The following is a 115,343-nucleotide window of genomic DNA, read 5'->3' on the forward strand; positions in this document are numbered from 1 at the left end:
GATAGCCGGCGCGGTCACGATAGCTACCGTATAAAGCGCGAATGCTGAAGCGCGCTTATGTGGCGGAAAGGTATCGACTAGGATTGCTTGTTCAACGGGAGCTAGACCTCCTCCTCCAATCCCTTGCAGGACTCTTGCTATCAAAATGAATGTCAAAGATGGAGCGATTCCGCAAAGGAAGGATGTAAGAGTGAAGAGTCCAACACAAGCCATGTAGTATTTCTTGCGTCCAAAAGCCCGAGATAGCCAGGCAGACAGAGGAAGGACAACAGCATTGGCGACGAGATAGGTAGTGAGAATCCAGGTGACCTCATCATAAGATCGGCCAAGTCCTCCGGCAATATAGGGCAGAGAGACATTGGCGATTGAGGTGTCGAGCAATTCCATAAAGGTTGCCAGCGTGACAGTCAGCGCGATTACCCAGGGGTTTACGTCTCTCTGTTCAGCCTTTGCGGCTGGCAATATTGCGGTGGCCACTGATTATGGATTCCTTTCTTGCGATGAATGAGACCGACTGGTCTCATTCTCATCAGATTCAAACTCGAAAGAGACCGATTCGTCTTTTTTTGCAGTATTCTGTTTTTGAGGGATGGCTATGAGCAAAGGGGAAGAGACTCGTCAGCGGATTATTTCTCAATCGGCGCCGATCTTTAATCGGAAGGGTTTTGAGGGAGCCTCCATGCAAGAGGTGATGGAAGCCACAGGCCTTGAGAAGGGCGGAATCTATCGTCATTTCTCCAGTAAAGAGGATCTGGCCGCGGAAGTGTTTCGCTACTCGCTTATGCAGGCGAGGAAGACCAGAACGGATGGACTCACTGGCATACCGGGGTCTCTGGAGAAGTTGCGCTTTTTAATTCAAAGGTTTATCGAAACTCCCTCTCCAATAGAGGGCGGTTGCCCCTTGATGAACACGGCGGTTGATACCGATGACGGCAATCCGATGCTTCGGAAGTTGGCCCGGCAAGCGTTTGCAGATTGGAAGCAGAGACTTTCAGCCATCATCGAGGAGGGAATCCAGGCGAAGGAGATTCGCCGAGATGTGACTCCTCGGCAAGTTGCAAATACCATCATCTCCGCTTTGGAGGGGGCCCTGGTCCTAAGCCGTATTGAGGGAAGTAAGGATCCATTGCAGGACGTCAGGTCGTTCCTCGATATCTTGCTGGCAGCGATCTCCACGCAAAAGAAAGCTTAGCGGTTCGGCTAACCGGATCTTGATAGGAGAGATCCATTGAAGATAGCCACGTTGCCGGAGAGACGAGGACGAGTGTTTCTCCGATTGTTCCGAAGCGGCCGAACAGTGTAACCGTCCTTTCTTGTGGGTAGTAACTCTGCCAATCCTGATGCCTGGCTGACTGTACTAGCGAGGCCGCATATCGTGATCTTGATGCTTGCGACTGTGATGCCGGTCACCCAGTGTCTTATCCTTGTAACTCCCTATCATGTACTAACTTGACATTTGTAGGACTGTAACATCATTGGGGCGCTAACACTTTAGAGCTATGACGGCATTCTTCTTTAGAGTCGATATTGTGTCTAGACGTGCTATGAGAGCTCTTTCACGCCGATAGCCACCAATTGAATCTAGAATTTCTTGCCTTTCTGAAAGGACAGAAGACTGAAATAGTTTCAAGAGACGGCTGTAAGTTACACGTTGATATTTGTGCGCTTGATACAGGGTGGGGGCGGATATGCCAGTGATTGCAGCAGGAATTGAACCTGGAGACATTGTCCGACTGGAAGGTGATTTCGGAATAGATTCTGCAGAGGAATTGAAATCCGTACTCTCGGTAGCATTGGCGTCGGGAAACGCTCTGCATCTAGACCTGTCCAATGTTTCCAGTCTGGATGTCACTGCCATTCAATTACTTGGCGCTGCTGCGGAAGAAGCGAAGCGAAATGGAACTGTAATTTCCTATGATGGCGTACCCGGAGACCTTGCATGTGTCGTTCGGCAGGCTGGATTTGAAACCTTTTTATCCCGATGGCTTCGGGGTACCACACTTGAGGGTTCCGAAAGCGTTCCTCAGAGCGTGAAAGAGAATGGATAAGTTTCAACAGTCGTTTCTAGAAGAGGCCCGTGAACTGTTGACCGAGTTGGAGTCTGCGCTCCTCGACCTCGATCAGAGTAATAATGATGCAGAACTTGTTGGAAGAGCTTTCCGCGCCCTGCATACCATTAAAGGTTCGGGATCCATGTTCGGATTCCAACAGATAGCTACCTTTACTCACGAACTCGAGAATGCTTTTGACCTAGTGAGAAATGGCAAGCTTTCTGCTTCTACTGATCTCATTAGTCTTTCTCTTGCAGCGGGCGATCAGCTTCGAGCCATGCTGGATGAGGTTGCTGGAAGCGGATGTGCAGATTCTGCCATTTCTACAGGAATCCTCCGCGATTTGCGCGCGCTGACCGGAATAACAGAAAGTCATCCGGTCTCCCAAATGCCAGAGAGTCAAGGACGAATAGAATCTCTCAACAATTCAGCACGGGAATGGCACATTCACTTTCAGCCCAAGGCGGACCTTCTGCGCAATGGTGCGAATCCACTACTACTCTTTCGCGAATTGAGAGAGATGGGAATTCTTTCTGTTCAGGCAGATACTTCCGGAGTACCTGCTTTCGCAGATCTAGATCCCGAATGCTGCTACGTTACTTGGAACCTTGCCCTTACAACTTCTGCTGAGGAAATGGCAATAAGGGATGTTTTCCTTTTCGTTGAGGATAGTTGCGAACTTAGCTTCGAAATGGTTTCACAATTACCTCAGTGTTCAGCAACTTCAATTCCCCCAATGCAGCCTGAGAGGCGATCGAGTGAAGACCGCCGCAGCGCAGATAAGAATGAACAAGCATCAAGCATCCGTGTTCCAGCCGGCAAATTGGATCAGTTAGTCGATCTTGTCGGCCAACTGGTAACAGTACAAGCTCGTTTAACGCAAATCGCGGCGCGTTATGACGATCACGACATGCAGACTGTAGCAGAGGAAATAGAGTGTCTCACCGCTGGGCTCCGTGAGAACTCGATGAGTATGCGGACCCTTCCCCTGCGCCCGACCTTTGAACGGTTCAAGCGGCTGGTCTATGACCTGGGCCGAAATTTGAAGAAAGAAGTGGAATTCACCTTCGAGGGTGGAGAAACCGATCTGGATAAAACAGTTATCGATCAGTTGGGCGATCCTCTCATGCATTTAATACGAAACAGCATGGATCATGGAATAGAGGAGCCTGAGGTGCGACGCGCCTCAGGAAAGAAGCCAGTTGCCAGTGTTCACTTGGCTGCACGACACGCTGGAGCCCAGGTTCTTATCAGTGTTTCCGATGACGGCGGAGGAATCGATCGAGAGGCAGTACGAGTCCGAGGTATTGAAAAGGGACTGATTTCTGCCGAGGCGAAATTGAGCGATTCCGAAATATTTTCCCTGATCATGGCGCCCGGTTTCTCTACCGCACGGGAGATTACCGATGTATCTGGCCGTGGAGTCGGCATGGATGTTGTTAGGCGGAATATAGAAGCATTGCGGGGAAGCATCGATATTTCCAGCCAGCAAGGGGTGGGAACTACAATCACTCTCCGTTTACCTCTTACCTTGGCAATTATCGATGGCCTGTTGGTTCGTGTTGGTCACGCTCATTTTGTGATGCCCCTGGCGAATACCCTGGAATGCGTCGAACTTACACGACAGGATATTGAGGATGCTGGCGGTAAGCACTTGGCGCATATCCGTGGCGAGATCGTTCCTTACATACGTCTGAGCGAGTATCTGGAAATGCAAGTGGAGCGGCAGGAGCGTGAACAAATAATGGTTGCCGAAACAGAGCAGGGAAGGTTTGGTTTTGTCGTCGATGAGGTTCTCGGACACCATCAGACAGTCATTAAGAACTTGGGACGACTTTATCGGAATATCCAATTTGTTTCAGGGGCCACCATCCTTGGAGATGGAACTCTGGCTCTCATTCTGGATCTGCACCGTCTCGTACAGGATGCAATCCGTGAAGCTTCTGTGAAGCAGACCACAGGCGCATGCACAAAGGAATTTGATTAAGAACGGCTAGACAAGGAATTTAGATTTGAAGGAGATGTAACCATGGCAACCGCAACGGTAGTCGGCAAAAGGAAATTGCAACGAGGAACTGCTACGAGCAACGGTCTTAAAACCCATTCGGACAAATCCGTAAGGAATGAGGGCGGCCAGATTGAATTGCTCTCTCAAGAAATTCTGCGCCTGGTCGAGGCATCGCAGGAGGGGCGCCTGAGTGAGCGGGGCCGATCGGATAGATTCGATGGCGTATATCGAGAAATGATGCAGGGCATCAATGCGATGCTGGATGCGATTCTTCTGCCGATTGGAGAAGGCAATCGGGTTCTCGCACAAATCTCAGCAGGCAAGATCGATGAGTTGATCTCCCAGACTTACAAAGGCGACCACGAGCGGATGAAGTTGACGGTCAATAATGTAGCGGTTGTGTTGCAGGGATTGCAGAAGGAGCTGACACGTTTAACGGAGGCGTCGAAAGACGGCCAATTATCGGAGCGTGGTAAAGCAGAACAGTTTCAAGGCGCCTACGGAGATATCGTTCGGGGGATGAATACGATGCTAGACGCGATTCTTTTGCCAATTGGTGAAGGGAACCGCATCTTGGCGCAGATCTCATCGGGCAAAATTGATGAGCTGATTTCTCAAACCTACAAGGGCGACCATGAGCGGATGAAGTTAGCCGTCAATCATGTGGCGGTTGTGCTGCAGGGATTGCAGAAAGAACTAACACGTTTGACAGAAGCGTCGAAAGACGGACAGTTATCGGAGCGTGGCAAAGCAGAACAGTTCCAGGGCGCCTATGGAGATATCGTTCGGGGGATGAATACAATGCTCGACGCGATTCTCTTGCCGATCGGTGAAGGAAACCGCATCCTGGCGCAGATCTCAACGGGCAAAATCGATGAATTGATCTCCCAGACTTACAAAGGCGACCACGAACGCATGAAGTTGGCCGTTAACAATGTAGCGATTGTGCTGCAAACCCTGCAGAAGGAGTTACGGCGCCTGACGGAGGCATCGAAGGAAGGACAGTTATCGGAGCGAGGCAAGGTAGAGCAGTTCCAGGGCGCATACTCTGAAATCGTCTTTGGGATGAATACGATGCTGGACGCGATTCTTTTGCCGATTGGCGAAGGGAACCGCATCTTGGCGCAAATTTCCGCGGGCAAGATCGACGAGTTGATCTCTCAGACCTACAAGGGCGATCACGAAAAGATGAAGCAGGCTGTTAACAACGTAGCTGTCGTACTGCAGTCATTACAGAAGGAGTTGGTCCGCCTAACGGAGGCGTCGAAAGAAGGTCAATTATCAGAGCGAGGCAAGGTAGAGCAATTTCATGGCGCTTACGGCGAAATCGTTCGTGGCATGAATACGATGCTTGATGCGATCCTGCTGCCAATCGGAGAGGGCAACCGCATCCTGGCGCAGATTTCGGCTGGTAGCATTGATGAGCTCATTTCTCAGACCTACAAGGGCGACCACGAAAAGATGAAGCAAGCAGTAAACAATGTGGCTGTCGTACTGCAGGGACTAAAGAAAGAATTAGGGAGATTGAGCGATGCTGCCAATTCCGGCAAGCTCTCGGAGCGAGGACACTACGATCAGTTCCGTGGTGCTTATGCGGAGATTGTACGTGGAGTTAACAGCGTCCTGGATTCAGTGATTACACCACTAAATGTTGCGGCAAACTATGTCGACCGTATCAGCAAGGGTGACATTCCGCCACAGATCACCGATGTATATTATGGCGACTTCAATACCATTAAGAGCAATCTGAACACTCTCATTGTTGCGATGAATGAAATTGCAAATGCCGCGAGTGAGATTGCGAATGGCAATTTGACGGTTAGCCTTCAACAACGTTCTTCGCAGGACAAGTTGATGCAGGCATTGGCCACGATGGTATCGGGGCTCACTCGCACCGTCATAGAGATACGTTCGATTGCCGGTGAAGTAACGTCGGCTAGTCAATCGATCAGTACCGCGTCTGTGCAGATTTCGAATGGTGCGAATACACAAGCCGCATCGGCAGAAGAGGCGTCTTCCTCTATGGAGGAGATGGTCTCCAATATCAGGCAGAATGCTGAGAATGCTCAGCAGACGGACAAGATTGCAAATAAGTCTGCGAAGGATGCACAGGAGAGCGGTCGGGCGGTAGCAGAAGCGGTCACGGCGATGAAGGAGATTGCCAACAAGATTTCCATTATCGAGGAGATTGCCCGTCAGACCAACTTGTTGGCGTTGAACGCAGCAATTGAGGCTGCGAGAGCGGGTGAACATGGCAAGGGCTTTGCCGTGGTAGCTGCGGAAGTTCGCAAGCTAGCTGAACGGAGCCAGAAGGCTGCCGGAGAGATCAATCAGCTGTCCGGCACAACCGTGAAGGTTTCCGAGAAAGCCGGCGAAATGCTTGAAAAATTGGTACCGGATATTCAGAAGACGGCGGAGCTGGTGCAGGAGATCTCGGCAGGAAGCCGGGAGCAAGAGACCGGATCTGAGCAGATTAACAAGGCATTGCAACAACTGGAAAGAGTAATACAGCAAAATGCTTCTGCATCCGAAGAGATGGCTTCGACAACGGAGGAGTTAACGGGACAATCCGATCAGCTTATGAGTGCATTGGGATTCTTCCGGACAGGAGATGACTCTGCTCCGCGGCCCAATCGGTCCGGGTCGGCCAAAACGCACAAAACGGCTGAGCCTAGCTCCTCAAGGCCCCAGAAGGTAAGTTCGTCCAGTATTCATTCATCGCGTTCCAATGGTCACTCAAAGCCGGGAGTTGCTCTCGACCTGAGAGACGATAATGACGAAATGGATAAGGAGTATGAGCGCTTTTAGTTGTGGCGAGCACAGACCCTTTTGGGTTTGTGCCTTCCTTCAATCGGCGACAGGAGACTGCTATGAGTAGTACTGAAATAACTGAAACGCGCCAATATCTTACTTTTAAGCTTGGGAATGAGGTCTTCGGTATCGATGTAGCGCAGGTACGAGAGGTGCTGGATTTTACGATCATCACCGAGATTCCGAAGACACCTCACTTCATGAGCGGAGTCATCAATCTTCGCGGCAGAGTGGTTCCGGTAGTGGATCTGCGGTTGTGCTTTCAAATGTCAAAGACCCAGCGCACAATGAACACATGTATTGTTGTTGTTGAGGTCCTGCTGGAAGGTGAATCAATCGTAATCGGTGCACTCGCCGATTCAGTAGAAGAGGTTATTAACCTGGAGTCGGATCAGATTCAGCCAGCTCCGAAAATAGGCACTCAAATCAGAACAGATTTCATCAAGGGGATGGGAAAGGGGGAATCTCACTTCATCATCATCCTCGATATCGATCGAGTATTTTCAGCAGAGGAACTAGCTGCTGTAGGAACAGCGGAAGGAAACCTTCTTGCGGAAGCTAGTGCTTGAGTTCGGTAATGGTCGCTGCGATGAATAGTTACTCTGATGGCCTTTCTACTAGGGATTTAAATCGTCTTATCAAACTCGTCTTTGAACAGGCGGGCATCAAGCTTGGTCTTCACAAAAAGGCCATGCTCGAAGGCCGACTCAAACGTCGGATGTCCGCCCTCAATCTCTCCTCATATAGTGAGTATTGCAAGTATCTCTTCTCAAGCGATCCATGCGATGCGGAGGAGTTGGTTCATCTGATCGATGTTGTTACCACAAATAAAACCGATTTCTTTCGGGAGAATGTGCATTTCGAATTCTTGAAAGAAGAGGTTCTTCCAAAGCTTCATGCACAGATTAAGGGTAGTCGTCCGCTGTTAATTTGGAGTGCAGGATGTTCGAGTGGTGAAGAGCCATATACGTTATCGATGCTCCTGCATGAGTTCAGGGAGCTTCATCCTGATTTTTCATTCCGTGTGCTGGCAACGGATATCTCGACTACCATTCTGCAGCGCGCCGAGAACGGAATCTTTACTTCAGAGGTGGTCAAACCAGTACCTGCGCCGCTACTGAAAAAATACTTCATGCGAAATCGGAACCGTGGATCCAGTCTGTTACGAGTTGTTCCGGAGTTGCGGCAGATGATTGAGTTTCGGCGTCTGAATCTGATGGAAGAGTTTGACCTCATGGAGTTGGCAGATGTAATTTTCTGCCGAAATGTGGTTATCTACTTCGATCAGCCTACACAGGAACGGCTCTTCAAGAAGTTTACCCGCCAATTGACCAATGGTGGATATCTCTTCGTGGGGCATTCCGAAACTTTGCAACATATCGATCTGCCACTAAGTTTGCTAGCCCCTGCTGTTTATCAAAAAATAGAACGCCAGACTAGATATCCATCAAAAGCTGTGATATCAGATGAAGCAAAGAATATGCAGATAGTTCATCTCGAGCCAGGTGCTGTCGCCTTGGCAGATCGCCCAATGCTCATAAGAACCATTCTGGGCTCTTGTGTAGGTGCGACCTTTTGGAATGCACGCCTGGGTATAGGAGCTCTTTGTCACGGTGTTTTTCCCAAATGCCCAAAGAATGTCAGCGGAATAGAAGGATATCGCTATGTAGACTTCGCGATTCATGAGTTGACCAACCAGTTTGAAAAGCTTGGCGTACGTCGGCAGGAACTGGACGTGAAGATATTTGGAGGTGCGGATCTCTTTTCTTCTGCGGACTCTAGCAGGTCGACCGTTGGTCAACAGAATAGGGAAGCGGCATTGGAGGCCATTGAAGAGAAGAAACTGAATCTGGTGGCTTCCGATCTCGGAGGTTCGGTTGGCCGCGCCATTCAATTCCATACAGGGACTGGAGAAGTGCGTCTCAGGCGACTTAACTCTTCAAGGCTGCCGATAGCACACCATAAATAACGTGACGGTGTATTGGTTATGAGTAAATCGAAAGTTCAAGTTTTGATTGTGGACGATTCTGCATTGGTCCGCCAAGTTTTAACTGAGATACTTTCTTCGGACCCCGAAATCGAGGTGATTGCTACAGCTTCCGACCCGTATGTTGCTGCAGAACGAATTCGCAAGCGGTTACCAGATGTTATTACACTGGATATAGAAATGCCACGTATGGACGGATTGACGTTCTTGCGAAAGATCATGGTTCAGCATCCGATTCCGGTGGTAATTTGCTCGAGTTTGGCCGAAGAGCAGGCGGAAACTACCCTTAAGGCTCTAGAGTATGGCGCCGTCGATATCATTGCCAAGCCTCGTGTGGGAAGTAAGGAATTCCTGGAAGAATCTCGGACCCAATTGTGCAGTACCGTGAAGTCAGCGGCGAAGGTACGCGTACGGGCACATATTCCTATAAAGATTGAACCGAAATTGAATGCCGATGCGATCATTGCTCCTCCTTCTGTAAGTGTGATCAAGAGTACTGAAAAGGTAATTGCTGTTGGTGCATCTACGGGAGGGACAGACGCTCTCGCAGTTTTACTCAGTTCGTTTCCTCCCGATGCTCCTGGAATTGTGATTGTGCAGCATATGCCAGAATTGTTTACCGGAGCATTTGCTCAGCGACTAGATAGCCTTTGTGCGATCACTGTTAAGGAGGCGGAGCAGGAAGACAGCGTACTCCGCGGTCGGGCACTCATCGCCCCGGGAAACCGTCATCTGCTGCTGAAGCGTAGCGGAGATCGCTATTACGTCGAGATCAAAGATGGCCCTCTGGTTTGTCGTCATCGTCCATCGGTAGATGTCCTTTTCCGTTCCGTTGCGCGGTATGCAGGACAGAATGCGATTGGAGTAATTTTGACCGGAATGGGCGACGACGGTGCGAACGGAATGTTGGAGATGAAGCAGGCAGGCGCGTTCACGATTGCACAAAATGAAGCGACCTGTGTGGTCTTTGGAATGCCCAACGAAGCTATCAAACGAGACGCCGTCGATAAGGTGTTGCCTCTTCAACAAATCGCAACCTCCGTGGTTGCAAACTCAAAATGAAGGTGGATGGAAGCTAGAAGATTAGGGGCTTCTAAGGGATACTCCCCTACTTCTTTTCTCGGGGTGGAGATCAACTGGTATGCTGCATCAGTGGGTTGTAATCTTCATATGCGAATGGTTCGAAAGTGTCGCCCGTGATTAGCGCGGAGGAGTCTGAGGTCAAGGTGGCAGGCAACGGTCAGAGCGAACTGGCTGAGGTTTTGGCCAGTGCTACGTTTAAAAGCACTCCTACATTACGTAGACTCCTGACCTACTTGTGGGAAAGGAGAGATGGGGAGGTTAGCGAATATGCCATTGCCACAGAGGCGCTGGGACGAAGGCCTGACTTTGAGCCACGTGAGGATGCGACTGTTCGGGTCTTGGTATCGCGGCTTCGTGGGAAACTCAAAGATTTTTATGAGGCTGATGGAGCAGCACTGCCGACACGCATCGTCATTCCCGTGGGCAGTCATCGGTTGCAGATCGTCGAAGCACCTCAATTGCAGGTGGAGACAACAGGGCCGCAGACAAAGGATGGTCCCGATCCGGAAGCATTATCTATAGCTATATATGCTGCTTCCCAACGCGAAGCTCGGAATCGAAAGGTCATTCTTGCGGAAGCCATTGCTGTAGCAGTATTAATCCTTATTTGTATTGGCCTTATTTCCGAACGGAATGTTGCAGTCAAGCAGGCGCTGGAGGGGCAGACCCATAAGCTGCCTATTTTTTGGCGTAATTTTCTTGAAAACGGAAAAAATACCCAGATCGTTGTGCCGACGCCGGTTTTTTTCGGTTGGGGTACGGGGTTTCTTGCGCGGGACGTGAATGTCAATGATTTTGGGAGGATTGAGAGTTCCTCTTTTTTGAACCCTCTTGCTCGCGCATTGGGAAAGCCAACTCTTTCTCAGCAATATGTAGCTGCTCCCGATGTGCTCGCCTTGTTGCGTCTTCATCAGTATCTGGATCCGCGCGGAGTACACCTGTCAATTTCTACGACTGCGGAATCTCCGCTCGATGTTTTAGACAGAGAGAATCTAATTGTGGCGGGCACTCCCCGTACCTTGGCGCCCTTCCAGGCCATTCTGGATCGTCTCAGCTTTACCGTGGATGCCGACAAAGGGGTACTTGTCGATCGTCGCCCCACAGTTGGAGCACCCCGGAAGTTTGAGACTGTACATCAGTCTCCCTTGCGTGTGTCAACGCCGGGTATCATCGCATGCGTACCGGGAGGTACTCAAGGTACCAAGGTTCTCCTGTTTGTCACTACCTATTACACTTCGGCACTGGTCTCCTACGTGACTTCGGAGGGTGGGCTGTCGGAACTTCAAGCTGCGCAACGTGCCCACGGAAACCCCACTTATTTTGAAGCCGTTATTCTTTCGGAAATCAATGGAACTACTGATCTAAAGAGCCATCTGGCCGAATTCCGCCCAATCTTGGGGAAGAACTAATGGCGGTATGCATCTTTGGTCAGAGTCCTCATCTTTATTATTAAAGAGCGAGAGTGCCCGGCCAACCGTGATTTGCAAACTACCCGTAGTCCTGTGGAGTTAAATTCCCCGCCGCCCCTCCCTCCCCTTGTGTTCCAGTGAGTATGATTCCCGTTCACAGCACGATGGGGTGAACAGAGCTTCCAAATCCACTGAACAATCTCAATTACAGGGCTAACCGACCGCCCGGTCTACGTTGAGTGGGCAAAGTCCTCATGTGATCCCTACCTCCGTAACTTATTGAAAACAAATAGATGTTACACGTAACAAACCCCAAAAAACTTTGCACGCCTACTGGTGGACGCCTACACAGGTGTCCGAGAAATTCGGAGACCGCCTAGGTAGGCTTCCGAGATTTCGAGCCGAAGAGCCTGGAGCAATGGTGTTCTTTTGCCCTGTATCAGCGGCTGCAATTTGGAAGTTGGAACTTTATTGGAGGCACTGAATGCACTATCTAAAGTGTTCATTTTCGACGCGCATACGCGCACGACATCCTGATGAGCGAGAGCGTGGTTCTTATTCGGTTTCAGGAGGGCACAAAATATCGTGGTCTCTGGCAGCCACGCTGCTGTTTGGAATTATCCTTTTTAGCCAATGCCTGTATGCTCAGGTGCAAAATGGCACTATCCAGGGAACGGTCACTGATTCAACGGGTGCCACCGTGCCAGACGTGCTTGTGACCGTACGACAACTTGCAACGAATCTGGTCCTTTCTGCCAATACCAATAACGCGGGCCTTTACAGTGTTCCTCAGCTTTTACCCGGGGAGTATACCGTCTCGGTTGAAAAGCAGGGATTCAAGAAGAACATGACCACGCTCACCTTGACCGTAGGTCAGGTGGCTCATCTGGATTTCGCGCTACAAGTGGGCAGTGAGGCACTGACGGTCAATGTAGACGCAGACAATTCCGTTGCTCTGAATACTCAAACCTCGAATTTGGACTATACCGTGCAGTCGCGGCAGATGGATAGTCTGCCTTTGAACGGGCGGAATCCCTATGGCTTGGCGATTCTATCGCCAGGTATTGCAGCAGGATCGAACTTCGGTGTTGGTGTTGCAGTTACTCGCGGTGCAGTGGTTGCAGCAGCTACGAATAATTTCGAATCAAACGGAGGCATCGGCGGCAACAATAACATTCTCTTGGACGGCATTTCTATTATTCTCTGCTGCCAAGGACAGCCGGCGGTTACACCTTCAGCGGAGGTCGTGAGTCAATTCAAAGTAGTGAGTTCTACGCCGCCAGCGGAGTACGGTCGCACGAGCGGTGCTGTGCTGAACATTGCAACAAAGTCTGGTGGTAACCGAATGCACGGTAACCTATATGACTTTATTCGTAACGACAAACTGGATGCAGCGAATTACTTTACCAAACGGAACGGTATCTACCCCTATAAGGGACACAACGATTTTCGTTCTCCTCATCGATCGAATCAATTTGGTGGTTTTGTGAGCGGGCCAATAGTGCTGCCTCACTTCTATAGTGGAATCGACAAAACTTTTTTCACCTTTGGTTACGAAGGTGTGCGCAATACCAACCCGGGCACAGGCACGACAACGGTACCGACTGCCTTGATGCGGCAAGGCATTTTTACCGAGGCCCCAGCCGTTGTCTATAGTCCTACGTCATATAACTCATCCACTGGTACGCGTTCGCCAATTCCCGCCGCCACGTGCAATGGTACCTCCTATGGTGCAGGTTACTGTATTCCAGCAGGGCAATTTGATGCAACGGCAAAGGCGCTGATGGCCTTGATGCCGGAGCCGAACCTCTCAGGAACGACGAACAACTATAGTTATGCACAAAACATTACGGACCAGGACGATCAATTCAACTTTCGCATCGACCGGAATTTTTCCAGCAAACACCGCACCTTTGTGCGCGGGACTCGGGGCTCCAATAGTCATGTGAATTATGACATATTCAACAAACCTAACGGCGTCAACCAGGGATGGACTCAAACTCTATCTTCATATCTGTTTGCCATTGGACATCTATGGACGGTTTCGCCAAACACCTTACTGGAATTTACGTATGGTTTCGCACGGCAAAAGAATCTGCAATTGCCCAGCCAATTTCTCTATCCTTCGACCGATTATGGCTTTTCCAGTAACTTCGCATCGGAGCAGCAGACACGAGGGCTTCCGACAATCAGTTTCACTGGAATGCAGCAGATAGGCTACGGTAGCTACTATAATTTCTGGGGTCACAACCAGCATGCACTCAATATTGGTGCTCTGCACCAGCATGGAAAGCATTCTCTTTCCGTCGGTTATAACGGCCTTTTGATTCTGGAAAATCAGAAGGGAATCCCGTACGGATCAATCGGTAATCTCAACTTTAACACTCAGTTTACTGGAGGGCCTTCTCCCAACGGTTCTTTACCTTCCGGGCAAGGAGCGTTCGATGCATGGGCATCGTTTCTGCTTGGATATCCCGGCAGCGGCAACATTACGAGAAATGTCACCGTGGCATTCAATCAGTGGGTAACTGGCCTATATATCCAGGATAACTGGCAGTTAACACCTAAGATAACAGTAAACATGGGCGCACGCTGGGATGTAGAAACCGGCTTTGGAGAGCGGCATAACCACTGGGCCACATTCGATCCAGATATGCTAAGCCCGATTTCGTCTGCTGTAGGTATAACTATACGAGGTGGAGCACGGTTCCTGGGTGCCAATGGAAATCCCAGCCGCACTTCAGCTACGTCCTATCACCAAGTGAGTCCGAGGTTGGGGGCATCCTGGTCCATCAGTGACAAGACAGTGGCGCGTGGAGCCTATGGCATCTTATTTCTGCCTATTTCGCAGCGCGGATATTCAGCGTCGAACATCGGCTATTCGCAGACGACCAACATGTCTACTAGCTCGGACGGCTTTACCCCTGTGGTTACAACCAGCAATCCCTTCCCAGGAGGAGTACTGCTACCCGCGGGTGCATCGGCTGGTGCTGGCGTGAGCGCTGGTACTTCGATCTCTGGCCTGCAATATAACAACCCAGTTTCGTATCAGCAGCAGTGGAACCTTGGTATGGAGCGCATTTTGTCTCGTGCACTTACGCTGACTGTGAATTACGTAGGTGGGCATGGAGTACATCTGCCACTTAACGCGCGTCCAAACGATCTGCAACCCACTTATTTTGGCGCGGTGGGCGATACTAATCAAGTCGGCTATCTTCAGCAGCAGGTTGCTAATCCTTTTTACAACGCCAGTAGCAGCCTTGCGCCTGGGTCGACGCTTCGTAATCAAACTGTGCAACGTGCACAACTGCTTGCTGCCTATCCTCAGTACACAAGCGGTTCAATTTCAGGCATTCAAAATGGCTCGGTCTCGATCAGTTACCTTGATAAGGGATCTACAACTTACAACGCACTGCAGACCAGTCTAATGATTCATGGACAAGGCGGGCTGACCGGATCGGTTTCCTATGTTTTCTCGAAGCTGTTGGGGAATGTCAGCGACTTGACCAACGGATTCCTGAATGCCACCGGAAATCCCGGTATCCAGAACTATTATCTGCTGCACCAACAAGAGCATTCGTTGCTTGCAACCGATACGCCCCATCGATTTACGGGGACGGTAGCATGGCCAATTCCTATAGGGGCAGGCCAGCGGTTTGGTGCCAAGATGCCGCACTGGGCTAATGCCGTAGCGGGGGGATGGTCCGTGAACACAATCGTACTTATTAATTCTGGTTATCCTCTTTCCTTTGGTGTTACAGGCACAACGGCCTTTGCCGGTACTCGTCCAATGTGGGTTAAAGGAGTATCTCCGCTAACCTCGGGATCCACACAGCATCGTTTGGGGGGTAAAGGGCAGACGCAAGGTTATCTTAACCCTGCAGCATTTTCCCTGCCTTTGCAGTTCCAGCTTGGGAATGTCCCTCGATCTACAGGGAGGGCGCGAGGGCCAATCTCCTTCGACAATAACCTATCCTTGATTAAGAATATTCCGATTCGCGAGGACCTTTCTCTCGAACTGCGTGGCGAGGCCTTTAATGTTCTCAATAAGGCCGCCTTCGCCATGCCCAACGCAACCGTAGGTAGTTCGAGTTTTGGCTATATCACGTCTCAATCGAATAACCCGCGCAACATTCAGTTGAGTGCAAAGGTGCGCTTCTAAACGCACGTACTTGTGGTGAATCATTGAGGCGGGCAGATTAACCGTTCGCCTCAATTTCCCAGAAACAGAAACACTGATTAGAGATATACCCCCGGTATATGCCAAACTCAAATCAAAAAGGTAACTTATGGCAGATGCAATGGCTCCTGTCTATTTGTCACCGTCACTGAAGATTATCTATAACAAACATAGATAAGCAGGAGATCGAAGAAGGCTATGTCGCTGAAATTGTGCGGGAAATACCTGCTCGCGTGTTTTTTTAGTTTAATTTTTGCTACCCCGCGTATGAATGCAGCTTCGTCTACAGATCTATTGGTTTATGGTGGCACGGCTGCGGGAGTTCTTACAGCTTACTCAGCGGCCAGACAAGGTGTTCATGTTGTCCTGCTCGAACCCGGCGCACATCTGGGCGGCATGGTTACAGGGGGACTCTCCGCCACGGACCTCGGCCATTTTCAAATCATCGGAGGTTATGCCCGGCAATTTTATCTTAGGGCTGCAGCCCATTATGGAATTAAGGACCTGGATCATCCAGTAAATTGGCTCTCGGAACCGCATATTGGCGAAGCGATTTTCGGCGATATGTTACGTGAGGCTGGCGTGACCGTGGTTCTGAATCGTCGTATGCAAGAACATAACGGCATGACTGTTAAGGATCGACGTATAGTGGAACTTATTACGGACGACGGAGAAGTGTGGAGGGCAAAGGTCTTCGCTGATTGCAGCTACGAAGGTGATCTGATGGCGAAGTCTGGTGTGAGCTACACTTGGGGACGTGAGAGTAGTCTGGAATACGGTGAAAGCCTTGCCGGTGTTCGCGCTCGAACCCCTGCACATCAGTTCAGTTGGCCACTTTCTGCCTACGACGCGCAACATCGTCTTTATCCGGAAGTTGATCCTGGCCCATTGGCGTCTGCTGGTTCCTCAGACAAGAAGGTGCAGGCCTATAATTTCCGTCTCATTCTCACGAATGATCCGAAGAATCGACTTCCTTTTCCTCTCCCGGAAGGCTATGACCGCTCGCGGTTTGCTCTACTCGTCAAATATCTGGAGGAGTTTCCTCTCCATCGTAGTCGTGCTCCGCAGCTCAAGGATTTCTTCAATGTAGTTCTGATTCCTAACCACAAGGCCGATTTCAACAATAACGGTCCTGTTTCCACCGATTACATCGGTCATAGTTGGAGTTATCCCGAGGCGTCGTTTGCTGGAAGGAGTGCCATTACTCTTTCTCATTTGAGCTATACGCAAGCCCTTCTCTATTTCCTTTCGCATGATAAAAGTGTTCCGGAGACGCTACGCGCAGAAATGAACAAGTGGGGTTTGCCTAAGGACGAATTCGAGGATACTGGACACTGGCCTCGCCAGTTGTATGTTCGTGAGGCTCGGCGCATGTTGGGGGCTTATGTGATTCATCAGGCAGACCTGCAGACTGCCAGGACCAAGTCTGATTCAATCGGCATGGGATCGTACAACAGTGACTCTCATAATGTTCAACGTCTTACGGCGCACGACGGTACGGTACAAAATGAAGGTGACGTGCAGGTACCTGTGCAGCCTTATGAGATCCCCTATCGCAGCATCACTCCGCAACGTCAGCAGATCGAGAACCTTCTGGTTCCGGTCTGCCTTTCCGCAACACACGTCGCGTATTCATCTGTGCGCATGGAACCGCAGTATATGATTATCGGTCAAGCCGCAGGTGTTGCTGCAGCAGACGCTATTCGTAATCATATTGCAGTACAGGATGTGTCGATTACTGACTTGCAACGAGAGCTGCAAATCGAAGGCGCAATTCTCCATCTTAGGGATGAGTATCATTCTGGATTATCTGGTAAGCCCTCATCACCATTGGTTGTGCCTGCCGAGAAAGCTCAGTAATCTATGCCGTCAGTACGATTACGCCACAACCACAGCCGGGTTTTGAAACTCAGGCTGTGGTTCGATAGTTCCATTCAGTTGCTGCATCTAGAACATTGCCGTAAGGCGTTCTATGCTCTGTCCCCTCTAGACAAACGTTTTTCTATGGGGAAATGCTCGTTTTTTTCGAGACATGACCTGTCCATCTCAGCTATATTGGTAAGCCAATTATGAATCGCAGAAGTTTCTTTCAATCCACAAGTGCTCTTGCCCTAGCTTCGTGCCTACCCAAAGATGCAAAGGCAGAGTCCGTCAAAATAGCGGTGCGCGCTTTCCCAAAGGGGTTTGTTTGGGGAACCGCAACTGCAGCCTATCAGGTAGAGGGTGCAGTCAAGGAGGATGGCCGTGGACCGTCGGTATGGGATACTTGGTCACACATTGCAGGGAATACGGTAAATAGCGACACTGGCGATGTAGCCGACGACTTCTATCATCGCTATAAAGAAGACATCCTGTTGATGAAGGAGCTAGGAGTTAAAGCCTTTCGCTTCTCGATTGCCTGGCCAAGAATCTTCCCGAAGGGAACGGGCTCTCCACAGCAGAAGGGACTGGACTTCTACCAGCGTCTTGTGGATGATTTGCGCGCTGCCGGGATAGAGCCGTACTGCACTCTCTTTCACTGGGATCTGCCTCAGGCTCTGGAAGACAAGGGTGGATGGGTCTCTCGCGATACATCCAGAGCTCTTGCTGATTATGCTGGCTATGTTGCTGGGAAGCTCTCCGATAGGGTCGAGAATTGGATGACCATCAATGAATTTGGCTCGTTCATAGATTCCGGCTATGGCCCTAATTCTCATTCCGCTCCCGGTCGTAGGGTAAGCCGCAAAGAACTGGCACAAGCCCGGCACAACGCGGTGTTGGCTCATGGTCTTTCCGTCCAGGCAATTCGCGCGAATGCAAAACGGAGAGTGCGCGTAGGTCTTGCAGAGAACACCTCCGGTGCGGCACCCGCAGTGGAGACGCCCGAGAACATTGAGGCGGCAGGCAAAGCCATTCGCCATAAGAATGCTGCGTACACGACAGTAATTCTGGAAGGACAATATCTCAAGTCTTACTTGGATACGCTGGGGACAGATGCTCCCGATTTTACTGCCGAGGATTTAAAGATCATTTCATCCCCGCTCGATTTCTTTGGCGTAAATGTGTACGGCACCGGTTACGTGGTTGCAGAAGATAATGAGCTTGGGTTTCAGATGCTCCCAATGCCAAAATCCCATCCGCATATGGTTTCCGAGTGGTTACATGTAACGCCTGAGTCTCTTTATTGGACTCCTAAGCTGATGACTTCTGTTTGGAAGATTAAGGAGTTGTACATTACGGAAAACGGTTGTTCGTGCGACGATAAACCGGACGCAAAGGGACGTATTCTCGATACCGATCGAATCTTCTATCTGCGTGCTTATCTTTCCAGTTTGCAGCGGGCGGTACAGGAAGGTATTCCGGTGAAAGGCTATTTCGTCTGGAGCTTGCTTGATAACTTTGAATGGTCCAAGGGGTATAGCCAGCGCTTCGGTATTACTTATGTCGATTACGCGACGCAAAAACGTACATTGAAGCTTTCGGCAGAGTTCTATAAGCAGATAGTGACAAAGAACGCATTGCTGTAGTTGCCTCATCGTTTCGGGATGCGAATGCCTGGTCCCATGGAATGGATTTGCAGAAGCCGAGAGAAGGAATAAGCAATGCTTGCAGTGGCCAGACGTCCTCGGCTAGTCTGGATGGGCAGTAGCAAAGGGGCATTCAGGGATGCTCTACTCTCGACTTAATCGATTTCGGGCCGGTTCGATTTTACGTGCCGTGGTGCTTGCTCTGATTTCTATTACTCCGGTTGTTATTTGTAACGCGGAGAACAGAGATAGCAAATTCAAGAAGGCGGAGGTTGAATCCATGCGACTGCCTCCGTCTAACTTTTCACAATTGCCATCGGCGATTCGGCAAGAGCTTACCCGGCGGGGCTGTACGATTCCGCAAGTTTCGGGAGAGGAGGGCCAGCGCAACGCTATCAAAGGTTCCTTCTTCAGGCCCGGCGTGATCGATTTTGCCGTCCTGTGTTCCGCTAATCGAACCACCACCATCCTGGTGTTTCCAAACGCATCTGTAACTCGGGTAATTGAGCTTGCTCGCCAACAGGATATCGCTATACCTCAAGGTGAGGATGGCAACCGAATTGGCTTCTCTCGTGAAATCTCACCTGTTGGACGTGACTTCATCCTTTGGCATTATCAGGCTCATGGTGGCGTGAAGCCACCACCCATCGAACATCAGGGAATCGATGATGCTTTCGTGGGTAAGGCTTCGGTGGTCCACTATTGGTATCGCGGCCGGTGGTTTGAGCTCACTGGAACCGATTGAGCCGCTTGGGGTGAGGTGAAGGGAAGTGTGTAGCCAATCCTCATTATGGAATGGAAACGCATATCTAGATCGAACTATCCGCTTCCTGGTCTAGGGATTTCTCAAGCGATGCTGGTGCGATTTGCAGTTTCCACTAAATGGTTTTCGCCCCAGATTGCCAGAGCATGGATGACGGGTTTCAATGTCTTGCCTTTCGCAGATAGCTTGTAATCTACTCGTGGCGGTACTTGTGCATATACGGTGCGAATGATCAAGCCGCTTTCTTCCAATTCACGGAGTTGTTTGGTGATAATCCGCTGCGTTGCTCCATGCAGTCTTCGAAGGAGTTCGTTGAAGCGCAGTGTGCCATCGTTCAGCAAATGGTAAAGTATGACACCTTTCCATTTGCCTCCCACCAAATCGAGGGTTGCTTCTACGGGACAACCGAGGGCGCACGTATAGTCTTTGTTTCGCTTCATCAAGGTCTCCTGATAGTACGCTTTTGGATACTATGTACGTAAATTGTGCGTACTTACACTTCAGACTTCATTGTGCCATGCTTTTCTCAAGGAGAAATACGATGAAAGCGGTTGGGTACAAGACACCGACAAGAATCGATGCACCGGAAGCACTACTGGACATCGTACTTCCAGAACCTGTGGCTACTGGGCACGATCTGCTGGTCGAAGTTAAGGCGATCTCGGTTAACCCTGTAGATTTTAAAGTACGTTCCAGCGGAGCTCCTTTTAAGGGTGATGATTATCGAGTTTTGGGCTGGGATGTATCAGGGGTGGTTAAATCAGTAGGCCCGGATGCTAAGCTCTTCACCCCTGGTGATGAGGTGTTTTATGCAGGTTCCCTCATCCGTCCTGGCGCGAATGCCGAACTGCATCTAGTGGATGAGCGCATTGTCGGACGAAAACCGAAGAATTTGGATCATGTAGAATCAGCAGCCCTTCCGCTTACGAGTTTGACGGCATGGGAGTTGCTCTTTGACAGATTCGGTGTCAAACCCGGCAAGGAAATGAACGCGGGAAGCCTGCTGATTATTGGAGGGGCAGGCGGTGTTGGGTCGATTCTGATTCAGCTAGCACGCAGGCTTACAGGCGTAACGGTCATTGCAACGGCATCCAGACCGGAGACAAAGCAATGGTGTCTGGATCTTGGCGCTCACTACGTTATCGATCATACAAAGCCATTCGCCGACCAACTTAAAGCAATCGGGCATCCGGAAGTCGAGTATATTGCCAGCCTGACAGGCACGGACACGCATTATCCCGGCATTGTTGATGTCCTGGCCCCTCAAGGACACCTTGGCGTAATCGATGATCCCAAGACGCTCGACGCCAAGCCTCTGAAGCGCAAATCTGCTGCGTTGCATTGGGAGTTTATGTTTACCCGATCTCTCTACAGCACTGCAGATATGATTAGCCAGCACAACATTCTCAATGAGATTGCTGATCTGGTAGATTCTGGGATAATCAAGACCACTGTCGCACATACCTTCGGGAAGATAAACGCGTCCAATCTGCGGAAAGCTCACCAGCTTCTAGAAAGCGGAAAATCGCATGGCAAGATTGTTTTGAGTGAGTTTTAACGGCAGCAGAGCCGGATGGAGTCTGTTTCCTGTTAGGAACCAGGCACAATCGAATGATCGCGGAGGAAGACGCTAACATTTTTTTAGGACTTACAGGTGGCCACAGGTAAGTTCTGTATCTTTCTGATAATGCTTCTGTTAGTTCTCTTAGGGAGAGCCCATCAAAGGTGTGGCGGCGATTTGCGGAAATCTAGGCTCTATACGGATAACAAACGGATTTTGAACGAGTTATTTGATCCGGACGGGTTTTGTGCTTCTGTTGCCGGGGAAAAACGTCGCTGCTATAACATGGCTGTAACATGCTATAACATTGGACATTAATTTATCCGATGTAAGGAGGTGTTGAGGATGAAAATCGATCACATTGTTCGTGCATGGAAAGATGAATACTACCGGTCGAATCTCAGCCAGTCTGAAAGATCGCTGGTGCCGGAGAGTCCGGTCGGCCAAGTTGAACTGAGTGATAGCGACCTGTCTCGTGTTACTGGTGGACAGGGTGCTATTTCTCTTCATTGCGATACTGTGCCCGTCGATTCTTGCGTTAAACCCCCGCTGAATTGCCCGTAATTGATTCCTGGGGCAGAAGAGATATTATGTCTCGGCTGCTCCTGTTCGTTTCATGTCATAGCCGGCTACAACGACTGCGTGCGAAACAGTCGGAGGCCGTCTCCTGGAAACAAGGTGGATATGCTGCGTTTCAATTTGCGGGCCGGTTATCCGGACTGGGATAACTGGTCTTGCATTGCTGTTTGTGGATTGTCTGCATGAGCGATGCCGATATCGTGCAAGAGAAAGGCTGGCAGAACGCGGCCACGCTGACAGAACGCATCGCGACCCTTCGCGCCCATGGCCGCAGTCCGGGCGATCCAAAGGATGCGGCGAGGGCCAGGTGGAAATTAGAAAAATGGAAAGTTCAACATCCCTTTCCCATAAATGATTATTTTGCTCGGCGTCTGGCCATAGACGGAACCACCGAAGAAGAGTTGTTTGGCCTCCTGGGGGAGGAGAATGGATTCTCCACACCCTCGCGCTGGCTGGAGAGCCTGGGGAAAGCCTTTGCCGCACCGTCTTCCATCTCGCCATCGCCTGTTCTCGAGCTCTCCTGCTTCCATGAGAACGCAGGTTTTCTTCACTTGATTCAATGCGTGATGGAGCAGTCCTGCGAACGGTTACGGGCCGGAGTGCGGGAATTGGAGGGACTGGGAAGATATCTGCCCTTCGATCCTGAAACGGTTACAGCCGTCTTGTTCGCTAATCTGGCAACACGTTTGTTGGCGATCTTGAATCGCACTTTGATTTTGGAGTTGAATGTGGCCAGGCTGGAAGGCGAGTTGCACGGCGACTCGGCGGAAGAGCGTTTTCAAAACTTCCTTCTCCGGCTGCAAGACAGAGAGATTGCTCTGGATCTTCTGCGCGAATATCCGGTGCTGGCGCGCCAGATCATGCTTCGCTCCGACCAGTGGGTAGCGTTCGGCCTGGAGTTTCTTCAGTCGCTTTGTTCGGACTGGACGGACATCCGCGCCACATTTTTTCCGGATGACGATCCCGGTCGGCTTGTGGAAGCCAGGGGCGGCGTGGGGGACTCTCATCGGGATGGAAGAAGCGTATTGATCTGCAAATTCAGTTCAGGCGCCCAACTGGTTTATAAACCGAGGCCGCTGTCTCTGGATAAGCATTTTCAGGCTCTGATACGGTGGGTGCAGGCGCGCAGCTGTTTGTCTTTCCGCACCTTGAAGCTTATCGATCGTAGCGAATACGGCTGGGTCGAATTTGTTGAGTCAGGTCCTTGCGACTTCCCGGAACAGGTGAGCCGCTTTTATGAGCGGCAGGGAGGTTATCTGGCTCTCTTATTTCTTCTGGAAGCCAGTGATTTCCATTTCGAGAATGTGATCGCCGCCGGAGAGCATCCGGTGCTGATAGATCTGGAAGCCTTATTCCATCCGCGCATAAAAACAAGCAGTTCGCTCCAGGAAAAGGAATCAGCTGGCAGCGCCTTGGATTATTCCGTATTGCGGGTGGGACTTTTACCGCAGCGTGTGTTTGAAGACGTCGCGGATCCGGAGGCTACGGGCGTTGACACCAGTGGTCTCGGAGGAAGCGGCGGACAGCTGACTCCAGGACCCGTGCCCTGGCTGGAAGCAACTGGAACCGACAGCATGCATATCGTTCGCAAGCGTGTAAGGATGCTGCCACGGGAAAACCAGCCGTCCCTGCACGGCGCCGAGATCAAAGTGCAGGATTACGGCGACGCAATCGTCGCAGGCTTTACCGCAGTCTATGAAGCTCTGCTTCGGCATCGTGAAGAGCTGCTTGCCTCCGACGGGCCACTTGCTCCATTTGCCGATGACCAGGTGCGGGCTATTCTTCGTCCGACAGAAGTTTACGATCTGCTATTACGAGAAAGCTTCCATCCGGACCTGCTGCGAAACGCGCTGGATCGTGACCGCTTTCTGGATCACCTTTGGGCAGGGGCTCGAGACTGTCCTCCGCTGGAGAGAGTGATAGCTTCCGAACATCATGACTTGCTCCAGGGAGACATTCCCATCTTTACTACCCGGCCTTCCTCCCGCGATCTGTGGAACAGCGCAGGCGAACGCTTTGAGGAGTTTTTTTCTCAAACGGGGCTCGACAGAGTAAGGCGCGGATTGCGCCGGCTCAGTGACGAGGATCTCCGCCGCCAGATCTGGTTCATCCGAGCCTCGCTTACTTCCCTGATGCTGGACGAGATTCATCCGGCAAACAAGCTTAGCTGCAAGACGCCTCCGCCGCATGAGCCGGCTACGCCGGAGCGGCTGACAGAAGCGGCAATAAGAGTCGGCGAGCGGCTGATGCAGTTGGCGCTGTGGAGCCAGAATGAGATTTCCTGGGTGGGCGTAGGGCTGGTGCACGAGCGCGCCTGGTCCATTCTTCCGTTGGGAAACAAGCTTTACGATGGGCTTCCGGGCATTATCCTGTTTCTGGCCTATCTGGCTGCGGTCACGGGAAAAAACGAGTGGGAGCTATCTGCCAGGGCGGCTCTGGTTACATTGCAGCGCCAACTCGAAGAAGCTCCGGAGATGACCCTCATCGGCGGTTTTTCCGGGCTGGGAGGAATCCTCTATGTCCTCTGTCATCTGAGCGCCCTCTGGAACGAAGAGGAGCTGTTGGACGAGGCGGAAAACATTGTAGAGAAACTTCCGCCACGAATAGACCAGGACGACAGGCTGGATCTGATGGCCGGCTCGGCCGGATGCATTGCCGCACTGCTGGTTCTTTATCGTCTGCGCCCCTCCGAGCGGGTTCTTTCCCTTGCCATGCAGTGCGGCGACCACCTGATAAGGCGGGCGCAGCCCTTGCGGCAGGGAAGAGGGTGGGTTGTGAGCGGCATGGCTTCCATTCCCTTGACAGGGTTTTCGCATGGCGCGGCGGGGATCGCGTGGGCCCTGGCGGAACTGGCATGGTTGACCGGAGAAGAGCGTTTTCAGCGGATGGCAATGGAAGGGATTGCTTATGAGCGAAGCTTCTTTGTGCCCGACTTGGGGAACTGGACTGACTTACGACAGGACCTGCCGCCGGATGGCGATGTGGACCGAACTCACTGCGGCATGATGTGGTGCCATGGGGCTCCGGGAATTGCTCTTTCGCGGTTGAAAATGCTGAAGCATGTCGAGCGGCAGGAACTGCGGGAAGAAGCGGATATTGCCCTGCGAACTACCTTGCGGCATGGCTTTGGGATGAACCATTGCCTATGCCACGGCGATCTTGGAAACCTGGAGGTCATTCTGCAGGCCAGCCTGCTGTTGGAAGATCCCGTATGGAAGAAGGAAGTTTCCCGCCTTTCAGCGAGCGTGCTTGCAAGTATTCAGCAGTATGGATGGCTCTGCGGAACGCCGTCCAATGTTGAGACTCCCGGCCTACTGACCGGCCTTGCAGGCATCGGTTTTGAGTTGCTGCGTTTTGCCGAGCCGTCGCGGGTGCCCTCGGTGTTGTGTCTCGAGCCTCCGGTTTTGCGAGGCGGCCTGAGGACGGAAATGCGGCCTGCAGCTGGCGACGCGGTTCTTGGCTCCTCAATACCTTTCTCTGCCGGGAGACCAGTTGATGCGAACTGAGGAACATCCCTTCTTTCGCAGCCGCGCACTTCAGCATTATCTTCGGGGGCGTGAAGAATCGGTGGCGCCGCGGCTGATTTCACCGCCCGTCTTTGCGTGTCTCTGGATTCTCCTTTTGCTGTTGATCGTCGGAATTGCCGGTGCAGCTTTCTTTAGAATTCCTGTCTACGCTCCGGGAGTGGCAGTTATCACTCGTGGTGTATGTGCGCCGGAAACAGCTTGTAAGCTGATGCTGGTAGCTTTGCTGCCTCCTGAGTATCTGCCGAAGTTACATCCTGGACAGACTATATATCTTGAGCAGACAGGGAGTTTCGAGCGCCTGCGCGTCTCCGTGACAGCTGTGGAGCCGGCGGTAGAAAGTCCGGAAGTCATTAGGAGCCGGTTTGGCATAGATAGATCGTTCGCGCCGGCTGTGGATCGTCCAGTTGCAGTCGCTATCGCCGGCTGGAACGGCGCAGACGTATATTCGGGAAGCGTTCTTCCCGCTCAAGTGGAGTTAGGATCTCGCCGTATCTTATCTTTGATCTTGCCGTCACGCGGGAAGGTGGGATATCGATGACGCGCACTATCCTTGTCCGTTTGGTTCATGCGGTTGTCCGCAGGGTCGCGGCAATTACGCAGCTGGCACGGTTTCCGCGCCGCAGCCGTCGTGTCCCGGTCCTGATCCAGATGAGCGCGGCGGAATGTGGAGCCGCCTGTCTGGCAATGATGTTGAGCTACTTCGGACGGAAAACGTCTGTGGCGGAGTGCCGTGAATTTTTCGGTATCGGCCGAGACGGCGTTTCCGCGCAGCAAATCGCGGAAGTTGCACGACGCCACGGTCTGCGGGTGAAAGCCTTCAAGGTGGAACCGGCCGCTCTGCCATCGCTGGAGATGCCGGCCATAGCGCATTGGGCCTTCAACCATTTTGTGATTGTCGAGCAATGGACACCCGATAGGGTTTATCTCGTCGATCCCGCGCTCGGGCGTTCTATGCTGGACGCTGCGGAATTCGACAGGAATTTTACCGGCGTCGTGCTGACTCTGGAGCCCACCATCCAGTTTGCAACACAGAACAAAATCAACCGGGACTCCTCCTGGATTTACGTGAAGTTAATGCTGCTGGTACGTGGGGTGCGCGGCGTGCTCCTGCAGGTACTGGCTGCTTCCTTGCTTTTGCAATGCTTCGGTCTGGCCTTGCCTTTTCTGACGCAAATTGTCGTTGACCGTATCCTGCCTTTTCACCTGTCCGGATTCATGAACGTGATCGGCGCCGGACTCCTCGTGCTGGTGCTGGCCTACATGGTCACGGCGTATCTCCGCGCCACGCTTTTGCTCTATCTTCAGGCGAAGCTCGATTCGCATCTCATTCTTTCCTTCTTCGATCATCTGCTATCTCTTCCGCTGCCGTTCTTCCAGCAGCGACCCAGCGGGGACCTGTTGATGCGCGCCAACAGTAATGCCGCCATCCGCGAGATTCTCACCAACAGGACCGTCTCCGTGCTTCTGGACGGGGCGTTTGTGCTTGGCTATCTGGGAATCATCTTCTTTTTCTCGCCCGGCTTTGGTGCCGCCGTGCTGGGCTTGGGCGGACTCCAGGTGGCGCTCATGCTGGCGACCAATCGGCACTTGAAGGCCCTGACGGCAAGCGAGTTCACGGCCTCTGCCGAAGCCCAGAGTTACATGGTGGAAACTCTTATGGGAGTTGCGACTTTGAAGGCTTCGGGTGCCGAAGAGCATGCTTTCGAGCACTGGTCGAATCTTTACTTCAAACAGCTGAATCTCTCCTTGAGGCGTGGGCACCTGAATGCGCTGCTTGATACGGCGATGACCACCCTGCGTCTCCTGTCTCCGATTCTCTTGCTCTGGCTCGGAGTGATCCAGACCCTGGATGGAAAAATGAGCCTGGGCTCCATGTTTGCGCTGAATGCCCTGGCCATTTCTTTTCTTACGCCGGTGGCTTCGCTGGTGACCGCAGGACAGCAGCTTCAACTGGTGCGTGCACATCTGGAGCGCATCGTGGATGTAGCGAACGCTCTGCCGGAGCAGAATCGGGAAACGGCAAAACCCTGCTCGCGGTTGACAGGCAGTATCCGCCTGGAGGGTGTCAGCTTTCGCTATGCCCCTAATGGTCCGTGGGTGCTACGCGACATCTCGCTCACGATCGCACCAGGGCAAAAAGTTGCGCTCGTGGGCGCGACCGGTTCAGGTAAGAGCACTCTGGCCAAGCTGCTGCTCGGCCTTTATGTGCCTGAGCAAGGCGAGATCTTCTTCGATGGTCTTCCTCTGCGAACGCTGGACTACCGGATGTTGCGGAGGCAATTCGGTGTGGTCTTGCAGGAGTCTTCGTTATTTCGGGGCTCGATCCGGCAAAATATCGCGATGAACGATCCAGGGATGCCCCTGGAACAGCTTCAACAGGCCGCGCGGCTGGCTTATATCCATGATGAGATCATGGCTATGCCGATGGGCTATGAAACCCTGCTGGCAGAAGTGGGCATCGGTGTTTCCGGCGGGCAGCGCCAGAGAATCTGCCTGGCCCGCGCTGTTGCGCACCGCCCATCTGTCCTTCTCCTGGATGAAGCGACCAGCCATCTGGACGTGCGCAGCGAACAGATAGTCAGCCAAAATCTGGAGAGTCTTACCTGCACCCGGCTCATGATCGCCCACCGACTGAGCACCATTATCGACGCGGACCGGATTGTCGTTCTGGAGAACGGCGGAATCGTCGAGCAGGGCACGCACGACGAACTGGTGGCGAGGAAGGGGCCTTATGCCGCACTCATCTCCGGGGTTGGTGGCAGCGGCGAGATGGCAGCTTACCCTCTTCGCGCAGGACTCTCCATGGCGATAGATTCTCAAGGGTAACCCTCTCCCCCTGGCTCTGATGCAAAGTTGTAGAGGCCGCGTGAAAATGGGCTGAAACTCTGCTGGATGCAGGCGTGGACATCTCAGTGATTGCACTTTGGCTTGGGCACGAGAGCATCGAGATCACAAACGGATATTTGCACACAAGTCTGACGCTGAAGGAGAAGGCCCTCGCTAAGGTCACTTCGTCAGGAACCACTTTCAAGCGCTTCCGGCCTGATGATAGCCTCCTGGCATTCCTCGCATCACTCTAACCATGTTGCCATATCCACGTTAGTCCGGGGCGAATTCTTAACGCCCCGGAAAACGCAATGAGTGCATTAGCGATATTCCGCAAACCGGTCGAATACCTCGCAGAATTGCAGCGGTGCTCACGCGTTCAGGCGACGCGTGGCTGGAGGATTACGCTTCATTGTCAGCAATCTTGTGGGGTAGAGTTTCGGCCGGATAGTTGAAGAAGAGCTGATTACCGTCGGGATCATCGACCACCAGCAGCTGGTAGCCCCACGAACCCTCTTTGACCGGAACGCCCTTGGCCTCCAGTTCCGCACGAAGCCCGTCCAGTGCGGCGATCTGCGCCTCCGGCTCGACATTCAGGGAAATGAATATCAGCCCTTTGCCGATCTTCTCCGGCCAAGTGTCGGCGAGGATCAGCACGCAGCCCTGCCGATCGACCTGTGCGACACGCACTCTGCTGCCATCGTCGTAGCGCCAGGGGCTCGTGAATCCTAACCGATCAACGTAAAAGCGGAGCGAGACTTCGACATCGGTTACGTGTAGGACGGGGCGCGCGAACCAATCTGCCATAGCCTATCTACTAAACCAGCTTCAAAAACGAGATGTCAATTGTTCTGATTTGAGCGGCGGTCGGCCAGTCTTCGGCTGTCTACGCGCACTTGTTGTCATCAAGCGGCAAATCGATGTGGATTGAACGCGCGTCTCTCGCAAGGATCGCAGCGGGCTGTCACTGTTGTGAATAGGGCAACGCTCTTATTGGCACGCTTAAGTGATTGTTGGCCTAGAAGGACATCGGACCTCGATTATGCTGAGTGCCTCTGCGTACCAGTCACATCCTTCCTGTCTCTATTTCATACCCTTCACTTCCTTCCACAAGTAGTCATTCCTGTTGGCTTTACCTTCGAATGGCCCACCGGTATTTCGGTTGTCGATCTGAACGGCGATGGATGGAATGACCTTGCCGTTCAATCATCAGATCCGCAACTCGATCCCACCAGCGCTGGTGTCAGTGTGCTCCTTGCCGATCCCAGCCATCCGGGCACGTTCCTGCCTCAGGCGATCTATAATGCCTCCGTCTTTACTCCATTTCCGGAATATGAGAGTCACTTCATCTCATTTCAGGTGATTGACATCAACGGAGATGGTCTTGCCGACCTGACAGAAGCTTTTGGGAATGGATTCTCTCCTGTCGGCCTTGTTCTGAGCAGTGCGACGCAAACTGGACCCGCAAGCCTTACACTTCCGGGAAATACTGCCCAAGCTCAGTCGATCGATTGGTACATTCAAGCCTTATATTTCGGAAATTGTAACTATCACCAGAATATTTCCTCTCCAATTGAGATAAAAAGACCGGCGGCTTATCCATAAATACCTATAGGAAAGGAAGCAATGCTAGAACATTTTTGTCATCCGAGAAAACCACATTCGGCATAAGTTGTGCTTTGTAGTAGGTACCCCATTCGATTCACGTGCTTTTCGTGAATCGAATGGGGTACCGGAAACTACGGTGTAACCAATCGGCTCATCAGATGTCACCAGCGATTCTGTCCATGGTGTGGAATCCAGCAGACTGCTGTGGCTGAGGGACGTGCATCGAACGGCAATACGTCATAGTTGGTAATGCAAGATGGGTTAGGTTTTTAATCTTCTGATGATTCATATCAGAGACTCCGAGTTTGCTTTCGGTGAACTGTTCAGGCAGATTGGCTCCTGGAGCCGTGGCCAAACTATCTGGAAGATCACGGCAATTCTTGGTGTCGCTTTTGCTGCGCGTTTGTGATCGCCCAACATCTTCAATAAGAAACGTACTTCCTCATTAATCGACTTTAGCGCGGCGTCTTCTTTCAATCGCTATTCCTGATACCGAAGCGCCTTCGTATGGTCGATATCCACGATCAGCTCTGTGCCTAACCCAAGTTCGTCACGAGGAAGGTTGAAAGAGGGTTAAGTCTTTTAAGATCAGTTTAGGCAAGAGCAAAGTCTGCACTACATTCGCGATCAAAATGTAGCCGATCTGGGACAGTGATAACCAGTTGACGAAAGAGTGTTTGTAGTTCTGAAGTCGGCTGGGTAACGCGGCGCAAGCGGATCTGACGACCATCTGTGGTTGGCAGAACGATATCGCCGCTATGTAGGGTTGAGGTCAAAGCGAGAGCTTGCGCAGGAGATAGAGTCGAGCCACGCGCTTTGAGCAGATGTTTCAGCGTAACCCACAGGGCGTAGCCTAAGAAAGCGACCAGGACATGGGCCTTGGTGCGAGGCTCCAGTTGATGATAGATGGGTCGTATCGATAGTTCGCTTTTCAGAGCGCGAAATACCGCTTCGGCTTCCGTTAGCTGGATGTAACTCTTCCATAGTTGTTCCGGATCCGAAGCTGGTAAGTTGGTACGCAGCAAATAGGCGCCTTCGCGTGCTTGTTGCCAATCGCGGCGTTGCGGATCAAGTTCCCACTTCAGTTCCAGCTTGCCTGCTTCGGAGATAACCTGGATGCGGTAAAGATCGGCCACCTGCGGATGGCGTGCCTGGATACTGCCTAAACGGCGTTCGATTTTATTGCGATCCGTAAGCTTGCCTGTAGCGATGCGTTTTTGTAACCCTGCCAGAGCTTTTTCCAAGCGCAGCGAAAAACGGCTGCGGATAGCCTTTTCTTTTTGTTGCCGCGCCATGGAACGGCAGAGGATAAAGGTCTCCTGGTTCTGGCCTGCCGGCAGCAGTTTGACCTCGACATCCTCACGCACCTTGGTCCAGTCTTGAGCTAAGAGTTCTTGCTCGAACTGCTTCAGCTTGCTGCGCGGCGTGCCCACCAAATACTGGCCTTGATGACGGCGTAGCATCTGCAGGTTTTCTTCACTGATGATGCCGCGATCAAAAACCCATACCCGCCGAGCCTTGCCGTATTTGCGCTCCACCATGCGCACCACCGCTTCCAGACTGGTAACATCAGCTCGGTTGCCGTCGAAGGTTTCATAGCTGAGCGGAAAACCCTCGGTATTGACCACCAGAGCAATGACCAGTTGCTTGCAGTCAGGTCGATGATCTCGCGAATAGCCGCGCTGCATCATCGGATTTCGCTCTGCGGCGCCTTCCACATAGCTGCTGGTTAAGTCATAAAGCAAGACATCGAATTCGGCAGAAAACAGCTCTCCGTAGCGTTGTCGCAGATGCTGTTCCAGTTTCCCCTTGTGCGGCAAGAGCCGATCCAAACAACGATACAAACGACTGTCATTGATCTTGTCGGCTTCGATCTGGAGAAGATCATCCAAGGCAGTGGAGGGAAACCAGCGTTGTTCTATGGCTAACTCACTGCCGGGAGCGCACAGCCGATTGATGGCCAAAAGGGCTGCAACTTTCGGCCACGGAATCTCAACCTGCTCTTGGCTTCGATCCAGCGTCGTGGCAAGAAAAACATCCAGCTCTAAGCGCCGCCACAATTCCAACCCTAAGAAACATTCCCCAAAGCGTCGCGTCCGCTCTAAACGCACCTGATCGACTCGCACCGCTACAACTTGTTCATCTTCTCCTGCAGGAGCTTGGTCGGCTGCGAATAACTGCAGCTGACGACTTTCCCCCTGCTCGTTGAAAACCTCTATGGTCTTTAGCCAGCGGGACTGCGCCAAGCCATTCAGTTCGCCTAGATAGCAAAGCGTGCGCTGTTGTGGCCCTCTTGCCGTGCGTATCGTCTCCACCAGCGACCAATACGTATGTGCTTTGCCGTCTTTGCTTCGTTGGTGTGCGCGCAAAAACATCCTGCGCGCATCTTGACACGTTCCTATCTTCTTTCAAGAGGGTAGGTCTGCACTACATCGCTTTTTCACTACACCCCTCTTGATTTCATTACCTTTTAGGCCCACTCCTTCCCGAAAATTACCCTTTCTTCGCCTTCTCGTGACGAACTTGGGCTAACAGTCGAGACAAATGCCCTAGGGCATATTTCGCGAAACTGGGGGATCGATACCTTAGTCGATATCCCTGAAGATATTCGTTAATGACTTCTTTGAGGGAACAGATCCGTAATTGACGTTCTTCCTGGATGTTGTGAAACCCTGCTTCCAATTCTCGTCTTCGCTGCTGCTCGGCAGCCTTGGCTACGGTCTTGGAATTCGATTTTGACGATTCACGAATACAGCGACCCGCGAAGTGGAATTTGTATCACCACACCTCTCCTCTTTTGAAAACTGCCATCATGCGCTCCTGTGTCGGCATGGCGCGTTGATCGATGAACAACAGCGCGATTGAGAGTGGAGCGGGTATTGAATTCGCGCAAATCGGCGAGACCGAGGGTCAAAATCGGAGATTAGGCTTCGGAGTCGGTACTTCTGAGGAGGGTCACAGCGTGCGCAGGAGTGCTATGGAGACTGGCTCCATTTTGAAAGAGCATGGGCAAAAATTGGGTACAATTGCCAAGTTTTTAGTTGTATTGGGATGCTCTTGGCTGGCTCTAAGCTGTAGAAATAATTTGGCTCCTCAGGTAGGACTCGAACCTACAACCCTTCAGTTAACAGTCGTTCTGGAAGGAGGGAGTTCCTGTGTTTTCATCGGTTTACGAGGTGCCAAAAGGTTGATTTGGAGCCTAATCGGCGCTAAGTTTCCCCAACTCTTTTCCCAAGTTTTAGGTCGGTTCTGCTCTTCTGGCCGTGGACGAACTGACCTAGTTGCTCGAAGCGTACTCCGCTGCTAATCACATCGTTAAAGAAAGGGTCGTGCGAGCGCGCGAGACCTTCTGCGAGATGTCCTTGGTTTTGGCTGCCCAGATTGAAAAGCATAATTAGCGCTTTGATTGTGTTGGCCGATGTAGTCGCTGATGGGCATAATGAGTCCTTTTCAGGTCGAACAAGGCTCCACGTCGAAAGCGATTCTCAAATAAATCAGAACGGCTGCATGGCTTGGACGATGTAAATGCCATTCCTATGAAGAACATGGATTCAGGGTCTCGCCTTTTTCGCGAACTTTCTCCAGTTTTACCTCGGTGCACATATTGAACGGGATGGGGGGCAACGCATTAATCGTATTCAGGAAGTGTCGTCCTGAACCCTTGACACTTAGGACAGGCTGAGAGAGAATCGCCGCGTTGCATGAAATAGCAGTTCTTGTCTTGAGGGCATTCAGAACGTGAGCGTTGGATCCCTTGTCACAAAAGGCTCTAGATAACTAGCTACGAGCCAAAGAGTATGTAGCTGAATCTTCAAAGAAATCGATTACACAGAAATAGAATATGAGCCAGTATTGTTCTGTTCCCCAGAAGATGATTTACAGGACGGCCTGCAGGGTATCTCTTTTGGAGCGAAACATATGATGGCTCATAGGGATTTGCCTCCCATAGGCTTATTCGGAAAGCGCAACGGCTGTATCTTGCTCATTGATGACCATAGTCTAATTCGATTGGGACTACGTGAAATACTCGCCAAGACCTTTAGCGAAATGAAGTTTGGAGAAACAAGCAATTCGGAAGGCGCTATTGAACAGATACGAACCTTACAATATGACGCAGCTATACTCGACCTCAATCTGCCTGGACGTGGCGGGTTGGATTTGATCCAAAATCTGAAGGATATACAGCCACCACTCAAAATCCTGGTCTACACCTTTCATCAAGAGGAACAATTTGGCTGGCGTGCGATTCGGGCAGGGGCAGATGGCTATCTGATGAAGGACCGTCCGATTGAACAGATTCCAGAAGCGGTTCGAATGATTCTAAACGGACGGCAGTATCTTAGCCCTGAACTTGCTGCTGTACTTATCGAGAATCTGAGATGTGGATCAGGGGAGCTGCACAAACTATTATCCGATCGAGAACTCCAAGTCTTCCGCATGATAGCCTTGGGTGGGAGTCCCACCAAAATAGGGCAGGAACTGAACCTAAGCAGCAAAACGATCGCAACCTATCGCACCAGGGTGCTTGAAAAACTTAAGCTTACGACTAATGCGGATTTGGTGCGGTTTGCTGTCGAGTCTGGAATCATCGAGGGCACAAAACTCTTCTCATCTGACACTGTGCCGCAAGTATCAAGCGCCCAGAATGAGTTGGATTTCCGAGTACTGTTTGAAGGCGATTCTAGCTTGTATCTAGTTTTGTCCCCTCAGTTTACTGTTCTAGCCGCAACGGATTCGTATCTTCTTGCGACGATGACGAAGAGAAACTGCATTCTCGGACATAACCTATTCGAGATTTTTCCGAACAACCCTTTAGATTTCGGTGCAACTGGTGAAGTCAATCTTCGTACCTCATTGCAACGGGTTCTTCAAACCCGAAAGCCGGATACCATGGCGGTCCAGAAATACGATATGAGAAACGAGTCAGGAGAATTCGAAAAGCGATTTTTGAGTTTCGTAAACACTCCTATCCTCGACACATCAGGTCAGGTTCGATGGATTGTGCACCGCGTAATGGACGTCACTAATCTAGGCGATAAGCTTTATCTCTCCGAGCACCCAAACGAGGAGGAGCTTTATTATCGCGGACAAGAGTTGCAGGTAGAGAATAGACAATTGCGCACTGCGCAGGATGCAAGCATGGAGGACTATCGCCGTCTAGCGGCGCGGTTACAAGCTATCAGAGAAGAAGAACAGGCACGACTGGCGCGTGAGTTACATGATGAGCTAGGCCAACTGCTTACTGGAATCCGGTTTGATCTAGCTGCGCTGGAAAGGCGTATGGCAGAACGGAATACGGACGCGGCCAGACAGAAATTGCTCGATGCTATTGTCGGAGTAGAAAACGCAGTGAGGTCAATCCGGCGAATTGCTACCGACTTGAGACCAGCTATCCTGGAGCATCTTGCTTTGGAAGATGCTATCCAAGTTCATGCAGAAGAATTTCAGCAGCAGTTCGGGATAGATGTTCAGGTTACTTGTCCTTCTCTAGGCAGCATAAAACTGAATACAAATCAAGCAACCATGCTCTTTCGAATCGTACAGGAGAGCCTGACAAACGTTGGCCGCCATGCCCAAGCCTCACAGGTGAAAATCATTGTGCACCAAGAAAGAGAGACGCTTATGCTCACAGTTGCAGATAATGGCTGTGGTTTTATCCGTCAGCGTAATCGTGAGCGCTCCCTCGGTCTATTAGGCATGGAAGCGCGGGCATGTAGTTTAGGAGCCGATCTAGACATTGATTCGGTGCCTGGAGTCGGCACTACAATAGCTGTGAGTATGCCGCTCGGACCGACTGCAGATAACATTCGGAGTATTGCTTAGTTTCGGGGATTGTCTGTTCAAGCTGGAGTACTTGCTGGATAAAAGTCAAACATTTTCTCTATGCCAAAGAGTAGAGCAATGCGGAAGCGAATGTTATAGGATGCTGAATCAGTTGTTTCTGCGAATTATGCGGACTGCTTATGAAAATCTGTTTCGAAAGTCAAGATTTTGCTGATTTGTTCGGTTAGGGTCTCAGGCATATAGGGCTTCTGTAAGAACGCTGAAACGGCAGCTTTGGGGAAGTTCTGTCGAGTCGCTTCTTCCGGGTAGCCGCTACTGATAACGATTTTTATAGCAGGGTACTCGGAAGCTAAAATCGGAATAAGCTCCTCCCCTCCCATGATTGGCATTGCGAGATCGCAAATTACGACGGAAGGTAATGTCGGAGCATGTTCAAGAAGACTAAGTGCAGCCTTTCCATTCTCTGCTTCCAAAACCTTATAACCTTGCCTTTCCAGTATTATATGTACAAGTTTACGGACCATCTTTTCGTCATCGATAACTAGAATTGTGGATGTTTCAATTGACTTTTCCTGTCGAGAGTTATCGACAGCTCTTGCAGTTACTGTCTTGGTTGACGCAGGGAAGAAGATCCGGAAAGCAGTGCCGAGTCCCGGCGCACTCACTATTTCGCTGAAACCCTTATTGGCAACTATAAGCCCATGAACAACTGCCAGGCCAAGCCCTCGTCCTGTGAACTTAGTGGAGAAATAGGGATCGAATATACGGCTAATTATCCCTTCCTCCATGCCGCTGCCGTTGTCACGGACTTCAAGGCAAACATAAGTGCCTCCTGTAATCTTATATCCATGTATATTTTTGCCTGCTGCGTCGGAGGAGATTTCCTGTGTGTAGGTCGACACTTCGATCAGTCCGTCTGCATCTGTCGAAATTGCCTCTACTGCATTGACAATCAGGTTTACCAGAATCTGTTCAAGATTGCCGGAATGGATTTCTACATCAGGTAATTCCGTGGGCAGGTTGAACTTCAAGGCAATTTTGTCATGTATGGAAGTGAATAGGAGTTCTTTTGCTTGGGTGATCAACTTCGAGAGATTTATGGTTTCCTTCACAATATGGCCATGTCCCGAATATGACAACAATTGTTGGGTGAGATGGGTGGCCCTTTCGGCGGCCGATATGATCTCCTCGGAATGTGTGCATCTACTGCAAGCAGATATGCCCAGTTTCGCGCTTCCTATGATGATAGTCATAAGATTGTTGAAATCGTGTGCGATTCCGCCTGCCAAGGATCTGATGCTTTCCTGCTTTTGTTCCTGCTTGATGCGTTCTTCAGCCAGCTTTAGTCTCGTGATATTTTTTGATACGCCTACCACGCCAATGACATTTCCGTTGTGATCCCTCCAAGGCGATCGCGTTGAGAGATAGATAGTCCTTCCCGCTGGTGTTTCTAACGTTTCTTCTAGAGTGGATGTTTCGTTCCGGTCCATCACCTCTTGGTCGCGCGTCACGACCGTTATGGCATCTTCCGGATTCTCTAGAATCTCCGCATGGCTTTTCCCTATAATGGATTCGGCTGTTCTGCCTAACTCCCGTAAAGCAGCGGGATTGGCCAAAAGTACACGACCCACCCGATCTTTGAGATAAATGCCGTCGTCAACATTTTCTATAATTGCAAGAAGGAGCTCTTTGCTTTTTCTCAGTTGCTCTTCAACGTATTTCCTTTCGGTAATGTCCCGATTGATTTCGAGGATTTGCTCCGGAGTGCCTCTGTTATCTTCAATCAACACTCGGCGACTGTCTGTCACAACAACAGTTCCATCAGCCTTACGCCGCAACAGTTCTCCATCCCATCGGCCTTGACGAAAAAGGATGTCATCTATTTGAGCCACTGAAAGGCTGTCTTTGGTTTGCAATAGTTTGTGAACTGCTTGGCCAACAGCTTCCGATTCTTTCCATCCATACATGTCTTCGGCTCCCTTATTCCACCCAGTGATTGCACCCTTTGCGTCGGTTGTAATCACTGCGTCATGAGAGAGATCTATCAATTCGCTTTTATTTTGTAGTATCGCTCCCACGTGGGAAATTTTCAGAAATGCTTCGCGCAATTGTCCGATATAGAGACTGACAAGCGTTCCGACGAGGAGGAATAGCATCAAGCCCGTCATTACATTTCGGTTCGTGAGTGCGTGAAAGTGAGGGGGCTCAAGGAAAAAATATATGGTGATGACGGCGCTCAAAACCGTGCCCATAATAGCTGGGCCTCGACCCAGGATACGAGCAGCGACCGTAATCGCAAGCACAAATGGCAAATAGGGAGCATGCGAACCAAGAAAAGGGGCAACTGCCTCCCGGATCACGGAAGCAACCAGAACCAGAACGGCTGCTGCGGTGTAGCGCGGCAAAGTGGGTAATGTCGAACTTTGCAATCCGGCCCGAATAACTGCATCGCAGGTCAAATCAGCCGTGAGTTTCAACATGCTCTTTATCCGAGCCTTATCAATGTGCATTTAGCTCTTCCCGGAGATCAGCCAAGGCAGATTGCAATTGTTCGACTTCCAGAGCTTTGTCGAAAAAATAACGGGCTCCCAGACCTCGACAAGCCATTCTCAAATGGACCGATGGTGATCCCGTAACTACTATCACTCGCGTATCGGCACTTATTTTTTTGAGGCCTTCCAAAACGTCAAGACCTGTTCCGTTGGACAAAAGAATATCCAAAATCATGATCTGGGGATGTAGCTGGGATAGCAATTTGAGCGCATCATTGGGGGTCCGGGCCGTACCAACTACCGAGAGACCTTCAGTTTCCTCGACCATCGAGCCGAGGCGGCTGACCCACATCGCGAAGTCGTCAACTATGACTACTCCTATTTTGTCTTGCATGAGTAGAGATTGTGCTCTAGATGTAAGGGTAGTCTGTCAGATTAAGCTGATTTTGATGTAGGACATGCCTGACATTCACAATGGAAATGACGAATCTGTAATGCTGGCGGTGTTCACGAAACCTGTTTTTCACTTCGGGAGTCATCCTTCTTGCGCCTCTGGCGTCAAGGAAGCTCTTTAGAACTTTCGATTTGCGGCATCGGAGATCCATCAAGTCCGAGTGGTTTACCGTGTTCTCGGGCGTTGTTTTTCGGATACATTTTTATGCTGATCTTGGGATTACTCTCTCGTATAAAAGTTGGTCCGGCGACCTCGGCAGAGATGCTGTAATCGGTAGAAAGATTGAAAAACAGGTGCCCGAGGCTCCAATGCGCTGCGTGCTACGTACACGCATGGACCCCCCAACCCGGTCAACAATTCCCATGCTTACCCATAATCCGAGGCCGGTTCCTTTATCTCCTTTGGTTGTAAAGAAGGGTTGAAAGATAAGGTCTAGATGTTGTGGGTCGATACCTGTTCCGGTATCAGCAATGGAAATCCTGTATCCACGTCGGGGTTGGCTACGCCAGTCAGAGGTCTCACGCAGATGGATCGTGATTCGTCCGTTATTGGGTGTGGCTTCAATTGCATTGATCAGAAGATTGGAAATTACCTGACGGATCTCACTGCTAAAGCCAAAGATTTTTCCTTCTCCATCTATTTTTTTTGCAATAGCTATATCCTTCTTCTTTGCCTTGTGCTCGAAAAGTTCCAGTAGATCGCAAACCAACTGTGCACAATCAAACTCTTTTGGCTGTCCGGTTTCTCTGTGGAAGTTCAGTGTTTGTTGCGTGATGCGAGTAAGGGTATGAAGTTGATTCTCAAACAGCTTCAAATATTCCTGGGTACGCATATCTGTGGCAGATCTCTTCAACAGATAGATGATATTTGTCATTGATTCCAGCGGGTTATGAATCTCATGAGCAATAGTAGCGGCCAGTTTGCCCATAGCTGCCAAGTTTTCGCTGCGAACCAAAGCCCTTTCCGCCTGTTTGTGTTCGGTAATGTCCTGAACGACCATGGTGCGATAGAGAACATTGCCTGCATGGTCTTCTACAGGAGAGGATGTCTGATTGGCCCACACGTGGAAACCTCCGCGATGGATGAATCGCTTTTCGATCTCATAAGAATGGGATTTTCTCTCTAACATCGCTTCCAGCAGTTGTGTCTCGCGAACCGTATCCTCTGGATGTGTAATCTCCTGCCAGTTTCTGTCAAGCAATTCTGTCTCGCTATATCCGAGCATGCGGCATAGCGCTGCATTCACCATGAGGAATCTTCCATCTGACGATATGATGTCAATTCCCACGGCAGCATGCTCGTAAATAGAACGGAATCTTGCTTCACTTTCTCGTCGCAGTTCTTCTGCCTGTTTCCGTTCGGTAATATCTTGCATGGTCACCAAGACATTAAAACGCCCGTAGATTTCGAGTCGCGCGGTGGACAGCAGGAATGTCATCTCTGTTGATTCGCCATGGAAGTTAAGAGAGTGGTTCACCTCTACCTGCTGGTGACTGCGCCCTGTACTGAATGTGTCGAATATTGTCTGTCGTACACGACACTGATGGCATTGAGGACCACCGCCACAGCCTTCAGGGACATCCAAGGCGTGGAGACAGTGCAGTGCTTCGCCAGCGCGTAGTCCTGTGATTTCAGCATCCCCAAATCCGGAAAGTTGTTTGGCAAACCTGTTTGCTTTTCGAACACGGCGCTCCCCATCCACAAGCAACATCACAAGCGGCGCATTCTCGTAGATTGCACTCAACTCTTGCTCTATCTGTTTACGTTGGGTGATATCACGCACCACAAGTACAGAAGCCGTAACCTTGCCGTCTTCTATCACTGGCGCTACAGAGCAGGAGACATCAAGCGGTATCCTATTTCTGCTGAAGAACACATCTTCATGATCGTACAAAGTCAGACCTTCCGCATAGACCCGTTCAAAGAGACACTCGGATGGAGGATACACACTCCCATCAGGATGCTTATCGTGCACAATGTTGTGAAGCTTCTTTCCAAGCAGTTCTTCATCGGTAAAGCCGAACATTGTCCGGCCTGCCGGGTTCACAAATGTAGTACGGCCCCCTGCGTCACAAAGGAATATTGCGTCAGCAGCGGTCATAGTGATCGCTTGCGTGATTGAAAGCTGGCGTTCTAGTTCCACAGTAGCTTTCTTAATCCTGCTGACGTTCGTGTTAGTCCCGAACCACCGAATTACAGTACCAGCGGAGTTTTTGACTGGTATTGCGCGAGTCAGGAAGTCACGGTAGATACCGTCAGTTCCCCGCAGAGGAAATTCCATATCGAATGGCTCACCGGTTTCAATCGAAGCTTGCCATCGTTCCAGAACTTTCGGCAACACTTCCGGGTGAGGAATTGTCTTCCAGCCCCATCCTGCCATCTGTGTGTACGTGGTTCCTGTGTATTCGTACCAGCGCCGGTTGTACCAGGAGATCCAGCCATCTGGATCTGCCATCCATGCCAATTGCGGAATGGAGTCTGCCAACTCCTGAAATTTTTTCTCACTCCCGGTTACTAAATGTTGGCGCGCAAGATTCAACAGCCAGCACATTCCCATAAAGGTTGTTGCGAGTAATACTGTTGAGATCAGGTTCGGTACATCAAGGCTGAGTTGACCATAGATGGGCATAAAGAAAGAATTTGCCGAAATAGCAGCCAACCCCACGGCGAGCAGCCCTGGACGCAACCCGCCGATCCATGTGGAGAGAACTATTGCGGGATAAAAAAGCAAGAATGGCGCTAGATAACTGAAGGGACGCAACCAGATGCCAAGCAATGTAACTACTCCAACTGCAAATACTGCAATCGTGAAACGCAGTGCTGTAGGAATGGTCCCGGGATCCATTACCGCCCTATACATAGCTGCGGTGCTAGATTTTCTTCCGCTTTCTAGCCATATCCTTATGCTCACCATCGCGATAACATCCTTTCGACGGTTTAGGGCCAAGCCCTATTCTTTATGGCCATTTACAAAATTAGGCTGTATTCGGGGGAGCTAAATAGCATTAAACCTACAATTTTCAATGCCAGTATTCGTAAGCGTTCATTGAAAACTGGTCCCCAAAGTACACGAAATTCTGAGAGATAGGGATGTGATGGGCATCACAACATGGTGGCGACTCGGTCAAAATGTCGTCAAGCTTAAAATAATCAGTCTATTAGTGATTCTCCTTCATAGACTTCCACGAAATTCCCGAATTAGAATGACGTCGTAACCTCATCGTTGCAAGGGACTGAACATCTCTTGACGATTCGGGCAAGCGTGAGAATTGCACTCACGATCTTTTGTGGATGCGATCGGTTTTTCAAGAGAAGGGTCTGACAGTTTTACCGAGCAGTTCTCCTGCAGGATGAACAAGTCATTTATTTTCTGCAATTCACCTCGGAGAAAAAGCTTCCGGCTGAGATGCGACACCTATTTATTTTATTGCCAGGGGCGGAGTACAACTGTAAAGACGTTGTCGGTATGGCTGGCATCTTGAAGTGAAGAAACTGGCTGGTCAAACAGCTTCGCCTAGATTCTCCCTGCTCATTGAAGCACGTATACTCTACCCCTCTGGGGATACAGATGATGTCATTTTGCATCACGGAGTTATAAGTCCAGCGTTGCTTTTCTCCAGAAGCAATTTGTAGTGGTTGATCTGTGGCGGAAGGTTTGCGAGATCTTGGATTCGGACGGGGGCTCAAAGCTGAAAAATGTGCCGCACTGAAAGTACAAATGCTTCCCACCGGGCTCAGCCTCTTCCCCGAATTTTGAAATGATGAACGACAAGATCCCCGCAGTGATCTAAGCATTGCAGCCTTGATCCGGGATCCTGGCCTTTATTTGTCCGCTAGAGTGGGCACTCGTTAATTTTGAAGGAGTCTTTATCGGCATTTGCGCGAGAGCCAACTCCATCTTCTGGTCGAAGGTTTACCTCCACTGGCAGCGAGGGCATTCAAATCTGGATTTGAGAGGCGGCTATTTCGTTCACCAATTCTGACGGTTAAGGGGAAGGATGAGGCTTGTGCTTTTGTTTCGAATTTAGCAGAACAACGAAAGTTGCAATCTGGTTTAGTAAGCATCATCGGTGACTCCTCCCATCTGTGCTAGCTTTAGCCAACGACGAATATATTCCAGAGTTTCGAATGTGCTGAAGAGTGGGCCTACAATCTTTCGACCTACTCCTCTTCTTTCATCTCGAAAAAGATAACGAAGCTAAGCAACAAATCTCTTCACTGCTGTCTTACCCCATCTTCTCACTAAGATGGCGCATATTTAGTCATCTCCCTCTTTCTGATATAGATGTCAACGTGTAGTTTGCGAAGAGTGGGTGGGATTCGTTCCTTGGTAGCGTTGAGCAGCATGTCGGTATCTATTTTCAAGATGGCTATGACATCAAAGATAATCTGTCCTTGGTTCCGAGATGACCGTTAGGTAGAATGTAACATCGTGTGCCCACATCAGTCGGTGCAGAGTGATCGCTGAAGATAATTACAGCTCAAGGTCGAAGAGTTTTGTGTTTTGTTCTGTATTCTCCATGTTTTCAGCGAAACTTGCATATTCTCAAGTATTGATTGCTACTGAAATCAACGGCATATCAGGCTCATACTTCTGCAATAAACTTATCTCCAATGGTCGCGACCAGGTCAGTTACTTCCGCACTCGGAATGAATTTTGCGAGCTTGACCGCACTATATAGAGGGTAATTCATTCGGATCGTATCCGAAGCAATTCCCACAGCTCGACGTGAAACATTTTTTACTTAGGGAGCCGTTTCCACATCGAGTGAAGTCACCTCGCGGAACAGTTAGGCGTGCCGAACGCTGTGCTTGAGAGTTTGCTACGCACATTCGTCCTGACCTCTTAAGTACATTCTTACGGGATCTCAAACTTCAAGATCTATAGGGAAGAGAGACTGTGCGGTATGGAGCACTAGCGCGCTGCTTGATTTTTATTGACTGAGTTGCGGTATTTTGTCACACTCCGAGCGCGTGCGCGCTCTAGCCAGATCGGCCGTTTCCCCATTTAGTCCGCGACTGGCAGTGTATAGCGCGCATTCACCATCGACATGGAGATGCAAAAGGAAAATAGGAGAGAACACTGTGAAGAAATATTTGGCTGAGTTGGCCGGAACCTTTATCCTTGTGCTTTTCGGCTGCGGAACCGCGGTGGTTGCCGGTGATCTTGTCGGCATCATAGGCATTGCCTTCGCCTTTGGATTCGGATTGATTGCTGCAGCTTACGGTATAGGCCCGATTTCTGGCTGCCATATCAACCCGGCAGTGAGCATTGGTGTTTTTGTCGCGGGACGTATGCTAGTCAAAGACCTGATCGGTTATTGGGTAGGGCAGTTTCTCGGGGGCATTCTCGCCGCATGGGTGCTTTCTATTATCATCTCTGGCGTCGGAGGTGGATATAATATCGCAGCAAAGGGTCTGGGCCAGGACGGCTGGGGGCCCGGCTACCAGGGCGAATATAGCTTGGCTTCTGCTTTTATTTTCGAGTTTGTAGCTACTCTGATTTTCGTAGTTGTGATCCTTGGCTCTACGCAGAAGGCTGCCCCGAGTGACTTTGCCGGTCTTGCAATCGGTATCACACTTGTGGTTATTCATATTTTCGGTATTCACATTACGGGCGTGAGCGTGAATCCTGCACGCAGTCTGGGGCCTGCTCTGCTTGTGGGCGGGCATGCATTGTTTCAGGTATGGCTTTTCATGTTAGCACCGAGTCTTGCGGGTATTGTAGCCGGATTGCTCTTTCGCACCAAAGTTCTAGAGGTCAATGGATAAATAGCACTGTGCGAGAAATAATCATTTAATTGATAGTAATTTGTATATATATATTGTCCGACTGCGTCGAGAAATCAATGTGCGCGATCATGAAATGGAGGATCGCCGATTGTAGTACAGGTTAGGGAGACTGCCGAAAACAGTCTCCCTAGTTCTGATCTTGGAAATGCAAGTGCACATATCGTCTTCACGCTACGCAATTCCAGACGTGTTTCGCACAGGATTTAATTTCTGACCGAAGGTGAAAGATCAAGCAGTGTCGTTTTGCTCGAAACTTGCTAAATCCAATCCTTCCGCTATCCCTATTCAAGTGTGCGGCACATCCCAGACTAGATTTAAACGAGGTTTACGGATCTCCCCTAGAATGGAGACATTTCATTATTGGCATTTGAAGATCAGATACCTTGCGAGATTGACACTGCATGATGAAAGAGGCAGGACATTTAGCTGGGGCGTCCGGCGTTCCGAACTTCAGGTGCTTACTTGATCCCGATTCCGTAGAGGTAGTCATAGGCGTTTTCTTTCAGGGTGGAACCTTTTGCCGTGAAAGAAAAGAACAAAACTGCGTGATCCATAAAGCTGAAGAAAACATCCTGTTGTGTCGTTGCCGTGATTACCCTGAAGGTGAAGAGTCCAAAGCATGGGTCTTTCAGCTTTCCTGTTCCTTCCAGGTATACGGCGTCCGCTACGGGAATCAGCGTTGTTGGTGGGAGGCGTATGCTTCAGGAGGCGTCCTGCGCCGTCACTGAGCCTGTACTATTAATAACCAGCACTGCCGTCTGTAGTGCTGGAATGCCTGTTTCCTGATTGTTCATTCCAGTAGTGGCGCTGGTCTTCTGGTAGTAGATTGCCTTGTAGGGTGCCGGAATAGGAGGGATCGAAGCTTTTGCTTGTTCCTTTCTTCAGCCTCAAGATCGCTCCGCTTTCAGTATCGACGGCGAAGATCCCATTGGTAGTTCCGAAGAGGTAGTCAGTGCTGCTGGCATAGGGATCAATGTTCTTGAGAAACATTCCGGCAACATCCGTGGTGATGTTGGCTCCGTCAAAAGTTCTTTGATGGAAGGCGGGCTGCTTCTGCATAGCGCCCTATAGCCAATAGCTGTTGACGTTAATATCCATAGAGGAATCGATTGAAACAGAGCCGATCTCCTGGCCGCCGGCGGCGGTCCTGAATTGCATGTAGTTGTACCGATTTCCCGCCATCCTCGTTTTTGAAATGGTGGACTTTTGTACGGCTGTGATCAGTGCAGGGGGATGTGGTTGGGGCTCGTCTTGGCAGTCTGGATCAAAAGCGCGTAATTAGGAACCTCCTGTGCCGTTTGGAGGTTGCCTGCAGGATCGTCGATTTTATAGCTTCCAACTCCGTTCACCGTGTAGGAGACCGTTCCAGAATCGCCACTAGAGTAATTGGTATAGTGCATGGTCTAGGTACTAGAGTCAAGAGTGATGCTGAGAAAGTCGCCCACTGACGCCGTTCCACTATAGGAACGCTGTGTCGCGGTTGATCCAGCTTGGCTAGTCGGGATATTAGGGATCGCGGATCCACACCCTACAAAGACAAATGTAAGAAACAAAAAAGGATAATACTTTTCTTTGATGGATAAAGTTCTCCCTGCTTGACCAGAAGATCGGCAGCCACGAGGCGCTATAAAAGGAATGCGGACGTCTGTATGGCCTGATCTAGTGATGGTGATCAAGGATTCCAGATCTCAGCTATCGGATACTTACCGTGCTATTTCGGTCTGTTAGTGGGCGCTGTCTGAGTTCCTGACTTTGTATTCAGATGGAGGACAGCATGCTCTCTATTACGATCTTGCTCGGTGTGTGGTCATCTCCTGCTTCTTAGTTACTCGCGAAGAAAAGATGCCAGGGAATGGCCTTGCGGTTCCCTCATGATCGGTTCACGTCTCTATACAGATGTTCTTCCACTACTTAGCTTTATCGTCGTCTCTGCGACATCTACTATAGCTCTCGTGAGGTGGTTAAGCTAGATCCGAATCGTTGGGGTTTATTTTTTACCCAGCTCCCGTTATGATCCGGAAGCTATTGATAACAACGGGCATAAGTCATGAAAGTGATAGCTGCTCAATTATGAGGAAAGAGACCGCTCCCTTGTCCCTACTGCGGAATCATTCGACCAATTTGGGGACCAACTTCACGATTGTCCCGAAGCGAACAGGCTAGACAAAATTTCCGGTTGCATTCTAAAGATGCGGATATTATGGGCGTATAGTCCTCACTAGCACTCATGTTGCATTTATTAACCGCGGAGTTAAGGTCCTGTTGATATTGCATGTGCAAGCGATATTGGAGATGAGCTCTACTGACGATATCGGCGAGTAGTATACGACAGATAGTCGAAGTCGTAGAAGTCTATAACTGAACGTGTGTAAGTACTAACAATCGTTGGGGATGTCAATTTTTACAATTGATTTACACGGCGACAATTTATGTCGCAAATCTGTGCCGTGATGACTCCCATAATGATGGACTATCCCGTTTTATATCTTTCGCACGAGAAAATATGTCGGGACCCGAATAAAGAAGGTGATTGTCCTATTAATAATGGACGTATCACTAAAGGATGTTCATGCGGGAGCAGAATATTTGTCCGCTGGTTTTCATCGTTGACGACGATTCCAGCATAGTCCGCACGATCGACGGATTTCTGAAGCGGGCTGGGTTTCGAACCGCCAGCGCGGGAAATGTCGCTGGAGCGTTGCAAGGTATTCACGAGCAACTGCCCGACTTGATTCTTTTAGACGTTAACTTACCGGATGGGTCCGGCTTCGACGTATGTAGATCCCTGCATGCCCATGCAACAGCCTTCACCACACCAATTCTTTTTATTTCCGCGAACGAAGACACCTCCACAAAGGTTCAGGGCTTTGAAGTCGGAGGAGTAGATTACATCACCAAGCCAATCGTTGGAGCAGAGGTAATTGCCCGAGTACGGACACATCTACGTCTCAAGCGGGCCTATGAATGGCTCGCCGAGCTTCAGGCTGAGCGAGTGCAGCGATTAGCCATCGCTCAACTGAATCTGATGCCTCATCCGAAGGATTTTCCGGTCGCACACTTTCAGGTTTCTATACGCCAGGTGCTTGCTGCGGGTGGAGACTTTTACGATGTTATCCCTGCTGGGGAAGACATCGTGGATTATTTAATTGCCGATGCTAGCGGGCATGATCTGGCCGCTTCGCTCTGGACTGCGTCGTTAAAGGCGCTGGCTTCCGAATACGCTGGACCGCTGAACCTTCCCGTAGAAATAGTACGTGCCATTAATAGCTCCCTTTGCCGCATTCTTCCCCCTGGAACATTTTTCACTCTCATGTATGCCCGTCTCAACCATCGGACCGGCCGTCTTTCTTTGGTAAATGCAGCTCATCCGCCTGCGATTGTTATTTCTGTCAATGGAGACGAACCGACAATTGTGCAGCAGACAGGTGATGTAGTCGGTGCCTTCGCAGATGCTGTTTTCGGTACGGCTGAAATGACCCTGCTGCCGGGAGATAGGGTCTTCTTTTACACCGACGGCTTGATCGAAACCGGTGGCTCTTTTGAAGAGGGCATTCGGCGCTTGGCCGATACTTGTCTCTCACGGCGAACCTTGCCGCTCCAGGACCTTGTACCTGCAATCGTAGATGAAGTGATGGCCGGATTATCGCCCGAGGACGACACGCTATTCATGGGGGTAGAAAGATGAAGTCGTCTCAGAGGCACACCCCAATTTTGCACCAAAAAATTCCTTCTTGTCTTGCCGAAGTGGATTTGCTCTGCCTGAAGATCCGCGCGTTGCTCCAACCGGAAGATCTTCGCCGGGTTTGCTTCCCGGTTGAGCTATTGGCTCGAGAATGCCTGAATAATGCTGTGATCCATGGAAATCAGAACGAGCCAGATAAGTTCATTCAGTTAAGCCTCTGGGGGGGTCGGGAGTGGATTTGTTTACAGGTGAAGGACGAAGGTCCAGGATTCGCTTGGCGGAAGGCATGTCAAAGCAAGTTGGATACGACTACGCCCTCCAACCGTGGGTTACAACTCTGCGCATTGTATGCCGAACGGATGCGCTTCAGCCGAAGCGGTAACCAGATCACGCTCTGGATACGCAAAGAAAGTAAATAGGAAAGGAAACTGAAATGGCTGCATACGTTATTGAACAGAAGGACCAGCAGGGCTTGGTGAAGTTGATGGGCGATCTTACCGCGCTCCTGGTTCCGGATCTTCAAGCCGGACTTAAAGAGATGCTGAACAATGGCACCCGAGATCTGGTGTTCGACCTGACGTGTACCACGATGCTGGATTCCAGCGGCATGGGCTTGTTGATCGCCGCCGCCAACAGCCTGAGTCCGAAGGGCGGTAAGGTTCAGGTGACTAACGTTTGCCCTGACATCTTTCGCCTGCTCCAAAGCATGCGTTTGACGGGACGCCTCAACGTTAGCGAGAAGGTGGAGTAGGAGGGGCACATGGATACGGGTATGGAGATGGATGATGAATTACTTGGTGAATTCATCAACGAATCGCGAGAACACCTCACCACGATTGAGGCGGACCTATTAGCCATTGAAGATGCTGGAGCGAACATCGATGCGGATTTGGTGAATAAGGTATTCCGGGCTGCCCATTCCATCAAGGGTGCTAGCAGCTTCTTTGGTCTTACCAAGGTCAAGGAATTGTCCCATAGAGCTGAGACAGTACTGGATATGGTGCGGTCGAAGAAAATGATCCCCAACGCGGAGATTACCAACCTTCTCTTGGCGGCTTTTGACAAACTTCGCGAGATGATTAACCACCCTGCCGAGAGCGGTAATGCCGATATCGACGAACTAGTGATGAGTTTGATCGGCTTGACGTCTTCTTATCTACCCCAAGAGCAGAAACCGTCCCTTAGGCAGACGGTCTTGCTCGATCAGGAAGGGGGAGGGCCTTCTATAGTCCTGTCTAAGTTCGACTATGAAAGAGTGCGGGATGCCGGACAGTGCGTGTACTGCGTCGAATACGATCTGATCCACGATATCGAACGGCAAGGTAGGAACGTGCTTGAAGTTTTTCATGCACTATCGACAGCCGGAGAGATTCTGGATTGTGATGTGAATTTCGAGGCCGTAGGCACGCTGGACGATCCAATTGGAAACCAACTGCCCCTGCGTTTGATTCTTGCTACAGCATTGACGCCTGCCGATATTGATCCTCTATTTCCTCATAATCGGGACAAAGTTAAGCTCCTCATTGAGACTGCTTGGCCTGCGCCCGAAGAAGCTGCTTCGCGAGCCATGGGATCACTGGTTCCAAAGAACCATATTCCAGAAGTTGCCTCCACGGTGGCGCCTATAGTCAAGGCGGAGCGCTCATCCTCAATATCCGCAACCACGAAGCCTACTTCTGCTCCTTCGGCTCCTGCAACGGTAGTGGAGGATACCATCCGGGTTAACGTGGCGATTCTGGAGACACTGGTGAATCTTGCGGGAGAGTTAGTGCTGGGACGAAATCAGCTGCGCGCCGCAATTGCACAGAAGAATACTCGGGCGCTAGGCCGGGCTGATCAGCGCATCAACCAAATCACCACTGAATTGCAGGACGTCATCATGCAGACTCGCCTGCAGCCTATCGGAAATGTTTTTGGAAAGTTCCAGCGCATTGTGCGTGACATGGCAGCGTCTCTAGGTAAAGAAATCGAATTAGATATTAGGGGCAAGGATGTGGCACTCGACAAAAGCTTGATCGAGGCTCTCTCCGATCCATTAACTCACATGGTTCGCAATGCAGTCGATCATGGTGTCGAACTCCCCGAAGATCGCATTCGTTTCGGCAAAAAGCGGCATGGCACGATCATCATCGATGCGCATCACGAGGCTGAACAGGTTGTAGTGGAGATAGCTGACGATGGGCAAGGCATCGATGCAGAGCGCATCGCACAGGCGGCAGAGGCCAAGGGGCTGATTACACACGATCAGGTGCAAAGAATGTCTGTCCAAGACAAGACAGCCCTCATTTTTCTCCCAGGTCTATCTACCGCGAAAAAACTGACTGATATATCGGGGCGCGGCGTTGGCATGGATGTAGTCAAGACCAACCTGGACCGTCTCGGAGGTAAAGTCGAAATCGTCTCGGTGTTGGGCAAGGGAACCACTTTTCGCATTAAATTGCCGCTCACGTTAACGATCATTTCTTCTCTGATTATTTCCGTCGAGGGAGAGCGGTTTGCTATCCCGCAAATCAATGTGGAGGAACTGCTGCGGGTGCAACCGGGAAAGACAAAGGCCCGCATTGAAGTCGTAGGCGGGACTGAGGTGTTGGTGCTACGCGACCGGCTGATTCCGCTTGTACGTTTCGCAAACCTGTTAGGGGTTTTGCCAACGTACATTGATCCCAAAACGAATAGACGTGAGATTGACCGGCGCGAAAGACTGGCAGATCGGCGCTCGGCACATCCTACGGCCGATGTTGGCAAAGAAGAGCAGCAAACGGATAGGCCTGCCGAATTCCCGTCACGGAGAAATGTCAGTGACCGGCGTCGGAGTTCGGCGTCAGCCCTGGAGATTGCGGTGCTCACAACAGGCACGCAGACATATGCTCTTGTTGTCGGAGCGTTTCACGACACTGAAGAGATCGTCGTCAAGCCGCTGGGCTCCCATCTCAAGGGATTGCGAGAGTACGCAGGCGCAACCATCCTGGGCGACGGCACTGTAGCGCTCATTCTGGATGTTGCAGGGCTTGCCGCCAAAGCGGAGTTGGGCATTGTTTCCGATGCTGTACGCGCTCGCGAACAGGAACAAGCCGTCGAGCAGGAAAAACTCGTCGATAGCCACGCGTTGTTTCTGTTCCACAATGGCCCAGAACAGTTATGCGCAGTTCCTCTGGATACGGTGTTGCGCATCAGGCGCATACGGCCACAGCAGATTGAAACAATAAGCGGAAGACGTACGATGCAGCATCGTGATGGATTCTTGCCGCTCATTTCGCTTTCCGACACGGCTCAAGTGAGCGAAATTGCCGAGGCAAAGGAATTGGCCGTGCTGATTGCAAATGTTCGGGGGCACGAAGTTGGCTTGCTTGGAACTATGCCGGTGGATGTGATCGAGACAAGTGTGGGAATCGATCAAGTCACACACCGTCAAAAAGGTGTTGCCGGCTCAGCGATCATTCATGATCGAACCGTCCTTGTGGTTGATCTCTTTGAACTGGTTGATGCCACATGGCCGGAATGGGCGGCGCAGCGCGCGGCGGAGAAACAACAATCGCCCGAAGTAGATAACAGAGTTATTCTCTTGGCTGAAGACTCTGATTTCTTCCGCTCTCAAGTGACCCGCTTTCTCGAGGAAGACGGCTACACAGTTCTTGCTGCACCAGATGGGGAAGCTGCCTGGGATCTACTCGTCGAAAATGTTGACCGCGTGAAGATCGTTGTCACCGACATCGAAATGCCACGTCTGGATGGTTTAGGTCTGACTCAGCGCATTCGCGCCGATGAACGTACTGCCTTGTTGCCGGTTATTGCGATCACTTCGCTTGCTGGTGACGACGATTTTGCTCGGGGCAAAGCTGCTGGCGTTAGCGAGTACCAAACCAAACTTGATCGTGACAACCTGCTTGCTGGTTTGCAGCGTTTTCTGCTTGCCGACATAACAAACTCTGTGCAAGCAAATTAGCTATTTCAGTAGAAACAGTTAAGAAAAATCGATATTCGAGTAAAAAGGAGCTATCTATGAAGTTTACTTTGGCAAGGAAACTAGGACTCGCATTCGCAGTGGTTCTGGCAGTGATGGTGTTCAGCGCGGGATTGACCTACTGGAAGATTTCGGACATGCGCAGTCGTGAAGCGGGGATGATCAGTGTCCGGATACCAAGCTTGATCTATTCTCAGGAGCTGAATGGTCAAATGAGCAATTCAGCGAGCCGGACTCGCGAATACATTCTCATGGCTAGCGATCCTGAAACAGCGGTGAAGGCCAAAGATGCGGTTGAAGCGGCAGAAAAGAAGATGGAGTTTGATATCCAGAAGCTCCAGGAGCTAAGTCCTCACTTCCTTCTTCAAGCAAACAAGGATCGTGTTAAAGCATTGGCCGAGCGCATCAATGAAGCCGATAAGCTCAATAGAGAGATCTTCAATATACGAAAAGCGAATAATCCTGCCAGCGAAGCTGCCGCCGCACAGTACATGTCCAAGACGGTGACACCTTACGTCCTGCAATCGAAGTCGATTACTCAGGAATTGGCCGATTCAATGAGAGAGATCAACGACGCAGAAGCGGTAAAGCTGGAAGAGGCTGCATCCTCCTCAATTTGGATGCTGATACTGACGACGTTGTTAGCCATCTTGGTTGGCAGCTTTGCGGCCTTTTATATCAGCCGTCGAATCTCTACCGACGTAAGCAAAATCCTGGAGCGGGCAAAAGCGATTGCAGGTGGAGATCTTAGCCAGAAGCCCCTGGAATCTACAAGCGAGGATGAAATTGCTGAACTTACATTGGCCATCAATGAAATGACCCTGAGTCTCAGGCGTCTTGTAAGTGACATTTCTAGTGGAGTCCAGACCTTGGGCTCTTCCGCTTCGCAGTTGTCGACTGTGTCAGAACAAACGGCGTCCGGAGTCGCCTCGATGTCGGAGAAAGCAAATGGGGTTGCGGCTGCAGCCGAACAAGCCAGCGTCAGCATCATGTCGGTGGCTTCCGGCATGGAGGAATCGTCTGCCAGCCTCACTTCAGTGGCAGGCGCCACTGAGGAAATGAGCGCTACGGTGGGCGATATTTCCTCTAACACGGCACGCGCGCGGGTAACCAGCGAACAAGCTACCCACAAAGCGATAACGATCTCCGAACAGATGCAAAAACTGGGAAACGCGGCAGAGGAAATTGGTCAGGTAACCGAGACAATCACCGACATTTCGGCACAGACGAACTTATTGGCGCTTAATGCAACCATTGAGGCTGCCCGAGCCGGCGCGGCAGGCAAGGGCTTCGCCGTTGTTGCCAATGAGATCAAGGAGCTGGCAAAGCAGACTGCAGAAGCAACAGAAGACATCAAGGCACGCATTACCGGCGTGCAAAAGTCGACAGGAATTGCTATTGCGGATATCGAGCAAATCACAGAGGTGATTAAAGAGGTGGGCGGCATTGTATCGAGTATTGCAGCGGCCATTGAGCAGCAGGCGGCGGTAACCAAAGATGTTGCTGGGAACATTGCGCAGGCCTCGTCGGGAGTGCGCGATGCAAATACTCATATCGCGCAGACAGCGCAGGTTTCAAAGTCGATAGCGAAAGACATAGCCGGGGTGAACGAGAACGTTCTCGACATTCGGCGTGGCGGCGAACTGGTGCAGCTGAGTTCTGTTGACCTTTCTCGTCTTGCGGACCAGCTGAAAACCCAAGTGGCTCAATTCCGAATGTAAGGAGGTAGCCATGACGATTGAAAGCTCTAGACAAAATGCCGAAGGCGAGCTTCTGGTTGCAACTTTCTTGCTTGGCGACGGCACCTTTGGACTTGATACGACCCTTATCCAAGAGGTGGTGAAGCTGGGTGAGGTTACACCCGTTCGCCATGCTCCAGGCTACGTTGCCGGTATCCGCAATCTGCGGGGACGCATTGTTACAGTAATTGATTTGCGGATTCGATTGGAGTTGCCGATCATTGACCTCGGTCCAGAAACCCGCATCCTGATTGCGGACTGGAAAGGTGAACCGGTCGGGTTGTTAGTGGATGCGGTAAGCGACACCACTGAGGTGGCCGCAGAGGATCTGTTGCCTCCCCCTCTCAACCTGCATGGAGTTCAAATGCAGAAGATGCTTGGAGTATTTCGCTGTGGCGATCGTTTGGCTGCCTTGCTCGATCCCGTTGCAATACTCGATCCCAATGATCCTACAGGGCAGCTTTTAGGTGAAGAGCCAAAATGAGTTTGCGAGTTCTGGTAGTTGATGATGCTGGCTTCTTTCGGCGGGTTCTTTCAGACGCGCTGACAACGCTTCCGGGAGTCGAAGTAGTTGGCAGTGCAGCTAACGGCAAAGTCGCCTTGCAAAAGATCCATGAGTTGCGACCCGATCTTGTCACTCTCGATATCGAAATGCCGGAGATGGATGGTCTAGGCGTTTTGGATGGCTTGCGTCAGAACGGGCAACTGGAGGCAGAAGTCATTGTGGTGAGCGCATTGTCCAGACAAGGAGGCGACCTCACTATGCGTGCTCTGGAGAAAGGTGCATTTGATTTCATTACCAAACCAGACGTCTCGAATCCAGAGCAGGGACGCAAGGCACTGATCCAGGAGTTGAGTCCACGAGTTCTCGCACTCGTGCATCGCTTGGAGGTGCGTTCAATTTTGCGTGGCAAAACCTCCCCAGCCCAGCCGGCAGTTCCCATGAACAAGGTAGTTTCCAAAGGAGTGACGACTGAGGCAGGACTCGATGGGATAGCCATCCGCATGCAACGCCTATCGAACCCGATGAAGCCTGAAATGGTTCTGATCGGTGTATCTACAGGCGGCCCCGAAGCCTTATCCAAGCTGCTGCCTGCGATTCCGGGGGACATTGGCGTGCCAATTCTAATCGTGCAACATATGCCGCCGATCTTTACCAAATCGCTGGCCGATAACTTGACCCCCAAATGCGCGCTACGCGTCCGGGAAGCAGCAGACGGCGAGTTCCCCGCGCCAAACACGGTTTATATCGCACCCGGGGGGCGGCAAATGCGTTTAGGCGTCGGGCCAGGCAGTCGAGCAGTAATGCAAGTGACGGACGATCCTCCTGAAAATAACTGCCGACCAGCAGTAGACTACCTGTTTCGCTCCGCAGCCAATCATTTTCCAGGGCGCGCCATGGCCGTAATACTCACGGGGATGGGTAGTGACGGGACGATTGGTTTGCGTCTACTCAAGCGTCACGGTTGTTTTGTGATTGCTCAGGATGAGGCAAGTTGCGTTGTCTATGGCATGCCGAAAGCAGCAGTGGATGCTGGTGTAGCAGATGCTGTCCTGCCTCTGGATTCGATCGCCAGCCGCATTGTCGCCACTTTGAAAGGAGGCCGGGGTTGAGCACCGCGATTACACGTGAGGAAATGCCCGTGTGGTCTCGTTATATCCAAGAGATCTGTGGGATTCATCTGGACGATTCCAAGGGGTATCTGCTAGAGACGCGATTGGGGAGCTTGCTTCCAGAGGTTGGCGCTGCTACTTTCTCCGAGCTTTTCTACAAGGCGCGAGCAGACGCGACCCTGAAACTCCGTGCAAAAATTATCGAAGCTATCACTACCAACGAAACCTCGTTCTTCCGCGATGCTTCTCCCTTTGAACTACTTCGGAATAAACTGTTTCCCGAACTTATTGACCGGCGCAACCGGAATGGCACACGAGCTACTATCCGCATCTGGAGTGCAGCTTGTTCTACCGGCCAAGAGGCGTACAGCACGGGCATCGTACTCAAAGAGTTGCTTGGAGATCTTACCCGCTATGATATTCGTATCCTGGGTACCGACATATCCAATAAGGTTGTTGCCCACGCAAGCTACGGTGTATACAGTCGCCAGGAACTGGAGCGGGGCCTGCCCCCGGAGATGCTTGCTCGGCACTTTACTCTGTCGGGGGACAAATGGAAGGTCCGTGACGAGATCCGAGCCTTGGCTAACTTTCGCACGATGAATCTGTTGGAACCATTCTCCTTTCCTAATCCTTTCGACCTCATTTTCTGTCGGAACGTAGCCATCTATTTCACGGAGGCGGACAAGACCAGGTTGTTTCGGAACCTCGCCAGATATCTGGCCAAAGACGGTTGCTTAATCATAGGTTCGACAGAGTCTATCTCCGGGCTCTGTCCGGAGCTTGAGCCTAAACGATACCTTAGGACGGTGTTTTATCAGTGGAAGGGGCTGGCCTGAAGGCAGAGGCGCAAGATCCTGAATGGCCCGGAAAGTAGTATTGTCCAACCTGGCAGTTGCCCTCTCGAGGACGTCGGATTTTCCCTTTCGTAAGGAATCCTTTTGCCGATAGGTTAGCTAGCATCCGATATCGGAGCCTGCTTTGACGTTCATCGTCTTCCCCAAGTTGGGAGTACTTGTTTATCTGCGTTTTCACTAGTTGGAGCCGCCAAATACTGTGCTCCCGGCGGATGTGAGATGCGATGACATAGGAGCGGATAGCCTCCGTACGGAATCTCGGTGGGAGTTTGGCATGGGTTCAGCGACGCTGATATCTGATTCAGACACAATTTCAGAATCACCTTTGGTACTGGTGGTCGATAGCCAGCACGAACTCTGTCAGAAGCTTTCTCTGCTTGCTGGAAAACAGTATCGGTACATTGAAGCTTTAAGTGGAGATGCAGCCTTACAGGTTCTAGCCCAGGCCGATGTTGATGTGGTCGTTTCGTATGTGCGAATGCACGACGGAGTCGTTACTGAGTTTCTTCAAACTGTTCACACTCTGTGTCCCAACGCCGCCTGCATCATGATCTCTGACTGTTACGAATCCAACGATGTCATCGATTTTGTTGACAAAGGATGCATCCTTTTCTTTATTCATGAGCCTTTCGAGAGATTAGCCATTCGGACCCTCCTGCAGCAGGCGACTCAGCACTCTCGCCTCCGGCGTGAGCACAATCGCCTCGACGAGGAGCTGACCTGCCTGAACCGGGAACTCGATCAGCGAGCCAAACAACACGCTGCCGAAGTGGAACTCAAGAATGCCGAATTGGCACAAACAAACAAGCTTTTGAAGCAGGCAATTGTCGAGCATGCCTCGCTGGCTGCGGTTGTAGAACAGGCGGCAGATGCTATCGTCATCACCGACATCAGCGGGAAGATCCGGTACGTGAATCCAGCATTCACAGCGATGTCTCTATATACCCGTGAAGAAGCTCTAGGGAAGCATCCGCGCATTTTCAAGTCGGGTTACCACACCCCAGAATTTTACGAAAGACTTTGGAGTACTATCCGGTCCGGACAGGTCTGGCAGGGTGAGTTGACTAACAAACGAAGGGATGGAACCACCTATCACGAAGAAACGAGAATCGCTCCGGTGCTGGACTCGAAAGGGACGATCGTTAGCTATGTCGCGATCAAAAGGGACGTAACCGAACGACTGGCGGTTGAACAGGCACGCCAATTTCAACACTCTCTCATTCGCGCAATACATCGAGTGTCTCTTGACGGAATTCTTGTTGTGGCCAAGGACAATGTCATTGTGTCCCACAATCAGAAATTTCTGGATGTATGGCAGATCTCTTTGTCTACTACCCCAGATACTCTGTCCGAAGCAGCAATCGATCAGTCTCAGTCGATCATGTCTGCGATCCTGGCTCGCGTAAAAGGTGCAGATGCTTTTTTGACGAGAACTCGAGAGCTGGAAAGCAATCCTGAGATTAACGACCATTGTGAAATTGAACTTAAAGATGGCAGGACACTTGAACGCTATTCCAGCAGTTTACGAAGCGAAAATGGGGAGCACTTGGGGCGCGTATGGTTTTTTCGAGATATCACGATTCGCAAGCAGGCCGAGCGCGCTTTGCAGGCAAGTGAAGAGAAATTTCGCCAGTTAACGGAAAATCTTCGCGACGTGTTTTTTATGCGTGATCCGGCAACAGACGAAACACTCTACGCCAGCCCTGCGTATGAACAAGTTTGGGGTAGAAGCTGTGAGAGCTACTACAAATTTCCGATGTCGTGGCAGGAGTCAATTCATCCCGATGATCTGGAACAGGTCCGCTTAATGGTTGCGAAGCAAAAGCAGGGAGAGGCTACGGAAACGGAATACCGAATACGAACACCTGACGGACAGGAGAAATGGATCCGAAGTCGGGCTCTTCCTATTCATGATCAGGACGGGCAACTGATTCGAATTATCGGGATTGCGGAGGAGATTACCGAGCGGAAGCGCTACGAAGCTGAACTGATACATACCCGAAACGAAGCGGATGCTGCCAACCAGGCCAAGAGCGAATTCCTGGCCAACATGAGTCACGAGATTCGTACACCTATGAACGGTGTTTTGGGGATGACGGACCTCCTGTTAAATTCTGATCTCAATCCGGAGCAGCGGCATTATGCGGAAGTGGTTTCAGCCAGCGCCAAATCGTTGCTGGATGTGATTGACGATATTCTTGACTTTTCCAAGATCGAAGCTGGCAAGCTGGATCTCGAACTGCTGGACTTCAACCTGAGAGTCCTAATAGATGACTTAGCAGCCATGATGGCTGGGCGTGTCGCCGGGAAACCAGTGAAATTTGTCTGTGCCATGGCACCCGAAGTGCCCGCACTTCTCCACGGAGACCCAACTCGCTTGCGTCAAGTGCTGGTGAATCTGGTCGGCAATGCCATAAAGTTCACTCGTCAAGGCGAAGTTATAGTTCATGTGGCGCTAATTTCGGAAAGCGAGGCCGAAGTGGCATTGCGCTTTACCGTACGAGACACTGGCATCGGCATTTCCAAGAGCAAACAACACCTGCTATTCACCAGTTTCATGCAGATGGACGCTTCCACTACACGCCAATATGGCGGCACGGGTTTGGGGCTGGCTATTTCCAAACAGCTGGTAGATCTAATGGATGGTGAAATCGGAGCGGAGAGTCAGGAAGGCGAAGGCTCGGAGTTTTGGTTTACGATCCGTCTTGGCAAACAGCTTGCAGCCAAGCAAGGGAATACTGCGTCAGCAGGGATACAGGGAGCACGCATTTTGGTGGTTGACGACAATGCCACCAACCTGGAAATACTTACAGTCCAACTCCAGTCCTGGGGAGCGATTGTGACTGCAGTGGAAGATGGTTCGACTGCAATGGCCAGGTTGCAGGAAGCGGTGACCGCTGAAGTTCCCTTCAAACTGGTGATACTCGATATGTTGATGCCCGATGTGGATGGGGCCACACTGGGCCGGACGATTTTGGCAGACGAAACTCTGAAGACAATTCCTCTCGTAATGATGACATCCTTGGGACAACGCGGAGATTCTCACCGGGTCAAGGAAATAGGGTTCGCGGCATATCTGACTAAGCCGGTGCGGAAGTCCGATCTATTTGACTGTCTGGCGGCTGTGTTGACGGAGCAGCCTAAGAAAGAGCGCGCTCTCATTACCCGGCGGAGCCTGAGGGAGGCTCGCCTCAGCAATACCCGAATCCTGCTGGTCGAGGACAATCTTACCAATCAGGAAGTGGCTCGTGACATGCTCCGGTTGCTTGGATGGCACGCTGATGTGACTTCCGATGGCAAACAGGCCGTGCATGCACTCGAAACACTTTCTTACGATTTGGTGCTCATGGACGTGCAGATGCCGGAAATGGATGGATATGAGGCCACGCGGCGGATTCGTGATCCTCAATCTAAAGTGCTCAATCACAATGTTCCCATCATTGCACTTACCGCACATTCTATGGTAGGAGATACCGAAAAATGTCTTGCTGCCGGGATGAGCGATTATATTGCCAAGCCAATTGATTCGACGATTTTAGCCAAAGTGGTGGAGAAGTGGTTAATGCGAAAAGCGCACCAAATTCAACCAGAATCTCACGTCGAATCGGCCATGGATAGCAAGATGACATCGAGACCGGTAAACAAGTCTCTGGTTTTCGACAAGGAGACATTCTTACGGCGCATGATGGGCGATGAAGATTTCGCTCGCTCTGTAGCAGTTGATTTTCTCGAAGAGTTACCCGGCTTGCTGAGTGTACTGAGAGAGCAGGTCAAGCGGGGCGATCTTGAATGTATCTGGAAACAGGCTCACAAGATGAAGGGAGCCGCAGCCAACGTAGGAGGAGAGGCGCTTAGGGAGGTGGCCCAGGAAATGGAACAAACAGGCCGCGTGGGTGATTTAGCGGGAACCGTTGGCTGGCTTCCAGAGTTGGAACTGCAAGTTGCTCGATTGCTAGAAGCATTGCAACTGGCAGTAATTGTCTCTCCATGGTAGTTGTGCATGCGAGTCCATATCCCATCTTTGCTCAATGAGAGAAAAGGACAAAATCGGCCGAAACTTTGATGCATACGGTAGAGGTCAGCGGTTTGAATCCCATTGTGTCTACATTCTTCCTGTCACATAGAGGTTGCTACTCACTAGACTAGGCTCAAGACTTTAAACACCATCCAATACCCAGACGCGTAGATCTGCATAGTAAATTGCGGGCATTCCGATGGGTAGTACGCTCCAGGATATTACGGCTTTCGAAATTGTAGATCGGATCTGCATGTCGATTACAAAGAGAACCTTTCAGGTGTAAGAAACTAAGATTTCTATGGCATGTAGTACCGGGTTTCACCTCCGTAGCCGATATCGGAATGGACTACTTGTCGTATGAGTCTTAATCTCTGTAATCCATAATGCCCGAGGCCATTGATCTCGGGACATTGTGTGGATGCTTGTGCGATAGGCCAACCTAAAACTGAGTAACTCACATGACGTTAGTGCACTGGTCAAAGGACCAGACTACGAAGTCTGCCATAGAAGTGTTTCAAACGTTAACCTAGCTGGCATTGGATTCCTAATCAATGGAAGTAGTCCTAGGGAACCTTCCAATTTCGCCCTTCGACAGTCTGAGCGCAAAATCTATGCTCGAAGATACACGTCACCCGATCTTGATGTCATGTGAATGCCGTTTTGGTTATTTTGTCAGGATGGATAACGGTGCCGGAATCAAATGATAATTTTCTATCGATGCTGTATTGATCGGACGATGAACTTAGCGAATACGTATTATCAAAAATTGAGATCTTGTATCCACTCACTTCTTAACATTCTGACCGGTTTGGAAGGTAATTCCGGGGAGAGCTCACAGCAGATTGGGTGTGCTACACCGCTCATGGGTGGTGTGTGACGCGCATCATAGATGGAGTGAAACGCTTTTTCTCGTTTTGGTATTGCCTTTCCTGGGTACGTCGTGGTTGATGGATATCTTGAAAGATACTTTCGTATTATATTCCCGATAAATGCTATGTTCGACTATCATTCTCGCGGAACCCTCGAAAAGCTTAGTCGCGCCTGGAAATAAACGGGAGGGGAAGTTGGATCCAACCGAAGCAAAAAGCGAAAATCCTCATTCAATTGAGTACCTTGGCGAGCGGCAGTATCGCCAGCTCTTCGAATATAACCCGTGTCCGATGTGGATTGTTGGCGAGGACACGCTGGCGTTCCTGGAGGTGAATGATGCCGCCGTCCATCAGTACGGATTCACACCGCAAGAATTTCTGGGGATGACGCTCCAGGATATTACAGCTGCCGATAGTGATTACATGTCATTGGACGCTTCTGTGGAATGCAAAATAGGCAATCGTGCGTCCTGTTTTTACAAACATAAGAAAAAGGATGGAACGATATTCGAGGTTGAGCTTGTCTCTGACGATGTGATGTGGTCTAGCCGGAAGGCACAGTTGACAGTGGCCTTAGATATTACTGCACGCCGGCGTGCCGAGCTAGCCTTGCGCCAAAGTCAGCAGCTACTACAAGATATCAGTGATAATTCAACGGCCGTTATTCATGTTAAGGACTTGGACGGCTATTATCGGCTAGTGAACCGGCGCTTTTGTGAGATATTTCATCTCGACCGAAAGGAAGTGTGTGGTAAGACCGCTTACGATCTCTTTCCTCGGGAGGTGGCTGACGTCCTTCGAGAATCGGACCAGAGAGTAATTGCTGCTGGTCATTCTTTGACGGAGGAACAGTCAGCACCATTTGACGATGGCCAACATACATATTTATCAGTCAAGTCTCCCCTTCTTGACAGTTCCGGTAAGCCTTATCTTCTCTGCTCCATTGCCACCGACATTACCGATCGCAAACGAAGTGAGGAAGCATTGCGCGAAGCAGAGCAACGCTTTCGGTTGATGGCAGATTTCACCTATGACTGGGAGTACTGGGCCGGTCCAGATCGCAAAATGATATACGTAACCCCTTCCTGCGAGCGCCTTACCGGTTTTTCTGCAGAGGAATTCATGCAAGACCCCGACCTTGTGGTCAAGATTGTCCATCCTGAGGATCAGGCTGCCTTGTTGGCCCATTTTGAGGAGAGTTTTGAGAGTGAAAATCGGATCAAGGAGCAGAGGACTGTCATCGATTTTCGTATTATCAAACGTGATGGATCCATCGTTTGGATGAATCACACCTGCCGACCAGTGTTCGGCTCGGACGGGAGATGGTTGGGAAGGCGGATTAGTAATCGTGACATCACTAAGCGCAAAGAATCTGAACATCGCATTCAGCGCCTCAGCAGACTCTACGCCACTCTGAGTCAAGTGAATCAGACTATCGTCAGGATAAAAGACCGTGGCAGCTTATTTCAAACTATATGTCGAGTTACTGTTGAATTCGGAAAGCTTCAATTGGCCTGGATCGGTCTGGTTGAAGCGGATAGAGAACAGACTAGGCTTGTAGCCTGTTCTACATCTGCTGGAAATTGGCCAGAAGATAGTGTGAAGGTTAATGAGAACACATTATTTGGCTACGAATCCATGGATATGGTAGTGCGAAGCGGCAAGATCATGGTTTACAACGACATCTCGTCATTTCCAGAGAAATCAATTTGGCGCGAAGCGGCTTTGGCTCGAGGCTATCATTGTGCTGCAATTGTTCCAATCTATTGCAAAGGGAAGGTAGTTGGAACTTTCAATCTGTATTCTTCTACGCGCGGTTATTTCACCGACGAGGAAGAGATTGCACTTCTCGAAGAGATTGGCCTCGATATCTCATTTGCTCTAGATGCCATAGAAACGGAAGAAGAGAGACGGAAGACTAGAGAGGAACACTCCAGGCTCGAAGAGCAGTTGCGCCAGGCTCAAAAGATGGAGAGTGTTGGGCGGCTCGCAGGCGGAATCGCCCACGACTTCAATAATCTTCTAGGAGTGATCATTGGATACTCGGAATACAGCCTTCTTTTCATCCCAGGTGAAGATCCTCTGCGTGAAACGATACTGGAGGTAAAGAAGGCTGCCGGACGTGCAGCGGAGTTAACCCATCAACTTCTGGCCTTCAGCCGGAAGCAAGTTATAGAGCCGAAGGTATTCAATCTAAATACAATTGCCACTGATCTCAGCCGAATGTTAGAAAGGATGATCGGTGAGGATATCAAGCTGAATATGGCTTTGATGGAGGGGCTTGGACAGATAAAGGCTGATCGTGGTCAGATCGAACAGATCCTTATGAACCTGGCGGTGAATGCACGTGATGCTATGCCGATAGGTGGAAGCCTAGTAATCGAGACCGAGAATGTCGAACTTGACGATGCTTATGCGCGCGGCCATTTTACTGTAGCGCCTGGTTCATACGTGATGTTGGCTGTGAGTGATAGCGGGATCGGGATGAACGAGGAAGTTCAGAATCACATTTTCGAGCCCTTCTTTACTACTAAAGAACAGGGAAAGGGTACAGGCCTTGGACTTTCGACCGTCTACGGGATTGTCAAACAAAATGGCGGTTACATTTGGGTCTATAGCGAGATCGATAAGGGCACTACATTTAAGATTTACTTTCCGAGAGTCTCAGATGGAACAGAGATCGAAACAATAAGTGAGGAGGGTCAGTCTTTTGAAGGGACTGAAACAATTCTACTTGTGGAGGATGCTGAAGGCATCCGCAAACTCACTCAACAGTGTCTCGAGAGCAAAGGGTATACGATCTTGTCCTCGACTGATGTCCCTGAAGCACTCACCTTCGCCAAGGAGCATTCCGACCGAATCCATCTATTGCTAACAGACGTGGTTTTGCCCAGCGCTGGTGGGCCTGAGTTGGCGAAGCAATTCCTCCTCTTTCATCCTGAAGCTCGTGTACTCTACATGTCTGGGTATACGGACGACGCAATTTTGCATCATGGAGTTCTTGAGCCCGGCGTCGCTTTTCTTCAGAAACCATTTGCGGTGGACGACCTCTGGCGCAGGGTTCGCAATGTATTGGATTCGGATGAGTCTCGGAGCGGAAAAGATGTGCCGGACAGAAAGTAAGATTGTCCTCCACAATCGTTTTCGTGAAGGCACAGTCAATTTCCGTATTCCTGGAATAGTAGACGACAAGATCTCTTCGATGATTTGACTGTGGCGGCTTTGATTCTGCCTTTTATTTCATCTGGAGTAGGTGCTCGTTTATCTGAAGAAGCCTTCACTGGTATCTGTGCGAGGGCTGATTCCTCCTTTTATCGAAGTTTTGTCTCAACTTGCAGGAGGACATCCACCTCGGGTTCGAGGGGCGGCTAATAGAGAATTCATTGTCCCTAAATGCGAAGGTCGTGAATACAGAAATATTCTCAATTTGATCTTCCGCGTCGAAGTGGTTCTGTTGATGAATTCATTGACACTGGTGGGCGATGAATTCGCTGTGGAGTTGACGCTAAGATCCGACGAAAGCTGAATCTGGTAATGTGATATCTAGTGTAGTCCGTCGTTAATCTCATCATTTAGTCAAGGCAGACTTGGCACGAGAAACCTTTTCCAGGATGTCGTTAGTCGTCACTGAAAGTGCGCCACGAAGGCGCTTATGAAGTGGTCGTAAGACCACGAACAAGCAGCTCTGCTGCGTGAAAGATGGAGGCAGGCCCTCCGAGGACGGCTTGCAGGAGCAGTTCTCAAACCACCCAATGCTGCTTGAGGTTAACAGCTCAGGTAGTGAGCAATTGGGGAAAAGGCAGAGCATGACTCTGTCAGGTGAGATTCAGAAAGGCGAACGAGAGTGAACCACTGATGAGCTGTCGAAAACGACACAGATACCATCAAAACCCACCTGCTTTCAGAAGGTTGGGACAAAGTCCAGCGGAGACCTGTTTACTGGCTGGGTGGTGGTCGGCAGATAGGTGGCGCGATTCTGATTCAGGCTTTTATGCGGAACGTGGGAACCTGGCATTCCGATGCGAAGGGAGAAACCCGAGGGGTAGCACCCCAAGGGTCCGAGTACCGATGCGGAGTGCAGGGACGGATTGGCTCGTAGTAACGATGAAGTCTGGTAATGCGGACAGAGTGAAGGGGCCAAATTATTCAGCTGAGGATGTGAACCAACCTGCAAAGGAAGGAGTTTATGTCTGAGGCGAAACCGTACTATATTCCCAAACGCCTTGTTGTTGAAGCCTATCGGAGGTTAAGGCGAACCGGGGTGCTGGCGGTGTTGATGGCCAATCCATCTCGGCATTCGAGCAGGATCTGAAGGGAAACCTTTATAAGATCTGGAATCGCATGTCGTCGGGTAGCTATATGCCACCACCAGTCCGGCTCGTAGAAATTCCGAAGGCGAATGGAAAGAAGCGACCGCTCGGTATACCGACGGTAGCAGACCGGGTTGCGCAGATGGTAGTCAAGTTGACGTTTGAACCGGAGGTAGAGGCAATCTTTCACTCCGATTCATATGGATACCGTCCAGGCAAATCGGCATTAGATGCGATAGGAACAGCGCGCCAACGCTGCTTCCGCATGAACTGGGTCATTGACCTTGATATTCAGGATTTCTTTGGAAGCCTTGATCATGGTTTGATGATGAAAGCGGTAAAGCGTCATGCCAACTTGCCTTGGGTTCCTCTTTACATTGAGCGATGGCTAAAGGCCCCAGTTCAGATGGAGGATGGTACCATCCTTGACAGGAAAGCAGGAACGCCGCAGGGGGGAGTAATAAGCCCTGTACTCGCCAACCTATTTATGCACTACGCATTCGATGCTTGGATGGCGCGGGAATTTCCGAGTATGCCATTTGAGAGATATGCGGATGACGCGGTGATCCATTGCGCAAACTTATCTCAGGCTAAACTTGTTCTGCGTGCTATACGCCTGAGGTTGAAAGAGTGTGGTCTTGTGCTGCATTCAGAAAAGACGCGAATCGTCTATTGCAAAGATGGTTCACGGCGAGAACAGTACGAGAACATCTCGTTTGACTTCTTAGGGTATACATTTCGGCCAAGAGCAGCAATGGGAACAGATAGAAAGCTGTTTTGCAGTTTTCAACCCGCCATGAGTAACAAGGCAGCCAAGCAAATACGTGACTCCGTGCGTGGGTGGCGTGTGACAACATGGCAAGCGACACAATCAATCGAGGGAATTGCGCGGCTTATTAATCCTGCGGTGAGAGGATGGGTGGCATATTACGGTCGGTTCTATCGATCCAAATGCCTCAATATGCTAAATCAGTTCTTGATGACAACGTTGATTCGCTGGGCCATGAGGAAATATAAGCAGTTCCAAGGTCACCGGGGAAAAGCATATCGCTGGCTAGGCCGAATAGCTGCCAAAGACAGCAATCTCTTTTACCATTGGAGCCTTGGACTGAAGCCGTTGGTTGAATAATAAGAGCCGGATGAAGTGAGAGCTTCACGTCCGTTTCCGTGAGAGGCTGAGGGTGAAACTCCCTCGACCTACTCGACAAGTACTTTCAGGCATATTGTGGCCGGAAAGAGAAGGCATCCGGAGGTTGCCGGAGTTGCGAGGCGCTCCAGGAGCTGATCAGGCTGGGGAGGAAAATGCGCCAAAAAGCTCCGAGGAGCTTATGGAAGTTCATTGCGGCGGCTGCCAGGATAGCGTTGATCGTATTTCCGTCAGCGCCCTTCAGCCGGTTGCGCTCCAACCGGTGTTCGCTCTTCAAGTGTCCGATGCTCGGCTCGACTGCGGCTCGGCGTTTCATCCAGCGCCATAACGCTCGTCGCGTTTTGCCTCTTTGCCGCTTATCGACATGCACCGCGATAGCGCCATCGTAGTTGTGGCCTCGGTATCCCATGTCGACATGCACTTGGCTTACTTTGTTGCCAACCATGCTATCGACTTGCTTTAGCTGTTCGGCCAGCGTGTGACCGTCATAGGGATTTCCAGTAAAGCTCTTCGCACCGACGAACCATCCGCCGAGACTGCTTACCGCAACACTGACCTTGTTCCCAAATTCGTATTGCTTGCCGGCCTTGCCCTTAGCGATGCATTCCACTTCAGGCTCATGAACCGAGTAGATCTTGTTCTTGTCGTTCCTCTGTTGAGCGTGGATTCGATGCGCTGTCGCCAGTAACTTCGCAAGGGGATTAGAAGGGGTATCGATCTGGCGTTCGATCTCCCGAACGATGCGTCCCAATTGCGTCTTCAGCTTGCGCGTACAGGCGCGTGCGCGTTTCATCTGCCGTGCATGAGCATAGCGGCTGGACTGTATCAACAGGCGGCGACCGACATGCTCGTAACTTTGCTTGATGGTCAAGCCTTCTGTCCGTGCCGCCTTCACCAGTCGCTCGCGCATGCGTTGATAGAGCCTCGCATCGGTCGGGAAACGGATGGCTTTGGTCTGCACGGTTGTGTCCACGTTAATGCGCTTCAACTCCGAACGTCGAATCACACGCATCGCCATGCCGGCTTCAATGGTGGCGCGTAGCATCTGCTCGGCTCCAGCATCGCCCAACCGCTTGCGCCAGCGCGTCATGCTCGACGGATCAATCGGCATAGAATGCTGAAAATAACGCATGCCGCTGAAGTGTTGCCAGTAAGGATTTTCTACCCATGCTGCGACCACATCTTCATCGCTCAAATCCAGCTGGTACTTCAGGTAATGCAGTGCCACCATCAATCGTGTCGAGATACCTGGAGCACCCTGACTGGGATCATAGGTGCTACCCAGCGTCTGCTCGAACGACGACCAGTCAATGCAAAGACCAAGACGAACCAGTGGATGGTTCATGTCGATCAACTGCTCCAGATCGATCTGAAACAACTCCCGCTGTGGCTGCTTCGATTCCTGTTTCGGCCGCATTATTTTCCCCAGAAAATGCTTCGATTGGAACGCCTTCTAGGAAATTCTAGACCACCTATTCCCTCTTTCCATCTGGTTTTATGCGGCTTTTATAGGTTTTTCAGCGACGACTTGTTATCAGCGCTTTCACTGCTGTCGTATCTAACCTGTCCAGATCCGGCGGTGTGACGGGCGCATCACGCATGAAGGAACTATGCCATAACTCGTGGCCCAGTTATCGCGAAAACCTCAACGACTTACCTGCCAAGTTACTTGGCAAGATAACCTGATATCACACAGCCATGCTCAGAGGTGCACTGCGCACCGGCCGTCTCCAATCGATCCCTTCACATAACATTGCAAGTTGCGCACGCGTCAACGATATCGTGCCACTCTCTGCTTGAGGACAAACGAAATGCCCGCGGTCAAGCATCTTCTGCAATAGGCAAAAACCATCGTTGTCGTGCCAAAGAATCTTGATCCGGTCGCCACGACGCCCGCGAAAGATAAATACTTGCCCTGAAAGAGGGGTCTCCTGGAGAACGTTCTGCACCTGAGCACTCAAGCCCGTGAAGCCATAGCGCATGTCTGTGACTCCGGCTACAATCCAGATCTGTGTACCATCCGGAATCATCCGCGCAGACTCTCCAGTACAGAGCGCAACAGTGCCGCTTCGACGCGGCCCCTCACCCTAACTAGCACCTGGCCCGGAAACTCGATATGAATCTCCCCGCTCGATGGACCAGCAATAGAAACGTTGTGCTCTTCTCCGCACTCCGCCTGGTCCACTATCCTCACCGGCAGAAGTCGTGCCGCGTTTTGCTGCTTCTGTGGCGAGGACGCTTCGAGCAAACCGGACTGATACAGCTTGCGCCAGTGAAATACCTGGTTACCGTTTATCCCATGACGACGCGTTACAACCGCGACCGAAACACCCTCAGCCAAGGTCTCTTCGACAATCTGACGCCTTTCCTCCACCGTCCGATACCGGCGTCTTCCTGGGGACGCCACTACTGGCTGGATTACCGGCTCCATACACACTCCTCCCCAATCGCAACTTTACGCCGCCTTACAGACGAGCCTCGCCGAATCTCGCCTTAACCGCCAGACGGCCAGGAATACACGCTTACATTCGAAGTGTGTCAGTAACGAATGATGTTAGCGGCTGGCAGTTTGTGGCTGAGGGAGCGGTGCAGCCATATGAACAAACGGACAATTATTGGTGGCAGAGACAATGGCCCCATAACCGTGGATGGGGAGATCGTAATCGGTCATGGTACTACTTGACTACTCTGTCTCCCGCTACTTACTCGTCCTGTCCTGGTGCAGGCGGAGGGCTGCGCTATTTAGTATTGTCACTCTGCCGTTGGGTCGCTAATATTCGCATTTGCGACCCAAGTTGGTATGTACTTGTTCATTACCAGAGCCATTTCTCTGGAGGCGGGTTTGGGAGTGTTTTGTACTCGAACTTTGCGCCATATACGGCATACCAGTGTTGCCACTGAGAAATGATGTTCTCTTGTGCATCAGTCGGAGCGATGTATATTCGGTCTCGCGACATCCAATAGCCGAAAAAAGTCAAGCAGTCCTTATGGTGAAAAGTCAACCAGTATTTGCGGTTCTTTTCCACCTCGGAGTTTCCGAAAATATGTTTACTCTGGGCACAGAAGTCAATGCCGCCCGTCATGTATCGAAGCCCGCGAATCATCCATAGAACATGCTCCATCGAAGGCTTGTCCGCTTTTGCAAACTCATCAGAATCAGGTATGGGATGGAGGTCAGCAATCAACAGTCCTACGCTGATTTTTGGGGTCGCTACCAACTGTTTTATATCCGCTATATCGTCATCTCCTTGTGTTCCGAGACGAGCTACCCTTTGGGTGGACGTGATCTGTCCCGTTATCAGTTCTTGCTGAGCTAGAACTGACGGTGCTGTTAGTACTGTAAATATGAGAAAGGATGCTAGCTTATTTCTCATAGATGCCGATGAATGTCCTGTTTCCACGCGGTACATCGCCTCCCCCCTACATTTCTAAATGGTCCGTACGACTTGACTGGTACTCCTTGCCCATACCCTGCTTTCTTTGAAGGATGCTGCGGATTCTTTGGTTCTTCTTGCCGAATGAAGAAGTACTTCCCAGGTAGGCTTCCGTTACTCTCCTTCGCCGCATTCATGTTGGCATTCCACACCTGTTGCTCGATCGGATTGTCTGAGGCTGTTGCCCTCTTCACCTTGCTGTTCCGATCAGAAATATTCATAATGTTCTGATGGGCATCCTGGAGTTGTTGAGTCGAAGCGGAGTCCCACGTAGAAGAGCCGTATGGGCTCTTCTACGTGGGACTCCGCATTCGCAGCTCGTTCAGGGACAAGGCCAGCAGTTTCGCCATATCCGACTTCTGCCTTTTGTTCCTGCTGTTGCGCCGCGGCCTATTTCGGCTTTTTAGAAGAATCACGGGCACCTGCCCCCTTTGTGATGAAATCCTTCATCACCAATTTGATGTGTCGCTCGTTCTTGAAATCAGCAGTCACAACCACTTCTCCGGACAAGTCGAGCGGCGAATCATGAGATGCCCCTGGTTCTTTCTCAATGACCATGAACTCGCGCAAGAAGTCCGCATCTGTAGCTGCCCCTCCAACCTCGATTGAACCCTTGACAACGGTCTCCCAGGAAGGATCGTTATCGACTGACATATTCCAGCCGATGGGAATATTGGGTAGCAGCGCTATCCTCCCTGCCTTCACGTGCACCTCGAAACCGACTATGCGCTCTCCTGTGGTAAGGGAAAGCTTAGATACGGACACCGACATAATCTGCCCGCTTGCAGGCAAACCTGCGAACGTCATGAATGTCGCGGACAAAACAATCAACTGAAACGCTCTAATCATTTTCATCATGGCTGGGGCACCGTCACGGTTACAGGTACTCGATTGTGCTCTGATCCAGTCAGAGCTTTCATTGCGGTCGGGGTCAAGTCGATGACGATCTTTGGGTCTGGGCGCAGTGGATGCAGCGCTTTTCTATCGTCGCCGCGAGCAAACGGTCCCGCGTCGTTAACGGTCACGTGAATCGTAGTCGTAACTGAATTGCCTTTAGCGTCCTTGGTAGTGTATGTGACATCAACGACCTGACCATTCCTAGCTCTGTCTGACGTCATAGCTGCAGCCATCTTGGTGGAATCGTACGTGCCACCGTATGCCAGCTTCGCGCCGGGGAGTTTGTACTCCGTGGCGTCACCCGTCAAGGTCTTCGGCGGTTGTTGGCCATTGCTCTGCTGTTGGGCCGGTGTTTGGCCCTGCTGCCCTCCCCCTCCAGTCAACAGTTTTGACTGAGCCTCATCGTATGGTGCTGTTTGACAATACATGTTATCAAGTCCACATACAGCATCATTTGCAAGCATCGGAGTATGGCCATCAAGGTCCGATGCCGAGAGTGGATTATTGCCCGCGTAGGTATACAAATTTAGCGATTGTGGGGCGTCGATTTTGGAGTATGGAACGGGTTCGATCTTGGCGCTCCAGTCTGGTGTCAAAAATCTTCCCATTGATGATCCGAAGTACCGGGCCCCGAAATAATCATTGCCGGATTCAGTGTCACGTTCCTTGCCCGTAAAGTGATGCTCGGTTATATCGGGGCAATTCCCCGAAGGTATTAATGCATTACCATACGGCAGGCTCGTGTAGGTGGTCGTACATCCATCAGTGCCTATTTCTGCCCGTTTTGTTCCGAGCCAGTCATTCAGTGCAAAATGAGTATCCATTCCCGCGTAAGTTGCCAATAATCTTCCATTTGCAAATACGTTTGTGTGCAACCACCCGACTCTGCGATTTAGCTCGGTCAATTGTTTGCCATCCAAGTCCGTAATGTAACTACTGGACACCACAAAGGTATTATTAGATAAATTGCAGCTAAAGGAGGTAAGGGCTCCCTTTGCAACTCGACTGCCGTCAGGATTATAGACATATCCGAATACATTTCCTGATGCTTGTTTTACTGCGCATAGTCTTCCTTCGCCGTCATACATATACTGATTGATCCCGTCATTCGTCACATTACCGGCTGCATCATATTCGTACCCAGCGGTCATCAGTCCAGTACTGGATATCTGATTATTTGTATTGTAGGCAGACCAACTGGTTGGAGTTGGTGAATTCGTGCAAGGGGTGGAGGAAATCGCTTCCTGAGTCCGATTCCCAAATGCGTCATAGCTCCAACATGCATATTGGCCTTGATATGGGCCACTATCGGAGACTCCATTTACCAGACGGTTCAACGAATCATATCCGGGACTTTGGAAGGTCCAATGTCCCATCACGGAATCGGTATAAGATACAACATTCCCATTTCCTGAGTAGGCTCCAATATTGTAGCTATAGACTACTCCTCGTCCAATTGTCGGATCCGCACCGCCGCTCATCGAACCGCTCGATGGCAGAACGCTGAAGGATGCAGTGCCAAAGTGAGCCGTGTCATAGCTATTGGAACTGGAAAAACTGTAATTGGTAGAAGCGCCGGTGGTTTTGGCCATTACATTTAGTGTAGGCCCTGAAGCGATCACGGACACGGCACCGTTACCCCCAAAAACACTCTGCAATTTGCTGGCAATCGTGGAGATGGTGTCTCCGTTTCCATAGTTAATGGTCTGCGTCGTGCTTCCAATGGTCAGCGTAACAGTGCCGGAATCGTATACTGGGATACCGGACGCATCGGTCCCTCCAGTAAAATTGTTACCAGAAGGTGTTATTGAAAAAGAAGGTTGAGAGAAGATTGACGAGTTATAGCTGACGCTTGCGGAAAGTGGGAAGTTGGCCGAAGATCCAGTTTGCTTTGTTGTTAGAACAACAGTGGTCCCGGATACGCTTGAGGACACCAATATACTTGAATTCAGAGAAGACTGCAGCTTGGAGACTAAACTGCTTACTGAATCTCCTTGTCCGTAGTTGACAGTGGTATCTTTTCCATTGATTGAGACTGTTAACGATCCTGAATCGTAGGTTGTGATGGAGTCAGTCCCACCTGTCATAGGCACACTACTCGCGTCGAAGGATGGGTTCGTAAACTGTGAGTCGTCATGGCTGACACTGACTCCCACTGCATAGTTTACGCTTGAACCAGTATGTGCACTGGTCAGGCCAATTGTGTTGCCAGAGGCACTCGCTAAAACGGATGTGTTACAGTGCGAATTGATTGACTGAGCCAGGCTAAGTGCGATTGTTGCGATATTGTCTGGCTGACCCCATTGGTAAGCGGCAGCGCATCCGTTGATTGTTGCCGATATCCCGCCGGAATCATATACTGTTGAACCCGGAGAACCGTCTGTACCACCTGAAAGTGCCGGAGGTGCTGAAAACGAGATCTCATTGTCTGTATCGTAAATAGATAGTGAGTAGTTTGTTGCGCTGCCGGTACTTTTAGATCCTACTACGACACTTGAGCCCTGGGCTGATGCGCTTACAGGCATACTTCCTGAATTGATAATACTTGCGATCATTGATGCGATCGCTGAGCTAGAAATTCCCATTCCAGCATAGGAATTGTGCGCTGAAACACCATTGATAGTTACAGTGATTGTCTGCTGTGATGTAGTGTTTGCAGTTCCGTAAACACTTATCAAGGCGGAGCCTGCTTTAGCAGGTACGACGTTAATCTGCTTGGACTGCTCCAACCCGGAGATTGTGATTGTTCCCGAGCTAGAGGTTGCTGCCTTGGTTATCTTGCTTTGTTCGCCACCAGTGTTTGTGCTGATGGCTACGCTGCCTGTTGCTGCCGTTGCGGTCCCTTTGCTCTGCTCCGCACCTTGAATAGTCAGAGAGACGCTTCCCGATGTGGGGGCAACGGGCACGTTCCCAATATCATTTTCCGAGTGAATCCGCATCCTAGAATCATATGTGCGTGCCAGTTCTATTAGAGGATCATTAGTGCCGCTATTTACACCAAGCTCAGCAAACAACAATCCAGTAGGTCCGTAGCTTGAGGCGGCAAATAGTGTTGCCGGATGATTTGAATCCGGAGTCCAACTACTACTAATAGTACTAAGACGGTTTGCCCCGTCATAGCTGTAGGTAAACTGTATTGGCTGCGTAGGGGATCCATTGGTCAAGGTGTGAATATTTCCTGCCAGATCATACGTTGCATTTATAGCGACATTGTAAGAGCAATCTCCAGGAAGGCAGGAAGCTTTTTGGATGATTCGCCCCATCGGATCGTACGAGTAGGTAGAGGCTGCATTGATTCCGTTGGTGGAGTGTGTGAGCCTCCCGATAGCGTTCGTAACCCCAGAAACTGCATTTCCTTTCTCATCATTACCGTCATATCCGTATCCGATAGATGGCGTTGCGTCATCACTGTAATTTTTCCCAACAAGGCGATTAATTGCATCGTAGCTATAGCTGATTTTCACACCGCGATTATCAGTCTTGGAAATGATATTCCCATTTTCATCATACTCATAGCAGTTTGTCCATGAACCGCTTGTTCCTGAGCATGTAAGGCTTGGTGGCTTGGCCGCAGAAGCATTCTCTGGATTGTTAGCTGCAATCAGGCGAGAGAGACCATCGTAGGCAAACCTACGGGAGATAGAGGTGGTTCCAGTCCCGGACTGTACGGAGGAAATAAGATTACCGAGTACATCGTAGCCGTAAACTGTCTGCATAGAGGCGCTTTGACTGCTTCCATTCGGTTCCAATATCTTTGTCAGTCGCCCAAGATTATCCTTTGTGCGTTGCCATTGATTGCCTGATTCATCGGTAAAGGTGATTGTATTCCCATTGTAGGCCCAGCTCTCAATGGTCTGATCCGAATTCTCCTGAGCTATTAGCCGATCTAGTGCATCGTATCTGTATCTAGTTATTCCATAGGTGGCATCGGAAGTTGCTCGATATGGATTAGATGTGGTCCATACTCTCCCCTCGGCATCATAAGTAGTATCGACGTAGTCAGTTCCTCCATTATCAGAATTTATCTGAGTTTGGACCTTCCGTGACAGACCGTCGTGGATCTCGGTGGTTACTTTGCTAGTCGAAGAATCTATGGCGGTTGTCGTCGTAATATTGATAGGGAGAATCGATCCGGATGCACTCGGACAATATGAATTATATGCATCACTATATTGAAGACATGTCTGTCCTCTGTCGGGGTATTCGACTTTAATCCGTCGATCCATGCTGTCGTAAAAATAGCTGGTTCTTTGACTATTGGAGTCGACAAGAGATGCCAGTGTTCCCGTACAGGAGTTGTACCCTGCCTTTGTGGAATGGCCCAGAGCATCGGTCACTGTAGTAAGGTAGGCTGCGGTATTTGCACCTGAAAGGGAACAAGAAGCGTCTACCCAAGCATCCGCATAGCTGTATGTCGTAAGGTTTCCGCGTGGGTCCACGTGGGCTACGATATTTCCTGTATCATCATAAAAGTTCCTCTCGATCACCGCTTTCCTTGAACTCACCCAGCTGGTTGTACTAGTGGCATTACCTCTGGTAGTGTATTCCATTCCGTAAGCATTGCCGGAGATGCCGTGCTGGATGGCCCCGCTAATAGCCAGTGCAGCCTCATCGTATCCCTGTACCTTCTGTGCCAGCAGATTCGAGGAGCCATCAAAAACAGTCTCTTGAAGTTTTCGGTCGAGAACAAAAATCTTCGGCGACCAGTAATCAAGATTATTCGCCGAATTGGTTTTTAGCCATGAATAATTTGTCCTACGCAAGAGAGGACCTCGCGATCCCGGGCCGAAATCGTAGACTCTTTCCTCGATCAGATGATTCGGCTGAATTGTTGCAAAGTATTCACTGTTCTGTAACGTTCTGTCCGTCCAAGTGAAAGTATAGATACTAGAAGATCTGTCGTAATCCCATTGAATTTCACTCTGTTGCCCACTGTTGAGGGTTATTACCTTACGAGTGGGTAAGGGCGCTCCGACCCCCCCCTCGTATTCCGTTGCGATGCTTTCCAGCAAGGTGGATGTTCCTTGATAGATAGTCCGACTACCTTCGTATGGTGTCATCATCCAGTTTTTATTGCATGTTGCTGCAAATGTTGCGGTGGGGTAGCAAAGCCAGTCGAATTGAACAACTGTAGTATTTCCCGATGGATCGGTGATCCTTTCGAAGCCATTGTTTTCCATCGAGTCATCAACGGTTGGTGTATATGTTGTTGTGTTTTCACCTGACGTACAACTAAGGCTTGCGGGCGGGGTTGCTAAGCCTGCCGGAACTGCCACCGAAGAACATTCATGTTTAGCCACCACCTCACGGTAGTCTGCCGGAGCACTGCTCACTATATAAGAATTGCCCCATTTATAAGAATGGGAATAGGTGGCATATTCGTAGCGAGTATATCCGCCTGAGGGATAGGTGATCGCTATCAATTCGCCGAAGTTGTTATACTGAAACGTGTAACTAAGTCCATCTGGAAGTATCACCGACGACAACATCGTGCTTAGACCGCCTGCTGAAGATGTTGGTTCCGTGAATGTGGGCTTTAGGGCAAGATGTGTTTTGTAGTTGAGAGTGATAGTACGAGTTCTGCCATTTGAATCCTGGTATTGAATTGCCTGCTGAGAGCTGTTAGCATCTCCGCTAATTATAATTTTGCGCCCCAGTGTATCGGTAATGGTCGTCCGGTTGCTGCTTTCCGTCAGGTTTGTGACATTGCCGTTAGCATCAGCAAGGGAGGAAGCGGTTACAGAACTTGTGGAGCCGACACCGATGTTGCCGACAGCGGGACTAACGTTCAGAAAGAGAGACGTCGGAAAATATAGTTTTGAGCCATTCCGAAAGGAGATGCTTCCGTTGACAACATCAAGAACTTTTATATCTATAGGAGGATTGATGTCATGTGAGGCATTAGTTCCCATCGGGTGGTCTTCTGCCTGTTGCGGCACCCATGTATAGACGTCATTCCCAACCGATTTCCATTCTTCGCAACTTGTTCGTACATCTGGAAAGGAGTGTTTAGATCCATCCGGCATTTCGAGCACGAAGTTTTCCCAACACTGCATCATGTTAGTGCTTAGTGTTCCTGCCGCGTGCATCACACCTGTCGCAAATAGTACTGCCGTAACGGGTGTATTAAGCCGCCAACCTGTATCTCCAGTAAGCGAAGGAAGGTTGCTCTCTATGTCCCAAAAGTAGGTTATGGGTCCACCCGTAGTGGGATCGTATTGCTTAGGTGTCCAATTCTGGCTGTTATAGGAGAGCGAGAGCGCCAGTGTGTTTCCTGCCCGTCCTTTTAATTCGACGAGGGGAATACTCACGTTCAGATTCCCTGAAGAAAGATTAACCTTCTCCTTCGCCCCATCGTAAGACTCATATGGTTTGATTCCTGTGTCGTTGTTAAGATCAGGAGCGTTTACTTGAGCATGGGCGGCCAAAAACGTCACCATGAAAATGATCATGAAAGAGAAGAAAAGAAAAACACGTTTCACTTTCACGCTGGGAATAGATCGTGAAAAACATAGATAACTAAGGTATTCCGCACCATGGATTGCCATCTGATTCGCTTCCTTACTGTTCTAACAAGTCTTACTGCTCATCAAATGCCCTATAACGTCGGACGTTTTCTACAGGAAAGGTGTTGTCAATCATCTTATAACGCTTGTAATGTTTTGCTGTCATTGCTAGAGGTGCAGGCAATCAAACGACTGAAGAAAGTTGCCCTGAACTGGCTCCCTTTGCACTCCTTACGTTGGACTTCAATAAGCTGGGAAATAGTCGATAAAACTATTTACTTCTTATATCGACCGTTTAGGTTTACGCCCTGCTTGCCTGGTTGTCAATCTAAATATTTCGTAAATCTAGCCGATGTGAACAGTGCTATTATTTTTTAATATACTGGGATATCCGATCTGTTATGGGGTTGTGAGCCGGGATTTATGTGATCCTGCCTCGCTATAGCTAGTGATGTTAGAGAGCGGATCTTGAGCATCTCTTCTTCTAAGAGCCCTGCTCGGAGAAACGAGCTTAGTCTTTATCCCAGGCGATGCTCGCAGGGTAAGAGCGCGACGGTTCTGCGGCGTGTGCACGTGGTGTATAGGTAGACGGTGCATGGTCTTGACGCTGATGCCGGCTTTTAGTTACACCGGTTCAGGTCTGGATTCTGTCCTTTCCCACAAAACTTGCCCAGATAGCGCTGTTAGGTCCTCGAGTCTTTGAATCCAAAGAGGGCACATCCCGACTTCTTGGTGCTACTCGCGTTACAGTCAAGATAGTTGATGATAGAGAATTGAGCGATCACATTGAGCGGAATGAATAAGAACAAAACTCTCGCTGCTTATCGTTCAATATGCTCGTTTTTTGGTCAGCAATTCTAGATTGTCAATGGACAAGCTTCCTGGCGACGAGTTTTGGCCGGATCAACAGAAGGACAAATTCAAGCGCTATCGTCGTGAGACAGTGGTAGCTTCTTCTGGGCTGGTTCTTTGGAACCAATTTGATTTGGCAATTAGAGGTTTATGAAATGGCTGATGACTTAACGAAACGTGGTCCAGCTGACCGGGCTCGAATCAACGTTAAAGAACGCTATGAATGCCTCTGGTTCCCGTGTGGCTTGCCATGCTGCCGACTTCTGAGATACGAGCTACTGCCGTTTGCTGTGTAAATAATCATTAAAGCGATGAGCACTACTGCTCAGTTATTGCTTTGGGGCTTAAGATTGCTTCGTTCATCTTCCCAACAAGGCCATCCATCTCAAACGAAATGGATGGAAATTCCTGCTCTTGAAGCAACCCACGAGGTTCTAGGAGTTCGATCCGCTCGTCAAATCTGTCTGGAACATCGTGTTCAAATGTCACAATTACTTGTGATGTGGCAGGCAGATGCTTGGCAAGGAACGATATTCGCGAGATCATCGACCTGATTGCAAGCAACTGGTCATTGCCCTGGTGGTCAACACCGAGGGTTTTCCTCTCAGCTATGAGACTTTCAACGGCAACCGCGCCGATGTTAGCAGTCTGGAAGCGGTGGTGCGCATGGTGGAGCGCAAATACGGCAAGGCTCGGCGGGTATGGGTTTTTGATCGCGGCATCATCAGTGAAGAAAACCTGCAGATGCTACGCCGCCTACCTGCAGAGAGAGAGAGAACACTGTACTCGTGATCGATCAGATGCCCTGCTAAAAACGCGCTTTCCATCTAGAGAGTGCTCCCGGACGGCAATCCTGAAGAAAGATAACGGCTTCCTATATAATCGTCTTCCTGCGCTCGACGCGCAGATGCGCGTGAGGCCTTATTTCATGATCTGCTGAAAAAGTGAAAATTTCTGGCAGGGGTCCACTTCGTTTCACTTTATCGACCATTGGATTCAAGAGCTGCTTCCGCTTCGAGCTGAAGCAGTAACTTGGTGCTGCCTTTTGCGCAGAGATATTATGTGAGAAGCAGGGTACTCGACCGGGTCCTTTCTGTGGGAACTCCATAGTGGGAGCATGTTGCCAGCGGCAAGCGTATGTTAAATTCAGGCGCGATACTACTCAGATCCAAGACAATCACGGCGAATCCGTTCGCCTGAAAAAGCAATTCAGTCGCCTGAAGTGCCTGCTCCATGGCGACCACAACAGCTTCTGGGCGCCTCCGGGCCTAGCTTCATTTGCGGGGCCCCATTGGGGCGGGTGCAATCTCTCGGGCTTGGATGATAAGTTTTCTCGCGTGTCCTTAAGGTGAGGCGATCCTGGGTTTCAAAAAGGCGCTGCCTGCTCCCGAAAACCCTCTGATCTCCGTGCGTGGATGTGGTCCGAAGTCACTACCGCGCAACTCCTTGATGGGTGGCTTGGGGCGTAGACATTTCTCGGAGACTGAGACTTATTGTGGTTTTTGCTGGGAGCTTTCTTTGAATATTCAGCAACGTGTCCAGAGCAGTCTAACCCAACCAGCTCCGTGATTGTACCAACTAGAATTGCCTCCCGAGAAGAGATCCCAAAGGTGGTCAATTCCTGTGGAAGCGACCGGTCGGATACTCTTCGGAGCGGGTGTTCGTGCAGATGGAGTTTTACGAGCTAAAGAACGAAGTCAACCGGCTGTATATCGCAACGTTCGGAACGGAAACGGCTACAACACAAATCCGAATTTGATCCAGAGCATTGGGATCATTTGTCTCTCGGGCTCATGCTATATCTCGAGATCATCCCAATATCGATGTAGGTTCGATGACCTGGTTGCTGGCTTGGTAGTGCTGCAGCAGCGTGTCAAAGGAAGGGCACTGACCCCAATCTTCCGCATTGCCGATTAGATAGAGGCGGAGCTTTGCTCTCGTGATAGCCACATTGAGCAGATTGGGTTTCCATGCAGCCCAGGCGCGACTGCCTCGGCCTGCACGCCCTGGCGAGGAGCCCAAAACAAGAATGACTACCTCTGCTTCTTTTCCCTGAAAGGTGTGGACCGTTCCGCATGGTATTTTGCGGCCTCCCGGGAAGTAGCCTGTTTTCCTGATTGCCTCTCTGCAGGAGGTGGCTACTCTTCGAAATGGAGAGATAACATAAATGCTGGCAGGTTTACCTGAACCACTCCTCGGCCAGTCGCTTTTAAGACGGCGAAGCACAGCCTCAAGACAGCGCAGTTCTTCCTTTACAATCTGGCGATCCGACGAGGTGCCACGTACATCGAACCAGGCACTTTCCCCTAAGATGCAATCGATGGTCTCAGGTTGAGTGTTTGCCTGTACCATTTGGCCGTCATATGCAATGGCATTTGAAACTCCGAACATGGGATCGATACAACGCCTATGTGCACGCAAGGGGAGTCCTGTCCATTTGGCTTCTTTGGATCGACGGGTGCTTCCTATATATGCACCCAAGGTCATCGTGCGGTCAGAGATCGTCTGTGCCGATTCCGTCAATGGAGACCACGAGACATCCACATTATTCCTCTTCCGCAATTCCACGATCACGGCAGAGGGAACTGTGACCACGGGTTCAACCTGCATTGGATCGCCGATTACTACGACCCGTTTGCTGCGCCAAAGTGCTCCTGCAACAGATTGCGGAGTCGCTTGACCGGCTTCATCAATTAGGAGCCATCCCAGAGATTCCTGCTCCATGCCGTCGAAAAGACGACCAAAGGATGCAAGGGAACTGGAGACGACCGGTACGGTGAAGAACAGCATGTCCCACACCAAGCTTCGATGTTCCGGAAGAATCGGTTCCGGTGTGTTTCCAGCCAACATAGCTTTTACTAGGCGCAGATTGGGAATTGCTTTCGTCTTGCATGCCTTCAACGTTGCTTCATGTAGGCGTAATGCTGCAAGAAACAGCTTGGAACGAAGCGATTCAAACTCGGGAGATACCCAGACGCTTCCGCGATGCTGTTCTTCCAATGATCGAGCGTAAAATGTATTGTCGGGCAAATTCCCAACAGTTTGGCGTGACGTGTCAATCTTGTTTTCTAGCTTTTGTGTGGCTTTCTTGAATTCCTCAATCTGTTGCTCGGCAGACTGAATTTTGATGTTCAGCTGCGAGGCCGCCAGTTGCTGTTGCGTTTTCAGAGATTCAAGAGCCTTTACGCAACGCGTATACTCTCCATTTGCACTGCCTTGCCGGGTAAGGGCAAGCTTCAGAGCATCATTCGCTTCAGCGCGTGCCATGCGCGCCGCACGTGTGGCTATCTCCCAAGTGCGTACTCTTTCGGTTCGAAAGCCAACGATTTTCAGGCAGCGCTCCCAAAAGCGGGGAGCCTTTTCTGCTTTGGCTAACTCGAATCGATCCTCCGTGCTTTGTGCGGTGAGATTAACCATCCGCGTTACATTGCTGGCTTCGATTGCAATGGCCTTGCTGGTCTCGACAGCCGATTGCGCATCGATCTCGAGTTGTCTTGATCGTGTGTACAGTGAGTTCAGTTCCTGTTGCGCACCTTCGATCTCTTGTTCTGCCGACTGAATCTGAGACGATATCTGCCTGAGCTGTTGTAAAATCCGCTCGATTTCAATGCATCTATATCGGAATCCTTCGACTTCCGAAGCGAGCTCCAAGAACTCTTTTTTCGCTTCTCCCCAAGCTTCTTCCGTTCCTTGATTGGGCTGCATTTCAAGAAGAGACTTGATGTCGCATGGTTCGTTTGGTCCAGGCATTGCCACGAAGTCTTGGTAGAAGGCATCGAGAAACTTGTAGCAGTTCTCCTTGTTCCCAAGCCTGGCTGCAATCAGGCCCCATGCAGCTTTTTTGATATTTGCCTTCTGGAAGATTTTTGTTGCAACTTCCCGGAAATAGCTTGCTTCCGGAAATTCGTCTTGCGCGATTTTCTCTTGAACTGGCAGTTCAAGTGTGATGTTTTCGACAGCGGCATTGTTATTGCTGGTGACTACAATACCCGTGCCCGTAGCAATCTGAGGCTTGAGGGGATTGAATGGTTTGCCCCCGATATCGATCTTCTTCTCGAAGAGCTGCCAGGGATGGTCGAGTTTAGCCAAGCCCTTCGCTCGATTCACAACTACTTCCGCCACCACATCCCGAAGAAGTGTCGTTTTGCCGGTTCCCGGTGGCCCATTGACGGCTATCAATTCTGTATCGGCAGTTAATTGAGAGGTAATCTCTCCCACCGCAGCCTGTTGTGCAAGATATAGATGATGGTGACTCTTCTCCGGCCAACGCCCGGAAGTCAGCTCCTGCGGCGAAACACAATCCGCCATGGCATCTGTCTCAGCGAGAATGTCTCTACGTTTGTCGGCAGAAGACTCCGGGCCAAGATAGCGGCTCAATGCGGTTCCAAACGAGGTTCGTCTCTTTGAGCCAGCAATGGAAATCAGATGATCGAGGTCTTTTAGAGCATTTTTCGAATTAGTGTAGACCATTTATACAGAGACGGAACCAAGCCTGAGCATTATCAGGGGAAATAAGCTTGAGAGCGTCGGCTATAGCTTGCTCAAGGGATTCTCTGGTTCTAGCTTTGGCAGCCCGAAGCAGTTGTTTGAGCTTAGCCCAAGCCTTTTCGATCGGATTCAGATCGGGCGAGTAAGGCGGCAGGTATAGCAATTCTGCTCCAGCGGCCTCGATCAGCCTCCGTACGCCGTTGACCTTATGGGAACTCAAGTTGTCCATTACCACCACATCGCCAGCTGTCAGTGCCGGACAGAGTATGTGTTCGACATAGGCTAGGAATATCTCCGCATCGGTAGCGGCTTCGATGGTCATCGTTGCTACCATGCCACGAAAACTCATTGCTCCCAGGATGGTCATGATTTTCCATTGTCCTCCAGGAGTAGATTCGTGTATACGAGTGCCTCCGAGGCAACGGGCATAACGCCTCGTCATCGAAGTTGTCACACCACTCTCGTCAAGGAAGATCAGCCGTTCCAGACTTGTCGCCTGGATCTTGGCGACAAATTCTTGGCGTCGCTGGCGGTTCGCTTCGGTATCGCGTTCACTGGCATAGAGCGACTTTTTTTCAGCCGTAAACCCAGTTTCCGAAGTAGAAACCAAATCCGCCCCAAGCTCAGTTCCACGCTTGCTTCATTGTGCAACTTTGCTTGCACTTCAGCCAACGTTAAATCCGGCTCCGCTTCCACCCACGCTATTACCTGCTTTTGCTCTCTGGCTCCGACGTGTGGTTTTCTCCCGGGACGATGAACAACTCGCTCGGCTTGACCACTATGCTTCCGCTGGCTGGAAACCTTCTTCGCCCAACCTACACTTACTCCAAATAGCTCTGCCAATTCCTCCAGCGTCCCATTCCCATCATCATAGGCTGCTAGGAACTTACGTCGCAGATCATCTTCGTAGGCTTTCGCCATTGCTTTGCTTGTCGCTGAGTTTCGCCATGCTCAGTCTACACTAATTCGAAAAATGCTCTAGGTAGAAGGAATTGAGAAAGTCGACATCTGGGGAGAGGGAAGAATCCTCCTTGTCGGCTCGGCGCTTCCGCATACTGGATTTGATCAGCACCCGATAGGGTTGATCTTTGACCTGCTGGGGAAATGGCTCGAGAGCATGTTGCAACTCTTCCTCCAGATCATCCCAGTCAATAGAGTGCGAGGTATTGTCCTGCTCCGGAATTTCCTGATCTTTGCCCGAAACGGCCGAGGTCGAGGGCGTTGGATGGTTTTACTCTGTTTTATTCTCGGTAGCTTTCGTCTCGCCTTTTTGTGCCTTGTTTTTCGTTAGAACGCGGCGTTCGAAGAAATCATTAATAGACTTTTGAATGTCCGAATTTAGGTCATCCAGTGTCTTGCGGGCTCGCAAACGCTGTATGCCTAATGAAAAACTGGCTAAGACATAGGTGTTACCGGCTACTATTCCCTGGCTGTCAACCATGAAGGCGGCCAACCAGCTTTCGCCGCTAATACGCTCAATATCTGTCCGGTTTAGGCTGCAGCTTGGGTTTATCTCGTCGAGGATAATCTTAGCCCAATTTCTAGCCGGAGAAACCGCAAGGAAGACCGCATGTACCCATTCCTCTGATTCGGAAGGAAGTGGCAATGAATCATAACCTTTTTGCCAGGGTAGAAGATCACCCTTCTGAAACGGGGCGGTGATCTGACGTTTATCGCGTGCTATCTTCGGTGCACTGGGGAGATTGAAGATCTCAATGTCACGCCAAAAACGTAGTACATCACACTCGCTCACGAAATAGGCCCTCCAGCAAAGACGTCTTGCCTTGTATTTCATCAGCCTAACAGTCATCTATTGCTGTGTCTGCAGCCTGCTAGCTAAGCGGTCTGAAAAGACGGTCATTCCTTGAACTCTTATAGCTAAACGGGCGTACTATAGATAGGTTTTGGCTGAATCCATATAAAGATGAATTCAAACCATATTACTGGGAAACGGTAATATCGTCTTCCTGAGTTGGTTCTTTGGAGCTAATTCAACTTGCACGATGATTTCGGAAGATAGCGATAGCATCCCTCCTTGCGCGGGAGTGGTACCACTGATTTTCAGGCTAGCATGTATAGGGTTATAATCATATGCGAATGAGCCAATACGACTATGATAGCTTTTATCGCGATGCATCGCGTTACGATGAAATCGACCAGGTTCTTTCTGCGCTCGCACCTTCGAAGCTCTCTGGATCGAAACAAATCAAATTCTATCAATCTTGCCTATCTCGATATGGTGATACAGTATTGGAACTTGGTTGTGGCACTGGAAGAATAACACTCCCATTAAGAGATGCAGGGCTGGAAATCACAGGTCTGGATCTTTCATTCGAAATGCTCTCCAGGGCGAAACAAAAGGAAAGCGGCATCGGGCTTTCTCCTGTCACTTGGATACAATCCGACATGCGACGGTTTCACCTGTCCCGATGTTTTCAATCTGTTATTGCGGTGGCAAATTCCTTCTCCCATCTTGTATCGAGAGAAGATATTGAGGCGTGCTTATCGTGTGTTAGAGAGCACCTGAAGCCTAACGGGCATTTCATTTTTGACCTGCATAATCCATCCGTCTACACGGCAAGCCTAGTCTCAGACCGCTTCATTGTTATCGCAAAATACAGAGATAAAGTAACAAGCGAGATAATACATATTGAGAGAAGCTCCAACTATGATGGAGTGAAACAAACCTGTGTTGAAACGTGGCGGTTCAGACCCGAGAATTGTGGAAATGAAAGCCAAGCGGTACTAACTCTCCGGATGTTCTATCCTCAAGAGCTGGAGGGATTGTTGTACTATAACGGATTCAAGATAGATGAAAGATTCTCTGACTACGCGGGGTCTCCTTTTAGCACCTCATCGCTCAAGCAGATTCTCATCTGCTCTCCAAGATGAGCCCTTCACCGTTCAGAGGTGAGAAATATTCCGTACCGTACAACTGAAGATCAGAGCTGGTGAAGAGTTACGATACCTTGGTTATGCATGTCATGCAGTGCCTGATCGACATCCTGCTCGAGTGTCCCATTATCGTTAAATCGTGCTCTCAAACTTTCGATTAGTTGCGAGATCGTCTGTGCGTGGGCCAATTCTTCCCATATAGCCCCCGCGTATGGATTCAGAACGAAAATTTTGCTTGTTGAAGTGTTATGCAGGTAAAACATGCCATTTTCCCTGCGACACTCGAAGGCATTCGTGCGTTCGATGAACATAAACAAGCCTTTCTGTCAGTTGAGACTGCCCTGAATTGTCGCCTTCTTAATTCGCCTTGGGTGATTCCTGTTGAGAAGCATCCAAGGCGGTAGAGGATTGCAATACTGTTCAAATCTACGTTAAGTAACTGGACAGAATAATGATCGTTCTTTGCTATATATAAATATGCTCAGTCGATCTACGTACACCGCTTAGTACACGAGGGTGATCGCGCTGTACGTGCAGGGATATGTTCCAAGGTGGCGGCTATGACACAGAGTGGACTAAAGATGCAGTCTGGATCCAGGAAACTAGTGGTCTCATAGTGAGTATTCGTTTGCTCCCTTGCTTCTTTACCTCTGCGACTATGTGGGCACTCCCTCGCTGATTACTGCGAAGCCAAAGCCCCGATACCAGAACACAGCAACACGTCTAAAATTGGCGATGCTAAACAATTATTCTGCTGCAGCTACCAACCCGGGCACAGTAAGGCGGCAACATAATATCGTACATCGCCGGGTTATCGGGACCTTGCTGGGTAAGAGTATCAGAAGAGAATTCTCTACATAGGTCTTCACGTTCGAACGACTGGATGACAGGATGCCCCCATTCAGGAATCAAGCTGCCAGTGGAAATTGTAGACATGTTATCTCCTAATTACCAAGTTAATAGGAGGCTAAGTATAACATTATTATGCGGCTGTGATGGTCGTCACTTGTGCCAGTGATGTTGTGGTAACTCTTTGATTTCAGGCCTGCCTGGGCAATGAATGGCAAGATATTCGATTTGCTGATGTGATAGGCAATGTAAATCGATATTTATAGTGTTATAACGAAGTTGGAAGTTGGGGCGTCGCGGAGATAGCTCTTTATGCGGATGAGCCTATATGTATTTCGAGTTGACATTCCGGATTTACCAAACTCGCTATTGGTAAATGGAAAAAATGGGAAGATCGTAGAAGTTGAAAGTGTAATCGCGGATATAGTTACGAATCCTAGATTCAATGGGGACAATCAAGTATCCTGCCAAATCTTCGGCGATATTGCTGCTCAAACAGGGAAGGAAGTCGTGGACGCCCTACGGGAGTCCTGTATCCTGACCGATCTGTCTGAAGAGGATGAGCAGCAACAAATGGCGGAGTATATACGGATGCTGCATCAGCAGACGGTATCAGCTCCCACGTTCTGGCTAATTCCTACGTATCGATGTAATCTGCGATGTTCTTATTGTTATTTGTTTTCTCCACAGCCGGGGATTCGGAGGGATTTAAGGAAGTCTTTGGTCATGAGCCGAAGCATGATTGACTCATGTTTTAATGCAATGCAACGTATTCACCCAATAACAAAAGGAACCTCCCTAACAATTAGCGGAGGTGAGCCGTTGCAAAAGGATTGCCTTGATGCTACTCGGTATGCCGTAGAACGGGCCAGCAGTGTAGGTTATCAGGTGAATATTATTAGCAATTGCGTCGAATTGGATACATGTCTGAAGGCAATTTCTCCGAACTCCATAGCCTCAATTCAGGCTACGCTCGATGGGCCACGAGAGCTACACGACACGAGAAGAGTTGGCAAGAGGGAAGTGTCTACCTACGATTGTATAATTCGCAATATTTCTTTAGCTCTGGAATCCGGAATCGCCGTTTCGCTGAGAATTCATGTTGATCCAGTTTCCCTCCCCCTTCTTCCGAAGCTACTGAAAGAAGTTGAAATCCTAGGCTGGTGCAATTATCGCCACTTTACCTCCTACCTCGCTCCACTTGAGGGTACATGGATCGAACCGAGTGAAATAGCGGAGTTGTATAGACAGAATAGTGCTCCGATTTTCTTGCAACGGCTCGAAGGAAGAGGTGGCCTGCGCAATATGGTCAGTCAGCTATTTACTGGAAATGGGTTCCCCGTTGCCGTAAATCACTGCGGGAAACAACGTGGGATGTATGTGTTCGATCCAGAGGGGCGAATCTATGATTGTAGTGAAGCGCTGGGCTGCCCGCAGGAGGCCGTCGGATCTTATACGCTTGTCGACCACCACCTATTTCAAAAAAGGATTGATCTCTCGCGAAGGCGCATTGTTTGCGATATCCCTGCTTGTAGACGTTGTCCTTTCCTCCTGATGTGTGGCGGTGGCTGCGAGTTTCAGAGTCGCATTGCTTGGGACGAGAAGCAAAAGCTAAAGGATGGAAGGTATTGTGGTGGTCTACCGGACGCGATCATTGGAGAGATCCAGCGTGCGTACATAAGGCATAGCGCGTTAAAGGTTATGAAAAGTATAAACGAGAGGTAAAAATCCCCTTCAAAGAAAGTGGGACTGCGAGGTCTGTTCAATGCAGAAAACAGTGAGAGGAAGAGGCTATGAATGAATCTCCGAGAGTTCTTCTCGTTTCGATGCCATGGGCAAGTGCTGACATTCCACCTATCCAGCACGGCGTACTGAAAGCATATCTACGGCGGGAGGGAATTATGTGTGACACCTTCGCCGCTTTTCTACCCTTAGTTACTGCGCTAGGCCTCAAGGCCTATGAAGCTCTCGCATCGGGGGGATGGATTTCAGAACTGCTTTTTGCAAGGGCTATGAATGAAGATTCTTCTGTAGATCCGGAAATACTGGCCCAGCTGACCAATCGTGTATTGCACTATAGCGGTGAGAGTATGAGTCCCTCCTGTGCCCAGGAACAGATTGATCAGTACTTCGAAAGCCTATGGAGTAATGTGAACTGGAAAAGTTATTCCATCATCGGTTTTAGTGTGACATTCACGCAGCTCACAGCTTCGTTGGCTTTAGCGAAACGAGTTAAAAATGATTATCCTTCTATAAAGATCGTATTCGGAGGTGCCCATTGCCGGGGAGAGATGGGAAAAAGTCTTCTGGAGGAGTTCAATTTTATTGACGCCGTTGTAGATGGCGAAGGCGAGAGGACATTTGTAGATCTTGTTCGAGCCATGGTGGACGGGGAGACAAGGGCAATTCCCGGAGCAATTCATAGAAACGGGCCTATGCTATGTATCGGCCCTGCGCGTTCTTTGATCAACGATCTTAATGAGCTTCCTTATCCCGACTATAAGGACTACTTTGATCGCCTGGTATCTACTCCTATCCTTCAGCCGATGGTGGTAATTCCAATTGAAGGGTCACGCGGGTGTTGGTGGGGGCGATGTAGCTTTTGTGCGCTGAATAATGGGGTCACCAGTTATCGGTCAAAAAGCCCTCAAAGAATTGTCAACGAAATATTGAATGGATTAGCCCGGTATCAATGTCTCCGGTTTTGCTTCGTTGATACTCTTCTCGATTATTCTCACCTCGATGAGTTACTGGATCTTTTGATAAAAGCCAGGGAGGAGCACGAGTTTGTTCTCTCTGGGGAATTTAGGGCGAACTTGAGGAAAGAACAGGTTCGCAAACTGTATGAGGCTGGTTTTAGGTGCATTCAGATCGGCGTTGAGAGTTTTAGTTCCAAAATTCTCAAGAAAATGAGAAAAGGAACCTCTGCTGGATTAAACGTGCAAGTCCTGAAGTGGTGCCAAGAATTTGGTATACGGGTGAAATACAATATTATTGGTAATTTTCCAACTGAAGCAGTTGGCGAGATTGATGAGATGCTCCAGATGATGAGACATCTTCATCATCTGGAGCCCCCTTTCCTTTCGGGATACAGCCTCCAACGAAACAGTCCTATCTTTTCCCAACCTGAAGAATTTGGACTTGAGAATATACGTCCGATGGACTGGTACTCGGAAATATTCCATGTAAGTAATGTCCAGGAATTTTGCGCTCTGGAGTACTCTTTCCAAGAGAGCGGATCAGCTTTACTGGCGGATGCTAGAGCACAGTTGGTCGACGAGCAGGCGCTTTGGCGCGCGAAGCATTACTTCTGTTCCTATTCCTCCATCTCTCAGCTGGATCCCAGAAACCTAGTTAGGCCAGAGCTCTGTGTACGCGATGGTGGTGATTTTCTGGAGTTCTTCGATTCCAGACCTGAAAAAGCTGTTATTCGGCAGGTTGCTAATTCTGTGGCGAGAGACATCTATCTGTACTGCGATTCACTGAGATCTATGGAGGCCATCTATAGTCACTTTAACTATGTTCCCCGTGTCTATATCGATAAAGTCATCGACAACTTCTTGAATAATGAGTTAATGATTCGGGATGGCAACATCCTCCTCGCAATCGCTGTGAAGTATAAGCATAATGCACTGCGTTATCGCTGTAGCGAATCGGCGGAAGGGGCCTAGAATGAAGCCCTCAACGTAAACTTGGAGAGATACCTAGGACTTGACTAAGGGAATTATAGAAAGAGTGGCCGGAAATTGAAAAGGGAAGCATCGTATGAGGCGCTTGTGCGATGTTCGGGTGAGCGATGAAAACAGCATCGGAGATGAATGATAGGGAAGGCTCCTACGCAGGGACTGATATAAAAGAAGCGTATTTCCATTATCTTCAGGAGGCATCGCAAAGACAAGCGAAGGAGACGGTACGTGAGCAAAAACTCGGATACTCAAAATTGGCTTTGTTAGCTCTATTGGTCGTGTTGACAGCGACGGCATTGCGAATCCATGTTGTCTTTTTCAGCGTTCCGCCATTGATTCTCTCTTTAGTCATGCTGAGTGTATGGCATGAAAGGGTGTTACGGTCGGCCAAAAGAGATAAGAATGTATGCGAGTTTTATGAGGCCGGTATAGCAAGGCTCGATGGAAGTTGGTTAGGTAAAGGAGAAACAGGAGAGCGATTCGGGAGCTCATCACATCCATATGCGCGGGATCTAGATTTATTTGGGAAGGGATCTCTATTTGAACTCTTGTGCACGGTTCGTACCAGAGCCGGTGAGTCAACTCTAGCGAACTGGTTGCTAGCGCCAGCCTCGATTGAAGAAATCCGCATAAGACAGGCTGCCGTTACGGAGCTTAAGGACCAGATCTCCCTAAGAGAGCGACTTTGGACCTTAGGTACTAATGTCAGGATTGGTGTAAGACCTGAAGCCTTGTGTGCGTGGGGAGAGGGAGAAAGCAGATTCCGATCCAGGGCATTAGGCCTCTGTACTGCGGCACTGGTGGTTCTCGGGGCTTTGGGTGTGGTGATTTGGGCGTTGGTGGGACTAAGTATTCCACTATGCATCATCTGCGGCTTGGATGTCTTTGTCACAATATCAATTCATCAGCGTCTTGAAAGTGCTATCAGCAGTATCGAGAAGGCAACACCAGAACTGGAGCTCCTTGAACAAATTCTCGAAGTGTTTGAGGGCACTACATTCTCATCTCCTAAACTGCAAGGGCTACAGAAGGCATTGATCCATGAGGGCGTGTTTCCTTCAGTGGCTATACGAAAGCTTCGGCGAATTTCCGAATGGTTAGATTCGCGACGGAATGTATTCGTTCGTAGCTTAGATCTCATCACTTTCTATTCTCTACAGCTTTTGTTGGCAACTGAACGCTGGCGAACAAAATACGGTCGAAATATCCGGCAGTGGTTATCGCTACTCGGCGAGTTGGAGGTATTGGTGGCGCTGGCATCGTATGCGTACGAACATCCCAGAGATGTATTCCCTGTATTTATAGACGGGGATGTCGGATACCTGAATGCTGAGGGTATGGCTCATCCGCTTCTTCCAGAAGCCGTAGCTGTTCGAAACGATGTGACTCTTGGTTCGGACATGAAACTGATGATCATTAGCGGTCCCAATATGTCCGGCAAGAGTACCTTTATTCGCGGAATTGGTGTGAATGTAATTCTAGCCAATTGTGGAGCCCCGGTACGTGCTTCCAAATTTACCCTATCCCCTCTAGCCATGGCAGCTTCCATTTGCGTCTTGGACTCGCTGCAAGGAGGTGTTTCACATTTTTATGCCGAGCTTCGCCGACTAAAATGTATTTATGATCTAACCCTCCATCGGACCCCTGTCTTATTTCTACTGGATGAACTATTGTCCGGAACGAATTCTGATGATCGCATGATCGGTTCTCGGTTCTTTCTACAAAGCCTCGTAAAGAGGGGCGCCATTGGTATTGTTTCTACCCATGACCTAGCCCTCACGAAACTTACGGATACATTGGGAGGCGTCGCTCGAAATTTTCATTTTGAGGATACAGTGGATGGTGATAAGTTGAATTTTGACTTTACGTTGGCACCTGGTATTGTGAGAACCAGAAATGCATTGAAGCTAATGAAAATAGTGGGATTGGATGTAGAAACACCAGAGGCTCTTTTGACCTGAATGATTGTGTCATCAGTCGCTCGGTTCAAATTTGTGCTTCTGGTGGTGCCCCGCCCTGTTTCCCTGGCGGGCCATACCTTGAGTTTCTAGTTGGAAGAGAGTGTATCTCGTTCGTTATGGCCTCCCTAATTCTTTGTTCGAACTCCCCTCCCTCGGAGAGACGGTGACGGCCTAGGCCGTACCACTTGGCTCAACGGACTACCCCACACGCGAGGCCACGCTTCTTGACTTGCAGGTAAGTTTGCCCGGGCCGCAAAAGCCAATACAGTCGAACCTGCTAACTTGTGCGATTGACGGAACGGCGGGCCCTGCTCTTGGCCGCAGGCCATTTTAGTATCACATTGTGGCTCAGCCATTGTTTGGAGAATCTGACTCCCTTCTCGCTACCGCATCTGCTGCACTTGAGACAAGGACCATGGATTGCGACCCGATCACTAAAGCAAAGGCGGTGAGAAAACTGAGAATGTTGGAACCGACGAAATGGGAAAATCTGTGAGGGGACGCTAGGCCTGATGAACTTACCACGCATGCGCGATGCATTTATTTCCATGTGCAAAACTTGCCAGGACATAAGGTATTACCGGCTACTGTTCCCTGGTTGTCAACCATGAAAGCGGCCAGCCAGCTTTCGCCACTGATCCGCTCAATATCTGTCCGGCTTAGGCTGCAGCTTGGGTTTATCTCATCGAGGATAACCTTAGCCCAACTTCTAGACGGAGAAACCGCAAGGAAGACCGCATGTACCCATTCCTCCGATTCGGAAGGAAGTGGCAATGAGCCATAACCTTTTTGCTAGGGTAGAAGATCACCCTTCTGAAACGGGGCGGTGATCTGACGTTTATCGCGTGCTATCTTCGGTGCACTGGGAAGATTGAAGATCTCAACATCGCGCCAAAAACGCAGTACATCACACTCGCTCTCGAAATGGGCCCTCCAGCAAAGACGTCTTGCCCGGTATCTCATCAGCCTAACAGTAATCGGATCAAGTTAGATGCGTGGATACGAAGAGATACCCAATGCAGAGGTGTGTCCTGTTCCCGGGGCTTTCGAAGCTGCTAGCTTGGGCGGAGTCTCAACTGTCGAGAATCGTTATAGTCAAGATAGTTGATGATAGAGAAATGATAGGTCAAATTGAGCAAAAGAAGAAGAACATGCGCTCACTGCCGAAATCGTTTTCGATGTCTTAGGGCCTTCCTACTAGAGGTGTATCAATAAATGTCTCTGGTTCTGGAAATATTAAATATATAAGGATTTCTGCCGAAGTGTTACTATGCATCGATTTAGAGTTTGGAGAACTGAAGATATGAAAATCATTATTGCTATGGTTCTCGCTATTATCCTTCCTGCTACAGCCTTCGCTGGAGATAATGGCTATAAAGTTACCTATGATGGTGGGTCTATTCCAGATACCAAGTCCGGCAGTAGCCTAAAGCTGTATATCGATACGGCAACGATTCGATTTGTGAAAGACAGGACTGAGGTCGTCAAGATTCCGGCAACGGCAGTTACTGAAATCAGTTATGGACAGGACGTCCATCGCCGTGTTGGTGCAGCAATCGGTGTTGGGGTTGTTACGCTCGGCCTAGGTGCATTAATGGCTCTTGCGAAATCGAAGAAGCATTTTGTGGGGGTCACTTGGGCGGACGGCGACAAAAAAGGTGGTCTTGCGATGCAATGTGACAAAAATGATTATCGCGGGATCTTGGCCGGGCTTGAAGGCATAACAGGGAAGAAAGCAGTCAACTCAGAAGCGATGACGGTTAAAAACTAGGAGTGGATACTATTCATCTAGAATGAAGTCTCCGTCGATGTGTTTTAGGTGGAGGGTTCCTTCGCTTATGGCCCTGATGTGGTAGCGAATCATCAAGACTGGTCCGTGTGCTCGTAGATGGGTACGAGCTTGAGGGGGTATTGTTTTGTCGATTCCAGTACGGATGGGTAAAGGAAGACGTTGTCACTTTGTCGCGATCGTCCTTCTTTATTTAACTGACCACAAACTACAGTCCGTCTCAGATTGAAGTGTTGTAGTTTTTGATTCCGTATTTGCTTGTAGACTATATCTGCCTATAGCTTTCGCTAGAATATCGCTGTGCAGATGCGTGAAGAACAGGAAGCTATCAAATCTATTTTTGCTCTCCTAATTGAGACTCAGGTTCTCAATAGAAAAGACAAAGAGCAAATGTCTCTTCGAAATGTTTTGCGAGGGTTCCTTTCGGATTTAGAGGGAAAGTTGCTCCTTGTTTCCGGTGTGTTGTTCGCAATTGGTGGCGCAATTGGCGGGGCACTCAGGGTTCCCCCTATTGCCTCGGCTTTACCACTATATGCTATAAGATCTTTGCATACCCTTGCACTGCTTCTTCTACTATTTGCGACTCTGGGGAGTTGGGTCTCAGAGTGTGTTGTGGCATATCGATCTTCGAAAGCGCTCTTTCCTCCTCTGAAGTTTTTTTTAGAAGTAGAATCGAAATATTCGATTGACGATTATGAACTTCTTCAACGACTAAGAATTAAGCCCCCTCCGCTTCTTAAATATGTTGGAACTCGCCTACGCATGAGAGTTGATTTTGTGCGTGGCAGAACAGGGCTGATGGTCGGCACTCTCGACAAAGTCGGAATCATACCTCTAGTCGTAGGTTGGATTGCTGTTGTGGTCAATTTGTTTAAGGAGAGATTATTTGCGGTCTCAGATATAGAGATCGGTATGTCGATATTGGGAGGTCTTTATATCCTTGCAGCGATATCGATTGCTTCGACAATCAGGCTCGAGCAGCTTGCTCAATTGGTGGATATGGCGGCCACCAAAGATGAGAACCCCGCCGCTTCAAATATTCGGATGCAAGAAAAAATAACGATGGGCCGAGAAGTGACCCCTGGTTGAATCGCGGGTCTCATCAGAGGTTAATAGCGTAGGGGGAGCCAATATGCTTGGTCCATTTGCTTAAAGAACAGAGTCGTTCCCAAAAATGGCGATATCGGTAGGAGCACTCTACTCTTCACAGCATATCTGCGACAATAGTGATATGGTCGCAGATTTCGCAAGATGTTATCTGATGGAGACACAACTAATTCGATATATGGAGCCGATATCTTTGGGGGGAGTTCCCCGCCGCAATGATAGGCTCACCGTTGGAGAAAATAGCTTCTGTTGGCATTTTTACTGATAATTCAGAGGAACCACTAGCCCAATTGATAATCTAGTCTAGTCGATCTCCATCAGATTCAAACTTGCGTACTTGATTCCGCCGGGGATTTACGTATGCCACCTCTAATGGCGAATGGAAACTAATGACAGCTCGATATTCGCCACGGCTAGCTCTGCAGATGATAGTGATCCAGTTCTTGAAGATTGACTCAGTTAGCCAAGAACTTTGGTTTGTTTCTTGGCCAAAATCCGACGTCTTTTCTGAAAAACGAAGAGATATTCTTTAACCGGTTTTCGAAACGTGGGATCGGGGGCAACACAACTGGCTCTCGATAACGAGTGAATCTTGCAGAAAGGTGTATTGGTAAATAACTGTTTGATGCTTGAATGGTGGGCGTTGCTTACGATTACAGTAGCTCCTCGTCTTGCTGCTTCCATGGCAGCAGCAGCAAGACGTTCCTGGTCCTGCCACGAGAAGATGGACTCGTTATATCGCCGAAAGCCATTACTGTCATGGGCTACGGTATAAGTGGGGTCACAGTATGCCACATCCCCGGTGCCCAGAATATCTAATTGGCATTCAAAATCACAACATTTTAATTCCACAGTTTTTAGTGCTGTGGCTGCGTTCGCGAGGAGGTTCTGATCCCACAATATCGCAGGTGTCCTATTTCCTCCTCCATACGGGACATTGAATTCGCCCTTTTGATTGAGCCTATAGACGCCACCAAACGAAGTTCTATTCAAGTACAGAAACCGAATGGCTTTGAGCATAGGATCCGACGGATTTTCCCTTCGTAATTTTGAATATACTTCAGCACTCACAGGCATGTGCTTTAGTTTGCTCAACAAGGTTTGGTGATTCTGTTTGACCTGTTTGTAAACATTAATAAGGTCGAAATTAATATCAGAAAGAGTCGCTTTGGGAGGAAGACATTCAAAAAAGACAGCTCCACCTCCTAGGAATGGCTCGCAATAGCGGCCTTCGAGATTCCTCTTCACCAGTTTAGCGATATACTTTGCAGCCCAACGTTTACCTCCAGGCCACTTAAGGAATGGCTTCAAAGTGCACTTCCATTTGGTAGGCTGGTGATATCTTCAAGATCATACCTCCAGTAAACGCCAGTTGGGATTACATCGACAAAATCATATCCCTCTGGAAGATTGTAGAGTACGATCGGGTACTGTAGACAGATTGCTCTTAATGTCATTCCTAGCGAATGGGGTTTTGTTCCACAACAGAGATATGAGATCTCCTGGTCATCTGGTTTTTCTAAACAGGCAGTGGATAGGTTTTTCCACGCTTCTATGCAATCTCCAGCCGCCGCATTTACGATCTGATTCTTGGGTATACAATAATCCGAGAAGATTCTTTTATTCCGTTCGTGAGCTTGCTTAACATAGCCTCTTTTAACGGCCGGCTTGGGGAAAAGAATAGATACAAGATCTGGATCTTCCTTGGCTAGTACTCTGGCTGTTCTGGTTCCCTCAAAACCAACAGAAACAATGAAGTGTTTCTTTTTCCCCGGCTGAGAGAAGCCCTCTAGAAATGGGATTGGGACAGCTTTCCAGTGGCCAATTGTGAATGGGTAGTCTCTAGAGAGAGGTAGGTTCTTGCGCCCATAATTTCCTTCTGCATAGAAGATCGTAATCTGACGTGCTAATCCCTCTGTAAGGACACCTGCTAAGGCACCCAAAGTGTAAAAGCGGGGTGTAGTACAGAGATCTATGAACATCGAGAGAGGTGACTTCTTTTGCTCTACTATTTCCTTTATTCGATCCCACAGTTTGGACCAGAGGCCATGAAGGTCCGCTGCATTACCATTGATAATGATAGGTTGTGAATCTGTTGTTTGGAGATAGGAAAATATTAGTGCCTGGTGTTGTAGCTTGAGATCCTGCCCATCCTTGGCCTCAAGGTCTAGCACAATAGCTTGTGCAAAGGTCGCTCCGGTTTGAACTGCACAAACAGATCTTCTATCCCAACTCGGGGAGAGAATAGCCAAGTCATAGTGATTGGGAATGCAATTCTCAATTGAGGAGAATCTAGAGGCTGTACCATGGATAAAGTCATCGCGAAACGCAGTATTCATTGATCACCAAAATCGTCACTGAAGAGAGATAATGTACCTTGGACCCCAGATATCCGGTCACATATGTCATTGATGAGCTCAGCTTTTTTTGTTTGATCATTAAGGGAACTCATCTGGACAATGTCGAGAAGTGGTAGGGTAACTCTATAGTAGGCTCCTCTATAAGAAAAACCATACGCTGCAGCAAGGGAACAATGAACACGAAAAAGCCAATGTTCCTCGGTCTTTTCTATAATTCTAAGAAAACCTGCCTCTGATGCTTCTTGAATCAATCTAAGCGTATGGTTGAGATGGGAATCTTCTTTTCGGATTAATAGGCGAAATACCCCTCTTTCAGTGCTTGCTAATGCCTTGCCGTTTGTATCATCAGTTTGTAATCTCTCCGTGAGCCGCGCAAGTGCGTCAACCAGGAGGTCCAGTTCTTGAGGTGAGCTGACTCCAGATACAGGTAGTGAAACTTTCTTTTGAAGACTAGCTGTTGACAACGCCGCATGCTGATGATCAATCGGTACGCGTTTTTGTAAAAACGAGGTCGCAGCTGTTTTTGACTTGAGAAAGATTTCATGCATTTGCGCAAGATAGTCCCGGATGCATTTATCACTCATTTGCAATAGCATGTCGGCCGAGGCATATTTGACGGCAAAGCCGTGTTCCTTGCAAATAAGAAGATAGGCTGAAACCATCTTTTTACGAAGTTCAGCACTATCCTGAGCACGTCGTTCCCAGCGCTTAGTGGTTGGGCCCGGAATATCAATAGCTCGCTTTTCGATTAAATATGCTTGATATATAGGAGGTGCTTTCGATAGTCCGGGCGAGTCTGGGTGAATGTCTCTGTAAAATGCCGTATTTTGTAGCTCAAGTGCTTTCCCCAGTAGGTCGCGAGCATCTCTTGCGGTAGATGCTTTGATCATCGAGAAGAGAAGTTCGTTAATATCCAAGTTACCTAGGAGGGAATTAGTTCGAAAACGAATGTTCTTCTTGTTTAGTTGTCTTTCAATTCTGACTGATGCTACTCCTTCGCAAAATATGCGGAAATCCTCGTGTGAAAGATCATCAAGATATATAAGTTCTCGGTCAGCTTTTTGGATGGTCATTCCCGGAATTACAGTACTGGTCATATCGTCCATCATGCGAACATACGAGATAACGAAAAATAATGGGAAGGAGGAAAGACGAACAAGACTGTTAACGATCTTTTGCTGGAAGGGACTTAGACATTCTGCTTCGTCAAGGCAAACCTTGAAATGGATTTCCTTGCCATAGCCCTTCCCGTTTTCACAAAACTCTGAGAGTCGCTTTGCTATTGATCGTCCAAATTCTCCGATCTGTCCGGGAGGTACGAGGTGAGACAGTTGTTCTAGAGTTTGGATATTCTTTACATGTTTTTCGAGAGAAAATCTTGTTTGTTCAAAGATTGTTCCTAGCTGTTTGAAAGTCTTGCAGTCAAAGTCTTTCTCTGGCATTAATAAGTAATGATACTGTTGAACAATGCCTTTGACTGTTTTCTGTTCGGATTCAATATCTACTTTGAGGATTTTTTTGACGGTAAGATATGCTAAAGCCTCCAGAAGCTCCTTAATCCAGATTAGATCAAGATAGTATGCAAAAACAGCAGCTTTTAATACTTCATTGACGTTTCCAAGAAGCGTGTCTAAGCTTGATAAAATAAACTCTGGCGTCCTTAAATAGATGCCTACGTAACCGCGCTTGCCACTGTTCTGTAGCTTATTTGCCAGAGACTCATTTGCCAGTTGCTCTTTCCAGCTCAGAGCTGTCAACAGTGTTGTCTTTCCCGTACCCCGACTACCGATGAGATATACCGGTTTCGACTGTTCTAACCTGGCGAATACATCATTGGGGAGGAAATACAAGTGTATCCGCTCATGTTCAAAACGAGACAATGTAAATGGGGATGCGTATTTCATGGTACCAGCTTTCTGATCTGCCAGTATTCAGGGTCCTGATCCCGATTATCAATTTCAACGAAGCCAAACCACTCCCCTTCTCGTGCAAGGTCGGCGGCGCTTGTCTTTGTTAATCGACCGACTCCTATTTTCTTTGCGTTTTCTATCGCGTCCGGAAAGCGTATCGAGCCTGCCGGAATGGCATTAAAAAATTGAAGTAGTTGTTTTGAGCTGTTAACTCGACTGAGCGCTGGTTGCCTCAATGGCAATCTAATTTCTTTTGTAACAATGTCTCCGTCATCGAGCTTCAATTTGGAAAGCGTGATTATACATCCAAGCGGGGTGCCAGTCTTACTTATCTCAAGAGTGATCTTATTAAAGCCACGACTTAACTGCGGTGCGGATATGCAGATGAGTTGAGAGAATCCTTTATTGGGATCGTGTATCTCTTCCACCGGATTTTCATGGATATGTCCATGACAATATAAAATTGGACGGTTAAGTCCTGCCAGGCGTGACCTTAATGCTCCTGAATTAATGAGCTCTGTATACATGTCTACACGGAGGAGGGCCTGCGGTAATATATTATGGTGTGAAAGCAAGATTGGAACTCGATTCAAAGGTAGTTCTCGTATTGAGTCGCAAACCTGCTCAATATCATCCTTCGCGATAGCTGGAGTGTCGAGTGTTTGACCTGTTAATGCGAAAGCTGCGTCAGGATCCGCTGTCTTAGAATATTGGGTAAGTACCTTTTCAAACTGAGTTCTGATCTCTTTGGGGAACCATTTCTCTCCACACCCAAGTGAAGAGTTGATGGAAAAGATAGTTGTGCCAACTCCGTCTTTGGAAAGAACGGATGTGGATCTTGCTTCCTTCACTGTCAAAATGGGCATTCCACGAGCGGACCAGAGTTGTGAAAATGCCTCGAATTTCTTGTATAGATCTTCTCCGTGGGGATCTACTTTTGTGCGATCTACATCATGATTACCGGGTACCGCATGTAGATGCTCTAGTTTGTAATTCGAAAGCAATAGAGATTTGTCAAGATACTCCAAACAGTCGCTGTAGTGGCTTAGGTTTCCTTTAGTCGTTAAGTCACCACAAATTAGAACAGCATCAACTTTCTCCTTTAGTATTCTCCTCATCACGGTCTGGAGTGGGCGAAGTTGCGTCTGCGTAGATACTGAGCTTGGGAATGCAGAATCCTTTAAATCTGAATTTATTTCTGTATTAGTATCCGGGAAATGAATATCCCCGATTTGAAGTAGTTTAATGGTCTTCATTGCCCGGAACAAACCTTCCCTTTCCTCCTGGAGGGAGGATGAAGAAGCGGAATTCTCTGCTTCACGCAGAAAATATAACTATCACATTACCCTGGTTGATACCAAGATGTTCTGCGATTTGAAGTGACTGAGATCACCTTGAGTTTCAGGAATAAAATCAAGCTGGCAAAGATTCTGTAGTCAGCCCAAAGAGCTAGCTGTTGTTTACATTAATTCATGGAACATATTCCATTACACACCTTTGTATCAATAGGCAGCATGAGTTCTTGGCTCTTCATCAGTCGGATTGTGACCGGACACTACTCTGCAGATTCGAATCTTTTGGAAATCTGGGTCTCATCATTTTAGTTCGATTAGAGGTATTGCTGGGCATCATTGTTTAACGTAATATAACTACGGATTTTCTCTGAAACGAGGACCTTGCTTATAGTTCTTTAATTATTGCATCAGGGCCAAAGTCAAAAAAGTCACGCACCGGTATACCGAGTGTAATAGAGAACGACTCGATTGATTCGAATGACGGAGCATTCAAGCCCCGTTCAATTAAGCTAAGAAAATCAATGGAAATGTCAAGAAGTTCGGCAAATTCCTGCTGCGTCATCCCTTTGCGTTTGCGGATGGATCGCAACTTTTTCCCGAATTGCCGACGCAGAGTAGCCACCCTCGAAGTGTGGAAGAATAGGGTGGTAAATTACACCGAATATTATTACGGATTTCGGCATAAATCTTTCAGAAATACCCCAGATCCGAAGACTTTCTGTGTGTGGCCCTACGTTGGGCAGGTCCGGGCAAATGTCTTCTACTTTCCAATTCGCCGAAGCAGTCAGACAGGAAGAGCATTCGGGCGGGGAACTGCGCCAACTCTTCATCAGTCGCTATGCGGAGATTCTGGGCTGGGCTCTTCGGCTGACGCATTCTGATCGTGCGGCTGCCGAGGACCTAGTGCATGACGCCTATGTCGATCTCGCGACCTCGGCGGCCGATATTCGAGCCGTGGGGAACCTGGAAGGTTATCTCTACCGGGCGCTGAAGAACCTGAATTGTACCCGCATCCGTAGGGTCTGGAAGCACCAGCATGAGGATTTGGAGGTGCTCGATTACGACTCGCTCCACATCCGGCTGCGGGTGAATCGTGCCTCCGATCAGGTCGAGTTTCAGAATCAGATTTTGCGGTTGTGTCACTTCCTGTGCTGGCGGAAGGTGTCGACTAAGTCCGCCAGCATCCTTTTATTGCGTTTCTTCCGGGGCTTTTTGCCGGAGGAGATTATGGCGATTGCGGGACTCTCCCGGGCATCAGTTGATAGTCAGATCCGGCTGGCTCGCAGGGAAGGGAAGCTCTTTCTCGAAAAACCGCAGGAGTTCCGTTTTACGCCGCCCAAGGCTAAGAAATTCAGCTCGGCCTTTGAAACCGGCGATCTCGTCCGCAATCTGCGTGCGCTGATCAGTGCGGCAAGGGAAGGGGAATGCCTTGCTTTGACCGAAGAGGGTAGGGGAACTTTAACGACGGCGCAACTGAGCCATGTTGTGAGCTGTGACACTTGCCTCTCTTCTATTACGCGGCGCCTCAGGATCGATTCACCCTCGGAGCGGTGGCCCTTGGATGGCGGGAACTCGGAGGATGAACTTCATCGGGCCATGCAGAGCGTACGGGAATTGCAGGCTCACGAGCCAGAAGCTCTAGTTTTGGCGGTAAACGGCAACGAGCTTCGTCGTTGGCCGGTGGAGCCATGCCAGACCGTTTCCATAGCTTCCGAGCTTCGTTATCTTGAGGTCTTCAGCGGGCAGGGAATGCGCCTGCTCTATCTCGATCTCGAATCGGATTCGTGCTGCGTTCAGCCGCAGACGAGACGTACTGTCCGGCTGGGGCGCGACTTGGCCCTCGATGTCTCAGTCGAATGGTACGGAACTGTCTCCCAGATCCGCGTGGAATATGCCATGCCTGCGGTCAGGAAGCTTCCGGAAGAAGCACCCAGGCGGAATCTGTGGAGGAATCTGCTGACCTGGTTGCAGTGGAATCCCGCACCGTCGGCGGTTCTGGCGGTTTCCTTCCTTTGTTTGATAGCGGTTTGGCTCTGGAGTGGGCGGCAACCGGCAAAGCCGGAGGTCGAATCTGTCCTTGAGCGCTCGATTCAAGTGGAGATTGCCGAGTCGGTCATGGCCAGCCATCAGGTTCTTGCGTTCGAAGAGGCCGCGAGTTCAGGTGAGACGCTCCACTCTGGGCAGGTAGAAGTCTGGCGCGGGGCGGGGAGGTTGACCAAGCGCTTTTTGCCGCAAGCGGGCGGCCAGTCTGAGAATTCGCCTATTGAAGAGGCTCAGAGGAATGCAGAAGCCGTCCCGGATTGTCTTGAAAGGAGAAAAGAGTGGTCGTGCGATCTTTCCCCTGTATGGCTCAGGGAAGGACAGCCGAGTCTGACGCTCGATAGTGATGGGGACTACTACCGCATCGCTTATCAGCGGAAAGCGGATGTTGCGACCTCTGTTCCCCAAGTGGTGCGGGCGGTGCTGGTCCTCAATCGCCGGTCCTTGCATGTCGAAGAGCAGCGGCTTTGGGTGGCTAGGGGTAGCGAGGTCCGGGAACTTCGCTATCGGGAGATCCGTTACGAGACCCGAGCGGGTACTCCGCCTGCGGAGGGAGGACAACTGTATCGGCAGAAATTTCATGTGCCGAGTGGCACTTCCCGGAGTGGCGATCTTCCTCATCTCGCTCTTGCGGCTGTGCAGTTGCTGCGCAGCCTGGGGGGAGATACGGACCTGCTCCTGAGTCTGCGGAAAACGGCGTCCGGCTCCCTGGTCATTAGTGGGTCTTTGCCAAGTGAATCTGAGGCGGCACGAGCACGGCGAATGCTCGCGCCGCTGGCAAGAACGGGCAAGGTCATTCTGGAGATTCACTTCATGGGTGAAGGGCAGGTACGGGAAGCTAGTTCGCAGCTGGCTCCTGTTGCCCTGATGAGCTATGAGGTGAATGCGGCGAGGACTCCCGCCGACGACGAACTGCGGCCAGCCTTCAGGAAACTCGGTGTAGGCGATACGCAAGTGGATACGGCGATTCGCTCATTTACGGAGGCGGTGCTGGGGGACAGCGCTTCCGCGCATCGGGATGCTTGGAGGCTGCAGCAGTTCAGTACCTTCTTTTCTCCCAACGAAGTGCTCTCTTTGAGCGCGGAGGATCGCGATACGTGGTTGAAGTTGCTGAGCGATTCTCTGGGCTCGTTGCGGTCGGACCTGGGAAGGCTCGACCAACGACTCGGCAATCTCCCTTTCCCCGGAAGATCGATAAACACACAACAGAAAGACGAAGCTCCGCCAGGAAGTCCGCCATATTTCGAGCGGATAGCGGAGATTGTGCTGCGGACTAAGCATCTTGAACACGATTTGACCAGCGCGCTCACGGTACGGGCCGGAGTACAGCAGGAAAGCGTCCCGAAACTAGAGGACACGTATCAGCAAATAAAGATTGCCGAGTCACTTTTATCCGATATGCAAACGCAGGTCAGGTCCTACTCAAAGAAGGAATGAGGGAGAGCCTGCGCCTGTTTCCGACTAGAACGAAATAACCACCGACTCAATATCACGGAGAAAACTATGTTGGCCCGATTACTCCGCTTTCGAGCGGATATGCGATATCCCTGTCTTAATTTCATCCTTGGGTGCGTTGTCCTTTATCTGCTGTTGGCACCCTCGCCGGTTCAGTCGCAGGTTAGCAGCGCGAGCTTGCAGGGCAACATCGCGGATGATTCGAATGCCGCCGTGAGTCATGCGCGAGTGACGGTAGAGAATGTTTCGACCGGTGTGGAACTGAGCTTTTTAACGAATGACGCGGGAGTCTTTTCCGCTTCGTCGATTGAGCCCGGCTCCTATCGGCTGCGGATAGGCAAAGAGGGTTTTGCCGAGGTGGCAATTGATAATGTCATCCTGAATGTCGGCGATCATAAGGTAATCCAAATCAAATTGCGCGTGAGTTCTACGCATGAATTCATCACTGTCGACGGCAGTGGCCGGACTCTTAATGCGACCGATGCATCCGTTGGAACAGTGATTGATCGGAAGTTCGTCGAGAATATTCCTCTCAATGGACGAAGCTTTCAAGATCTGATTTTGATGACTCCCGGCGTGTCAACGCAGAGTCCGCAAACCGCTACTGCCGGTGCCGGAACCGCTGGTGATTTCAGTGTCAACGGGCAGAGAACCGAATCGAATTACTACACAGTAGACGGAGTTTCGGCAAATACAGCTGCCGGTCTTCCTGGCAGTAATCGCAATGGAACCGTTGGCGCAACGACTACTTTAGGAACAACCCAGAGTCTGCTCTCCATCGATGCGCTGCAGGAATTCAGAGTCTCAAGTTCGACATATTCTGCAGAATATGGTGGTTCTCCGGGCGGACAGTTTTCGTTTCTGACTCGCTCCGGGACGAGCACCTATCACGGCAGCGCCTTTGATTATCTTCGCAATAACTTCTTCGATGCAAACGACTGGTTCAATAATCACTATGGGAAACCGACTCCGTCGCTTCGTCAGAACGATTTTGGAGGTACGTTTGGAGGTCCGGTTCAACTGCCCCACATCAGCGACAGTAAAGACAACATCTTCTTCTTCGGTTCTTATGAAGGGCTGCGACTTACGCAACCACAGTCGGCTACGCCGCTCTATGTCCCGGACAATGCGATCAGGAATTCACCGACTCTCTCTTCGCAGATACGCTCTATCTTGAATGCTTATCCTCTGCCGAGCCAGGGTGGAACAGATTATGGCCTTCTGGCGCAGTTTATCCAGCCTTATTCGTTACCAAGCTCTATCGACTCCACGAGCATTCGGCTTGATTACACATACGGTCCCCAATTGTCGGTCTTCTTCAGAACTGGGATTACGCCGAGTAGAGCTAATTCACGCTCCTTGTCCGTGACTACAAAGACCTCTGCTGAAGCCGATACCTACACCTTTGGAGCGACGAGCCAACTCGCGCAGAACATCACGAACAGCTTTCGAGTCGGGTACGCTCGAAGCGACTCCTCACAAACAAGTGAGCTTGATAGCTTTGGCGGTGCAAAGGCGATTGATCTGAGGACTGTGGCAGGAGTAGGTCCAGCCCAGAGCGTCAACTTCATTATTAGCCAATCTGGGGCAGGAACTTCGGGACTGACGGCTCAGAGTTTGAAGTCGCAGCTTCGGCAATGGAACATCGTCGATACTGTATCCGCCTTGCGAGGCCGTCATCTCTTAAGCTTCGGTGTCAATTACCGCACGCTAAAATTGCCGCGTATTTGGCCCGGTGCCTTAGTTCTGGCCACGTACACGACTGCCCAGTCACTAACGAAAAACCAAGCCTCTACGCTTTACGTTCAGCAGTACACGAATTCGACGCCAATCTTCAACAATATTGCACTCTTCCTGCAAGACGAGTGGCACGTTCGCAGTAGAGTCAGCCTCTCCCTGGGCCTGCGTTGGGAAATCGATCCTGCGCCATATGAAGAGCACGGAAACAGCGCGTATACGGTGCTTGGAAGTATCCATGCTCCGAGTACGTTGCGTCTGGCGCCGAAGGGGACCGATCTTTGGAAGACTTACTTCTATAATTTCGCGCCGCGTTTGGGTATTGCGTGGACAGCGAATAATCATCCTGGAGTTGAAACCGTTCTTCGTGCCGGGGGAGGGGTATTCTTCGATACTCCCAATGAAGCCGGTGCTCTTGGGTATGGCGCGGGTGCTCTCGGATTCAGTCAACTTAATAGCTTTCCATCGGGCTCCTTGCCAGTTTCTTCCTTCCAGCTTAATTTCACGCCTTCAGTCGCCCCACCTTATTCTTCGGTATATGCCTTCCCTCAGCACCTGCAGGTTCCGTACACTCTGCAATGGAATACCGCCTTGCAGCAGGGGCTTGGGCGGAATCAGTCGCTGACGGTCACCTACGTTGGGGCAAATGGGAGAAGACTTCTCACTGAGCAATATTTCTCTGTTAAACCGCTCAATCCGAACTTTACTTCCATCTTCTATTTCCCGAATAACGTCTCTTCGAGCTATAACGCTCTGCAGGTACAGTTTCAGCGCAGCATCACGAACGGACTGCAGGCATTAGCTTCTTACTCGTGGGCTCATTCCTTCGATTTCGGATCGAACTTCTCTTCCATTCCTCTTGTGCGTGGCAACTCGGATTTCGATCTGAGACACAATCTTCAGGCTGGAGTCAGCTGGGATGTTCCCGCTCCAAAGTTGAATGGCATAGGCCAGCAACTGCTGGGAGGTTGGGGGCTGGACGGTCGCTTTATTGCTCGGACTGGCTTTCCTATCACCTTGTCCGGGAATTACAGAACGGATCCGGTAACAGGAAGCGCCTACTATACCGGAGTCAACTACGACCACTCGAAGCCGGTCTACCTCTATGGACGACAGTACCCGGGCGGAAGAGTTCTGAATGGTGGTCCTTCGGCAAGTGCCGCGACTGCCGCTTTTACTCTTCCGGCGGGGAACAGCTACGGGAATGCTCCCAGGAACTTTGTGCGAGGTTTCGGAGAAAACCAGATTAATCTCTCGGTCCGCCGTGCCTTTCCGCTTACCGATCATGCCCGGCTGCAGTTTCGCGCCGAGGCCTTCAATCTTCTCAATCATCCGAATTTCGGCTTAGTTCAATCCACCCTTTCCAATGCTCAGTTTGGGCAGGCTACCGCAATGCTGAATTCGAGCCTGAATACTATGGCGCAGCAGTATCAGCAAGGAGGACCCAGATCCATGCAGTTCTCCCTGAGGGCATCATTCTAGAGGCCTATGAAAAAGGTTAGTTTCGTCGTAATCGCATCAGTGTTAGGAACACTCATACAAGGGGAGTGCGGGGCGCAGGAAAAGCGTAGCGTTACAGCTCGTGATTGCGCCTCGATGCGAACCTTGCTTCATCAGACTAAGTCACTGATGAGTCCAATCCAGCTCAATGCAGACGGATCGAAAGTTGCGTATCTTGTCCGCACCCCAAATCTGGAAAGCAATCTGGATGAAACTGCTCTCTATGTCAGGGAACTCTCGGAGGGTACCCCGCAAGCAGCGCGTCTCCTTCTCCAAGGATCGGTGTCTGAAGTGAGATGGCTTCGAGACGGACGCCACCTGACGATTCTTACTTCGTCAAATCGCGAATATCAGGTAGAGGAGATCGATGCTATTTCCGGAATGCGAGAAATCTTGGTCAAGTTTGAGGAACCGATTCTTGAGTATTCTACCGATGAGAATGCCAGTACGGTTGTTTTCTTCGTCGGGAATTGGGGAGAAGATTGGCGCTCGCATTCTGCCGATTCGCATTCTCCAGAGGAGATTGCAAGAGGGTACAGGCTGGGGATTGAGTCCGAAGAGACCGTGCCGTCGTATTTCAAAGGACGACTATATCTATCGAGAAAAACCGGTCGCGAATGGAGCGGAGTCAGGCGTGTAGCTATACAGTCTCCATTTACGGATTTAATCGAGGCGGAGATAACAGTTGGTGGCAGAGTTTCGCCAAGTATCTCGCCTGACGGCTCTAAATTATTACTCACTTATCTGGAACCTGTGGCATCCACAACAGCGGAATGGCAAAACAGCCCCTTCGTGAAGTCCTTGAATGTCGCAGCCTGGGCGGGCTTCACGCCAGTCCTGGTTCTCTACGATATTGCTACCCAGAAGACAACCATACCTCTGAAGACACCGTTTCTCTTGAATCGGCCTTTATGGTCTCCGGACAGTAGCTCTTTTGTTGTGGCTGCGAAATCCCCGGTGGACTCAACCTGGGAGTCGGATGATGCTATGCATCACCGTTTGAGGGTTGGCGGGGATGCGCATCTTTTCTGGGTAGAAACAAAGACGGGGAAGGTGGAAGAGGTTACTGAGAAGCTGAGCCAGCCGGTTGACAACAACCAGCCGCTTATCTGGACATCGGATGACAGATTGCTGGTTGCAACCGCTGCCAGCACTTTGACATGGTTCAGGCATAAAGATGGAGCCTGGAAGCAGGACGGGACAATCAACATTCCACTTGAGAATGTTGCCTCTGCGATTGCGAGTGACGGAAGAATTGTAATCGGTGGTTTTGACAATACGACGACACCTCCAGGGCTGTTTAGCTATAGGTACGGGGATCGAAAAGTGAGCGTCATTGAGAACCTGAACCCACAGTTTGAGGATCTGGCTTGGGCGAAACCACGGATTGTACATTGGCAAACCGCTCTGGGATTTAACGCGAGCGGTCTGCTGCTGCTGCCTCCAGACTACAAAGGAGGCGAAAGATACCCATTGGTCGTTCATACCAAGCCATTCGGACCCTACTTTATGTGCGGCTATGGAGATAGCCCCTCATTTGCTCCGGCTCCGATTGCCAGCCAAGGAATTATGTATCTCGGTCCAATGGCTACGGCGGGATCGTCGCAAAGAGAAGAAGACTACTATCCGAAGGATCTTCCCGGACCGGCGGGGACTGGAGGCATTGCCGAGGCTGAAGGGAACTGACCTGTCGTGGAGCAAGTCGATGCCTTCGCTCCTGGCCCAGGTGTAAGCCGCTCGCCTCATCAATTGCGCTGCTCGCGACGCACTGAGCCCGTGCCTGGCTCCAACATTGCGCTGGGATTGATGCTCATGGACGAATTCGATCAACATCTGGAAGGCGCGGGCGAACTTCTCTCGTGCTTCTGGGGTGTCCTTTCCCGATCTGTGGGACTTAAACCATAAAGCAGGAATTTGCCGGGGCAGTCTGTCGGCATATTTGTTTCGGATAATGACCATCACGGAAGGGTTAGGTGGGACACGATACTTGGAGAGGCGCGAATAGCGTCTCCAGTGCCGAAAAGCCCGTTCGATCATCCAGTTCACCGAATTTCTGGCTGGCGGCTGCAGATCCAGAGATGTGGCCCACGTCTCCGCAAGAATCCGGGCATCCATGCGGAGAGCTTTAGCTACCCTTTCGAAGTCGTCCACCTTCAGGTGGATTTTGCCTGCAATGTATCGGGCTAGGGCGCGTTCCGTCTCAGTACCTAGCCTTTTGCTTAATTCCTGGTGCGAAATGTTGCCACGCAGCATTTCAATCTGGAGAAGCAACTGATTACGGAAGTCCTTTTTCATGGGGACCTCCTAGCGCTCAAGAACAGGGGAATTGAGCTGCCATCGTAGGATTCTGGGTTTTGCGCGATTCTTCCCTTTTCGGCAGGGTTGTCTGTACTTCGGAGGAGTTTGAATGTTGCGGAAGAACTTTGGGGGTGGAGAGTTTGTCTCGGAGGACGTGCTGAGGGTATTTTTAGATACAGCCATCTCGTCGCCTTTCTAAGCAAGGTGATGTGTGGTCAGGGACACGTCGGTGTTAGCGCACCGGCGTGCTCCGTGCCGAGGTTTCGGTCATGGAGAGAATCGTCTTTAACTAGACAGAACGGAGTCTCATATCTATAGAGATTTTTAATCTCTATAGATATTTTGTCAATGCCTGCTGCAAAGAAATATTACGAAGCCGATTGGATCGCTGTAGGTCGCCGCATCCGGGCCCTGCGCGGTTTTGATATGACACAATCAGAACTGGCAGAGGCTGTCGGTGTGAGGCAAAGCCATATTTCCTCGATTGAAAAAGGCACAAAGGAGATGGGCTCCGTTGTTTTATATCGGCTGGCAAAGTTCTTTGGAAAATCTATGGAATGGATTCTGACTGGTAAAGAAGGCAACTCTAACTCTGAATAGACTGCCCGAGACCAGAGCTAGCGTTGATTTTACCGATGCTCCCTCGCTTGGGCCCGGTATCTTTACAGGCGCTGTATTGGGGTGGTCCTTCCCTGAATATCGCTTACTGCATGACCCGATAATTCCGAGATAACTTGACTTTTCGTCCTTACATGGGAAACACAGTAGGCTCAGATTCTTAGCTGTTTGGTCTTTCCTTTGAAATGGGCATGATGCGGTCAAGTTCTATTGACTCGCCTGCGAAGCAAAAGGGGAGACTATTCCCCGATATAGCGCAGGATCTCCTCCTGGTTACTCCGAGCTAACAATTTCCATGAGATTTACAACGGGCTCTACTCAACTGTATCCGTTCAGCTGGCGTCTAAGACGGGTAAATGGATCTCACATTCAAGGAGAGTGCATGTCCGAATTTACAGAGTGGATTTCACCCTTGCGTCCTGGAGATGTAGTAATTAAGGAGTTGCCAGGTAAGTGTTTAGTCCGAGTCCGGTACTGTCCGAAAGAGGCGGAAATTGAGACCTTTCCCGGCGAAGGTCACTTTTTCGAATTTCAATTCACTGATGGCTCCATCTTTCGACTGGATTCTCGTACTGGATTCAAGGTTCAGTTCATGGATGTGGATGAAGAAGGTGATTTGGCTGGTGATATTGTCGATTACGGTTTTCTTGGCGATTCATGAAGACAAGATCTCTGATATCCCTTAGCTCTTCATTCCACAATAAACAGAGAAAAGGGTGAATTGTAGACAGGTGTTATCACTGCGAAGAGATGGTGAAGCAACGCCTACTTTTCATCAAGGACACTTAAAGTGCTCTGTACATCGAAATTTGTGGCGTATTGTACACAGCTGCACTGAGATTAACCCGATCGATTACATAAACAAATTACCGAGGTAATACGCTCTACAAGTTGCTTAGTTACCATAATTAGTAGTGTTTTCCGGCATTAGGACGTGTATGTAGTCTATAATTGGCCATAACTATTACACCTCGAAAGAGCCGTTGTTGTGGCGTATTATCCCCAATTTGTCTACTTTAATGCGCCACTCCTGTCTGCTAACTGCACTCGCAGCAAACTTAAGAGCTTATGTCGAAAGGCTTATTCCTGCACAGACTTGCCAGCATCCAATGAGGTACTACATTCCTGAATCGCGGCATGTAGCCGGATACCCACGGTATCTGCAATCCCCATTCCCCAAGGCAGGTTGCCATGCAAAGCAGGAGTTTGTTGGATGTTCATCAGTTAGCCGTCATAATCTCGCAAGAGGGAAGCTTTGTCCGGGCCGCCAGAAAGTTAGGTGTGCCACAACCATCTATTACACGCAGAATCGCGGCGCTAGAGAAAGAGATCGGCGTCAGGTTATTTGAGCGGACTACTCGTAAGACGGAATTAACCAAGGCGGGCAGAGTTTTTGTTCTGGAGTCTGCGCTCTCACTCAACCACGCGGAACGTGCGCGCGATCTGGCCCGGTTCCAGTCACGAATCGAAAATGGACCTTATCGGATCGGATATTCCCCGTATACCCATAGCGCCTTCTTACCGCTTTTGTATCGGATGACGCCTCCGGGAGAGGAAAATGCGGGGATAGTATTCGAGAGTGCTTCCACGCTGGAACTGGTTGGACGAGTACTTCGAGGACAGATTCATGCAGCACTGGGAGTACGTCCTGTTGCTGACGATGATCTCTGGATTCAACAGGTTGGACGGGAAGGTTTTACCGTTTGCGTGCCGAAGAATCATTCTCTCGCACAGAAGAGAGATCTGACGGTGAGAGATCTTCACGCGCAGATAGTTTTCCTGTTTCCACGCTCCCTGCATCCACGTTTCTATAGACAGCTGAGGAAGTATATACAAAGCATCGGAGCTGAACCTGTCTTCAGGGAAGTGTGGGCCACAACGCATGCGCTCGAGTTTGTGGCCCAGGGATTTGGTCTTGCTTTGATGCCTCGATCCGTTGCCCGTATTTCGCGTACCGGCGTCGTCTTTAAACCGCTTACTGACCGATATCTCGGAATTGAGACGGCGCTATTCATGCGTCGCGATCAGAGGTACGGAGTCCTGAAGGATTGTATCGATGAACTTTCTGCAAAGCTATTGGCGCTTAAAACGGAAGTCAACTAAACATGAGGGCGGAATGTCCTCGCATCTGGATGTTCCGCCACACAAATAAGTTATTCAGTGCCGAAGAATAGCTCAAACCCTTCTTTCTCCATCTTCCTTCTTCCTTGGACACGTGAGCGATCGCATTCATCGAGCGTCTGCACTCTTCCTCTAGGAACTTTATCTCGGCGCGGGCTTGGACCGACCAGTGGCTGAAGGCCACTCAATGACACGGAAAAGGTAGCCGAGATGGCGCTGTAATTCCTGGATCAGTACAAGCTGCTTTCTCCAACTCGACGCGAACCTCTGGCGGCATTTCGACTGGATTGAATTGCACGGTATAGCCCCCGCTATCTTGCGAAATCAAATGTTCTACATATAGACGTTTTGTTCTCCCTGAAAAGACCGCTATTCCGATCCTCCCGTCCGTACATTGGTGCGGTACACAGCCACGCATAACGACTTCGTAGTCCGAACCCTGAGATGAACTTCTGATCCAGTCGGGTGCCCTGACAGCGAAAAAGGAGTCACGCAACGTATTCGAGTCCCAGATGATCTGATGTGAAATGATCTGATGTGTTGAGCCGCCTCTGACGATTACCGCCCTCCAATCACCTTTAACGCCTTTACCAATAATGAGTTCTTCTGTCGATATCCCTGCTAACAATGTCTCTCGTTTAGAAACACTCGAAAACAGAGCTTTCGCAGGGTCTGCGGCCTGACCGTTGCACATCTGCCCGATAGACATCGCAAGGCTGAAACATACAGACATGAGTGTGACGCTAAAACGAAATGATTTCATGGAACACATCTCTCCATTGAGTTGATGTAATGCCCCAATGTCTCACCGCCATATGAGAGCTTAAGCATTGCGTTGTACCCACCTTTTGAACTCATCGCTCCATTCACGCCTTTACGGGAACCACGATAATACCCGATGGCGATTGCTAGGGAGTGCTCAGGATGTGATTTAGGCACAGGCCCTTTTTCAGGTCACCGAGATAATGTGCGGCCGTAGTTACTTGAGTGGTGATTGCAGAGGCGCTCGTTCCGGTTGCATCGCCACTACTCAAGCCGTATTGCGAGCGAACTCCAGCCGTCAAACCGAACAAGCCATTTGCCGTACTTGTAGACGATTGTGCTTCTGGATTGAACGTTGACTTTTGCCCAGCCATCCCCACTAAAACATTCGGATCAACGCCGTACTTATTGCCCGCACTGATCGCTACGGCTTCAAACGCTGTAGCCTGAACACCACTCAGGTTAAAATTTAGGATTGCTTGCTCGGCTGAGGCTGACAAACTCTGCTGTTGGGCCAAAGACTACTTGTTTGGCACAACCTGATCAGGGTGTTTATACTCCCACTCCGAAAACCCAGATCGTACCTTTTGTCTCTTGACCACAGATCGGATGGTATCGGTACTTGGTTTGGTATCAATCGTAAAAGAACTCTTCGTCCATGCCTGCTCGTACTGACGTACTTCCTCCTCATCCATGTAAACAGTCTGTCGACTTGGTTGAGTAATAGGAAATCGATTCTGAGGATTGCCATCAAGGGTGAGTCTTTCAGTCTTGTCAATGAAGAAAAGCCGATAAATCTGTCCGAATGGCATTAGCTTGTAGATCACTTGGCCATGCTGATCTACGGAGTTGTACATAGGATCTATATATATGCGGACGTGAGCGATCCAATGTTGTGGCGTACCGACATTTTCACCAATTTGATAGAACTCTCTGGAATAACCATAGTCATAGATTTCGTCACATATGGCTTGCTTTAGATCTGAAATTTCAGCAGTGGAAAGTCGGCGCTGATTCCCCGCGAATGCAGCGCCAACTGATAACGCGCAAAATAATGCGAGAAGCAAAACACGATTCATAGTCATATTCCTCAAGGTGCCACCACGATGACAACAGTGTGTTTCAAAATGCATCGAGACAGGAGTTCCAGGGCTGGTTTTGGACTTTCCAGGCAGAGTTGATACATCAAGGCCTCCTCGTGTTCGATACTGAGGGGCCCCTTTGGTTGTGTTCGACCCATTGACAGCGGCTTCCGCTGCCGTTCTAGAAGCGTTGTGGACATCGACAGCCGTAGGATCGCCTCTCTTAAGACCAGCTGCTTCCTTATAGTAAAGAGTAGATGCCAAGTGTAGATGTCGCCACTCGATCAGGATACCCAGCATCAATTATTCGATTCGCAACCTCAGCGATTGCTAGGCGAGCCTGTTCAAAAGACAAAGATATGCGCTTACCAATTGGTTCTCATTCGCCCAGCTTTTGCCATGCTATACAATTCCTCAGTCGTCTTGCTTTCTTTGTCAGTCAAGAACTGCATGAGGTAGACGAAAGGGATTCAGATTGCCTTTGGCATCAGCGCCTACGAGCACTTGCACCCGCTTGCCGTCAACGTACTTTTGCGGGTTAGCGGTTTCCTCATTCTGCATCAGCTGATCGACGTCGCTTCCCTTATTCGGATCTCCTTGCCACTTCTCCGGGCCTCCCCTTTGAGATCCTAAGAGCCTCACTTCCATCCCGGGAAATTGTTCTTTTTGAACCTCGATTGCTTCGACTGTTGCATGAGATGCGTCGCTTCCACCACCATTTCTGAATGTTTGCACTTCGTGGTCTGTGTTAGCCTGCGGAACGATCTCCCCGTTCATTTACCTGATAACTGCTGAGCCAGAAGGTGTGGGCGGTACGCCCGCGTGGAGCATTACATTGGTGTCCTTGTCGGAATTCGTCTGTTGGGCCGCTAATGTTCGCATTAGCGACCCAAGCTTGTATGTACTTGTTCATTACCAGAGCCATTTCTCTGGAGGCGGGTTTGGGAGTGTTTTGTACTCGAACTTTGCGCCATATACGGCATACCAGTGTTGCCACTGAGAAATGATGTTCTCTTGTGCATCAGTCGGAGCGATGTATATTCGGTCCCGCGACATCCAATAGCCGAAAAAAGTCAAACAGT

At 50.0% G+C, this 115,343-nt stretch carries 72 protein-coding genes and 3 pseudogenes (2 of these 75 cut by a window edge); 47 read left to right on the forward strand and 28 right to left on the reverse strand.

Annotation, left to right across the window (positions count from 1 at the left end):
* Window positions 1–477, reverse strand: partial view of a DHA2 family efflux MFS transporter permease subunit gene (locus AC6I7T_RS22950; RefSeq protein WP_497790078.1) — the 5' end (the start) only. The gene continues 1,131 nt to the left of window position 1, outside the view; the window shows 477 of its 1,608 coding nt (coding positions 1–477); its start codon is at window positions 475–477; the stop codon falls past the left edge of the window.
* 118 nt (window positions 478–595) lie between these two features.
* Between AC6I7T_RS22950 and AC6I7T_RS22955 the strand changes: the two genes are divergently transcribed.
* From AC6I7T_RS22955 to AC6I7T_RS23015, 13 genes and pseudogenes are all read left to right on the forward strand, one after another.
* The gene (locus AC6I7T_RS22955) at window positions 596–1,192 is read left to right on the forward strand and encodes a TetR/AcrR family transcriptional regulator (protein WP_497790079.1); all 597 of its coding nucleotides are present in this window, start codon (window positions 596–598) and stop codon (window positions 1,190–1,192) included.
* Window positions 1,193–1,688: 496 nt separating this feature from the next.
* Window positions 1,689–2,048, forward strand: a complete 360-nt coding sequence (locus tag AC6I7T_RS22960) for an STAS domain-containing protein (protein ID WP_497790081.1) — start codon at window positions 1,689–1,691, stop codon at window positions 2,046–2,048.
* Window positions 2,041–4,038 (forward strand): chemotaxis protein CheA, encoded by a 1,998-nt coding sequence (locus AC6I7T_RS22965; RefSeq protein ID WP_497790083.1) that lies wholly within the window; start codon window positions 2,041–2,043, stop codon window positions 4,036–4,038. The genes AC6I7T_RS22960 and AC6I7T_RS22965 overlap by 8 nt, the downstream gene beginning before the upstream one ends.
* 42 nt (window positions 4,039–4,080) lie before the next feature.
* A pseudogene (locus tag AC6I7T_RS22970) lies at window positions 4,081–5,823 on the forward strand (hypothetical protein); the annotation flags it as partial.
* A 378-nt stretch (window positions 5,824–6,201) separates the two neighbouring features.
* Window positions 6,202–6,867 (forward strand): annotated as a pseudogene (locus AC6I7T_RS22975) (methyl-accepting chemotaxis protein); the annotation flags it as partial.
* A 62-nt stretch (window positions 6,868–6,929) separates the two neighbouring features.
* A complete protein-coding gene (locus AC6I7T_RS22980) occupies window positions 6,930–7,439 on the forward strand; it encodes a chemotaxis protein CheW (RefSeq protein ID WP_497790085.1) in 510 nt (169 codons plus the stop codon).
* On the forward strand, window positions 7,436–8,839 hold the full coding sequence (locus tag AC6I7T_RS22985) for a CheR family methyltransferase (protein ID WP_497790086.1): 1,404 nt from the start codon (window positions 7,436–7,438) through the stop codon (window positions 8,837–8,839). Before AC6I7T_RS22980 ends, AC6I7T_RS22985 begins: the two co-directional genes overlap by 4 nt.
* Window positions 8,840–8,857: 18 nt before the next feature.
* Window positions 8,858–9,919, forward strand: a complete 1,062-nt coding sequence (locus AC6I7T_RS22990) for a protein-glutamate methylesterase/protein-glutamine glutaminase (RefSeq protein WP_497790088.1) — start codon at window positions 8,858–8,860, stop codon at window positions 9,917–9,919.
* Window positions 9,920–10,053: 134 nt separating this feature from the next.
* On the forward strand, window positions 10,054–11,349 hold the full coding sequence (locus tag AC6I7T_RS22995; protein WP_497790090.1) for a helix-turn-helix domain-containing protein: 1,296 nt from the start codon (window positions 10,054–10,056) through the stop codon (window positions 11,347–11,349).
* Between the two features lie 484 nt (window positions 11,350–11,833).
* A complete protein-coding gene (locus AC6I7T_RS23000) occupies window positions 11,834–15,511 on the forward strand; it encodes a TonB-dependent receptor (RefSeq protein WP_497790092.1) in 3,678 nt (1,225 codons plus the stop codon).
* A gap of 216 nt (window positions 15,512–15,727) precedes the next feature.
* A complete protein-coding gene (locus AC6I7T_RS23005; protein ID WP_497790093.1) occupies window positions 15,728–17,389 on the forward strand; it encodes an FAD-dependent oxidoreductase in 1,662 nt (553 codons plus the stop codon).
* Window positions 17,390–17,598: 209 nt separating this feature from the next.
* On the forward strand, window positions 17,599–19,035 hold the full coding sequence (locus AC6I7T_RS23010) for a GH1 family beta-glucosidase (RefSeq protein ID WP_497790094.1): 1,437 nt from the start codon (window positions 17,599–17,601) through the stop codon (window positions 19,033–19,035).
* 280 nt (window positions 19,036–19,315) lie between these two features.
* Window positions 19,316–19,780, forward strand: a complete 465-nt coding sequence (locus AC6I7T_RS23015) for a hypothetical protein (protein WP_497790096.1) — start codon at window positions 19,316–19,318, stop codon at window positions 19,778–19,780.
* A 101-nt stretch (window positions 19,781–19,881) separates the two neighbouring features.
* Here AC6I7T_RS23015 and AC6I7T_RS23020 read toward each other — a convergent pair whose 3' ends face one another.
* Complete coding sequence (locus AC6I7T_RS23020) at window positions 19,882–20,238, reverse strand: winged helix-turn-helix transcriptional regulator (protein ID WP_497790097.1); 357 nt, start codon at window positions 20,236–20,238, stop codon at window positions 19,882–19,884.
* A 101-nt stretch (window positions 20,239–20,339) separates the two neighbouring features.
* Here AC6I7T_RS23020 and AC6I7T_RS23025 point away from each other — a divergent pair, with 101 nt between their 5' ends.
* The 6 genes from AC6I7T_RS23025 to AC6I7T_RS23050 all read left to right on the forward strand — a co-directional run bounded on the left by AC6I7T_RS23025 (window position 20,340) and on the right by AC6I7T_RS23050 (window position 28,545).
* Window positions 20,340–21,356 carry a zinc-binding alcohol dehydrogenase family protein gene (locus tag AC6I7T_RS23025; protein ID WP_497790098.1) on the forward strand — a complete coding sequence of 339 codons (1,017 nt, stop codon included), beginning with the start codon at window positions 20,340–20,342 and terminating at the stop codon, window positions 21,354–21,356.
* Between the two features lie 348 nt (window positions 21,357–21,704).
* A complete protein-coding gene (locus tag AC6I7T_RS23030; RefSeq protein WP_497790099.1) occupies window positions 21,705–21,923 on the forward strand; it encodes a mersacidin/lichenicidin family type 2 lantibiotic in 219 nt (72 codons plus the stop codon).
* A 197-nt stretch (window positions 21,924–22,120) separates the two neighbouring features.
* Window positions 22,121–25,444, forward strand: coding sequence for a type 2 lanthipeptide synthetase LanM family protein (locus AC6I7T_RS23035; RefSeq protein WP_497790100.1), 3,324 nt, complete (start codon window positions 22,121–22,123; stop codon window positions 25,442–25,444).
* Window positions 25,434–26,003 carry a hypothetical protein gene (locus AC6I7T_RS23040; RefSeq protein ID WP_497790101.1) on the forward strand — a complete coding sequence of 190 codons (570 nt, stop codon included), beginning with the start codon at window positions 25,434–25,436 and terminating at the stop codon, window positions 26,001–26,003. Before AC6I7T_RS23035 ends, AC6I7T_RS23040 begins: the two co-directional genes overlap by 11 nt.
* Window positions 26,000–28,291: a peptidase domain-containing ABC transporter gene (locus AC6I7T_RS23045; protein ID WP_497790103.1), complete on the forward strand. Its 2,292-nt coding sequence runs from the start codon at window positions 26,000–26,002 to the stop codon at window positions 28,289–28,291. Before AC6I7T_RS23040 ends, AC6I7T_RS23045 begins: the two co-directional genes overlap by 4 nt.
* A 74-nt stretch (window positions 28,292–28,365) precedes the next feature.
* Window positions 28,366–28,545: a hypothetical protein gene (locus tag AC6I7T_RS23050; RefSeq protein WP_497790104.1), complete on the forward strand. Its 180-nt coding sequence runs from the start codon at window positions 28,366–28,368 to the stop codon at window positions 28,543–28,545.
* Between the two features lie 148 nt (window positions 28,546–28,693).
* Here the strand turns inward: AC6I7T_RS23050 and AC6I7T_RS23055 are convergent, their stop codons facing one another.
* Window positions 28,694–29,098, reverse strand: coding sequence for a VOC family protein (locus AC6I7T_RS23055; protein ID WP_497790105.1), 405 nt, complete (start codon window positions 29,096–29,098; stop codon window positions 28,694–28,696).
* A gap of 120 nt (window positions 29,099–29,218) precedes the next feature.
* Here AC6I7T_RS23055 and AC6I7T_RS23060 point away from each other — a divergent pair, with 120 nt between their 5' ends.
* Complete coding sequence (locus AC6I7T_RS23060) at window positions 29,219–29,896, forward strand: FG-GAP repeat domain-containing protein (protein WP_497790107.1); 678 nt, start codon at window positions 29,219–29,221, stop codon at window positions 29,894–29,896.
* Window positions 29,897–30,492: 596 nt separating this feature from the next.
* Here the strand turns inward: AC6I7T_RS23060 and AC6I7T_RS23065 are convergent.
* A complete protein-coding gene (locus AC6I7T_RS23065) occupies window positions 30,493–32,274 on the reverse strand; it encodes an IS1634 family transposase (protein ID WP_497790109.1) in 1,782 nt (593 codons plus the stop codon).
* A 1,543-nt stretch (window positions 32,275–33,817) separates the two neighbouring features.
* Here AC6I7T_RS23065 and AC6I7T_RS23070 point away from each other — a divergent pair.
* Window positions 33,818–35,722: a response regulator gene (locus tag AC6I7T_RS23070; RefSeq protein ID WP_497790110.1), complete on the forward strand. Its 1,905-nt coding sequence runs from the start codon at window positions 33,818–33,820 to the stop codon at window positions 35,720–35,722.
* Between the two features lie 125 nt (window positions 35,723–35,847).
* On the opposite strand, the gene AC6I7T_RS23075 is transcribed toward AC6I7T_RS23070, so the two are convergent.
* The 3 genes from AC6I7T_RS23075 to AC6I7T_RS23085 all read right to left on the reverse strand — a co-directional run bounded on the left by AC6I7T_RS23075 (window position 35,848) and on the right by AC6I7T_RS23085 (window position 41,474).
* Window positions 35,848–38,163, reverse strand: a complete 2,316-nt coding sequence (locus AC6I7T_RS23075; protein ID WP_497790111.1) for a PAS domain S-box protein — start codon at window positions 38,161–38,163, stop codon at window positions 35,848–35,850.
* Window positions 38,164–38,182: 19 nt separating this feature from the next.
* A complete protein-coding gene (locus AC6I7T_RS23080) occupies window positions 38,183–38,569 on the reverse strand; it encodes a response regulator (RefSeq protein ID WP_497790113.1) in 387 nt (128 codons plus the stop codon).
* A 262-nt stretch (window positions 38,570–38,831) separates the two neighbouring features.
* Complete coding sequence (locus AC6I7T_RS23085; RefSeq protein WP_497790114.1) at window positions 38,832–41,474, reverse strand: PAS domain S-box protein; 2,643 nt, start codon at window positions 41,472–41,474, stop codon at window positions 38,832–38,834.
* Window positions 41,475–43,714: 2,240 nt separating this feature from the next.
* Between AC6I7T_RS23085 and AC6I7T_RS23090 the strand changes: the two genes are divergently transcribed.
* Both AC6I7T_RS23090 and AC6I7T_RS23095 read left to right on the forward strand, forming a co-directional pair.
* The gene (locus tag AC6I7T_RS23090; protein ID WP_497790115.1) at window positions 43,715–44,401 is read left to right on the forward strand and encodes an aquaporin; all 687 of its coding nucleotides are present in this window, start codon (window positions 43,715–43,717) and stop codon (window positions 44,399–44,401) included.
* Between the two features lie 422 nt (window positions 44,402–44,823).
* A complete protein-coding gene (locus AC6I7T_RS23095) occupies window positions 44,824–45,150 on the forward strand; it encodes a hypothetical protein (RefSeq protein WP_497790116.1) in 327 nt (108 codons plus the stop codon).
* Window positions 45,151–45,160: 10 nt separating this feature from the next.
* Here AC6I7T_RS23095 and AC6I7T_RS23100 read toward each other — a convergent pair whose 3' ends face one another.
* On the reverse strand, window positions 45,161–45,481 hold the full coding sequence (locus tag AC6I7T_RS23100) for a hypothetical protein (protein ID WP_497790118.1): 321 nt from the start codon (window positions 45,479–45,481) through the stop codon (window positions 45,161–45,163).
* A 161-nt stretch (window positions 45,482–45,642) separates the two neighbouring features.
* Entirely contained in the window at window positions 45,643–45,822 is a 180-nt protein-coding gene (locus AC6I7T_RS23105) for a hypothetical protein (protein ID WP_497790119.1), read from the reverse strand.
* A 1,169-nt stretch (window positions 45,823–46,991) separates the two neighbouring features.
* Between AC6I7T_RS23105 and AC6I7T_RS23110 the strand changes: the two genes are divergently transcribed.
* From AC6I7T_RS23110 to ltrA, 11 genes and pseudogenes are all read left to right on the forward strand, one after another.
* Window positions 46,992–48,107, forward strand: a complete 1,116-nt coding sequence (locus tag AC6I7T_RS23110; RefSeq protein WP_497790120.1) for a PP2C family protein-serine/threonine phosphatase — start codon at window positions 46,992–46,994, stop codon at window positions 48,105–48,107.
* The gene (locus AC6I7T_RS23115; protein WP_497790121.1) at window positions 48,104–48,523 is read left to right on the forward strand and encodes an ATP-binding protein; all 420 of its coding nucleotides are present in this window, start codon (window positions 48,104–48,106) and stop codon (window positions 48,521–48,523) included. Before AC6I7T_RS23110 ends, AC6I7T_RS23115 begins: the two co-directional genes overlap by 4 nt.
* 14 nt (window positions 48,524–48,537) lie before the next feature.
* Window positions 48,538–48,855: an STAS domain-containing protein gene (locus tag AC6I7T_RS23120; protein ID WP_497790122.1), complete on the forward strand. Its 318-nt coding sequence runs from the start codon at window positions 48,538–48,540 to the stop codon at window positions 48,853–48,855.
* 9 nt (window positions 48,856–48,864) lie between these two features.
* Complete coding sequence (locus AC6I7T_RS23125; RefSeq protein ID WP_497790124.1) at window positions 48,865–52,047, forward strand: hybrid sensor histidine kinase/response regulator; 3,183 nt, start codon at window positions 48,865–48,867, stop codon at window positions 52,045–52,047.
* 56 nt (window positions 52,048–52,103) lie between these two features.
* Window positions 52,104–53,786 (forward strand): methyl-accepting chemotaxis protein, encoded by a 1,683-nt coding sequence (locus AC6I7T_RS23130; protein ID WP_497790125.1) that lies wholly within the window; start codon window positions 52,104–52,106, stop codon window positions 53,784–53,786.
* A 10-nt stretch (window positions 53,787–53,796) separates the two neighbouring features.
* Window positions 53,797–54,288: a chemotaxis protein CheW gene (locus AC6I7T_RS23135; RefSeq protein WP_497790127.1), complete on the forward strand. Its 492-nt coding sequence runs from the start codon at window positions 53,797–53,799 to the stop codon at window positions 54,286–54,288.
* A complete protein-coding gene (locus tag AC6I7T_RS23140; RefSeq protein WP_497790128.1) occupies window positions 54,285–55,418 on the forward strand; it encodes a protein-glutamate methylesterase/protein-glutamine glutaminase in 1,134 nt (377 codons plus the stop codon). The genes AC6I7T_RS23135 and AC6I7T_RS23140 overlap by 4 nt, the downstream gene beginning before the upstream one ends.
* On the forward strand, window positions 55,415–56,257 hold the full coding sequence (locus tag AC6I7T_RS23145; RefSeq protein WP_497790130.1) for a CheR family methyltransferase: 843 nt from the start codon (window positions 55,415–55,417) through the stop codon (window positions 56,255–56,257). The genes AC6I7T_RS23140 and AC6I7T_RS23145 overlap by 4 nt, the downstream gene beginning before the upstream one ends.
* Before the next feature lie 292 nt (window positions 56,258–56,549).
* A complete protein-coding gene (locus AC6I7T_RS23150; protein WP_497790131.1) occupies window positions 56,550–60,269 on the forward strand; it encodes a PAS domain-containing hybrid sensor histidine kinase/response regulator in 3,720 nt (1,239 codons plus the stop codon).
* A gap of 1,088 nt (window positions 60,270–61,357) precedes the next feature.
* On the forward strand, window positions 61,358–64,285 hold the full coding sequence (locus AC6I7T_RS23155) for a PAS domain S-box protein (RefSeq protein ID WP_497790133.1): 2,928 nt from the start codon (window positions 61,358–61,360) through the stop codon (window positions 64,283–64,285).
* Between the two features lie 1,128 nt (window positions 64,286–65,413).
* Window positions 65,414–66,601 (forward strand): annotated as a pseudogene (gene ltrA, locus AC6I7T_RS23160) (group II intron reverse transcriptase/maturase); the annotation flags it as partial.
* Window positions 66,602–66,686: 85 nt separating this feature from the next.
* Here the strand turns inward: ltrA and AC6I7T_RS23165 are convergent.
* From AC6I7T_RS23165 to AC6I7T_RS23190, 6 genes are all read right to left on the reverse strand, one after another.
* Window positions 66,687–68,036, reverse strand: coding sequence for an IS5 family transposase (locus tag AC6I7T_RS23165; protein ID WP_497790135.1), 1,350 nt, complete (start codon window positions 68,034–68,036; stop codon window positions 66,687–66,689).
* A 271-nt stretch (window positions 68,037–68,307) separates the two neighbouring features.
* Window positions 68,308–68,649 (reverse strand): IS66 family insertion sequence element accessory protein TnpB, encoded by a 342-nt coding sequence (tnpB, locus tag AC6I7T_RS23170; RefSeq protein ID WP_497790136.1) that lies wholly within the window; start codon window positions 68,647–68,649, stop codon window positions 68,308–68,310.
* A complete protein-coding gene (gene tnpA / locus AC6I7T_RS23175; RefSeq protein WP_497790138.1) occupies window positions 68,646–69,050 on the reverse strand; it encodes an IS66-like element accessory protein TnpA in 405 nt (134 codons plus the stop codon). The genes tnpB and tnpA overlap by 4 nt, the downstream gene beginning before the upstream one ends.
* Window positions 69,051–69,432: 382 nt before the next feature.
* A complete protein-coding gene (locus tag AC6I7T_RS23180) occupies window positions 69,433–69,993 on the reverse strand; it encodes a hypothetical protein (protein ID WP_497790139.1) in 561 nt (186 codons plus the stop codon).
* Window positions 69,994–70,443: 450 nt separating this feature from the next.
* Window positions 70,444–70,911: a hypothetical protein gene (locus AC6I7T_RS23185; protein ID WP_497790141.1), complete on the reverse strand. Its 468-nt coding sequence runs from the start codon at window positions 70,909–70,911 to the stop codon at window positions 70,444–70,446.
* Window positions 70,908–77,390 (reverse strand): RHS repeat-associated core domain-containing protein, encoded by a 6,483-nt coding sequence (locus tag AC6I7T_RS23190; RefSeq protein WP_497790142.1) that lies wholly within the window; start codon window positions 77,388–77,390, stop codon window positions 70,908–70,910. The genes AC6I7T_RS23185 and AC6I7T_RS23190 overlap by 4 nt, the downstream gene beginning before the upstream one ends.
* A 1,431-nt stretch (window positions 77,391–78,821) precedes the next feature.
* Between AC6I7T_RS23190 and AC6I7T_RS23195 the strand changes: the two genes are divergently transcribed.
* The gene (locus AC6I7T_RS23195) at window positions 78,822–79,100 is read left to right on the forward strand and encodes a transposase (protein WP_497790144.1); all 279 of its coding nucleotides are present in this window, start codon (window positions 78,822–78,824) and stop codon (window positions 79,098–79,100) included.
* Window positions 79,101–80,117: 1,017 nt separating this feature from the next.
* On the opposite strand, the gene AC6I7T_RS23200 is transcribed toward AC6I7T_RS23195, so the two are convergent.
* From AC6I7T_RS23200 to AC6I7T_RS23210, 3 genes are all read right to left on the reverse strand, one after another.
* Window positions 80,118–82,778, reverse strand: a complete 2,661-nt coding sequence (locus AC6I7T_RS23200) for a DEAD/DEAH box helicase (protein WP_497790145.1) — start codon at window positions 82,776–82,778, stop codon at window positions 80,118–80,120.
* Window positions 82,765–83,406 carry an IS630 family transposase gene (locus AC6I7T_RS23205; protein ID WP_497788089.1) on the reverse strand — a complete coding sequence of 214 codons (642 nt, stop codon included), beginning with the start codon at window positions 83,404–83,406 and terminating at the stop codon, window positions 82,765–82,767. The genes AC6I7T_RS23200 and AC6I7T_RS23205 overlap by 14 nt, the downstream gene beginning before the upstream one ends.
* Before the next feature lie 621 nt (window positions 83,407–84,027).
* On the reverse strand, window positions 84,028–84,591 hold the full coding sequence (locus tag AC6I7T_RS23210; protein WP_497790146.1) for a hypothetical protein: 564 nt from the start codon (window positions 84,589–84,591) through the stop codon (window positions 84,028–84,030).
* 302 nt (window positions 84,592–84,893) lie between these two features.
* On the opposite strand from AC6I7T_RS23210, the gene AC6I7T_RS23215 reads away from it, so the two are divergent.
* Window positions 84,894–85,688 (forward strand): class I SAM-dependent DNA methyltransferase, encoded by a 795-nt coding sequence (locus AC6I7T_RS23215; RefSeq protein ID WP_497790147.1) that lies wholly within the window; start codon window positions 84,894–84,896, stop codon window positions 85,686–85,688.
* A gap of 50 nt (window positions 85,689–85,738) precedes the next feature.
* Here the strand turns inward: AC6I7T_RS23215 and AC6I7T_RS23220 are convergent, their stop codons facing one another.
* A complete protein-coding gene (locus tag AC6I7T_RS23220; protein ID WP_497790148.1) occupies window positions 85,739–86,002 on the reverse strand; it encodes a PqqD family protein in 264 nt (87 codons plus the stop codon).
* A gap of 1,129 nt (window positions 86,003–87,131) precedes the next feature.
* On the opposite strand from AC6I7T_RS23220, the gene AC6I7T_RS23225 reads away from it, so the two are divergent.
* The 5 genes from AC6I7T_RS23225 (at window position 87,132) to AC6I7T_RS23245 (ending at window position 95,065) form a co-directional block, all read left to right on the forward strand.
* The gene (locus AC6I7T_RS23225; protein ID WP_497794639.1) at window positions 87,132–88,265 is read left to right on the forward strand and encodes a radical SAM protein; all 1,134 of its coding nucleotides are present in this window, start codon (window positions 87,132–87,134) and stop codon (window positions 88,263–88,265) included.
* 68 nt (window positions 88,266–88,333) lie between these two features.
* Entirely contained in the window at window positions 88,334–90,211 is a 1,878-nt protein-coding gene (locus AC6I7T_RS23230) for a RiPP maturation radical SAM C-methyltransferase (protein WP_497790149.1), read from the forward strand.
* Between the two features lie 836 nt (window positions 90,212–91,047).
* Complete coding sequence (locus tag AC6I7T_RS23235; RefSeq protein ID WP_497794640.1) at window positions 91,048–92,187, forward strand: MutS-related protein; 1,140 nt, start codon at window positions 91,048–91,050, stop codon at window positions 92,185–92,187.
* A 1,303-nt stretch (window positions 92,188–93,490) separates the two neighbouring features.
* Complete coding sequence (locus AC6I7T_RS23240) at window positions 93,491–93,958, forward strand: hypothetical protein (protein ID WP_497790150.1); 468 nt, start codon at window positions 93,491–93,493, stop codon at window positions 93,956–93,958.
* Between the two features lie 324 nt (window positions 93,959–94,282).
* Window positions 94,283–95,065: a hypothetical protein gene (locus AC6I7T_RS23245; protein WP_497790151.1), complete on the forward strand. Its 783-nt coding sequence runs from the start codon at window positions 94,283–94,285 to the stop codon at window positions 95,063–95,065.
* Between the two features lie 477 nt (window positions 95,066–95,542).
* Here the strand turns inward: AC6I7T_RS23245 and AC6I7T_RS23250 are convergent, their stop codons facing one another.
* The 5 genes from AC6I7T_RS23250 to AC6I7T_RS23270 all read right to left on the reverse strand — a co-directional run bounded on the left by AC6I7T_RS23250 (window position 95,543) and on the right by AC6I7T_RS23270 (window position 101,270).
* Window positions 95,543–96,394 (reverse strand): DNA adenine methylase, encoded by an 852-nt coding sequence (locus AC6I7T_RS23250; protein ID WP_497790152.1) that lies wholly within the window; start codon window positions 96,392–96,394, stop codon window positions 95,543–95,545.
* Window positions 96,391–97,422 carry a hypothetical protein gene (locus AC6I7T_RS23255; protein WP_497790153.1) on the reverse strand — a complete coding sequence of 344 codons (1,032 nt, stop codon included), beginning with the start codon at window positions 97,420–97,422 and terminating at the stop codon, window positions 96,391–96,393. Before AC6I7T_RS23255 ends, AC6I7T_RS23250 begins: the two co-directional genes overlap by 4 nt.
* Complete coding sequence (locus tag AC6I7T_RS23260; protein ID WP_497790154.1) at window positions 97,419–99,347, reverse strand: ORC-CDC6 family AAA ATPase; 1,929 nt, start codon at window positions 99,345–99,347, stop codon at window positions 97,419–97,421. Before AC6I7T_RS23260 ends, AC6I7T_RS23255 begins: the two co-directional genes overlap by 4 nt.
* Window positions 99,344–100,609: a metallophosphoesterase family protein gene (locus AC6I7T_RS23265; RefSeq protein WP_497790155.1), complete on the reverse strand. Its 1,266-nt coding sequence runs from the start codon at window positions 100,607–100,609 to the stop codon at window positions 99,344–99,346. The genes AC6I7T_RS23260 and AC6I7T_RS23265 overlap by 4 nt, the downstream gene beginning before the upstream one ends.
* Window positions 100,610–101,033: 424 nt before the next feature.
* Window positions 101,034–101,270 carry a helix-turn-helix domain-containing protein gene (locus tag AC6I7T_RS23270; RefSeq protein WP_497790156.1) on the reverse strand — a complete coding sequence of 79 codons (237 nt, stop codon included), beginning with the start codon at window positions 101,268–101,270 and terminating at the stop codon, window positions 101,034–101,036.
* A 131-nt stretch (window positions 101,271–101,401) separates the two neighbouring features.
* On the opposite strand from AC6I7T_RS23270, the gene AC6I7T_RS23275 reads away from it, so the two are divergent.
* The 6 genes from AC6I7T_RS23275 (at window position 101,402) to AC6I7T_RS23300 (ending at window position 112,399) form a co-directional block, all read left to right on the forward strand.
* Entirely contained in the window at window positions 101,402–104,125 is a 2,724-nt protein-coding gene (locus AC6I7T_RS23275) for an RNA polymerase sigma factor (RefSeq protein WP_497790157.1), read from the forward strand.
* A gap of 66 nt (window positions 104,126–104,191) precedes the next feature.
* Complete coding sequence (locus AC6I7T_RS23280; RefSeq protein ID WP_497790158.1) at window positions 104,192–107,362, forward strand: TonB-dependent receptor; 3,171 nt, start codon at window positions 104,192–104,194, stop codon at window positions 107,360–107,362.
* A gap of 6 nt (window positions 107,363–107,368) precedes the next feature.
* Window positions 107,369–109,066 (forward strand): hypothetical protein, encoded by a 1,698-nt coding sequence (locus AC6I7T_RS23285; protein ID WP_497790159.1) that lies wholly within the window; start codon window positions 107,369–107,371, stop codon window positions 109,064–109,066.
* A 960-nt stretch (window positions 109,067–110,026) separates the two neighbouring features.
* Window positions 110,027–110,278 (forward strand): helix-turn-helix domain-containing protein, encoded by a 252-nt coding sequence (locus AC6I7T_RS23290; protein ID WP_497790160.1) that lies wholly within the window; start codon window positions 110,027–110,029, stop codon window positions 110,276–110,278.
* A gap of 400 nt (window positions 110,279–110,678) precedes the next feature.
* Entirely contained in the window at window positions 110,679–110,957 is a 279-nt protein-coding gene (locus AC6I7T_RS23295; RefSeq protein ID WP_497790161.1) for a hypothetical protein, read from the forward strand.
* A 530-nt stretch (window positions 110,958–111,487) separates the two neighbouring features.
* Window positions 111,488–112,399, forward strand: a complete 912-nt coding sequence (locus tag AC6I7T_RS23300; RefSeq protein WP_497790162.1) for a LysR family transcriptional regulator — start codon at window positions 111,488–111,490, stop codon at window positions 112,397–112,399.
* Window positions 112,400–113,325: 926 nt separating this feature from the next.
* Here AC6I7T_RS23300 and AC6I7T_RS23305 read toward each other — a convergent pair.
* The 4 genes from AC6I7T_RS23305 to AC6I7T_RS23320 all read right to left on the reverse strand — a co-directional run.
* The gene (locus AC6I7T_RS23305) at window positions 113,326–113,697 is read right to left on the reverse strand and encodes a transglycosylase SLT domain-containing protein (RefSeq protein WP_497790163.1); all 372 of its coding nucleotides are present in this window, start codon (window positions 113,695–113,697) and stop codon (window positions 113,326–113,328) included.
* 3 nt (window positions 113,698–113,700) lie between these two features.
* The gene (locus AC6I7T_RS23310; protein ID WP_497790164.1) at window positions 113,701–114,258 is read right to left on the reverse strand and encodes a hypothetical protein; all 558 of its coding nucleotides are present in this window, start codon (window positions 114,256–114,258) and stop codon (window positions 113,701–113,703) included.
* Between the two features lie 438 nt (window positions 114,259–114,696).
* Complete coding sequence (locus tag AC6I7T_RS23315) at window positions 114,697–115,038, reverse strand: hypothetical protein (RefSeq protein WP_497790165.1); 342 nt, start codon at window positions 115,036–115,038, stop codon at window positions 114,697–114,699.
* A 135-nt stretch (window positions 115,039–115,173) separates the two neighbouring features.
* A protein-coding gene (locus AC6I7T_RS23320; protein ID WP_497790166.1) for a hypothetical protein crosses the window boundary here: on the reverse strand, window positions 115,174–115,343 show its 3' portion. 391 nt of this gene lie beyond the right edge of the window; only the last 170 of its 561 coding nucleotides appear in the window; its start codon lies beyond the right edge, outside the window — the gene reads right to left on this strand; the stop codon is at window positions 115,174–115,176.

The sequence above is a fragment of the Humiphilus diazotrophicus genome, assembly GCF_059726315.1.

What these genes read in the sequence shown, in the direction of transcription:
- AC6I7T_RS22955 (WP_497790079.1), top strand. Translation starts at nt 596, where the DNA reads ATGAGCAAAGGGGAAGAGACTCGTCAGCGGATTATTTCTCAATCGGCG.
- AC6I7T_RS22960 (WP_497790081.1), top strand. Translation starts at nt 1,689, where the DNA reads ATGCCAGTGATTGCAGCAGGAATTGAACCTGGAGACATTGTCCGACTG.
- AC6I7T_RS22965 (WP_497790083.1), top strand. Translation starts at nt 2,041, where the DNA reads ATGGATAAGTTTCAACAGTCGTTTCTAGAAGAGGCCCGTGAACTGTTG.
- AC6I7T_RS22980 (WP_497790085.1), top strand. Translation starts at nt 6,930, where the DNA reads ATGAGTAGTACTGAAATAACTGAAACGCGCCAATATCTTACTTTTAAG.
- AC6I7T_RS22990 (WP_497790088.1), top strand. Translation starts at nt 8,858, where the DNA reads ATGAGTAAATCGAAAGTTCAAGTTTTGATTGTGGACGATTCTGCATTG.
- AC6I7T_RS23000 (WP_497790092.1), top strand. Translation starts at nt 11,834, where the DNA reads ATGCACTATCTAAAGTGTTCATTTTCGACGCGCATACGCGCACGACAT.
- AC6I7T_RS23005 (WP_497790093.1), top strand. Translation starts at nt 15,728, where the DNA reads ATGTCGCTGAAATTGTGCGGGAAATACCTGCTCGCGTGTTTTTTTAGT.
- AC6I7T_RS23010 (WP_497790094.1), top strand. Translation starts at nt 17,599, where the DNA reads ATGAATCGCAGAAGTTTCTTTCAATCCACAAGTGCTCTTGCCCTAGCT.
- AC6I7T_RS23015 (WP_497790096.1), top strand. Translation starts at nt 19,316, where the DNA reads ATGCGACTGCCTCCGTCTAACTTTTCACAATTGCCATCGGCGATTCGG.
- AC6I7T_RS23020 (WP_497790097.1), bottom strand. Translation starts at nt 20,238, where the DNA reads ATGAAGCGAAACAAAGACTATACGTGCGCCCTCGGTTGTCCCGTAGAA.
- AC6I7T_RS23025 (WP_497790098.1), top strand. Translation starts at nt 20,340, where the DNA reads ATGAAAGCGGTTGGGTACAAGACACCGACAAGAATCGATGCACCGGAA.
- AC6I7T_RS23030 (WP_497790099.1), top strand. Translation starts at nt 21,705, where the DNA reads ATGAAAATCGATCACATTGTTCGTGCATGGAAAGATGAATACTACCGG.
- AC6I7T_RS23035 (WP_497790100.1), top strand. Translation starts at nt 22,121, where the DNA reads ATGAGCGATGCCGATATCGTGCAAGAGAAAGGCTGGCAGAACGCGGCC.
- AC6I7T_RS23040 (WP_497790101.1), top strand. Translation starts at nt 25,434, where the DNA reads ATGCGAACTGAGGAACATCCCTTCTTTCGCAGCCGCGCACTTCAGCAT.
- AC6I7T_RS23045 (WP_497790103.1), top strand. Translation starts at nt 26,000, where the DNA reads ATGACGCGCACTATCCTTGTCCGTTTGGTTCATGCGGTTGTCCGCAGG.
- AC6I7T_RS23055 (WP_497790105.1), bottom strand. Translation starts at nt 29,098, where the DNA reads ATGGCAGATTGGTTCGCGCGCCCCGTCCTACACGTAACCGATGTCGAA.
- AC6I7T_RS23065 (WP_497790109.1), bottom strand. Translation starts at nt 32,274, where the DNA reads ATGTTTTTGCGCGCACACCAACGAAGCAAAGACGGCAAAGCACATACG.
- AC6I7T_RS23070 (WP_497790110.1), top strand. Translation starts at nt 33,818, where the DNA reads ATGATGGCTCATAGGGATTTGCCTCCCATAGGCTTATTCGGAAAGCGC.
- AC6I7T_RS23075 (WP_497790111.1), bottom strand. Translation starts at nt 38,163, where the DNA reads ATGTTGAAACTCACGGCTGATTTGACCTGCGATGCAGTTATTCGGGCC.
- AC6I7T_RS23080 (WP_497790113.1), bottom strand. Translation starts at nt 38,569, where the DNA reads ATGCAAGACAAAATAGGAGTAGTCATAGTTGACGACTTCGCGATGTGG.
- AC6I7T_RS23085 (WP_497790114.1), bottom strand. Translation starts at nt 41,474, where the DNA reads ATGGATCCCGGGACCATTCCTACAGCACTGCGTTTCACGATTGCAGTA.
- AC6I7T_RS23095 (WP_497790116.1), top strand. Translation starts at nt 44,824, where the DNA reads ATGATGAAAGAGGCAGGACATTTAGCTGGGGCGTCCGGCGTTCCGAAC.
- AC6I7T_RS23100 (WP_497790118.1), bottom strand. Translation starts at nt 45,481, where the DNA reads ATGCAGAAGCAGCCCGCCTTCCATCAAAGAACTTTTGACGGAGCCAAC.
- AC6I7T_RS23105 (WP_497790119.1), bottom strand. Translation starts at nt 45,822, where the DNA reads ATGCACTATACCAATTACTCTAGTGGCGATTCTGGAACGGTCTCCTAC.
- AC6I7T_RS23110 (WP_497790120.1), top strand. Translation starts at nt 46,992, where the DNA reads ATGCGGGAGCAGAATATTTGTCCGCTGGTTTTCATCGTTGACGACGAT.
- AC6I7T_RS23115 (WP_497790121.1), top strand. Translation starts at nt 48,104, where the DNA reads ATGAAGTCGTCTCAGAGGCACACCCCAATTTTGCACCAAAAAATTCCT.
- AC6I7T_RS23120 (WP_497790122.1), top strand. Translation starts at nt 48,538, where the DNA reads ATGGCTGCATACGTTATTGAACAGAAGGACCAGCAGGGCTTGGTGAAG.
- AC6I7T_RS23125 (WP_497790124.1), top strand. Translation starts at nt 48,865, where the DNA reads ATGGATACGGGTATGGAGATGGATGATGAATTACTTGGTGAATTCATC.
- AC6I7T_RS23130 (WP_497790125.1), top strand. Translation starts at nt 52,104, where the DNA reads ATGAAGTTTACTTTGGCAAGGAAACTAGGACTCGCATTCGCAGTGGTT.
- AC6I7T_RS23135 (WP_497790127.1), top strand. Translation starts at nt 53,797, where the DNA reads ATGACGATTGAAAGCTCTAGACAAAATGCCGAAGGCGAGCTTCTGGTT.
- AC6I7T_RS23140 (WP_497790128.1), top strand. Translation starts at nt 54,285, where the DNA reads ATGAGTTTGCGAGTTCTGGTAGTTGATGATGCTGGCTTCTTTCGGCGG.
- AC6I7T_RS23150 (WP_497790131.1), top strand. Translation starts at nt 56,550, where the DNA reads ATGGGTTCAGCGACGCTGATATCTGATTCAGACACAATTTCAGAATCA.
- AC6I7T_RS23165 (WP_497790135.1), bottom strand. Translation starts at nt 68,036, where the DNA reads ATGCGGCCGAAACAGGAATCGAAGCAGCCACAGCGGGAGTTGTTTCAG.
- tnpB (WP_497790136.1), bottom strand. Translation starts at nt 68,649, where the DNA reads ATGATTCCGGATGGTACACAGATCTGGATTGTAGCCGGAGTCACAGAC.
- tnpA (WP_497790138.1), bottom strand. Translation starts at nt 69,050, where the DNA reads ATGGAGCCGGTAATCCAGCCAGTAGTGGCGTCCCCAGGAAGACGCCGG.
- AC6I7T_RS23180 (WP_497790139.1), bottom strand. Translation starts at nt 69,993, where the DNA reads ATGAGAAATAAGCTAGCATCCTTTCTCATATTTACAGTACTAACAGCA.
- AC6I7T_RS23185 (WP_497790141.1), bottom strand. Translation starts at nt 70,911, where the DNA reads ATGATGAAAATGATTAGAGCGTTTCAGTTGATTGTTTTGTCCGCGACA.
- AC6I7T_RS23190 (WP_497790142.1), bottom strand. Translation starts at nt 77,390, where the DNA reads ATGGTGACGTTTTTGGCCGCCCATGCTCAAGTAAACGCTCCTGATCTT.
- AC6I7T_RS23195 (WP_497790144.1), top strand. Translation starts at nt 78,822, where the DNA reads ATGCTTGGCAAGGAACGATATTCGCGAGATCATCGACCTGATTGCAAG.
- AC6I7T_RS23200 (WP_497790145.1), bottom strand. Translation starts at nt 82,778, where the DNA reads ATGGTCTACACTAATTCGAAAAATGCTCTAAAAGACCTCGATCATCTG.
- AC6I7T_RS23210 (WP_497790146.1), bottom strand. Translation starts at nt 84,591, where the DNA reads ATGAAATACAAGGCAAGACGTCTTTGCTGGAGGGCCTATTTCGTGAGC.
- AC6I7T_RS23215 (WP_497790147.1), top strand. Translation starts at nt 84,894, where the DNA reads ATGAGCCAATACGACTATGATAGCTTTTATCGCGATGCATCGCGTTAC.
- AC6I7T_RS23220 (WP_497790148.1), bottom strand. Translation starts at nt 86,002, where the DNA reads ATGTTCATCGAACGCACGAATGCCTTCGAGTGTCGCAGGGAAAATGGC.
- AC6I7T_RS23225 (WP_497794639.1), top strand. Translation starts at nt 87,132, where the DNA reads ATGCTGCATCAGCAGACGGTATCAGCTCCCACGTTCTGGCTAATTCCT.
- AC6I7T_RS23230 (WP_497790149.1), top strand. Translation starts at nt 88,334, where the DNA reads ATGAATGAATCTCCGAGAGTTCTTCTCGTTTCGATGCCATGGGCAAGT.
- AC6I7T_RS23240 (WP_497790150.1), top strand. Translation starts at nt 93,491, where the DNA reads ATGAAAATCATTATTGCTATGGTTCTCGCTATTATCCTTCCTGCTACA.
- AC6I7T_RS23245 (WP_497790151.1), top strand. Translation starts at nt 94,283, where the DNA reads ATGCGTGAAGAACAGGAAGCTATCAAATCTATTTTTGCTCTCCTAATT.
- AC6I7T_RS23255 (WP_497790153.1), bottom strand. Translation starts at nt 97,422, where the DNA reads ATGAATACTGCGTTTCGCGATGACTTTATCCATGGTACAGCCTCTAGA.
- AC6I7T_RS23260 (WP_497790154.1), bottom strand. Translation starts at nt 99,347, where the DNA reads ATGAAATACGCATCCCCATTTACATTGTCTCGTTTTGAACATGAGCGG.
- AC6I7T_RS23265 (WP_497790155.1), bottom strand. Translation starts at nt 100,609, where the DNA reads ATGAAGACCATTAAACTACTTCAAATCGGGGATATTCATTTCCCGGAT.
- AC6I7T_RS23275 (WP_497790157.1), top strand. Translation starts at nt 101,402, where the DNA reads ATGTCTTCTACTTTCCAATTCGCCGAAGCAGTCAGACAGGAAGAGCAT.
- AC6I7T_RS23280 (WP_497790158.1), top strand. Translation starts at nt 104,192, where the DNA reads ATGTTGGCCCGATTACTCCGCTTTCGAGCGGATATGCGATATCCCTGT.
- AC6I7T_RS23285 (WP_497790159.1), top strand. Translation starts at nt 107,369, where the DNA reads ATGAAAAAGGTTAGTTTCGTCGTAATCGCATCAGTGTTAGGAACACTC.
- AC6I7T_RS23290 (WP_497790160.1), top strand. Translation starts at nt 110,027, where the DNA reads ATGCCTGCTGCAAAGAAATATTACGAAGCCGATTGGATCGCTGTAGGT.
- AC6I7T_RS23295 (WP_497790161.1), top strand. Translation starts at nt 110,679, where the DNA reads ATGTCCGAATTTACAGAGTGGATTTCACCCTTGCGTCCTGGAGATGTA.
- AC6I7T_RS23300 (WP_497790162.1), top strand. Translation starts at nt 111,488, where the DNA reads ATGCAAAGCAGGAGTTTGTTGGATGTTCATCAGTTAGCCGTCATAATC.
- AC6I7T_RS23310 (WP_497790164.1), bottom strand. Translation starts at nt 114,258, where the DNA reads ATGAATCGTGTTTTGCTTCTCGCATTATTTTGCGCGTTATCAGTTGGC.
- AC6I7T_RS23315 (WP_497790165.1), bottom strand. Translation starts at nt 115,038, where the DNA reads ATGAACGGGGAGATCGTTCCGCAGGCTAACACAGACCACGAAGTGCAA.